General features: G+C 68.9%; 111 protein-coding genes, 1 tRNA gene and 1 pseudogene (2 of these 113 only partly in view). 72 read left to right on the top strand and 41 right to left on the bottom strand.

Features of this window, described 5'->3' with window-relative positions; genetic code table 11:
- Together secA and KY497_RS09615 are read left to right on the top strand one after the other, a co-directional pair.
- Window positions 1-2,786, top strand: partial view of a preprotein translocase subunit SecA gene (secA, locus tag KY497_RS09610; RefSeq protein ID WP_055869191.1) — the 3' portion only. 16 nt of this gene lie to the left of the window's left edge; the window shows 2,786 of its 2,802 coding nt (coding positions 17-2,802); its start codon lies off the left edge, out of view; its stop codon occupies window positions 2,784-2,786.
- Between the two features lie 67 nt (window positions 2,787-2,853).
- Window positions 2,854-4,080, top strand: a complete 1,227-nt coding sequence (locus KY497_RS09615) for a pyridoxal phosphate-dependent aminotransferase (protein WP_017831095.1) — start codon at window positions 2,854-2,856, stop codon at window positions 4,078-4,080.
- Here KY497_RS09615 and KY497_RS09620 read toward each other — a convergent pair.
- Both KY497_RS09620 and KY497_RS09625 read right to left on the bottom strand, forming a co-directional pair.
- Window positions 4,004-5,245: a hypothetical protein gene (locus KY497_RS09620; RefSeq protein WP_219868939.1), complete on the bottom strand. Its 1,242-nt coding sequence runs from the start codon at window positions 5,243-5,245 to the stop codon at window positions 4,004-4,006. The two genes, KY497_RS09615 and KY497_RS09620, sit on opposite strands and share 77 nt — an antisense overlap.
- Entirely contained in the window at window positions 5,242-5,862 is a 621-nt protein-coding gene (locus KY497_RS09625; RefSeq protein WP_219868940.1) for an SAF domain-containing protein, read from the bottom strand. The genes KY497_RS09620 and KY497_RS09625 overlap by 4 nt, the downstream gene beginning before the upstream one ends.
- Before the next feature lie 97 nt (window positions 5,863-5,959).
- Here KY497_RS09625 and KY497_RS09630 point away from each other — a divergent pair, with 97 nt between their 5' ends.
- Complete coding sequence (locus KY497_RS09630; RefSeq protein WP_017831092.1) at window positions 5,960-6,238, top strand: helix-turn-helix domain-containing protein; 279 nt, start codon at window positions 5,960-5,962, stop codon at window positions 6,236-6,238.
- Here KY497_RS09630 and KY497_RS09635 read toward each other — a convergent pair.
- Complete coding sequence (locus KY497_RS09635) at window positions 6,226-6,837, bottom strand: hypothetical protein (protein WP_055872962.1); 612 nt, start codon at window positions 6,835-6,837, stop codon at window positions 6,226-6,228. The genes KY497_RS09630 and KY497_RS09635 overlap by 13 nt on opposite strands.
- Window positions 6,838-6,966: 129 nt before the next feature.
- Between KY497_RS09635 and KY497_RS09640 the strand changes: the two genes are divergently transcribed.
- Both KY497_RS09640 and KY497_RS09645 read left to right on the top strand, forming a co-directional pair.
- Complete coding sequence (locus KY497_RS09640) at window positions 6,967-7,353, top strand: Rv3235 family protein (RefSeq protein ID WP_017831090.1); 387 nt, start codon at window positions 6,967-6,969, stop codon at window positions 7,351-7,353.
- Window positions 7,354-7,377: 24 nt separating this feature from the next.
- Complete coding sequence (locus tag KY497_RS09645; protein WP_141386463.1) at window positions 7,378-8,862, top strand: sensor histidine kinase; 1,485 nt, start codon at window positions 7,378-7,380, stop codon at window positions 8,860-8,862.
- 63 nt (window positions 8,863-8,925) lie between these two features.
- Here KY497_RS09645 and KY497_RS09650 read toward each other — a convergent pair whose 3' ends face one another.
- Window positions 8,926-9,174 (bottom strand): WhiB family transcriptional regulator, encoded by a 249-nt coding sequence (locus KY497_RS09650; RefSeq protein ID WP_017203224.1) that lies wholly within the window; start codon window positions 9,172-9,174, stop codon window positions 8,926-8,928.
- Between the two features lie 230 nt (window positions 9,175-9,404).
- Between KY497_RS09650 and KY497_RS09655 the strand changes: the two genes are divergently transcribed.
- Window positions 9,405-9,791, top strand: coding sequence for a hypothetical protein (locus tag KY497_RS09655; protein ID WP_229778892.1), 387 nt, complete (start codon window positions 9,405-9,407; stop codon window positions 9,789-9,791).
- 55 nt (window positions 9,792-9,846) lie between these two features.
- Here the strand turns inward: KY497_RS09655 and bcp are convergent, their stop codons facing one another.
- Genes bcp through aroA form a run of 3 tightly spaced genes read right to left on the bottom strand, consistent with a single transcriptional unit; the run spans window position 9,847 to window position 12,719 of the window.
- Window positions 9,847-10,320 carry a thioredoxin-dependent thiol peroxidase gene (gene bcp, locus KY497_RS09660; protein WP_055869075.1) on the bottom strand — a complete coding sequence of 158 codons (474 nt, stop codon included), beginning with the start codon at window positions 10,318-10,320 and terminating at the stop codon, window positions 9,847-9,849.
- A 9-nt stretch (window positions 10,321-10,329) separates the two neighbouring features.
- Window positions 10,330-11,400, bottom strand: coding sequence for a ribosome small subunit-dependent GTPase A (rsgA, locus tag KY497_RS09665; RefSeq protein WP_219868941.1), 1,071 nt, complete (start codon window positions 11,398-11,400; stop codon window positions 10,330-10,332).
- 2 nt (window positions 11,401-11,402) lie between these two features.
- On the bottom strand, window positions 11,403-12,719 hold the full coding sequence (gene aroA / locus KY497_RS09670; protein ID WP_219868942.1) for a 3-phosphoshikimate 1-carboxyvinyltransferase: 1,317 nt from the start codon (window positions 12,717-12,719) through the stop codon (window positions 11,403-11,405).
- Window positions 12,720-12,789: 70 nt separating this feature from the next.
- Here aroA and KY497_RS09675 point away from each other — a divergent pair, with 70 nt between their 5' ends.
- Genes KY497_RS09675 through KY497_RS09685 form a run of 3 tightly spaced genes read left to right on the top strand, consistent with a single transcriptional unit; the run spans window position 12,790 to window position 15,032 of the window.
- Window positions 12,790-13,452 carry a sigma-70 family RNA polymerase sigma factor gene (locus tag KY497_RS09675; protein ID WP_141386459.1) on the top strand — a complete coding sequence of 221 codons (663 nt, stop codon included), beginning with the start codon at window positions 12,790-12,792 and terminating at the stop codon, window positions 13,450-13,452.
- Window positions 13,449-13,694: a zf-HC2 domain-containing protein gene (locus tag KY497_RS09680; protein ID WP_218682443.1), complete on the top strand. Its 246-nt coding sequence runs from the start codon at window positions 13,449-13,451 to the stop codon at window positions 13,692-13,694. The genes KY497_RS09675 and KY497_RS09680 overlap by 4 nt, the downstream gene beginning before the upstream one ends.
- Before the next feature lie 33 nt (window positions 13,695-13,727).
- Window positions 13,728-15,032, top strand: a complete 1,305-nt coding sequence (locus KY497_RS09685) for a GNAT family N-acetyltransferase (RefSeq protein ID WP_219868943.1) — start codon at window positions 13,728-13,730, stop codon at window positions 15,030-15,032.
- A 63-nt stretch (window positions 15,033-15,095) separates the two neighbouring features.
- Here the strand turns inward: KY497_RS09685 and KY497_RS09690 are convergent, their stop codons facing one another.
- Complete coding sequence (locus KY497_RS09690; RefSeq protein ID WP_219868944.1) at window positions 15,096-18,782, bottom strand: multifunctional oxoglutarate decarboxylase/oxoglutarate dehydrogenase thiamine pyrophosphate-binding subunit/dihydrolipoyllysine-residue succinyltransferase subunit; 3,687 nt, start codon at window positions 18,780-18,782, stop codon at window positions 15,096-15,098.
- A gap of 160 nt (window positions 18,783-18,942) precedes the next feature.
- On the opposite strand from KY497_RS09690, the gene KY497_RS09695 reads away from it, so the two are divergent.
- The 3 genes from KY497_RS09695 (at window position 18,943) to KY497_RS09705 (ending at window position 22,888) form a co-directional block, all read left to right on the top strand.
- The gene (locus tag KY497_RS09695; protein WP_219868945.1) at window positions 18,943-20,397 is read left to right on the top strand and encodes a GuaB1 family IMP dehydrogenase-related protein; all 1,455 of its coding nucleotides are present in this window, start codon (window positions 18,943-18,945) and stop codon (window positions 20,395-20,397) included.
- A gap of 113 nt (window positions 20,398-20,510) precedes the next feature.
- The gene (locus KY497_RS09700; RefSeq protein ID WP_218682457.1) at window positions 20,511-21,830 is read left to right on the top strand and encodes a hemolysin family protein; all 1,320 of its coding nucleotides are present in this window, start codon (window positions 20,511-20,513) and stop codon (window positions 21,828-21,830) included.
- Complete coding sequence (locus KY497_RS09705; protein ID WP_141386453.1) at window positions 21,827-22,888, top strand: hemolysin family protein; 1,062 nt, start codon at window positions 21,827-21,829, stop codon at window positions 22,886-22,888. Before KY497_RS09700 ends, KY497_RS09705 begins: the two co-directional genes overlap by 4 nt.
- A 70-nt stretch (window positions 22,889-22,958) precedes the next feature.
- On the opposite strand, the gene KY497_RS09710 is transcribed toward KY497_RS09705, so the two are convergent.
- Window positions 22,959-24,026, bottom strand: a complete 1,068-nt coding sequence (locus KY497_RS09710; RefSeq protein WP_141386452.1) for an NADH:flavin oxidoreductase/NADH oxidase — start codon at window positions 24,024-24,026, stop codon at window positions 22,959-22,961.
- Window positions 24,027-24,082: 56 nt separating this feature from the next.
- Between KY497_RS09710 and KY497_RS09715 the strand changes: the two genes are divergently transcribed.
- The 6 genes from KY497_RS09715 to KY497_RS09740 are packed head-to-tail and all read left to right on the top strand — an operon-like array spanning window position 24,083 to window position 28,827.
- Window positions 24,083-24,916, top strand: a complete 834-nt coding sequence (locus KY497_RS09715; protein ID WP_219868946.1) for an NAD(P)H-hydrate dehydratase — start codon at window positions 24,083-24,085, stop codon at window positions 24,914-24,916.
- Window positions 24,913-26,148, top strand: a complete 1,236-nt coding sequence (locus KY497_RS09720; RefSeq protein WP_258185645.1) for a hypothetical protein — start codon at window positions 24,913-24,915, stop codon at window positions 26,146-26,148. The genes KY497_RS09715 and KY497_RS09720 overlap by 4 nt, the downstream gene beginning before the upstream one ends.
- Before the next feature lie 4 nt (window positions 26,149-26,152).
- Window positions 26,153-26,497, top strand: a complete 345-nt coding sequence (locus tag KY497_RS09725; protein WP_219868947.1) for a thiamine-binding protein — start codon at window positions 26,153-26,155, stop codon at window positions 26,495-26,497.
- Window positions 26,490-26,972 (top strand): GNAT family N-acetyltransferase, encoded by a 483-nt coding sequence (locus KY497_RS09730; RefSeq protein WP_219868948.1) that lies wholly within the window; start codon window positions 26,490-26,492, stop codon window positions 26,970-26,972. Before KY497_RS09725 ends, KY497_RS09730 begins: the two co-directional genes overlap by 8 nt.
- 4 nt (window positions 26,973-26,976) lie before the next feature.
- Window positions 26,977-28,206, top strand: coding sequence for an MFS transporter (locus KY497_RS09735; RefSeq protein WP_219868949.1), 1,230 nt, complete (start codon window positions 26,977-26,979; stop codon window positions 28,204-28,206).
- Window positions 28,207-28,215: 9 nt separating this feature from the next.
- Window positions 28,216-28,827, top strand: coding sequence for an NUDIX domain-containing protein (locus KY497_RS09740; protein ID WP_141386447.1), 612 nt, complete (start codon window positions 28,216-28,218; stop codon window positions 28,825-28,827).
- 10 nt (window positions 28,828-28,837) lie between these two features.
- Here KY497_RS09740 and KY497_RS09745 read toward each other — a convergent pair whose 3' ends face one another.
- The 3 genes from KY497_RS09745 to KY497_RS09755 all read right to left on the bottom strand — a co-directional run bounded on the left by KY497_RS09745 (window position 28,838) and on the right by KY497_RS09755 (window position 32,562).
- Window positions 28,838-30,043 (bottom strand): homoserine O-acetyltransferase, encoded by a 1,206-nt coding sequence (locus KY497_RS09745; protein ID WP_219868950.1) that lies wholly within the window; start codon window positions 30,041-30,043, stop codon window positions 28,838-28,840.
- Window positions 30,044-30,167: 124 nt separating this feature from the next.
- Window positions 30,168-31,112 carry an endonuclease/exonuclease/phosphatase family protein gene (locus KY497_RS09750; RefSeq protein ID WP_219868951.1) on the bottom strand — a complete coding sequence of 315 codons (945 nt, stop codon included), beginning with the start codon at window positions 31,110-31,112 and terminating at the stop codon, window positions 30,168-30,170.
- A 127-nt stretch (window positions 31,113-31,239) separates the two neighbouring features.
- Window positions 31,240-32,562: a bifunctional o-acetylhomoserine/o-acetylserine sulfhydrylase gene (locus tag KY497_RS09755; RefSeq protein WP_017831068.1), complete on the bottom strand. Its 1,323-nt coding sequence runs from the start codon at window positions 32,560-32,562 to the stop codon at window positions 31,240-31,242.
- A gap of 195 nt (window positions 32,563-32,757) precedes the next feature.
- On the opposite strand from KY497_RS09755, the gene KY497_RS09760 reads away from it, so the two are divergent.
- Genes KY497_RS09760 through KY497_RS09770 form a run of 3 tightly spaced genes read left to right on the top strand, consistent with a single transcriptional unit; the run spans window position 32,758 to window position 34,878 of the window.
- The gene (locus KY497_RS09760; RefSeq protein WP_017831067.1) at window positions 32,758-33,540 is read left to right on the top strand and encodes an SDR family oxidoreductase; all 783 of its coding nucleotides are present in this window, start codon (window positions 32,758-32,760) and stop codon (window positions 33,538-33,540) included.
- Between the two features lie 2 nt (window positions 33,541-33,542).
- Window positions 33,543-34,256, top strand: a complete 714-nt coding sequence (locus KY497_RS09765; RefSeq protein WP_141386443.1) for a uracil-DNA glycosylase — start codon at window positions 33,543-33,545, stop codon at window positions 34,254-34,256.
- 4 nt (window positions 34,257-34,260) lie between these two features.
- Window positions 34,261-34,878, top strand: a complete 618-nt coding sequence (locus tag KY497_RS09770; RefSeq protein WP_055872930.1) for a GNAT family N-acetyltransferase — start codon at window positions 34,261-34,263, stop codon at window positions 34,876-34,878.
- A gap of 30 nt (window positions 34,879-34,908) precedes the next feature.
- Here the strand turns inward: KY497_RS09770 and KY497_RS09775 are convergent, their stop codons facing one another.
- The 6 genes from KY497_RS09775 to KY497_RS09800 form a co-directional block, all read right to left on the bottom strand.
- Window positions 34,909-35,706: an ABC transporter ATP-binding protein gene (locus tag KY497_RS09775; RefSeq protein WP_219868952.1), complete on the bottom strand. Its 798-nt coding sequence runs from the start codon at window positions 35,704-35,706 to the stop codon at window positions 34,909-34,911.
- Window positions 35,706-36,494 (bottom strand): ABC transporter ATP-binding protein, encoded by a 789-nt coding sequence (locus KY497_RS09780; protein WP_055869056.1) that lies wholly within the window; start codon window positions 36,492-36,494, stop codon window positions 35,706-35,708. The genes KY497_RS09775 and KY497_RS09780 overlap by 1 nt, the downstream gene beginning before the upstream one ends.
- Window positions 36,491-37,360 carry an ABC transporter permease gene (locus KY497_RS09785; RefSeq protein WP_219868953.1) on the bottom strand — a complete coding sequence of 290 codons (870 nt, stop codon included), beginning with the start codon at window positions 37,358-37,360 and terminating at the stop codon, window positions 36,491-36,493. The genes KY497_RS09780 and KY497_RS09785 overlap by 4 nt, the downstream gene beginning before the upstream one ends.
- A complete protein-coding gene (locus KY497_RS09790) occupies window positions 37,357-38,307 on the bottom strand; it encodes an ABC transporter permease (protein ID WP_055869054.1) in 951 nt (316 codons plus the stop codon). Before KY497_RS09790 ends, KY497_RS09785 begins: the two co-directional genes overlap by 4 nt.
- Before the next feature lie 17 nt (window positions 38,308-38,324).
- Window positions 38,325-39,845, bottom strand: coding sequence for an ABC transporter substrate-binding protein (locus KY497_RS09795; RefSeq protein WP_127482547.1), 1,521 nt, complete (start codon window positions 39,843-39,845; stop codon window positions 38,325-38,327).
- A gap of 92 nt (window positions 39,846-39,937) precedes the next feature.
- Window positions 39,938-40,864: an alpha/beta fold hydrolase gene (locus KY497_RS09800; RefSeq protein WP_219868954.1), complete on the bottom strand. Its 927-nt coding sequence runs from the start codon at window positions 40,862-40,864 to the stop codon at window positions 39,938-39,940.
- A 173-nt stretch (window positions 40,865-41,037) separates the two neighbouring features.
- Between KY497_RS09800 and KY497_RS09805 the strand changes: the two genes are divergently transcribed.
- From KY497_RS09805 to KY497_RS09815, 3 genes are read left to right on the top strand one after another with little or no spacing between them, the layout of a single operon-like run.
- A complete protein-coding gene (locus KY497_RS09805) occupies window positions 41,038-41,514 on the top strand; it encodes a carboxymuconolactone decarboxylase family protein (protein WP_055869051.1) in 477 nt (158 codons plus the stop codon).
- Window positions 41,511-42,251, top strand: coding sequence for a tyrosine-protein phosphatase (locus KY497_RS09810; protein ID WP_141386436.1), 741 nt, complete (start codon window positions 41,511-41,513; stop codon window positions 42,249-42,251). The genes KY497_RS09805 and KY497_RS09810 overlap by 4 nt, the downstream gene beginning before the upstream one ends.
- 44 nt (window positions 42,252-42,295) lie before the next feature.
- Entirely contained in the window at window positions 42,296-42,766 is a 471-nt protein-coding gene (locus tag KY497_RS09815; protein WP_141386435.1) for an SIP domain-containing protein, read from the top strand.
- Window positions 42,767-42,856: 90 nt separating this feature from the next.
- Here the strand turns inward: KY497_RS09815 and KY497_RS09820 are convergent, their stop codons facing one another.
- From KY497_RS09820 to KY497_RS09835, 4 genes are all read right to left on the bottom strand, one after another.
- The gene (locus tag KY497_RS09820; protein ID WP_055869048.1) at window positions 42,857-43,303 is read right to left on the bottom strand and encodes a hypothetical protein; all 447 of its coding nucleotides are present in this window, start codon (window positions 43,301-43,303) and stop codon (window positions 42,857-42,859) included.
- On the bottom strand, window positions 43,300-44,103 hold the full coding sequence (locus tag KY497_RS09825) for an arginase family protein (protein WP_219868955.1): 804 nt from the start codon (window positions 44,101-44,103) through the stop codon (window positions 43,300-43,302). The genes KY497_RS09820 and KY497_RS09825 overlap by 4 nt, the downstream gene beginning before the upstream one ends.
- A 65-nt stretch (window positions 44,104-44,168) precedes the next feature.
- Window positions 44,169-44,912, bottom strand: coding sequence for a PspA/IM30 family protein (locus KY497_RS09830; RefSeq protein ID WP_055869046.1), 744 nt, complete (start codon window positions 44,910-44,912; stop codon window positions 44,169-44,171).
- Between the two features lie 58 nt (window positions 44,913-44,970).
- Entirely contained in the window at window positions 44,971-47,013 is a 2,043-nt protein-coding gene (locus KY497_RS09835) for a TPM domain-containing protein (protein WP_219868956.1), read from the bottom strand.
- Between the two features lie 122 nt (window positions 47,014-47,135).
- Here KY497_RS09835 and KY497_RS09840 point away from each other — a divergent pair, with 122 nt between their 5' ends.
- From KY497_RS09840 to KY497_RS09865, 6 genes are all read left to right on the top strand, one after another.
- Window positions 47,136-47,975, top strand: a complete 840-nt coding sequence (locus tag KY497_RS09840) for a DUF3097 domain-containing protein (RefSeq protein ID WP_218682570.1) — start codon at window positions 47,136-47,138, stop codon at window positions 47,973-47,975.
- A 47-nt stretch (window positions 47,976-48,022) separates the two neighbouring features.
- On the top strand, window positions 48,023-48,748 hold the full coding sequence (gene trmB, locus KY497_RS09845) for a tRNA (guanosine(46)-N7)-methyltransferase TrmB (protein WP_055869043.1): 726 nt from the start codon (window positions 48,023-48,025) through the stop codon (window positions 48,746-48,748).
- On the top strand, window positions 48,745-49,635 hold the full coding sequence (locus KY497_RS09850; RefSeq protein WP_055872899.1) for a CPBP family intramembrane glutamic endopeptidase: 891 nt from the start codon (window positions 48,745-48,747) through the stop codon (window positions 49,633-49,635). Before trmB ends, KY497_RS09850 begins: the two co-directional genes overlap by 4 nt.
- A 73-nt stretch (window positions 49,636-49,708) precedes the next feature.
- Entirely contained in the window at window positions 49,709-50,101 is a 393-nt protein-coding gene (locus KY497_RS09855) for a DUF1304 domain-containing protein (RefSeq protein WP_127482541.1), read from the top strand.
- Between the two features lie 109 nt (window positions 50,102-50,210).
- Window positions 50,211-50,399 (top strand): hypothetical protein, encoded by a 189-nt coding sequence (locus KY497_RS09860; RefSeq protein WP_141386430.1) that lies wholly within the window; start codon window positions 50,211-50,213, stop codon window positions 50,397-50,399.
- A gap of 3 nt (window positions 50,400-50,402) precedes the next feature.
- On the top strand, window positions 50,403-50,591 hold the full coding sequence (locus KY497_RS09865; RefSeq protein WP_218682573.1) for a hypothetical protein: 189 nt from the start codon (window positions 50,403-50,405) through the stop codon (window positions 50,589-50,591).
- Window positions 50,592-50,664: 73 nt separating this feature from the next.
- Here KY497_RS09865 and KY497_RS09870 read toward each other — a convergent pair whose 3' ends face one another.
- Genes KY497_RS09870 through KY497_RS09880 form a run of 3 tightly spaced genes read right to left on the bottom strand, consistent with a single transcriptional unit; the run spans window position 50,665 to window position 52,588 of the window.
- The gene (locus KY497_RS09870) at window positions 50,665-51,642 is read right to left on the bottom strand and encodes a zinc-binding dehydrogenase (protein WP_141386428.1); all 978 of its coding nucleotides are present in this window, start codon (window positions 51,640-51,642) and stop codon (window positions 50,665-50,667) included.
- Between the two features lie 26 nt (window positions 51,643-51,668).
- Window positions 51,669-52,091: an organic hydroperoxide resistance protein gene (locus KY497_RS09875; RefSeq protein WP_017831045.1), complete on the bottom strand. Its 423-nt coding sequence runs from the start codon at window positions 52,089-52,091 to the stop codon at window positions 51,669-51,671.
- A gap of 26 nt (window positions 52,092-52,117) precedes the next feature.
- Complete coding sequence (locus KY497_RS09880) at window positions 52,118-52,588, bottom strand: MarR family winged helix-turn-helix transcriptional regulator (RefSeq protein ID WP_218682707.1); 471 nt, start codon at window positions 52,586-52,588, stop codon at window positions 52,118-52,120.
- A 187-nt stretch (window positions 52,589-52,775) separates the two neighbouring features.
- Here KY497_RS09880 and KY497_RS09885 point away from each other — a divergent pair, with 187 nt between their 5' ends.
- The 5 genes from KY497_RS09885 (at window position 52,776) to KY497_RS09905 (ending at window position 59,402) form a co-directional block, all read left to right on the top strand.
- A complete protein-coding gene (locus KY497_RS09885; RefSeq protein ID WP_219868957.1) occupies window positions 52,776-53,510 on the top strand; it encodes an AAA family ATPase in 735 nt (244 codons plus the stop codon).
- A gap of 20 nt (window positions 53,511-53,530) precedes the next feature.
- Window positions 53,531-55,327, top strand: coding sequence for a DUF6325 family protein (locus KY497_RS16725; protein ID WP_258185646.1), 1,797 nt, complete (start codon window positions 53,531-53,533; stop codon window positions 55,325-55,327).
- A 1-nt stretch (window position 55,328) separates the two neighbouring features.
- Window positions 55,329-55,670 carry an SHOCT domain-containing protein gene (locus KY497_RS09895; protein WP_219868958.1) on the top strand — a complete coding sequence of 114 codons (342 nt, stop codon included), beginning with the start codon at window positions 55,329-55,331 and terminating at the stop codon, window positions 55,668-55,670.
- Between the two features lie 49 nt (window positions 55,671-55,719).
- The gene (locus KY497_RS09900) at window positions 55,720-57,102 is read left to right on the top strand and encodes a hypothetical protein (RefSeq protein WP_219868959.1); all 1,383 of its coding nucleotides are present in this window, start codon (window positions 55,720-55,722) and stop codon (window positions 57,100-57,102) included.
- 164 nt (window positions 57,103-57,266) lie between these two features.
- On the top strand, window positions 57,267-59,402 hold the full coding sequence (locus KY497_RS09905; RefSeq protein ID WP_219868960.1) for a heavy metal translocating P-type ATPase: 2,136 nt from the start codon (window positions 57,267-57,269) through the stop codon (window positions 59,400-59,402).
- Between the two features lie 113 nt (window positions 59,403-59,515).
- Here KY497_RS09905 and KY497_RS09910 read toward each other — a convergent pair whose 3' ends face one another.
- From KY497_RS09910 to KY497_RS09920, 3 genes are all read right to left on the bottom strand, one after another.
- Entirely contained in the window at window positions 59,516-61,426 is a 1,911-nt protein-coding gene (locus KY497_RS09910) for a heavy metal translocating P-type ATPase (RefSeq protein WP_219868961.1), read from the bottom strand.
- Between the two features lie 83 nt (window positions 61,427-61,509).
- A complete protein-coding gene (nhaA, locus tag KY497_RS09915; protein WP_055869027.1) occupies window positions 61,510-62,799 on the bottom strand; it encodes a Na+/H+ antiporter NhaA in 1,290 nt (429 codons plus the stop codon).
- Window positions 62,800-62,863: 64 nt separating this feature from the next.
- Entirely contained in the window at window positions 62,864-63,037 is a 174-nt protein-coding gene (locus tag KY497_RS09920) for a hypothetical protein (protein WP_017831028.1), read from the bottom strand.
- 93 nt (window positions 63,038-63,130) lie between these two features.
- Between KY497_RS09920 and KY497_RS09925 the strand changes: the two genes are divergently transcribed.
- The 8 genes from KY497_RS09925 to KY497_RS09960 all read left to right on the top strand — a co-directional run bounded on the left by KY497_RS09925 (window position 63,131) and on the right by KY497_RS09960 (window position 71,557).
- Window positions 63,131-64,726, top strand: coding sequence for a DHA2 family efflux MFS transporter permease subunit (locus tag KY497_RS09925; RefSeq protein WP_219868962.1), 1,596 nt, complete (start codon window positions 63,131-63,133; stop codon window positions 64,724-64,726).
- Between the two features lie 48 nt (window positions 64,727-64,774).
- Window positions 64,775-65,638 (top strand): MurR/RpiR family transcriptional regulator, encoded by an 864-nt coding sequence (locus tag KY497_RS09930; protein WP_235562524.1) that lies wholly within the window; start codon window positions 64,775-64,777, stop codon window positions 65,636-65,638.
- Window positions 65,639-65,760: 122 nt separating this feature from the next.
- Window positions 65,761-66,432: a tyrosine-protein phosphatase gene (locus tag KY497_RS09935; protein ID WP_141386421.1), complete on the top strand. Its 672-nt coding sequence runs from the start codon at window positions 65,761-65,763 to the stop codon at window positions 66,430-66,432.
- Window positions 66,429-67,217, top strand: a complete 789-nt coding sequence (locus tag KY497_RS09940) for a metallophosphoesterase (RefSeq protein ID WP_055869024.1) — start codon at window positions 66,429-66,431, stop codon at window positions 67,215-67,217. The genes KY497_RS09935 and KY497_RS09940 overlap by 4 nt, the downstream gene beginning before the upstream one ends.
- A 16-nt stretch (window positions 67,218-67,233) precedes the next feature.
- Window positions 67,234-68,268 carry an ABC transporter substrate-binding protein gene (locus tag KY497_RS09945; protein ID WP_141386420.1) on the top strand — a complete coding sequence of 345 codons (1,035 nt, stop codon included), beginning with the start codon at window positions 67,234-67,236 and terminating at the stop codon, window positions 68,266-68,268.
- Window positions 68,269-69,939: an iron ABC transporter permease gene (locus KY497_RS09950; protein ID WP_219868963.1), complete on the top strand. Its 1,671-nt coding sequence runs from the start codon at window positions 68,269-68,271 to the stop codon at window positions 69,937-69,939.
- 14 nt (window positions 69,940-69,953) lie between these two features.
- Window positions 69,954-71,021 (top strand): ABC transporter ATP-binding protein, encoded by a 1,068-nt coding sequence (locus KY497_RS09955; protein ID WP_219868964.1) that lies wholly within the window; start codon window positions 69,954-69,956, stop codon window positions 71,019-71,021.
- A complete protein-coding gene (locus KY497_RS09960) occupies window positions 71,018-71,557 on the top strand; it encodes a histidine phosphatase family protein (RefSeq protein ID WP_218683318.1) in 540 nt (179 codons plus the stop codon). The genes KY497_RS09955 and KY497_RS09960 overlap by 4 nt, the downstream gene beginning before the upstream one ends.
- A gap of 110 nt (window positions 71,558-71,667) precedes the next feature.
- Here the strand turns inward: KY497_RS09960 and KY497_RS09965 are convergent.
- Window positions 71,668-71,740, bottom strand: a tRNA-Arg gene (locus tag KY497_RS09965).
- 16 nt (window positions 71,741-71,756) lie between these two features.
- Complete coding sequence (locus tag KY497_RS09970) at window positions 71,757-72,572, bottom strand: SGNH/GDSL hydrolase family protein (protein ID WP_258185649.1); 816 nt, start codon at window positions 72,570-72,572, stop codon at window positions 71,757-71,759.
- Between the two features lie 92 nt (window positions 72,573-72,664).
- On the opposite strand from KY497_RS09970, the gene argS reads away from it, so the two are divergent.
- Window positions 72,665-74,329 (top strand): arginine--tRNA ligase, encoded by a 1,665-nt coding sequence (gene argS / locus KY497_RS09975; protein ID WP_219868966.1) that lies wholly within the window; start codon window positions 72,665-72,667, stop codon window positions 74,327-74,329.
- A gap of 40 nt (window positions 74,330-74,369) precedes the next feature.
- Window positions 74,370-75,215: a DUF2993 domain-containing protein gene (locus KY497_RS09980; protein ID WP_219868967.1), complete on the top strand. Its 846-nt coding sequence runs from the start codon at window positions 74,370-74,372 to the stop codon at window positions 75,213-75,215.
- Between the two features lie 3 nt (window positions 75,216-75,218).
- On the opposite strand, the gene KY497_RS09985 is transcribed toward KY497_RS09980, so the two are convergent.
- The 4 genes from KY497_RS09985 to KY497_RS10000 are packed head-to-tail and all read right to left on the bottom strand — an operon-like array spanning window position 75,219 to window position 78,549.
- Entirely contained in the window at window positions 75,219-75,983 is a 765-nt protein-coding gene (locus KY497_RS09985; RefSeq protein ID WP_219868968.1) for an alpha/beta fold hydrolase, read from the bottom strand.
- 2 nt (window positions 75,984-75,985) lie between these two features.
- Window positions 75,986-76,567, bottom strand: coding sequence for a TetR/AcrR family transcriptional regulator (locus tag KY497_RS09990; RefSeq protein ID WP_219868969.1), 582 nt, complete (start codon window positions 76,565-76,567; stop codon window positions 75,986-75,988).
- The gene (locus KY497_RS09995) at window positions 76,545-77,447 is read right to left on the bottom strand and encodes an alpha/beta fold hydrolase (protein WP_141386413.1); all 903 of its coding nucleotides are present in this window, start codon (window positions 77,445-77,447) and stop codon (window positions 76,545-76,547) included. Before KY497_RS09995 ends, KY497_RS09990 begins: the two co-directional genes overlap by 23 nt.
- Before the next feature lie 55 nt (window positions 77,448-77,502).
- Window positions 77,503-78,549 carry a YihY/virulence factor BrkB family protein gene (locus KY497_RS10000; RefSeq protein ID WP_219868970.1) on the bottom strand — a complete coding sequence of 349 codons (1,047 nt, stop codon included), beginning with the start codon at window positions 78,547-78,549 and terminating at the stop codon, window positions 77,503-77,505.
- A gap of 147 nt (window positions 78,550-78,696) precedes the next feature.
- Between KY497_RS10000 and lysA the strand changes: the two genes are divergently transcribed.
- The 5 genes from lysA (at window position 78,697) to prfA (ending at window position 85,572) form a co-directional block, all read left to right on the top strand.
- The gene (gene lysA, locus KY497_RS10005) at window positions 78,697-80,115 is read left to right on the top strand and encodes a diaminopimelate decarboxylase (protein WP_141386412.1); all 1,419 of its coding nucleotides are present in this window, start codon (window positions 78,697-78,699) and stop codon (window positions 80,113-80,115) included.
- Between the two features lie 21 nt (window positions 80,116-80,136).
- Complete coding sequence (locus KY497_RS10010) at window positions 80,137-81,441, top strand: homoserine dehydrogenase (protein ID WP_219868971.1); 1,305 nt, start codon at window positions 80,137-80,139, stop codon at window positions 81,439-81,441.
- Window positions 81,442-81,443: 2 nt separating this feature from the next.
- Window positions 81,444-82,406 (top strand): homoserine kinase, encoded by a 963-nt coding sequence (gene thrB, locus KY497_RS10015; protein WP_127482515.1) that lies wholly within the window; start codon window positions 81,444-81,446, stop codon window positions 82,404-82,406.
- 143 nt (window positions 82,407-82,549) lie between these two features.
- Entirely contained in the window at window positions 82,550-84,481 is a 1,932-nt protein-coding gene (gene rho, locus KY497_RS10020; RefSeq protein WP_229778885.1) for a transcription termination factor Rho, read from the top strand.
- Between the two features lie 11 nt (window positions 84,482-84,492).
- The gene (gene prfA, locus KY497_RS10025; protein ID WP_017831008.1) at window positions 84,493-85,572 is read left to right on the top strand and encodes a peptide chain release factor 1; all 1,080 of its coding nucleotides are present in this window, start codon (window positions 84,493-84,495) and stop codon (window positions 85,570-85,572) included.
- Window positions 85,573-85,596: 24 nt separating this feature from the next.
- Here the strand turns inward: prfA and KY497_RS10030 are convergent, their stop codons facing one another.
- Both KY497_RS10030 and KY497_RS10035 read right to left on the bottom strand, forming a co-directional pair.
- Window positions 85,597-86,250 carry a response regulator gene (locus tag KY497_RS10030; protein ID WP_219868972.1) on the bottom strand — a complete coding sequence of 218 codons (654 nt, stop codon included), beginning with the start codon at window positions 86,248-86,250 and terminating at the stop codon, window positions 85,597-85,599.
- A complete protein-coding gene (locus KY497_RS10035; RefSeq protein WP_258185652.1) occupies window positions 86,247-87,155 on the bottom strand; it encodes a sensor histidine kinase in 909 nt (302 codons plus the stop codon). Before KY497_RS10035 ends, KY497_RS10030 begins: the two co-directional genes overlap by 4 nt.
- Before the next feature lie 76 nt (window positions 87,156-87,231).
- Here KY497_RS10035 and KY497_RS10040 point away from each other — a divergent pair.
- A pseudogene (locus tag KY497_RS10040) lies at window positions 87,232-88,167 on the top strand (SLC13 family permease); the annotation flags it as partial.
- Window positions 88,168-88,237: 70 nt separating this feature from the next.
- Window positions 88,238-88,645 carry a phage holin family protein gene (locus KY497_RS10045; protein ID WP_031206276.1) on the top strand — a complete coding sequence of 136 codons (408 nt, stop codon included), beginning with the start codon at window positions 88,238-88,240 and terminating at the stop codon, window positions 88,643-88,645.
- A gap of 22 nt (window positions 88,646-88,667) precedes the next feature.
- On the opposite strand, the gene epsC is transcribed toward KY497_RS10045, so the two are convergent.
- On the bottom strand, window positions 88,668-89,240 hold the full coding sequence (gene epsC / locus KY497_RS10050; RefSeq protein WP_055869005.1) for a serine O-acetyltransferase EpsC: 573 nt from the start codon (window positions 89,238-89,240) through the stop codon (window positions 88,668-88,670).
- A gap of 8 nt (window positions 89,241-89,248) precedes the next feature.
- A complete protein-coding gene (gene cysK, locus KY497_RS10055) occupies window positions 89,249-90,187 on the bottom strand; it encodes a cysteine synthase A (protein ID WP_055869004.1) in 939 nt (312 codons plus the stop codon).
- A 98-nt stretch (window positions 90,188-90,285) separates the two neighbouring features.
- On the opposite strand from cysK, the gene prmC reads away from it, so the two are divergent.
- The 17 genes from prmC to KY497_RS10140 all read left to right on the top strand — a co-directional run bounded on the left by prmC (window position 90,286) and on the right by KY497_RS10140 (window position 106,274).
- A complete protein-coding gene (gene prmC / locus KY497_RS10060; protein WP_141386407.1) occupies window positions 90,286-91,146 on the top strand; it encodes a peptide chain release factor N(5)-glutamine methyltransferase in 861 nt (286 codons plus the stop codon).
- Window positions 91,147-91,198: 52 nt separating this feature from the next.
- A complete protein-coding gene (locus KY497_RS10065) occupies window positions 91,199-91,933 on the top strand; it encodes an L-threonylcarbamoyladenylate synthase (protein WP_055869002.1) in 735 nt (244 codons plus the stop codon).
- Window positions 91,930-93,099 carry an MraY family glycosyltransferase gene (locus KY497_RS10070; RefSeq protein WP_141386406.1) on the top strand — a complete coding sequence of 390 codons (1,170 nt, stop codon included), beginning with the start codon at window positions 91,930-91,932 and terminating at the stop codon, window positions 93,097-93,099. Before KY497_RS10065 ends, KY497_RS10070 begins: the two co-directional genes overlap by 4 nt.
- Complete coding sequence (locus KY497_RS10075; protein ID WP_017830996.1) at window positions 93,099-93,617, top strand: hypothetical protein; 519 nt, start codon at window positions 93,099-93,101, stop codon at window positions 93,615-93,617. The genes KY497_RS10070 and KY497_RS10075 overlap by 1 nt, the downstream gene beginning before the upstream one ends.
- 261 nt (window positions 93,618-93,878) lie before the next feature.
- Window positions 93,879-94,547, top strand: a complete 669-nt coding sequence (gene atpB / locus KY497_RS10080) for a F0F1 ATP synthase subunit A (protein ID WP_017830995.1) — start codon at window positions 93,879-93,881, stop codon at window positions 94,545-94,547.
- A gap of 43 nt (window positions 94,548-94,590) precedes the next feature.
- Window positions 94,591-94,827, top strand: a complete 237-nt coding sequence (gene atpE / locus KY497_RS10085; RefSeq protein ID WP_105525613.1) for an ATP synthase F0 subunit C — start codon at window positions 94,591-94,593, stop codon at window positions 94,825-94,827.
- A 27-nt stretch (window positions 94,828-94,854) separates the two neighbouring features.
- Window positions 94,855-95,409 (top strand): F0F1 ATP synthase subunit B, encoded by a 555-nt coding sequence (locus KY497_RS10090; RefSeq protein ID WP_141386405.1) that lies wholly within the window; start codon window positions 94,855-94,857, stop codon window positions 95,407-95,409.
- Complete coding sequence (locus KY497_RS10095; RefSeq protein ID WP_219868973.1) at window positions 95,409-96,200, top strand: F0F1 ATP synthase subunit delta; 792 nt, start codon at window positions 95,409-95,411, stop codon at window positions 96,198-96,200. Before KY497_RS10090 ends, KY497_RS10095 begins: the two co-directional genes overlap by 1 nt.
- 47 nt (window positions 96,201-96,247) lie before the next feature.
- The gene (atpA, locus tag KY497_RS10100; RefSeq protein ID WP_218681886.1) at window positions 96,248-97,888 is read left to right on the top strand and encodes a F0F1 ATP synthase subunit alpha; all 1,641 of its coding nucleotides are present in this window, start codon (window positions 96,248-96,250) and stop codon (window positions 97,886-97,888) included.
- Window positions 97,889-97,907: 19 nt separating this feature from the next.
- On the top strand, window positions 97,908-98,804 hold the full coding sequence (locus KY497_RS10105; RefSeq protein WP_218681887.1) for a F0F1 ATP synthase subunit gamma: 897 nt from the start codon (window positions 97,908-97,910) through the stop codon (window positions 98,802-98,804).
- A gap of 21 nt (window positions 98,805-98,825) precedes the next feature.
- Window positions 98,826-100,280 carry a F0F1 ATP synthase subunit beta gene (gene atpD / locus KY497_RS10110; protein WP_017830989.1) on the top strand — a complete coding sequence of 485 codons (1,455 nt, stop codon included), beginning with the start codon at window positions 98,826-98,828 and terminating at the stop codon, window positions 100,278-100,280.
- 2 nt (window positions 100,281-100,282) lie between these two features.
- Window positions 100,283-100,543 carry a F0F1 ATP synthase subunit epsilon gene (locus KY497_RS10115; protein ID WP_017830988.1) on the top strand — a complete coding sequence of 87 codons (261 nt, stop codon included), beginning with the start codon at window positions 100,283-100,285 and terminating at the stop codon, window positions 100,541-100,543.
- A 76-nt stretch (window positions 100,544-100,619) separates the two neighbouring features.
- Window positions 100,620-101,366: a YaaA family protein gene (locus tag KY497_RS10120; protein ID WP_218681888.1), complete on the top strand. Its 747-nt coding sequence runs from the start codon at window positions 100,620-100,622 to the stop codon at window positions 101,364-101,366.
- Window positions 101,367-101,493: 127 nt separating this feature from the next.
- Window positions 101,494-102,333 (top strand): DUF5684 domain-containing protein, encoded by an 840-nt coding sequence (locus tag KY497_RS10125; RefSeq protein WP_258185653.1) that lies wholly within the window; start codon window positions 101,494-101,496, stop codon window positions 102,331-102,333.
- An 89-nt stretch (window positions 102,334-102,422) separates the two neighbouring features.
- Entirely contained in the window at window positions 102,423-102,581 is a 159-nt protein-coding gene (locus KY497_RS10130) for a hypothetical protein (RefSeq protein ID WP_219868974.1), read from the top strand.
- 84 nt (window positions 102,582-102,665) lie between these two features.
- Entirely contained in the window at window positions 102,666-103,463 is a 798-nt protein-coding gene (locus KY497_RS10135) for a PP2C family serine/threonine-protein phosphatase (RefSeq protein ID WP_218683359.1), read from the top strand.
- 57 nt (window positions 103,464-103,520) lie between these two features.
- Window positions 103,521-106,274: an FtsK/SpoIIIE domain-containing protein gene (locus KY497_RS10140; protein ID WP_219868975.1), complete on the top strand. Its 2,754-nt coding sequence runs from the start codon at window positions 103,521-103,523 to the stop codon at window positions 106,272-106,274.
- A 35-nt stretch (window positions 106,275-106,309) separates the two neighbouring features.
- On the opposite strand, the gene KY497_RS10145 is transcribed toward KY497_RS10140, so the two are convergent.
- A complete protein-coding gene (locus KY497_RS10145) occupies window positions 106,310-107,305 on the bottom strand; it encodes an asparaginase (protein WP_055868852.1) in 996 nt (331 codons plus the stop codon).
- A 67-nt stretch (window positions 107,306-107,372) separates the two neighbouring features.
- On the opposite strand from KY497_RS10145, the gene KY497_RS10150 reads away from it, so the two are divergent.
- Window positions 107,373-107,885, top strand: a complete 513-nt coding sequence (locus tag KY497_RS10150; RefSeq protein ID WP_219868976.1) for an OsmC family protein — start codon at window positions 107,373-107,375, stop codon at window positions 107,883-107,885.
- 54 nt (window positions 107,886-107,939) lie between these two features.
- Here the strand turns inward: KY497_RS10150 and KY497_RS10155 are convergent, their stop codons facing one another.
- Entirely contained in the window at window positions 107,940-108,737 is a 798-nt protein-coding gene (locus tag KY497_RS10155; protein WP_017830981.1) for a 1-acyl-sn-glycerol-3-phosphate acyltransferase, read from the bottom strand.
- A gap of 123 nt (window positions 108,738-108,860) precedes the next feature.
- Here KY497_RS10155 and KY497_RS10160 point away from each other — a divergent pair, with 123 nt between their 5' ends.
- A complete protein-coding gene (locus KY497_RS10160; protein WP_055868848.1) occupies window positions 108,861-109,823 on the top strand; it encodes an FKBP-type peptidyl-prolyl cis-trans isomerase in 963 nt (320 codons plus the stop codon).
- Between the two features lie 37 nt (window positions 109,824-109,860).
- Complete coding sequence (gene dxr, locus KY497_RS10165) at window positions 109,861-110,943, top strand: 1-deoxy-D-xylulose-5-phosphate reductoisomerase (protein ID WP_218682722.1); 1,083 nt, start codon at window positions 109,861-109,863, stop codon at window positions 110,941-110,943.
- 38 nt (window positions 110,944-110,981) lie between these two features.
- Here the strand turns inward: dxr and KY497_RS10170 are convergent, their stop codons facing one another.
- Window positions 110,982-112,302, bottom strand: partial view of a Mur ligase family protein gene (locus KY497_RS10170; protein ID WP_055868844.1) — the 3' portion only. The gene runs 302 nt beyond the window's last position; only the last 1,321 of its 1,623 coding nucleotides appear in the window; its start codon lies off the right edge, out of view; the stop codon is at window positions 110,982-110,984.

The following is a 112,302-nucleotide window of genomic DNA, read 5'->3' on the forward strand; positions in this document are numbered from 1 at the left end:
AGAAGCTGCTGCGTGCGGGCGAGGGGCGGGTCATCCGCCGCCTGAATCAGGTCGTCAAGGCAGTGGGAGCGCTGGAAGAGGACATCTCCAAGCTCACCGACGACGAGCTGCGCAACGAGACCGTCGAGCTGCGCGCCCGCTTCGAGAAGGGTGAGACCCTCGATCAGCTGATGCCGGAGGCATTCGCCGCGGTGCGAGAGGCCGCCAAGCGCACCCTCGGCATGCGTGCCTACGACGTGCAGATCATGGGTGGTGCCGCCCTTCACCTCGGCAACATCGCCGAGATGAAGACCGGTGAGGGAAAGACACTCGTCGCGACGCTGCCCGCGTATCTGAACGCGATCGCCGGCAAGGGCGTGCACGTCATCACGGTCAACGACTTCCTGGCCAGCTACCAGGCAGAGCTCATGGGGCGTGTGTTCCGTGCTCTCGGCATGACCACGGGCATCATCGTCTCCGGTCAGACGCCTGCGGTGCGCCGCGAGCAGTACGCCGCCGACATCACCTACGGCACGAACAACGAGTTCGGCTTCGACTACCTGCGCGACAACATGGCGTGGCGCAAGGAGGACCTCGTCCAGCGCGAGCACTTCTTCGCGATCGTCGACGAGGTCGACTCGATCCTCATCGACGAGGCCCGCACCCCGCTCATCATCTCCGGCCCGTCGTCGGGCGAGGCCAACCGCTGGTTCGCCGAGTTCGCCAAGATCGCCCGCACCCTCGAGGTCGGCGTGGACTACGAGGTCGACGAGAAGAAGCGCACCGTCGGCGTGCTCGAGCCCGGTATCGAGAAGGTCGAGGACTACCTCGGCATCGACAACCTCTACGAGTCGGCGAACACCCCCCTGATCTCGTTCCTCAACAACTCGATCAAGGCACTCGCGTTGTTCAAGAAGGACACCGACTACGTCGTGATGAACGACGAGGTCATGATCGTCGACGAGCACACGGGTCGCATCCTGGTCGGTCGCCGCTACAACGAGGGCATCCACCAGGCGATCGAGGCGAAGGAGGGCGTGCCGGTCAAGGCAGAGAACCAGACCCTCGCCACCGTCACCCTGCAGAACTACTTCCGTCTCTACGACAAGCTCGCCGGCATGACCGGTACGGCCGAGACCGAGGCCGCCGAGTTCATGTCGACGTACAAGCTCGGCGTAATCCCGATCCCGACCAACCGGCCGATGATCCGCAAGGACCAGTCCGACCTCGTCTACAAGAACGAGACCGCGAAGTTCGCTCAGGTCGTCGAGGACATCGCCGAGCGGCACGCGGAGGGCCAGCCGGTTCTGGTCGGAACGGTCAGCGTCGAGAAGAGCGAGTACCTCTCGCGCCTGCTCGCGAAGAAGGGCATCAAGCACGAGGTCCTCAACGCGAAGAACCACGCGCGCGAGGCCGAGATCGTCGCGCGCGCCGGTCGCCTGGGCGCAGTCACCGTCGCCACGAACATGGCCGGACGAGGAACCGACATCATGCTCGGCGGAAATGCCGAGTTCCTCGCGGTCCAGGAGCTCAAGGGCAAGGGGCTCGACCCCGTGGAGACGCCCGAGGAGTACGAGATCGCGTGGGACGAGACCTACGAGGCGATGAAGAGCGTCGTCGCGGAGGAGGCCGAGAAGGTCATTGCGGCCGGCGGTCTCTACGTGCTCGGCACCGAGCGCCACGAGTCGCGCCGCATCGACAACCAGCTTCGCGGTCGTTCCGGCCGTCAGGGTGACCCCGGTGAGAGCCGCTTCTACCTGAGCCTCACCGACGATCTGATGCGTCTGTTCCAGTCGGGGGCGGCCGAGGCCATCCTCGCCCGCACCAACTTCCCGGACGATGTGCCGATCGAGTCGGGGCTCGTCTCCCGAGCGATCCGCAGCGCCCAGTCGCAGGTCGAGTCCCGCAACGCCGAGATGCGCAAGAACGTCCTGAAGTACGACGACGTCCTGAACCGCCAGCGTGAGGCCATCTACGCGGATCGTCGGCACATCCTCCAGGGCGATGACATCGCCGATCGTGTGCAGCACTTCATCGAGGACGCCATCAGCGGCGTCGTGCGAGACCACACCGGCGAGGGCCACAACGAGAGCTGGGACTTCGATGCCCTCTGGACCGAGCTCAAGACGCTCTACCCGGTGGGCGTGACGATCGACGAGGTCGTGGCCGAGGCCGCCGACCGCAAGGGCGGCATCGATGCGGACGGGCTCACCCGTGAGCTGCTCTCCGACGCGAAGATCGCGTACCAGACGCGTGAGGAGTCTCTCGGCGAGGCCGCCACGCGCGAGCTCGAGCGTCGTGTCGTGCTGCAGGTGCTCGATCGTCGCTGGCGCGACCACCTCTACGAGATGGACTACCTCAAGGACGGCATCGGCCTTCGTGCGATGGCTCAGCGCGACCCCCTCATCGAGTACCAGCGTGAGGGCTACGCCATGTTCCAGTCGATGATGGGCCAGATCAAGGAGGAGTCGGTCGGCTACCTCTACAACCTCGAGGTCGAGGTGCGTCGCGCCGGTGACTCGGAGACGGCCGAGGTCGAGGCCAAGGGGCTCGCCTCCGACGGCGGTGAGCAGCGCCTCGAGTACTCCGCGGCGAATGATGCGGGTGAGGTCGAGGTCCGCAACGATCGCGGTCAGGTCCAGCAGGCGGCGACGGATCGCGTCCGTCAGGCGGCGGCTCGTGCCCAGGCTCCGCAGGCCGAGGCCGAGGAAGCACCGCGTGGCGCCTTCGGGCAGCGCGCCGAGGCCGAGGCTCCCGCCGCCGGCAACCGCGAGCAGCGGCGCGCCCAGGGCAAGAAGAAGAAGTAGTCTCTCCGCACAGAGGAGGGCCAGTCCGCGTGGATTGGCCCTCCTCTCGTCGCTGTAGGCTTGGTCGATGACCCCAACGCGCAACTTCGACCAGTCGTCGAAGCTCAAGAACGTCCTGTACGAGATTCGCGGAAACGCCCTCGTCGAGGCGGCGCGCTTGGAGGCGGAGGGGCATCAGATCCTCAAGCTGAACACCGGCAACCCGGCGATCTTCGGCTTCGACGCCCCGCACCAGATCGTGCGCGACATGCTCGCCGCGCTGCCGACGGCCCACGGATACAGCGACAGCAAGGGCATCGTCTCGGCTCGACGTGCCGTGGTGAGCCGGTACGAGGAGATCGAGGGCTTCCCGCGGTTCGACCCCGACGACGTGTACCTCGGAAACGGTGTCTCCGAGCTCATCACGATGACGATGCAGGCGCTGCTCGACGAGGGCGACGAGGTCCTCATCCCGGCGCCGGACTATCCGCTCTGGACGGCGATGACCAGCCTCGCCGGCGGCACTCCCGTCCACTACCTCTGCGATGAGGATGACCAGTGGCAGCCTGACCTCGAGGACATCCGATCGAAGATCACGCCGCGCACCAAGGCACTGGTTATCATCAACCCGAACAACCCCACGGGAGTGGTGTACTCCCGCCAGATCCTCGAGGGCTTGGTGCAGATCGCTCGAGAGCACCAGCTGCTGCTGCTCTCCGACGAGATCTACGATCGCATCCTGTTCGACGGCGCCGTGCACATCCCGACGGCGACTCTCGCCCCTGATCTGCTCTGCCTGACCTTCAACGGCCTGTCCAAGACGTATCGCGTGGCCGGATTCCGCTCGGGATGGATGGTCATCACAGGGCCGCAGGACCACGCCAAGGGGTTCATCGAGGGGATCACGCTGCTCGCGTCGACCCGACTCTGCCCGAACGTCCCCGCCCAGCACGCCCTGCAGGCGGCGCTCTCCGGCGTGCAGTCGATCGAGGCGCTCATCGCTCCGACCGGGCGCCTGCACGAGCAGCGGGACATCGCCTGGGAAGGTCTCGAGTCGATCCCCGGCGTCTCGTGCGTGAAGCCCCAGGGGGCGTTGTACGCATTCCCACGGCTCGACCCGAACGTGCATGAGATCAGGGACGACGCGCGGCTCGTCTACGACCTGCTGGTCTCGGAGCACATCCTCCTGGTCCAGGGCACCGGCTTCAACTGGGCCACCCCTGACCACCTTCGCCTGGTCACACTCCCCGAGCCCCGAGTGCTGAGCGAAGCCGTCGAACGACTGGGGAACTTCCTCTCGAGCTATCGGCAGTAGCTGACGCGGCGTCCGCCGGGAAGAGCGTCGACGCCAGTCGTCTCACGGCTGCGAGGAACGGCGAACGGGGCGCGACATCGGTCATGGGCCGGGCGTGCAGCAGAGCGGCATCCGCTGCGCGCTGGTCGAACGGCAGGAAGACGACATCGGTGATGCCCGCGAACCTCTCGAGCGTGCGTCGCACCTGACCACGCGCATCGATGCCGAGCGGGCCCGGTCGCACCTGATTGACCACGACGACGACGGGCGCGGGGGCGGTGAGACGCCGCAGTTCGGCGTGCTCACGTACGAATCTGCTGATGCCGAGCGGGTCGGCCGATGCGACCGCGATGATCAGGTCTGCCTCGTTCAACGAGGCCGTGGTCGCCGCATGGCGCCGGGGCCCGGCAAGGTCGTACGTGACCTCCTCGTCGGCGTCGAAGGCAGCGGCCACATCGACGACCGTCTCCTCGGACCACTCGCGGCAGGCGCCGAGCGTGGCCCGCAGGCGGGTCGATGACAGCTCGGGCCAGCGGCTGGGACGATTGATACCGGGCAGCACCTCGATATCACCGCCGCCCGTGGCCACCGTCGTGGCGAGTCTGGTCAGCTCGGCGGAGTCGAGCGCACCGCGTTCCGCCCGCCGGCACGCTGCGGCGACACCGGGCGCGTCGTCGCTGAGACCGAGAAGCAGGGCGAGCGCGGGCGCGACCGTGTCGGTGTCGACCAGCGCGGTCCTGCGCTCGCGGCGGGAGAGTTCCACGGCCAGTTGGATAGCGAGGGTCGAGCGCCCCGGAGCGCCGTGCGGTCCCCAGACCGCGATCACGCGATGCGGAAGGACGGACTGCGGGCGTGGCACGGTGTCTGTCTCGGATGCCAGCGCGGCAGCGATCTCCCATCCTGCCGCTTCCGGGCGGAGGGCCTCCGACAGCCCGAGACGCCCCAGCAGGCGGCTGTCTGCGCCGCCGAGCGCCAGGATGCGCACCCCGGCACGGTCGCATGCGGAGATCAGCTCGGCGCTCAGCACCGCTCTGGTGGCGGGGACGATGATCGCCTCCGCGCCCGGAGGCACCTCGATGACGGCGGTGGGGGAGAGGATCGCGACGACGTCGATGCCTTCGTGCGCCAGCTCCGCCGCCAGTTCACCCGCCCGTGGCTGAGGGATCGCCACCACGACGCCGGTCACGACTCGGCCCCGACCGGCACCACGGAGAGGGCGGCCCCACCCGTGATGGCGGCGAGCACGTCGGCCACATCGGCCCGATCGATCACGACCTCGAGCTGGGTTCCGGTGTCGGCGAGCACGCCTTCCGCATCGAGCACGTCGTGCACGATCACGTCGGCGACCAGGATGCGGGGGACATCGTAGGAGCGTCCTTCGTCGAGGGGCGGCGCCTGCCAGACCTCCACGACCGTGCCCGCCTCCACTCCTTCCGGGATACCGGTGCTGCTCTGGATGACGATCGTGGTGGAGCGGCTGAGGTCGGCGTCGGTCACAGCCGAGGACGGAACGAGTTCTCCGCTCTCGAGAGTGCGGGACGCGATGCTGCCGGTCGGGACGTCGTCCGGGCCGAGGTAGTCGTCGGCCAGCGACCCCAGACCGACGTCGACGACCTGGAAGTCGTCGGACGTCAGCACCTCACCCTGCGTGATGGTCCGGGTGGCCTGGAGCGTCGGAACGGCATCGTCGAACGCCGACACGATGAGCCAGACACCGGCGATCGAGAGAGCCACCAGCGCGATGCCCACGAGGAAGCGGACGTCGCCCCAGAACGCGCGCCGAGGAACAGAGAAGGAAGCCATGGCGATATCGTCACAGAAACGGCGTCGGGGCTCCGGGAGTTATCCACAAGGGACGAGCGGACCCGAATGCGGCGAACCTGTGGGCGAGAATGAGGGGATGCCTGCATTCCCCGTTCGCGCACCGCGCTACCTCGCCCCCTCGCAGGTGGCGGAGCTGCTGAGCATCGGGGTCGACGAGGTCGTCGCCCTGGTGCAGGAGGGAAGACTGCGGGGAGCGCAGCTGGGATCACCGCCTCGTTGGCGAGTGGAGGAGTCCAGCCTCGACGGGTACCTGGCCGAAGAATCGGAGAACTCTCGGCGGATGGCGCTGTGGCGCCAGTCCCAGACCGCGAGCTTCCCCGAGGTCTGGGGCACCTCTTCGGCTCACGGCACCTGATCGACCGGAGTACGCACGGCCACGAGTGATGTGAACGGGATGATGCGGAACCCGTGCACCGCTCGGGCGAGGCGCGCTTCGCCCGGATCATGCACGGCGAGATCGAGGTGATCGGACGCCGCTCGATCGATCGTGCCGTGGACGTCGTCGCCCACATGGGTGCTGATGTGCACGGGCACACGACGGCGTGCGAGGTCACGCAGCACGAATCCGAGCGTCATCCGCTCTCGGAGCGGGGAGTCTGCGGTGGGTGGTTCGTCGAGGCTCGCCAGGATCATGCCGTGATCCGTCGTGATGCCGGTGACGGCCGCGAGGGGGAGGAAGAAGCCGGCGGGTGCGCTGCGTTCCTCGCCGGTGCCGCGCGTGGAGACGGCGACCCAGTCCGCTCCGAGCGTCTGCAACGAGACCGGAATCCGTCGCCCGTTCACGAGACCGATCGTGACGTCCGCTCCTGCGCTGCACAGCGTACGCAGCCGCGCGCGCAGGTCCAACCGTGCGATGCGCAGCCGTTCGGACTCGGCGTCCAGCACCGCTCGTTCCGCCTCCCACTCCGCGGTCAGCTGGCCTTCGAGGTCTTCGAACAGTCGGTCCCAGTGCATCCGACAGAGCGTAGGCGACCCCGCTCGGGCGCGTACGAGTTATCCACATTCTTCGCCTCACCCCACTCCGGCGCTGGCGGCACGGTGCTGTACTGCTCACTCGCAGACCTTCCCGACCGAGAGTTCGACATGACGCCGCACGAGTACTTCGCACCCCAGCCGACATCGACCAGCGAGCTTCCCGACCCCGTGCCGCTTCTGCGCAGCCTCACGCACGGCGTCCTCGAAGTGCTGGCCGGTGTCAGGGAGGTCGATCAGCTCGCCAGGTGGTTCAGCGAGGACGCATTCCGAAGTCTGGTCACGCGCGCGAACCTCTCCTCGAGGGCACGCAGCGCGCGCGGGGTCGCTCCCGCCCGACCCACGTTCGAGATCAGGGCGCTGAGGGTCACGGAGCCGCTCGACGGCGTGATCGAAGCCGTCGTCGTGGTGGCCGGTCCTGGGCGCACCCGCGCCGTCGCCGTGCGCCTGGAAGGGATCGATCGTCGCTGGCGGGCGACGTCGCTGGCCATTCTCTGAGGCATCTGACCGTAGGCTGGTCAGGTGTCAACCCTCAGTGATCTCGCCCATGCCCAGGGGCGCCTGAACGACAGCGATGTCGAATGGCTCCACCGTCTCGCCGGGGACGGACAGCTCCTCGCGGACCTCGCCTCCGCCGACATCGTGATCTGGATCCAGACCGAGGACGGTTCGTTCATCGCGGTCGCGCACGCGCGACCTAGCGGCGCGGCGACGCTCTTCTATCGCGACATCGTCGGAGAGCGGGTGCGGCCCCAGTGGCGCACCCAGGTCCAGGGCGCCTTCGAGTCGGCCGAGATCGTCGACTCCTCCTCGCCCGACTGGTTCGAGGAGACGCCGACGCGCGTGCGGGCCGTGCCGATCCTGAGCGTCGGTCGCGGTGCCGACGCCCACTCGACCGTGATCGGAGTGGTGACCCGGCACACGAACCTCGGCGAGGTGCGCACGCCGTCTCGCCAGCAGATCACCTTCGACGAGTGCGCGAACGACCTGTTCCGCATGATCGCCGACGGGAGCTTCCCCGACCTCACGGCTCCGACGTCACCGCGTCGGGGAGCGCCTCGTGCCTCCGATGGTCTCATTCGCATCGATGTCGACGGGATCACCACCTTCGCCAGCCCGAACGCGCTCTCGGCCTTCAACCGGATGGGATTCGACGACGAGCTCGAGGGGGAGTCTCTCGCCGAGGTGACCACTCGTCTCGTCCCGCCCTCCCGGCAGGTCGACGAGTCGCTGCCCGTGGTGGTCACCGGGCGCGCTCCCTGGCGCACCGACATCGAAGCCCGCGGTGTGACGGTGTCCTTGCGTGCCATCCCGCTGAAGGACCACGGCACCCGCATCGGGGCGATCGTGCTGTGCCGAGACGTCTCAGAACTGCGCCACCAGGAGCAGGAGCTCATCACCAAGGACGCGACGATCCGTGAGATCCACCACCGGGTGAAGAACAACCTGCAGACGGTCGCCTCGCTTCTGCGCATCCAGGCGCGACGTACCCACTCAGACGAGGCGCGCGACGCCCTCACACAGGCCATGCGCCGCGTGGATGCGATCGCCGTGGTGCACGACACGCTCGCCCAGGGGCTGACGCAGAAGGTCGACTTCGACGAGGTCTTCCACCGCGTGCTCAAGCTCGTGGCCGAGGTCGCCTCGGCTCCGAACACGCGCGCGCGGACACAGTCCACCGGACGGTTCGGAGTTCTTCCGAGCGAGTACGCGACACCTCTCGCGCTCGCTCTGACGGAGGTCGTGACGAATGCGGTCGAGCACGGTCTCGCAGGTCAAGAGGGCTTCGTCACGATCGACGCCAAGCGCACCGAGGACAATCTGCGCGTGACGGTGCGGGACACCGGTCTCGGTCTGCCGGAAGGGCGCATCGGCCAGGGCCTCGGCACTCAGATCATCCGCACGCTCATCCAGGGTGAGCTCGGTGGAACGATCGAGTGGCACGGGAGCGATGGCGAGGGCACCGAAGTGGTCATCGACATCCCCCTGCGCTGGCTCGAGAGGTGAGAGCTGCCGCATCCGAACAGACGAAAGCGGCCTGAGAGTCGATCTCAGGCCGCTTTCGGACGTTCAGGAGGCGCGGCGTGCGCGAGCGGCGCGACGCTTGAGAGCGCGGCGCTCGTCTTCGGAGAGCCCGCCCCAGACGCCCGAGTCCTGGCTGGTCTCCAGGGCGTACTGCAGGCAGATCTCGGTGACGGTGCAGGTGGCGCACACCGTCTTCGCCTTCTCGATCTGATCGACGGCAGGGCCAGTGTTCCCCACGGGGAAGAAAAGCTCGGGGTCGACAGTCAGGCAGGCGGCCTTATCGCGCCAGTCCATGGGGGCTCCTCGGTATGGATTTCAAGAGATGTCGCGATGCGACCTCTCGGATTCGGGTAGAAGTTCGGGTTCCGCTACCCTGTTGAGATGCGGACGGAATGCCCGCGAATTGTGATGCGAGCGTGAATGCTCGCCCCACGCCGCTGTGGGAGCACATGACTTTCTCTATTCTGTTACATGAAAACCATGAAATCAAGGGTTTTCTCTTCTTTCGATCCTTGGGAGACACCGTGCGCGCACCCGGAATCGCCTTGGCGGCAGCGGCGATCCTCGCCCTCGAAGCAGTGGCGCTCCTGGTCTTCGCCGTGGTCGAACTCGCCGGTCTCGGGGCGGGCGATGCGGCATCCCTGCCGACGGCCCTGGCGCTCATCGTGCTCACGCTGATCGGCGCCGCAGCCCTCGTGGCTTTCGCGGTGGGCACGCGGGTCGGGAAGTCGTGGGCTCGATCAGGCGGAGTGGTCTTTCAGGTACTCGCCGTAGCCCTCGCGCTCGCCTCTCTCACGCTGCAGCCGATCTCTTGGCCGTTCACCCTCGGGGTCGGGCTTCCCGGACTGCTCGGGTTCGCGCTGTTGATCTCGAGCGCACGTCGAGAAGGTCCGCAGCGCGCAACGGAGTGACCTCTGAGAGCTGCGGACGTCGGGGAGGTCTGCTGACCTCGGGGACAGCTGCGGGTCAGGCGTCGATGCCGAGCTGCTTGCGCAGCCGTGCCACGTGACCCGTGGCCTTCACGTTGTACTGCGCGAGAGCGATCTTGCCGTCCTCGTCGAGCACGAACGTCGAGCGGATGACCCCCTCGACGAGCTTGCCGTAGTTCATCTTCTCGCCCCACGCACCGTAGGCGGAGTGGACGGCGTGGTCAGGGTCGCTGAGGAGCGGGAAGGTCAGCCCATCGCGCTCGCGGAACTTCGCCAGCGTGGCGGGCTCGTCGCGTGAGACCCCGATGACGCGGTAGCCGGCGCCCTGGAGGGACGAGATGCTGTCGCGGAAGTCGCACGCCTGGGTGGTGCAGCCGGGAGTCATCGCCGCCGGGTAGAAGTACAGCACGGTCTTCTGGCCGCGCAGATCCTCGAGACGGACGATGTTCCCGTCCTGGTCGAGGAGGGAGAAGTCGGGGGCTGCGGTTCCTGGTTCGAGGCGCTGGGTCACGTCTCCAGCCTAACGGCCGGGGGCCTGATCCGCCTTGTCCGCGAACGTCTGCAGCAGTCGCTGCAGGGAATCGAGTCGGGCACGCCCGGTCTCGCCCAGCTCTCCGCGCTCGGCGGCCTCGATCAGAGCGCAGTCGGGTGCATCGGCGAGATGGGTGCAGCCCCGGGGGCAGTCTTGGGCGATCGCGGCGAGTTCGGTGAACGCGGCCAGGATGTTCGCCGGATCGACGTGTCCGAGTCCGAAGGAGCGCACGCCGGGGGTGTCGATCACCCAGCCGGTGCCGTCCGCACCCTCGTAGCGCAGCGAAACGGTCGATGACGAGGTATGCCGACCGCGTCCGGTGACCTGGTTCACGTGCCCGGTGGCGCGCAAGGCCGACGGCACGAGGGCGTTGACGAGCGTCGACTTGCCCACCCCGGAGTGTCCGACGAAGACCGTGGAGTGTCCGACCAGCGCGTCGCCGATCTCGTCGAGGGGCATCTCGTCCTGCGCACTGGTGAACACACGCAGGTCCAGTCCGTCGAAGTGCGTCAGGAACTCGGTCGGATCGGCGATGTCGGTCTTGGTGACGACGAGCAGCGGGCGGATGCCGGCATCCAGTGCCGCAACGAGGTAACGGTCGACGAGGCGCGCGCGGGGCTCCGGGTCGGCGGCCGCGACGACGACGAGCATCTGATCGGCGTTCGCCACGATCACCCGCTCGACCTGATCGGTGTCGTCGGCGCTGCGGCGCAGCAGAGAGGTGCGATCGACGATGCCGATGATGCGCGCGAGCGTGCCCTCGTCTCCCGAGGTGTCGCCCACCACCCGTGCCTGATCGCCCGTGACGATGGGCATGCGTCGCAGCTCGCGCGCGCGCGTCGTAGTGATCATGCGCTCCTCGGCGGTGCCCTCACCGAGGAGGACCGAGTATCGTCCGCGGTCGACACCGAGCACTCGTCCCACCTGCGCGTCCTCGTGCGCGGGTCGCCGTTTGGTGCGCGGGCGATTCGCCTTCGGGTTGGGACGGGTGCGGATGCTGCTCTCGTCGAAGTCCTCGAAGTCGTCTTCGAGGTCGTCGGCGTCGTCCAGCCAGCTCACCCTCAGCCCCGCAGCATCCTCTCCCAGAGCATCGTGAACTCCGGGAGGGTCTTCGCGGTGGTGCCGATGTCGTCGATCTCGACGCCGGGGACGCGCAGGCCGATGAGCGCTCCGGTGGTGGCCATCCGGTGATCGTGGTGTGCGGCCCAGCTTCCGCCGTGCAGAGGCCGGGGGATGATGCGCAGTCCGTCGGAGAGCTCCTCGGCCTCGCCGCCGAGCGCGCGGAGGTTGCCGATCAGCGCCGCGATCCGGTCGGTCTCATGCATGCGGATGTGTCCGATGCCGCGGATCGTGGTCGGAGACTCCGCGAAGGCGGCGAGGCCGACCAGCGTCGGGGTGAGCTCGCTCGCCGCGGACAGGTCGAGGTCGAGGCCCCGGATGCCGGAACCGGCGCGCACGGTGAGCGTGCCGCCGTGACGGCCGACGTGCGCCCCCGTGGCCTGCAGGATCTCGGGCAGCAGGGCGCCGGGCTGAGTGGAATGTGCGGGCCAGCCGGTGATCGACACCGATCCGCCGGTGACCAGCGCGGCGGCGAGGAACGGCGCGGCGTTGGAGAGATCGGGTTCGATCGCGATCTCCTTGGCCCGCGGAACGCCCGCCTCGACCAGCCATTCGCCGACGGCGGGACGTTCGATGCGGATGCCGCGGCGGCTCAGAGCCTCGATCGTCATGTCGATGTGCGGAAGGCTCGGCAGGTGCTCGCCGGTGTGGACGAGGTGCAGGCCGACGTCGAAGCGGGGGGCGGCGAGCAGGAGACCGGAGACGAACTGGCTCGACGCGGAGGCGTCGATCTCGACGCGTCCGCCGCGGATTCGCCCGTGGCCGCGGATCGTGAAGGGGAGAGCCCACGTGCCTTCGTCGTCGATGTCGACGCCGAGGTCGCGCAGCGCGCTGATCAGCGCGCCCATCGGACGATGCAGCGCCGTCTCGTGCGCCGTGAGGTGCACGTCGTGCGCCGCGAGGCCCGCCAGCGGGGCGATGAAGCGCATGACGGTGCCGGCCTGACCGCAGTCGATCGTGGTGCCGCCGCTGAGCTTCGCGGGGGTGACGACGAGGTCGGGCCCGAAGTCGTTCCCGGCGTCGACCTCTTCGATGCCGACGCCGAGGGCGCGCAGCGCATCGACCATGCGTGCGGAGTCGTCGGAGTGCAAGGGGGCGATCAACCGGCCCGGCCCATCGGCGATCGCGGCGATCATCAGCTCGCGATTGGTCAGCGATTTGGAACCGGGGATCGTGAGTTCGGCGTGCACGGGCACGTCGGCCGTGGGCGCGGGATAGGCGCCCTGCACACGGGAGGGGGAATACCTGTTGGCGCTCATCGGTTCTCACTTTAGTAAACGCAGGGAGCTTCGTCGCGAAAGACAGGCCTCCCGACCCGAAGGAGAGAGTATGCCGGCGACGTTGGAGCGCGAGGTGATCGACCTCAGCGGCCTAGACTGGCCGGTGATGGATGACACCGTAACCGCAGACACCGTCGGCGACCCTCGGCGCGAGTTCGAGGAGCAGGCGATCCCCTTCATGGATCAGCTCTACGCCGCCGCGATGCGCATGACGCGCAACCCGGCGGATGCCGCCGATCTCGTGCAGGAGACCTTCGTGAAGGCCTACGGGTCCTGGGCGAAGTTCTCGCAGGGCACGAACCTCAAGGCGTGGCTCTATCGGATCCTCACCAACACGTACATCAACATCTACCGCAAGCGCCAGCGCGAGCCTTTCCAGGGCACGATCGACGAGCTCGAGGACTGGCAGTTGGGCGGAGCCGAGTCCACCACGGCGTCGCACAGTCGTTCGGCCGAGGCGGAGGCCATCGACCGGATGCCGGCCTCGGTGGTCAAGGATGCGCTGCAGGCCGTGCCGGAGGACTTCCGCCTCGCGGTCTATCTCGCAGATGTCGAAGGTTTCGCGTATCAGGAGATCGCCGACATCATGAAGACCCCCATCGGCACCGTGATGAGCCGCCTGCACCGTGGCAGGCGGATGCTGCGGGAGCTGTTGGCAGATTACGCCGCTGAGCGGGGCATCGCCGCGGCTGAGACGAGGAGCAAGAAATGAGCGACTGCGGCTGCGACAAAGCCCGTCAGGATCTGGAGGAGTACCTCCGCAACGAGGTGTGCAAGACCGAGCACACCGAGATCCGCGAGCACCTCGACAACTGCCCGTCATGTCGGGATGAGGCTCTCGTCGCCACGACCCTCACCGAGGTGATCGCCCGCGCCTGCAAGGAGACCGCTCCCGAGCAGCTTCGCGACCAGGTCTTCGAGCGTCTGCGCGCCGTTCAGGCCTCGCAGCACTGACCGCACGCCGGAGGCCGTCGGTAGTGTGGACGGATGACCTCCATCGATGCGCGCGACGTACCCGCTGACACCACCTCGACGGAAAGACTGGCCGGAGCCGGCCTCGACTACCGCGTCGTCGATCTGAGCGATGACGCGAGCGCCTCGGGTTTCGAGCGTGCCGTCGACCGCGGATTCCTCGGCCCCGAGCCGACGAGCGACATGCTCGCCCAGGTGCGAAAGACCTTCGCGGAGCGGCGGAACGTCGGGGTGTACGAGAAGAACGCCCCGGCCGCTGCGCTGCCCGTGGCGACCATAGACGGCTGGATCACACCCCTCACCGTCCCCGGCGGCGCCGAGATCGGGATGTGGGCGATCAGCGTGGTCACGGTCGCGGCGACCCACCGCCGCCGTGGGATCGCCAGGGCGCTTCTCGAAGGGGAGCTGCGGGCTGCGGCATCCGCCGGAGTGGCCATCGCCGGGCTCACGGTGTCCGAGGCGACGATCTACGGCCGCTACGGCTTCGGTGCAGCGATTCCGGTCGCGCGCCACACGGTCGAGACACGACGTGCGGGCTGGAGCGGACCGACTCCGACCGGCACTCTCGAGTACATCGATCGCGAGACGCTCGCCGCCGACCTCGGTGCGGTGCACGAGCGCGCCCGAGGCAGAGCATCGGGACAGATCCCCGGCTGGGAAGGCCGATGGGAGGGTTACGCAGGAGTCGCGCCCACCCCGGATCGCGACCAGGCCCGCGGTGTGCGCTACCGCGACGAGGACGGTGCGCTGCGCGGGGTGATGGCCTACACCGTGGGTGAGGCGACCGGCACCTTCCGCTTCCGGATGGACGTGCGTCTGCTCGTCGCGGAGACGGCTGACGCGCGCGCCGCGCTCTGGCGCTTCGCCCTGCAGCACGACCTCGTCGATGAGGTGGTCGCCGACCTCCGCCCGATCGATGACCCCCTGCCGTGGTTGGTGCACGACACCCGCGGGGTGAAGCAGGAGGTGCACGACCACGGGTGGCTGCGCATCCTCGACCTCCCGACGGCGCTGACGGCACGTCAGTACTCGGCCCCGATCGACACGGTCCTCCGGGTCGAGGACTCGCTGGGCTTCACGAACGGCGACTGGCGCCTGCGCGTGGACGACGACGGCATCGCGACAGTCGACGCCGCAGACGAGGGCGCCGAGGCCGACATCACGCTCGACGTCTCGATGCTCTCGGCGCTCTATGCCGGTGGAGTCCGCGCCACGACACTGCACGGTGCCGGACGCGTCACGGCCAGCCCTGCGGCCGTCGAGGCGTTCGACCGGGCGCTCATCTCTTTCCCCGCTCCGTCTCTCGACATCTGGTACTGATCCGCACCGCACAGACGAGAGAGGGCGCTGCGACCGGAGTCGCAGCGCCCTCTCGTCTGACGATCAGCCGAGGGTGACGGCCGCGCGGATCAGTGCTGCCTGCTCGGCGGCGTGGACCTTCGAGGATCCCGTCGCCGGCGATGCCGAAGCCGTGCGCGAGACCGGGCGGAACGATCGGTCGCCGGGAACGTCGGCGAAGGCGAGCGCGAGGAACGGCCAGGCGCCCTGGTTCTCCGGCTCTTCCTGCACCCAGACCAGCTCGGCGTTCGGGTAGGAGTCGGTGATCGCCTTGAGCTCATCGATCGGCGTCGGGTACAGCTGCTCGAGCCGGACGAGGGCGACCTCGGGATTCGGGTTCTTCTCGAGCTCGGCCCGCAGATCCCAGTGCACCTTGCCCGAGTGCACGAGCACGCGCTTGACGGCCGTGCGGTCGAGACCGCGGTCGTCGTCGATGACCGGCTCGAACCGACCCTGGGTGAACGCTTCGACCGGGCTCGTCGCGCCGCGCAGACGCAGCATCGCCTTCGGGGTGAAGACGATCAGCGGTTTGCGCGGACGGGCGTACGCCTGGCGGCGCAGCAGGTGGAAGTACGACGCGGGCGTCGACGGGCGCGACACGATCATGTTGTCCTGCGCGCACAGCTGCAGGAAGCGCTCGATGCGTGCCGACGAGTGGTCCGGTCCCTGGCCCTCGTAGCCGTGGGGGAGGAGCAGGGTGACGCTGGACTGCTGTCCCCACTTCTGCTCGGCCGCGGAGATGTACTCGTCGATGATCGACTGGGCGCCGTTGACGAAGTCGCCGAACTGCGCTTCCCAGAGCACGAGGGCCTCAGGAGCCTCGACCGAGTAGCCGTACTCGAAGCCGAGAGCGGCGTATTCGCTGAGCAGCGAGTCGTAGACGAAGAAGCGGCCCTGTGCGTCGGACAGGTTCGACAGCGGGAGCCACTCCTGGCCGTTCGCGCGGTCGTGCAGAGTCGCATGGCGCTGCACGAACGTCCCGCGACGAGCATCCTGACCGGCGAGACGCACCGAGGTGCCTTCCACGAGGAGAGAGCCGAATGCGAGCAGCTCGCCGAAGCCCCAGTCGATGACGCCGTTGCGGCTCATGTCGAGGCGCTTCTCCAGCAGCTGCTGGATCTTGGGGTGCACCGTGAAGCCCTCGGGCTTGTTCACGAAGGCGTCGCCGATCATCTGGATGACCTCGTTCGGCACACCGGTGATCTCCGGAGCGCCGACCTGGTCGTCGGCAGGCGGCAGCTCCGGGGAGATCGGCAGAGCGCCGGTCTCGGCGGCGTGCGTCTCAGCGAAGGCGATCTCCAGGCGGTTCTGGAAGTCGGCCTTGGCCTCGTCGTACTCCTGCTCGGTGATGTCACCACGACCGACGAGCGACTCGGTGTACAGGCGGCGGACGGACCGCTTCGCCTGGATGAGATCGGTCATCAGCGGCTGCGTCATCGAGGGGTCGTCTCCCTCGTTGTGGCCGCGTCGGCGGTAGCAGACCAGGTCGATCACGACATCGCGGTGGAAGCGCTCGCGGTACTCGAAAGCGAGCTGAGCGACGTGGATGACCGCTTCGGGGTCGTCGCCGTTCACGTGGAACACCGGCGCCTCGATCGTCTTGGCGACGTCGGTCGAGTAGATCGAGGTGCGACCGTCGTTCGGCGTCGTGGTGAAACCGACCTGGTTGTTCACGACCACGTGGATCGTGCCGCCGGTGCGGTAGCCGCGCAGCTGCGACATCTGCAGCGTCTCGACCACGACGCCCTGGCCTGCGAAGGCCGCGTCGCCGTGCACGAGGATCGGCAGCCAGGCGAACGTGCCGATCGGCTTGCGGTCCTGCTTGGCGCGGACGATACCCTCCAGCACGCCGTCGACCGTCTCGAGGTGCGAGGGGTTGGCGGCGAGGTAGACGGGAAGCTCAGACTGGTCGTCGGCGACGAAGGTGCCCTCGGTGCCGAGGTGGTACTTCACGTCTCCGGAGCCGCGCTGGTTGCCCGGCGTCTGCGTGCCCTCGAACTCGCGGAACACCTGGCCGTACGTCTTGCCTGCGATGTTGGTGAGTACGTTCAGGCGGCCGCGGTGGGCCATGCCGATCGCGGCGCCCTCGAGCCCGGCGGTGGCCGCGCCCTGCAGGATCTCGTCGAGCAGCGGGATCAGCGACTCGCCGCCCTCGAGCGAGAAGCGCTTCTGGCCGACGAACTTGGTCTGCAGGAAGGTCTCGAAGGCCTCGGCCTCGTTGAGCTTGCGGAGGACCCGCAGCTGCTCGTCGTGGCCGGGCTTCTGGTACTTGACCTCGACCTTCTCCTGGAACCAGCGGCGCTGCTCCGGGTCCTGGATGTGCATGTACTCGATGCCGAGCGTGCGGCAGTAGGAGTCGCGGAGCACGCCGAGGATGTCGCGGAGCTTCGCGATGCGTCGTCCTCCGAAGCCGCCCGTGACGAATTCGCGGTCGAGGTCCCAGAAGGTCAGACCGTGGCTCTCGATCTCGAGGTCGGGGTGCGAGCGCTGCACGTACTCGAGCGGGTCGATGTCGGCCATCAGATGACCACGCACGCGGAAGGAGTTGATCAGCTCCTGCACCCGCGACTGCTTGTCGACGCGCTCGGCGAGGTCGACGGCGATGTCGGGGTTCCAGCGGATGGGGGCGTACGGGATGCGCAGAGCGGCGAAGATGTCGTCGTAGAAGCCGCGCTGACCGATGAGCAGCTCGTGCACCTTCTTGAGGAACTCGCCGGAGCCCGCTCCCTGGATGACGCGGTGGTCGTAGGTGCTGGTGAGCGTGATGGTCTTGCCGATCGCCAGCTCGTTGAGCGTCTTCTCGCTCGCACCCTGGAACTCGGCCGGGTACTCGAGGGCGCCGGCGCCGATGATGCAGCCCTGGCCCTTCATCAGACGCGGCACCGAATGCACGGTGCCGATGCCGCCCGGGTTGGTGAGCGACACCGTGGTGCCCTGGAAGTCGCCCGCGGTCAGCTTGTTGCCGCGTGCGCGCGTGACCAGATCCTCGTAAGCGGAGAGGTACTCGGTGAACGTCAACGTGTCGGCGCGCTTGATGCTGGGCACCATGAGGGCGCGCGTGCCGTCGGGCTTGGGCAGGTCGATCGCGATGCCGAGGTTGACATGCGCCGGCGCCACCACGGAGGGCTTGCCGTCGACCTCTGCGTAGAACACGTTCTGGCTGCGGAACTCGTCCAGCGTGCGGATGAGCGCCCAGCCGATGAGGTGGGTGAAGCTGATCTTGCCGCCGCGGGTGCGCGCCATGTGGTTGTTGATGACGATGCGGTTGTCGATCATCAGCTTCGCCGGCACCGTGCGCACACTGGTGGCGGTCGGGACGGTGAGCGACTCGTCCATGTTCGCCGCGAGTGTCTTGGGCAGACCGCGAAGGGGCGTGACCTTGTCTTCTTCGACGGGAGCCGGAGCCTCCGCCGACTCGGACTTCGCTGCGGGCTTCGGAGCCTGCGCCGGGATCGGTGCTGCGGCGGCGGGCTTGGCCGTCGTGCGGGCGACGGGCTGCGAGCCGATCACGGGGATCGGCGCCGTGACGGGATGAGCCGTCGGGGCCGGTGCGTCGGACGCTGCTGCGGGAGCCGCGGTCGCCGTCTCGGAGTGGTATTTCTCCAGGATGGGCCACCACTCCTTGTCGACGGAGTCGCGGTTCACCTTGAACTGCTCGTAGAGCTCTTCAACGAGCCAGGAATTGGCTCCGAACCCCCCGTCGCCGTTGACGCCGGTCACCTGGTTCGACACGCTCGATCGCCCTCTTTCATCGCTGAAGCTCTCTGGTGCGGACGTCGACGCAGGATGCGTTCGGGCCCGCACACTCTCGACCAACAAGCCTAACGTGTTTCGCTCGGGGAATCGTCGAAGCCGTGCGCCCACCGCGTCGCGATCTGAGTACCGTGGAGGCATGAAGTTCTCTGGAGAGCAGCCGACCGTCGATCTGACCTACTCCGACGTCTTCCTGGTGCCGCGCAGATCCGCTGTCACCAGCCGTCTGCAGGTCGATCTCGCCCCGCAGGACGGCACACCGGCGACGTTGCCGCTCGTCGCCGCGAACATGAACTCCGTGACCGGCCCCCGCATCGCTGCCGTGCTCGCGCGGCGTGGCGGCCTCGGCGTCCTGCCGCAGGACATGCCGTTGCAGGATCTGGACGCCGCGATCCGCGAGGTCAAGTCGCAGCCGGTGCTCTGGGACACGCCTCTCGTGCTGCCGCCGGAGGCATCGGCCGCCGACGCGCTTCGTCTGCTCCCGGCGGCCAGCGGCCACGGGATCGTGGTCGCCCGTGGCGCGGCGCCGATCGGCGTCGAGCACATCCTCGGCATCCTCCCCGCGACCAGACTGGCCACGGCGCTTCCCGATGCGCAGCTCGGCGACCTGGTGCACCACGGCACGCCGTCGATCGACGCGGACGACATCGGTTCGGAGCGGCACGCGTTCGATGTGATCACCGACGCGGGCGTCGAGCTGGTGACGGTCGTGCACCACGGCCATCTCGTCGGCACGCTGAGTGCCCGCAGCGCGCTGCGCTCGACGCTCTACCGTCCGGCGGTCGATGCCGACGGACGTCTCGCGGTCGCTGCCGCCGTCGGCATCAACGGCGATGTCGCCGCCAAGGCCAAGGCACTCGCCGCCGCCGGTGTCGACGTGCTGGTGGTCGACACCGCTCACGGCCACCAGGAGGGTATGCTGCGGGCTCTGCGCGCCGTCGCCGAACTCGATCTCGGCCTGCCCGTCGTGGCGGGCAACGTCGTCACAGCCGACGGCGTGGCCGACCTGGTGGATGCCGGAGCGTCGATCCTCAAGGTCGGCGTCGGTCCTGGCGCGATGTGCACCACCCGCATGATGACGGCGGTCGGACGCCCGCAGTTCTCCGCCGTGCTCGAGACCGCCCAGGCGGCACGTGAGCTCGGCGCGCATGTCTGGGCGGACGGCGGGGTGCGCTATCCGCGTGATGTGGCGCTCGCCCTCGCCGCCGGTGCGGCGTCCGTCATGGTCGGATCGTGGTTCGCCGGCACGATCGAGGCGCCGGGGGAGCTGCAGCGCGATGCCGATGGGCGCCTGTTCAAGGAAGCCTGGGGCATGGCGTCGACCAAGGCGGTCCAGGCGCGCTTCGGTCGGCTCGACGCCTACGAGCGTGCCCGCAAGGAGCTCTTCGCCGAGGGCATCTCCTCGTCGAAGATCTACCTCGACCCGCTGCGTCCGGGCATCGAGGACCTTCTGGACATGATCACCTCCGGCGTGCGCTCATCCTTCACCTACGCGGGGGCGGCGACCGTGCCCGAGTTCCACGACCGCGCCGTGGTGGGGCTGCAGTCGGCGGCCGGCTACGAGGAGGGCAAGGCGCTGCCGGTCAGCTGGTGATCGTCGAGCGCACACCCCGCTGTCTTCGGTACAATCGTCGGCATAATGGACGACCCTCCCAGTTGTAGAACATCGCCCCACTGTCTGCCTCTCTCACCGGAGAGGAACCTCTGATGGACTACGTCATGTTGGGCGTGGGGCTCCTGCTCACGGTCGGCACAGGCCTCTTCGTCGCGAGCGAGTTCGCACTGGTGAACCTCGACCGCGCCGAGCTCGAGGCCAGGCAGGCGCGCGGTGAGTCCCGGCTCTCGCTCACGATCAGCGCTCTCAAGCACACGTCGACGCATCTCTCGGCCGCGCAGCTCGGCATCACGCTGACGACGCTGCTCACCGGTTACACGATGGAGCCGGCGCTGTCGAACCTCCTGCGTCCGACCTTCATCGCCTGGAGCATCCCTGAGGCCGCCGTCGCGCCGATCGCGACCGTCGTGGCCATGCTGGTGGCGACGGTGCTCTCGATGATCCTCGGTGAGCTCGTCCCCAAGAACTTCGCCCTCGCCCTGCCTCTGGCCACTGCGAAGCTCGTGATCCCGTTCCAGATCGCGTTCACGACGGTGTTCAAGCCCGCCGTGGTGGTGCTCAACGGCAGTGCGAACGGCGTGCTGCGCGGGATGGGCATTGAACCGAAGGAAGAGCTCTCCGGCGCCCGCAGCGCGGAGGAGCTGTCCTCGCTCGTGCGACGGTCCGCCAACGCGGGCCTGCTGGAGGCCGACACCGCGTCGTTGCTCGATCGCACCCTCATGTTCTCGCGGCTGACGGCCGCCGACGTGATGACCGCTCGGCCGAGCATGCACGCGATCGCCGCGGGCGATTCCGTGGATGACGTCATCCAACTCGCGCGACGCACGGGCCACAGCCGCTTCCCGGTCTACGGCGACGACCTCGACGACATCATGGGCGTCGTGCACCTCAAGGCGGCGATCTCCGTGCCGCGCGATCGTCGTACCGAAGTCCCCGTCGGCGCTCTCGCGACGGAACCGCTCCGCGTGCCGGAGACGGTACACGTCGACGCCCTGATCGCGGAGCTGCGCGCCCGCGGCTACCAGCTGGCGATCGTCGTGGACGAGTACGGCGGCACAGCGGGTCTCGTGACCCTGGAAGACCTCGTCGAGGAACTTGTCGGTGAGGTCGCCGACGAGCACGATCGCACCAGGGCCGGAGTCATCCGCAACCGGGAGGGCATCACGTTCCCCGGTGAGCTGCGACCCGATGAGCTGCGTCGTCGTGCCGGTGTGGAAGTGCCGGAGGGCGACGTGTACGACACGGTGGGCGGTTATGTCATGAGCGTGCTCGAGCGCGTCCCTTCGGTCGGCGACGAGGTGCCGCTCGACAGCGGTGTGCTGCAGGTGGTGCGCATGGACGGGCGACGGGTGGATCGGGTGCGCTACGTTCCGAGACCGCTCGACGACGTCAACGAGGAGGTGGCCCGATGAGCGATTGGGGAGGGCTCGCCTGGCTCGTCGTGCTCCTTGTCGCGAACGCCTTCTTCGTCGGCGGAGAGTTCGCGGTGATCTCGGCCAGGCGGTCGCAGATCGAGCCTCTCGCCGATCAGGGCTCGCGCGCGGCCAAGACGGCCCTGTACGCGATGGAGCACGCGACGCTGATGCTCGCCACGTCGCAGCTGGGCATCACGATCTGTTCGCTGCTCATCCTGAACGTCTCGGAGCCGGCGATCCACCACCTGCTCTCCGTGCCGCTGCACGCGCTCGGCTGGCCCGATGGCGCGGTCGACGCGGTCTCGTTCACGATCGCGCTGCTGATCGTGTCGTTCCTGCACGTGGTGTTCGGCGAGATGGTGCCGAAGAACCTGGCGTTCTCGGTGCCGGATCGGGCCGTGCTGTTCCTGGCCCCGCCGCTGGTGTGGGTGTCGAAGGTGTTCATGCCGGTGATCTGGGTGCTCAACGCGGCCGCGAACGGCGTCCTGCGCCTGTTCCGCGTCGAGCCGAAGAACGAAGCGGCATCCACGTTCACGCTCGACGAGGTGGCGACCATCGTCAGCCAGTCGCGTCGCGAGGGGGTGCTCATGGACACGGCGGGAACCGTCGCCGCTGCGGTGGAGTTCACCGACAAGAAGGCACGCGACGTCGCCGTTCCCCTGAGCGATCTGGTGACGCTGCCGCAGTCGACCACGCCCGAGGACATCGAGAAGGCGGTCGCCCGCTACGGCTTCTCGCGCTATGTGATCGTCGACGACGAGTCCGTGCCGATCGGCTACGTGCACCTGAAGGACATCCTTCGGGCATCCGAGGGCCCGGACGCGGAGGCCAAGATGATCGAGCCCGTTCCGGCCAAGCGCATCCACCACATGGTGCCGGTGCAGGAGGACACGGATCTGGAAGACGCTCTCGCGGTCATGCGTCGTGCGGGTCGGCACCTGGCGAAGGTGCGCGACGGACAGGGGAACACCACCGCTGTGCTGTTCCTGGAGGACATCCTGGAGGAACTGATCGGAGAGGTGCAGGACGCGACCCGTCGCTTCCGCGGACGCTGATCGTCGATCGCGACGATGAAGGCCGCCGGACCCCTCAGGGGACCGGCGGCCTTCATCGTGCCGAGGAGACTCAGCGCAGGCGCGCGCGTTCGTACTGCGGCGGCCAGGCGATGTCGGCGTCGAGCTCATGGGCGGCGCGAAGAGCGAAGTGCGGGTCGCGCAGCCACTCCCGGCCGGCGAAGATCGCATCGGCCGCGCCATCGGCGAGCACCCGCTCGGCCTGGGCGGCCGCTGTGATGAGACCGACGGCCGACACGGGGATCCGACCGCCTTGACGCACGGTCTCGGCGAGAGGCACCTGGTACCCGGGGAAGACGCTGATCCGCTGGTGCGCGACGAGGCCGCCGCTGGAGACGTCGATGAGGTCGGCGCTGTGCTGCACCGCCCAGTCGCCGACGATCGCCGCCTCCTCGGGCGTGAAGCCTCCATCGGCGTGGTCCGTGGCGGAGATGCGGACGAACAGCGGGAGGTCGTCACCCGCAGCCTCACGGACGGCGTCGATCACGCGCAGCAGCAGCCGGGCGCGGTTCTCGAGCGATCCGCCGTACTCGTCGTCGCGCAGATTCGACAGCGGGGACAGGAACTGGTGCAGGAGGTAGCCGTGCGCGCCATGGATCTCCAGCACGTCGAACCCGGCATCGACCGCACGCCGCGCTGCGACGGCGAACGCCTCGACCACGCGGTCGATGCCTGCGAGGTCGAGGGCGACCGGCGCATCGAAGCCGTCGAAGGCGACGGCCGACGGCGCGGCTGTCGTCCACCCTCCCTCAGCCGCCGGCACCGACCCGCGCTCGGGAGCCCAGGGCCACCACGTCGACGCCTTGCGGCCGGCGTGGGCGAGCTGGATCCCCGCACGCGCTCCGCGATCGTGGATCGCCCGGACGATCGGGGCCAGGGCGTCGCGCTGCGCGTCGTTCCACAGGCCCACATCACGCGGCGAGATCCGGCCTTCGGGAACGACGGCCGTCGCCTCGGCGACGATGAGTCCGGCACCACCGGATGCGAACTGGGCGAGGTGGGTGTGATGCCACTCCTGCGCCACGCCGTCCTCAGCGCTGTACATGCACATCGGCGATACCCAGAGACGGTTGCGGAAGGTGACGGAACGGATGCGCAGCGGGGAGAAGAGAACACTCACGCTTCGACGCTACCGCTCGGCGGGTGCAGGACGGGCCGTCGCACTAACGTGGAGTCATGGTCGAAGTGCGCGAGTGGACACGCGGCGACACGGCGCGGTTGTTCCGTGTGCCCACCGCGGACGACGACAAGTACGCCCGCGGTGTGGTGGCTCTTCGCACCGGATCGCCCGCCTATCCCGGAGCTGCGGTCCTCGGCGTCGAGGCCGCATGGCGCGCAGGGGCCGGTTTCGTCCGCTACATCGGGGCGGAGCGGGTTGCCGATGCCGTGCTCGCCCGGCGTCCGGAGACCGTCACCGGCGCGGATACGGGTCGCGCTCGGGTCGACGCCTGGGTGATCGGCTCGGGGACCGACCCGACGCACCGCAGCGACGCGGAGACCACCGCGCTGCGCGACATCCTCACCGGCCCCGCGGCCGTCGTCATCGACGCCGGAGCGCTCGATCTCGCCGAGGGGACGACCGCACCGTTCCTCGTGACGCCTCACGCGCGCGAGTTCGCACGGCTGCAGGAGGGCCTCGGCGTCTCCTCGGCCGAGGAGGATCGTGCGCAGGCCGCGCAGCACATGGCGGACAGGCTCGGGGGCACCGTGCTGCTCAAAGGATCCCGCACGCTGATCGCGTCGCCCCACGGAGACGTCATCGCCGTGGATGCGGGGACCGGATGGCTGGCGACCGCGGGGACGGGCGACGTGCTCGCCGGGGTGTTGGGTGCGGTGCTCGCGGCGAACCCCGGACGACCGATCGCCGAAGTCGCCGCTGCGGGAGCGTGGGTGCACGGTCATGCCGGGCGGATCGCGGCCGAGACGCGCGCCGGTGCGGCGGGGCATCCGATCGTCGCGATGGATGTCGCGGCAGCACTGCCGCACGCGATCGCGGACGTCCTCGCGTGAATCGCACGTCGACGAGCAGAGTGGTCGCGCTGTGGTGCGTCTTCCTCCTCGTGCACCTGCTCACGGCCTGGCTCGGCTGGGTGTATCCCAGCCAGCCGATGGGCGATGTCGTGCTCGTGTACGAGCCCTGGGCGACCTCGGCGCTCAGCGGAGGAGGAATCGTCGGCATCGACGAGACCTGGGTCTACCCCCAGCTCGCCCTCGTGCCGATGCTCATCGCCGCCGCTCTCTCCGCGCCGCTCGTGCCTCTGCTCGGCGTGTCCAGCGCGTACCTGGTGGGGTGGGCGGCCCTGGTCGTCATCCTCGACGCGATCGCCTTCGGTGTGCTCATCGGGCGCTCTCCCGCGCGCGCTCGACGCATCGCCGCCTGGTTCTGGTGTGCGGCCGTGCTTCTGCTCGGGCCGATCGCGCTCTATCGGATCGATGCGATCACCGTTCCGATCGCCGTGATCGGTGGACTCTGGTTGGTGTCGCGGCCGGCGGTCGGCGCCGCGCTTCTCACGGTCGGCGCCTGGATCAAGATCTGGCCCGGTGCGCTCGTCCTCGCCGCCGTCGTCGCGCTCCGGGCACGGATGCGGGTGCTGTTCGCCGCAGCGGTGGTCACCGCCGGCGTCGTCGCGACGCTGCTGCTGCTCGGAGCGGACACCGAGATCCTCGGGTTCCTGACGGAGCAGACCGGACGAGGGCTGCAGATCGAAGCCGTGGCCGCCACGCCCTTCCTGTGGCTCGCGGTCGCCGGGGCCGCCCGTATCGAGTACAGCTTCGAGATCCTGACCTTCCAGATCACCGCGCCCGGTGTCGATGCCGTCGCCGCCGCGCTCACACCGCTCATGGCTGTCTCCGTGCTGGCGGTCACCGCGGTGGGCGCGCTCAAGGCGGTGCGCGGAGCGACGTTCCCGCGGCTGTTCCCTCCGCTCGCTCTCACGCTGGTGACGCTGCTGATCGTCACCAACAAGGTCGGCTCACCGCAGTTCCAGACCTGGCTGATCGCCCCGGTCATCCTGTGGCTCGTGCTCGATCGGGTGAGGGCACGCACACCGGCCGTCGTCGTCCTCGCCCTCTGTCTGCTCACCTGCCTCGTCTATCCGCTCGGCTACGACGCGCTGCTGCGGGCGGATGCCCTCTCCGTCGCCGTGCTCACCGTGCGCAACGTGCTTCTCGTCGTCCTGCTCGTCCTGGGCATCCGCGCTCTCGTGCGGGTGCCCGTCCGTCATCCCCGCACCCAGGAGTGAACCCATGCTGATCGCCTTCTCCGTCGCCCCCAGCGGCACCCCCGCCGATGGTGCAGAGCGCACCGACGCCTCCGTGCACGACGCGGTGGCCGCTGCCGTGCGCGTCGTGCGCGAATCGGGGCTGCCGCACCGCACCACGAGCATGTTCACCGAGATCGAGGGCCCGGATTGGGACACGGTCATGGACGTCGTGAAGCGCGCGACCGAAGCGGTCATGCCGTTCGGGTCGCGGGTCTCGCTCGTGCTCAAGGCCGACATCTGCCCGGGGTACTCCGGAGAGCTCGACGCGAAGATCGAACGTCTGGAGAGCGCGATCGAGGAGGCAGCCGTCGAGGAGTCCGGTGACTGATCCCGTTTCGCTCTCGTCGGTCGTTCTCCGACCGGCGCTCGCCGAGGATGCGGAGTGGATCGCCGAGCTGCGGGCCGATGTGCTCCGCGCCGACCTGGAGCGGCTGGGGCGCTACGACCAGACGCGCGTCCGGCAGCGGTTCCGCGACGCGTTCGAGCCGACGTACACGCGGATCATCGTCGTGGACGCCGCGGACGTCGGTTCTGTCGCCCTCCGCCCCGACGGAGACGCCTTCTGGCTGGAGCACCTCTACATCGGCGCCTCGCACCAGGGGAGGGGCGTCGGCAGCCGGGTCCTGGCGATGATCCTCGATGACGACGGGCTGTACCGGCTCAACGTGCTCCAGGGCAGTCCGGCGCGCAGCCTCTACGAGCGTCACGGGTTCGTCGTCGACTCGCAGGACGACGTGGACGTGTTCATGACGCGAGAGCGGACGGGCCGGGCGGTCGCGCACCCGCGACGGCCGCTAAGCTGATCCGGTGAATCCCTCGACGCAATCGAGGGGTGCGGCGAAGTGGGCGCTCCTCTCTCTCGCCATCGGCAGCTTCGGCATCGGCATGACCGAATTCGTGGTCATGGGTCTGCTGCCCAACATCGCCGCCGACCTGCTGCCTTCGCTCTGGGCGACCAGTCGGGAAGACGCCCTGAGCCAGGCCGGCTGGCTGATCTCGCTGTACGCGCTCGGCGTGGTGGTCGGTGCGCCGACCATCGCCGGCTTCGTCGCCCGCTATCCGCGGCATCGTGTGATGATCGTGCTGGCCCTCGCCCTGACGGTGTTCAACGCGCTCACGGGGGTGCTGCCCACGTTCGAGCTCGTCGCCGCGTCCCGCTTCCTCGCGGGGCTTCCGCACGGCGCCTACTTCGGCATCGGAGCGCTCGTCGCCGCCGACGTGATGGGACCGGGCAACCGTGCCAAGGGCGTGGCCTTCATCCTCACCGGGCTCACGGTCGCCAACGTCATCGGCGTGCCGTTGGGGACGTTCCTCGGACAGCAGTGGGGCTGGCGCTCCGCCTTCGCGGTCGTGGCGCTCGTGTTCGCTCTCGCGACGCTGTGCATAGCCGTCTTCGTCCCGGAGCATCCCGGAGACCCCGGCCGCACGATGCGCCAGGAGCTGCGGGTGTTCCGCATCCCGCAGGTGTGGTTCACGCTCGGTGTCGGAGCCATCGGCTTCGGCGGATTCTTCGCCGTCTACAGCTACATCGCCCCGCTGGTGACGGAGGTCTCCGGTTCACCGGAATGGGTGGTGCCGATCGTCCTCGTGTTGATGGGACTCGGGATGACGGCGGGGAACCTGGTCGGCGGTCACCTCGCCGACATCGACCTGCGCCGCACGCTGCTGTTCGGCCTCGCCGCGATGGCCGTCGTCTTCGCGCTGCTGGCTTTCCTCTCGTTCTGGATCGTCAGCCTGGCCGCGGTGGTGCTCGTGGTCGGTTTCGTGTCGTCGGTGCTGAGCCCGACGATCCAGACGCGGCTCATGGACGTGGCGGGCGACAACCAGTCGATCGCGGCGGCCATGAACCACTCGGCGCTCAACATCGGCAACAGCCTGGGCGCGTTCCTCGGCGGCGTCGTGATCGCCGCGGGCTGGGGCTTCACCGCACCGGCGTGGACGGGGGCGGCGCTCGCCGGGGCCGGCCTGCTGATCGCGCTGCTGTCGTATCGCGTCGAAGAGCGTCGCGCTGCGGCGACGGAGCTGGTCGCGTCGTAGAGTGACGGGGTGAGCGCCCCTGAGTCGTCCCTGCCCGTCGCCGGCACCGTCGTGGTGCTGCGCGCAGCGGACCCGGGGTTCGAACTGCTGCTGATGCGGCGCCCCGATCGCGGATCCTTCGCGGGAGCCTGGGTCTTCCCCGGGGGCAAGGTCGAGCCCGGCGACGTGCGCGAGGGCGACGACGAGGCCGAAGACGCCCGCCGCGCCGCGATCAGGGAGACCCGCGAGGAGGTGGGGCTCGCGGTGGATGATCTCGTGCCGCTGTCGCAGTGGCAGCCGCCGCTCGAGGCCCCCACCCGCATCCGGACGTGGTTCTTCCTGGCGGAGGCGCCGGGTGAGGAGCCCTCGCCCTCTGCGGAGGAGGTCGCGGAGATCGCCTGGGTGCGGCCGGCGGAGGCGCTCGCCAGACACGCAGCAGGGGAGTGGACGCTGTATCCCCCGACGTGGATCACCCTCCACCAGCTCTCGGTGTTCGGCGATGTCGCCGCTGCCGTGGCGGCGAGTGGCATCGTGCAGCTGTTCCGGACCAGGGTGCTCGATTCCGACGCCGGCCGCGCCTTCACCTGGGATCAGGGACGCCTGGAAGCCGGTGCCCTGCCGTGGCGGTTCATCGAGACCTGAGCGGGCGGGATCAGCTGTCCAGCAGACGGCGCAGGTTCGTGCCGACGGCCTCGGTCTCGATGAGGAACCCGTCGTGCCCGAAGTCGCTGGTGATGACCACCGCCTCATCGTCGATGACGTTCGGGATGCTGCGCGCGATGCGCTGCTGCCCGTCGACGGGGAAGAGGCGGTCGCTGTCGATGCCGAGCACCAGCGTGGTCGCGGTGACGGCACGCAGCGCCTCCTCGACGCCACCGCGCCCGCGGCCGACATCGTGCGAGTTCATGGCCTCGACGAGCGTGATGTAGCTGTTCGCGTCGAAACGGCGGGTGAACTTGTTGCCGTGGAAGTCGAGGTACGACTCCACCGCGAAGCGACCGCCGTGGCCGAGGGGCGAGACATCCGATTGCCAGGATCGCTGGAAGCGCTGGTTGAGCTCGATCGGGCTGCGGTAGTTCAGCAGGGCCATGCGCCGTGCCAAGGCGAGGCCGCGGTGTGGACCGTCGCCGTCACCGAGATCGTAGTATTCACCGCCCTGGAATCGCGGATCCATCCGGATGGTCTCCAGCTGCACCGTGTTGAGCGCGATCTGGTCGGCGGTCGTCACCGGTGGCGACGAGAGCACAGCGAGTCGCCGCACGCGCTCGGGATGCGTGGCCGCCCATTCCAGCGCGTGCATGCCTCCCATGGAGCCGCCGATCACGGCTGCCCAGCTCTCGATGCCCAGAGCGTCGGCGAGGCGCACCTGAGCGGCGACCTGGTCGCGGATGGTCAGGTACGGGAATCGTGACGCCCACTCGTAGCCGTCGGGAGCGACGCTTGCCGGCCCCGTCGAACCCTGGCAGCCTCCCAGCATGTTCGGGGCGATCACGCACCAGCGGTCGGTGTCGAGCGGAGCACCGGGACCGGTGATGTCCTCCCACCAGCCGCCGGTGGGGTGACCGGCGCCCGCGGGGCCGCGCACATGGCTGTCTCCGGTGAGCGCATGCAGCACCAGGACGGCGTTGTCACGGGCGCTGTTCAACTCGCCCCAGGACTCGTAGGCGACACGGATGGCGGGCAGCTGCGCACCGCTCTCGGTGGGGAAGGGACCGGAGGCGGCGAAGCGTCGCCCTCCCACAGGGTCTCCGTCTCGCCATGCGCCGGTCACCGGCGGGCGGGCACGGAGCAGCCGGACGTCGGCCTCCGTCACGGGTGCCGAAGGCACCGTGTCCTCGGAGGTCGTCTGCCAGTCCATGTCCCCATTCTCGCCTGGTGCGGAGCCTGTCGGTGGCAGGTTACGATCCGACCTGCGTGCGGCGCCACTGAGACTGCCGATCGAAACGTCGGGCCCAGCACACTCGGCGTCAGCGCACTCGGGGTCAGCGCACTCGGGTCAGGGTGGCGAGATGATCGCTGTTCCCCGCCCGCATCGTGGTCGAGGTGACGACGTCGAGACCGCGCACGAACACCTGATCGATGCGCACGAGGGGGAAGGCGACGGGCCACGTGAACCCGAGCGTCCCGTCGGTCGGACGCACCCCGTCGGCCTCCGCGCGCAGAGCGGACAGGCTCGGATCCGTCGACGGCGCATTGAAGTCGCCGACGACGAGGAGCGATTCTGCAGGATCGACGGCGACCTGTTCCGCGATTCCGCTCAGCATCGTGTCGCGGTCCTGCTGGTGTCCCGGCCGCACCGATGCGGCGTGCAGCACATACACGGCGACCGGAGCCGACGGGGCCTGCACCTCGACGCGGAGCGCCCGCTTCCAGCTGAGCCCCAGCGTGAGCGGCTCGGCGTTCGCGAGCGGATAGCGACTCCAGACGCCGACGGTTCCGACCGTGTACGAGTGCGGGTAGTCGGCGGCGAGGGCGTTCTGAGCGGCCGAGAGGCTGTCTCCGTCGAGCTCGACGAGGGCGATCACGTCGGCACCGCTGTGCGCGAGCTCGGTCGCGGACGCGGCGGCTCCACCGGATCGTGCGCGCACGTTCTGGCTCACGACCGTCAACGCGGATGCGGATGCCGACTCCGCGCTCGTCTGACCGGGGAGCCCGGGAAACGCCGGTGCCGTCGCGAGCACCCACAGCAGGGCAGGGACCAAGACGAGCACGATCACCCTGCGCGCGCGGAGAAGCGCAGCGACCACCAGTGCGAGCAGCACGAGTCCGAGCCAGGGGAGCACGGCCGCGACCGCTGTGCCGACGACACCCGGGATCCAGCCGCAGGCCACGATCAGCAGCAGCGCGGCGCTGGCGACGGCGATCCACCGTGCGGCGGCGGTGGCGGATCGCCGGATGCGCGGCGGTCGGTGTTCGACGTCGATCATGCTCTCCTCACGGCGGTATCCCATTCTCGACGGAACCGCCTGTGGGTCAGCCGGACGAGCGAGCCGTGCACGCCAAGATGCCCCGGAGCGGTGAGCTCCGGGGCATCATCTTCGCAGTGCGAGCGGGTCAGGCGCGCGCAGCCTCCGACACGCGGCGTGCCGCGGCGAGAGCCTGGTCGAGGTCGGCCTTGAGGTCGTCGACGTTCTCGATGCCGACGGAGAGGCGGACGAGGCCCGGCGTCACACCGGCGGTCAGCTGCTGCTCGGGCGTCAGCTGCGCGTGGGTGGTGGATGCGGGGTGGATGACGAGCGAGCGCACGTCGCCGATGTTGGCGAGGTGGCTGAACAGGGACAGGCTGTTCACGAACTCGCGGCCCGCCTCGACTCCGCCCTTGAGTTCGAACGACAGCACAGCGCCGACGCCCTTGGGGGCGTACTCGTTCGCCTTGGCGTACCAGGGCGACGAGGGCAGGCCCGAGTAGTTGACGGTCGCGACGTCATCACGGCTGTCGAGCCACTCGGCGATCTCCTGGGCGTTCTGCACGTGACGCTCGATGCGCAGCGACAGGGTCTCGACTCCCTGGATGAGGTTCCAGGCGCTCTGCGGGGCGATCGCCGAGCCGAGGTCGCGGAGCAGCTGCACGCGGGCCTTGATGATGTAGGCGAGGGCGTCGCCGACCGCGGCCGTGTAGCTGGCGCCATGGTACGAGGGGTCCGGCACCGTGAGGCCGGGGAACTTGTCGACGTTCTTCGACCACTCGAACTTTCCGCCGTCGATGATGACGCCGCCGATGGTCGTGCCGTGACCGCCGAGGAACTTCGTCACCGAGTGCACGACGATGTCGGCGCCGAACTCGAACGGACGGATCAGGTACGGGGTGGCGATCGTGTTGTCGACGATCAGCGGGACGCCGCTCTCGTGCGCGACGTCGGCGACGGTGCGGATGTCGAGGATGTTGATCTGCGGGTTGCCGATCGTCTCCGCGAAGAACAGCTTCGTGTTCGGGCGGACCGCGCGACGCCACTCCTCGGGGTCGTCCTGGTTCTCGACGAACGTCACCTCGATGCCGAGCTTCGCGAGCGTGTACTTGAAGAGGTTGTACGTGCCGCCGTAGATCGAGCTGGAGGCGACGAAGTGGTCGCCGGCCTCGGCGATGTTCAGGACCGCGAAGGTCGATGCGGCCTGGCCGCTGGCGAGGACGAGGGCTCCGGTGCCGCCTTCGAGAGCGGCGAGACGCTGCTCCAACACGTCTTGCGTCGGGTTCTGGATGCGGGTGTAGATGTTGCCGAACTCCGCGAGGGCGAACAGGTTGGCGGCGTGGTCCGCGCTGTCGAACACGTAGGAGGTGGTCTGGTAGATCGGCGTGGCACGTGCCTTGGTGACCGGGTCGGGGGCAGCGCCCGAGTGGATCTGCTTGGTCTCGAAACGCCAGGACTCGGGTGCGGACATGTGGTTCCCCCAGAAGTGGTCGGAAGGTCGGGTGGCGGATGCCGTTGCTGCGAGAGTACGGAATATCGGTGCGTGTCAACAACAGGCGGGAAATGTGACGTAACTGAGCGGAGGCCCGGAATCACGGGGCTGAGGGATCCGCGACAGCCCCGTGGGGGAGTCCGCGATCCGGGGATAACGCCGTACGGTGGAGGCATGGTGAACAGACGTGCAGTGGTGACAGGTGCGAGTTCGGGCATCGGCGCAGCGACGGTGCGTGCGCTGCGCGCCCGGGGATGGGACGTCGTCGGCGTCGCGCGGCGCGAGGATCGACTCGCAGCGCTGGCCGCGGAGACCGGAGCCTCGGCGATCGCCTGCGACCTCACGGACGCCGCGGCCGTCGAGGCACTCGTGGGCGAGCTCGAGAGGTCCGGTCCGGTGCACGCGCTGGTGCAGGTGGCCGGAGGCGCCCGCGGCACCGACCGCATCGAGGACGCCTCGGTCGAGGATTGGCAGTGGATGTTCGACGCCAACGTCCTGGCCAGTCAGCGCCTCGTCGCCGGTCTGCTTCCGCTGCTGCGCCGCGCGGCCGCCGCCGACGGCCATGCCGACACGATCTTCGTCACCTCCACTGCCGCGCAGAACGCGTATGCCGGGGGCGCGGGCTACAACGCCGCGAAGGCCGCCGAGGGGATGCTGGTGAAGGTCCTGCGTCAGGAACTCAACGGCGAGCCGATCCGTGTGGTCGAGGTGGCGCCGGGAATGGTGCACACCGAGGAGTTCACGCTCAACCGACTGGGTGGCGACTCCGTCGCGGCCGAAGCCGTGTACGCGGGCGTGGATGCCCCGCTCCTGGCCGACGACGTCGCCGATGTGATCGCCTATGCGCTGGAGTCTCCGGGCCACGTGAACCTCGATCTGATCACGATGCGTCCGGTCGCGCAGTCGGCACAGCATCTGCTCGCCCGGGGTCCGCTGCGCGTGCGGTCCATCGACTGACGATGGCGCAGACCCTGGCAGAGCTCGCCACGGACGGTCGGATCGACGCCGGCTGGGCGGACGCACTGGCCCCGGTCCAGGACACGATCACCTCTCTGGGGGAACGCCTTCGCTCCGAGCAGGAGGCGGGCCACGGCTACCTGCCCTCCGGCGAGAACGTGCTCAGGGCCTTCCGTCGTCCTCTCTCGGACGTGCGCGTGCTGATCACCGGGCAGGATCCGTATCCCACTCCCGGGCATCCCATCGGGCTGTCGTTCGCCGTCGACCGTGACGTGCGTCCGCTTCCGCGCAGCCTCTCGAACATCTACAAGGAGCGCGAGAGCGACCTGGGCATCCCGCCGGCACCGCACGGAGACCTCACCGCCTGGAGCGAACAGGGCGTCCTCCTGCTGAACCGCGTGCTCACGGTGCGCCCGGGCGTCGCCGCCTCGCACCGCGGCTGGGGGTGGGAGAAGGTCACCGAGCTCGCGATCCGCGCGCTCGTGGCCCGTGATCAGCCCCTCGTCGCGATCCTGTGGGGCAAGGATGCGGCCAACCTGCAGCCCCTCCTGGGCGAGACGCCGGTGATCGTATCGGCGCATCCGTCTCCGCTCTCGGCCCGTCGCGGCTTCTTCGGTTCCCGCCCGTTCTCGCGCGCGAACGCGCTGCTCGAGGAGCAGGGAGCCGATCCGGTCGACTGGAGAGTGGAAGGCGAAGCCGGTCCGTCTCTAAGCTGAGCGCATGCAGTTCGAGCCGGGGGACCGTCGCCGCGTTCTGCCGCGCCATCTTCGGCCCGCACCTGCCCCAGAGGTCTTCTCCTACACGATCCGTGCTGCCCGGCCCGCAGACCTCCCTCACGTGCGGGAGATCTACAACCACTTCGTGAGCAACTCGGCCGTGACGCTCGACGAGCGGCGCAGCAGCATCCCCTACTGGCGGGACAAGTACGCGCTGCTGACCAGGCTGCAGCTGCCGTTCCTCGTCGCGGTGTCGCCGGGCGGTGAGGTGTTGGGCTACGCGCTCGCGCAGCCCTGGGCGGGCAAGAACGCCTACAAGTACACGGTCGAGGATTCGATCTACCTCGGTCCCGGCGCCGGGGGCAAGGGTCTGGGGGCAGCATTGCTGCAGGCGCTCATCGACGCCTGCGAGCAGATCGGGCTGCGCGAGATGGTCGCGGTCATCAGCGACCACGGCGCCGAGGCGTCGATCCGGTTGCACGAGAAGCTCGGCTTCATCGAGGCCGGACGGATGGGGCGCGTCGGATACAAGTTCGGCCGCGACCTCGGCACCGTCTACATGCGCCGAGTGCTCAAGCCCACAGGACGGCGACGGGGGAGTCTGTTCGGCGCGCGGCGCTGACCGTCGGCGTCCGCTCGAACCGGCGTCGGATCACCGCCCGGGAGAGCCGGGGATCACGGGGATCGCCGCGAGGAGCTTCTTCGTGTAGTCCTGTTCCGGGTGCAGGAGCACGTCCGTCGTGGAGCCGCGTTCGACGATCCGCCCGTCTTTCATCACGACGACCGTGTCGCACAGGTTCTGCACGACGCCGATGTCGTGCGAGACGAGCACGAGGGTCAGATCGCTCGTCCGTCGCAGCTCGATCAGCAGGTCGAGGATCTGCGCACGCACCGTCACGTCGAGCGCCGACAGCGGTTCGTCGCCCACCAGGATCCGCGGGCGATGCACGATCGCCCGCGCGAGGGCGATCCGCTGCCGCTGCCCGCCCGAGAACTCGTGCGGGTAGCGGTCGCCCATCTCCGGTTCCAGACCCACCTGCGCGAGCACCTCGCGGACCCGCGCACGGTGGTCGCCCTCGACGCCGAGTGCCCAGAGCGGTTCTCGGACGATCTGACCGGCCGTCATGCGGCGATCGAGCGACGCGTAGGGGTCTTGGAACACCAGCCCGGTCTCCCGGCGCAGCCAGTGCAGAGACTGCGCCGAGGCTGTGGCGTCCACCGCACGGCCGTCGATGCGGACGGTGCCGGAGGTCGCTCGGTCGAGCCCCAGGAGCAGTCTCACCAGGGTGGACTTTCCCGATCCGGACTCGCCGATGATGCCGACGGATGATCCTTCGACGACATCGAGGTCGGTGGGGGCCAGGGCGGTCTGGGTCCGAGTGCGCTCGAAGGCGGAGCGCTTCGGGACGAAGAAGTCCCGTCCGAGTCCGCGAGCTTCGATCAGGTTCATCAGGCGTCCCCGTCCGGTCGCCACAGCGTCGCCGTCGCATCTCGCAGCAGTCCCTGGGTGACCGGGGACGCAGGGGTCGACAGGAGGGTCGAGACCGGAGCGGCCTCGACGACCCGCCCGTGTTCGAGCACGACGCCGTCGGTCGCGACCTGGGCGAGCACGGCGAGGTCGTGGGTGATGAAGACGAGGGACATCCCCTCGTCGGCGACGAGGGACAGCAGCAGGGAGAGGATCTCGGCCTGGATCGTGACGTCGAGCGCGGTCGTCGGCTCGTCGGCGATGAGCAGGCGTGGGCGACAGGCCAGCGCCATCGCGATGGCGACGCGTTGCCTCTGGCCGCCGGAGAGCTGATGGGGGTAGCGGTCGACGATCGACTCGGGATCGGGAAGCCGGACGCGGGCGGCCTCGACGATCGCCCGCTCCCTGGCCTCGCGGCGGCCCAGTCCCTGATGGATGCGGATCGACTCCGCGATCTGCCGACCGACCGTCCTGATGGGGTTCAGAGCGGTGCGCGGTTCTTGGAACACGATGCCGATGTCGTCGCCGCGCAGACGGGCGAGCTCGCGATCGGGCATCCCGATCAACTCGGTGCCGTCCCAGCGGATGCTGCCGCTCGCGGTCGCGCCGTCGGGGAGCAGGCCCAGCACCGCGAGGGCGGTGAGCGACTTGCCGGAGCCGGATTCGCCGATCAGACCGAGTCGAGCGCCGTCCGGCACGTCGAAGGAGACGCCGTCGACCACCGTTCGTCCGTCGATCTCGATCACGAGGTCGTGCACCGACAGGCTCATGCGACCACCCCCGGGGTGTGGATCTCGGCGGCGCGATGCCGCAGGGTGGGATCGGTCGCCTCGCGCAGGCCGTCGCCCAGCAGGTTGAGGGCGAGCACGGTGATCGTGATCGTGAGTCCTGGCCAGATGACCGAGAGCGGATGCACCCCGATGTACCGCTGGAGATCGGCGAGCAGCAGGCCCCAGCTCGGCTCGACCACGGAAGCGCCGAAGCCCAGGTAGGACAGCCCGGCCTCGGCGAGGACGGCGACGGCCATAGACCACGACAGCTGCACGATGAAGACCGGCGCCACGTTCGGAAGCAGGTGGCGCACGAGGCTCTGGGAGGGAGTGAGTCCTGCGGCTCGCGCGGCCAGGACGAAGTCGCTCTGCTGCACGCGGCGCAGCTCCGGCCGGGTGACCCTCGCGATGTTCACGCCGAATCCGATGCCCACCGCCCAGATCACGACCCAGAGCGAGCCACCCCAGACGGAGGAGATCATCATGGCGATCAGCAGCACGGGGAAGGCGATCAGGATGTCGACGAGCACGGCGACGGTCTCTCGCAGCCAGCGCGCCGTCAGCGCTCCGAGCGCGGCGAGGGCGATGCCCACCACGGTGGCCACGATGCCGGCGCCCACGCTGACGAACACCGTCGTGCGTGCCCCCGCCATCAGCAGGCTCAGGATGTCGCGTCCGGTGTCGTCCGTGCCGAGGAGGTGCGGCCAGCTCGGTGGCAGCCAGCGATCGCCGATGTCCGAGGCCTGCGGGTCGAACGGCGTCCACAACAGCGACACGAGAGCGGTGACGGCGATCACCGCCACGACGATGATCCCGAAGCGCCCTGTCGAGGCGGCCCAGAGTCGGTCGAGCCAGCGCGGAATCATGCGGCCTCCCGTTGCCGAGGGTCGATCGCGCGGTGCAGGAGATCGACCAGGAAGCCCACGACCAGTACGAAGCCGGTGAGCACCAGCAGTTCGCTCTGCACCTTGATGAGGTCGCGGGTGCCGACATCGGCCACGAGCATGCGTCCGATCCCCGGAAGGGTGAACAGCTGCTCGATCACCACCGAGCCGACGATGATGCCGGCCACCTGCAGGCCGAGCACCGTGATGATCGAGAGGCCGACGGCGGGGATGCCGTGCTGGATGAGAGCGCGCGTGCGGGTGAGGCCCTTCGCCGCGGCGGTGCGGACGAAGTCCTGCCCGGCGGCCTGCAGGGTTGCGCTGCGGACGAATCGCATGAGCATCGCCCCCTCGACGATGCCGATCGTCAAGGCGGGGAGCAGCAGGGACTCGATCGCCTTCCCCGGGGTCGACCAGCCGGTGCGGGGGAAGCCCTGCGGAGGAAGCCACCCCAGCCAGACCGAGAACACGACGATGAGCATCATGCCGGCCCACACCACGGGTACGGCGGCCAGCGTCTGGGCACCGACGCTGAGTGCGGTGCCGCCGCGACGGTTGCGCAGGAGCGCGGCCAGGATTCCGAAGGGCACGGCGATGAGCACGGCGATCAGCAGCGACATGACCCCCAGTGGAACGGTGACCTGGGCCTTGAGGAACAGCTCTTCCCCGACGGATGCCCCCGACAGCAGCGAGGTGCCCAGGTCGCCGCGGAAGATCCCCCCGATCCAGTCCGTGTACTGGGCGAGCAGAGGACGGTTCAGACCGAGGGACTCGCGAAGGGCTTCGACCTCGACGGGGGAGGCCTGCGTGCCCGCGATGAGCTGCGCGACGTCGCCGGGGAAGACGCGCAGCGTCAGGAAGATGAGCACGCTCGAGACGAGGAGCCCTGCGATGAGCAGGGCTCCTCGGACGAGCGCGTAGCGGAGCACGAAGGGGTGACCGCTCGCTACTTCTCGGCGGAGACGGTGACGCCGGCGAGGTTGATGCGCGAGTTGATGGAGTCTTCGGGGAATCCGGTCACGTTGGGACTCACCGCCGTGATGGTCTCGCCGTTGTACAGCCAGTCGGCGGCGTGGTCCTCCGACACGAGGCGTGCAGCCTGTGCGAGCAGTTCAGCGGACTTGTCGGGGTCGACCTCGGCCAGCGCCTTCGCGTAAAGGCTCTGCACCTCGGCGTTGTCGTACCCGAAGTAATAGTCCGGGTTGGCGAAGTTGCCGAAATCTCGGGGCTCGACGTGCAGCACGAAGCTCAGGTCGTAGTCCTGGTTGGTGTAGACGTCTTCCAGCCAGGTCGGGAACTCGACCGCGTTCACCTCGAGGGTCACACCGACCTTCTTGAAGTCGGAGATCAGCACTTTGGGAACGGTCGTCCCGTAGAACGAGGGGATCGTGAGCGTCAGCTCCAGATCCTTCTGGCCGGCCTCGGCGAGCAGCGCCTTGGCCTTCTCCGGGTCATAGGAGACGACATCCGACAGATCTTCATAACCGGGGTCGAGCTCGGGGATCGGACCGTACAGGGGCGTTCCAGCGCCGACCGCCTCGATGAGGGCGTCGTGGTCGATGGCGAGGCGCAGCGCTTCGCGCACGCGGACGTCGTCGAGCGGTGCCTTCTTGTTGTTGAAGGCGAGTGTCGCCTTGTCGGTCGTGCGTCCCGTCGTGAGGGCGAAGTCGCCGGAGTCCTCGAGCTGAGGCGCGAGGTTCGGGTCGACGGCGGTGAGCACATCGACGTCGCCGGCCAGCGCTGCGTTGACGCCGGCGGTGAAGTCGGGGATGTACTGGAACTCGACCTGGGCGACCCCGGCAGGATCCCCCCAGTAGGCGTCGTTGCGCGCGAACGTGATGGTGCTGCCCTTGTTCCAGCGCGTCAGCGTGAAGGGTCCGGTGCCGTTTTCCGCGGTCTTCAGCTCGGTCGTGTCCGCGGACTTGAAGACGAGACCTGCGGGCCCGGTGAGGGCGAACAGGAAGTTCTGGTTCGGCTCGGACAGCGTGATCTCGACCGTCGTCGGGTCGGGCGCGGTGATCGCCGTGACGGCGGCGAAGTCCGCGTTGCCCTGCACGGTCGCATCGGTGCGGACGGTCTCGTAGGAGGAGACGACGTCGGCCGAGGTGAGAGGCGTTCCGTCATGGAACAGGACACCCTCGTTCAGCGTGAACGTGTAGGTGAGGCCGTCGGAGGAGACCTCGTAGTCCGAGGCGAGCCGACCTTCGATCTCGTTGTCCTGCGTGCGGGTCACGAGGCCTTCGTAGATGTTGTCGATCAGGATCTGCTCGAGGGCGGCGCCGCTGGTGTGACGGATGTCGAGGTTGGTCGGCTCGAGGACGAGACCGACGTGCAGCGTCGCGTTCGGGTCGGGTGTTCCCGGCGCGCTGCTGGGCTCGGGGTCGGGAGTGCCGGAGCATGCGCTCAGGATCACGGCGGTGGCCGCGAGCGCGGATATCAGCGCGAGACGTCGGGTACGTCGGAACATGGGCGTTTCCTCTCGGTGCGGCAGCTGCTGTGTGCCGTGGGATCGAGCCTAGAGATGTGTGGCGGGGTGAGGGTCGGGTATGGAACGGAACGTCATATTCTGCGGGCGGGGGTCGCTGATTCGATGAGCCCGGCCAGAGCGACCGGAGCCGTCTCCTGCACATTGTGGGTCGCATCGAGGACGACCAGGTGGGCCGTGGGGACGCGTCGCTGGAGCTCCGCGGCATCTTCTTCGCTGACGAAGCCGCGTGCCGCGCGCACCAGTGTGATCGGCGCGGTGACCGCTGCCAGGTCGTCCCAGCCCGTCTCGTGGAGCACCGACGGCGCCGTCGCCGATCCGGGATCGTGAGCCGCCAGTGCCTGGGCGGCGAGATGGGCGAAGTGGTGCTTCCACTCCACACGTCCGTCCGCGCGCACGCGCGTGTTCAAGAAGACGCCGCGTTCCGTCTCGGGGCGCGTCCCGCCGAAGCCGAGCGAGATCGCCTTGTCGACGAGTTCGTCCCGTGAGGCGAAGTCAGTCGGGCCGGCGTAGAACTCGCGCAACGCCGCAGGACCGGCTGTCACGTCGATGCCGGGCGTGATGTCGATGATGATGACCTCGGACACCAGATCAGGTCGCGAGGCGGCGAGAGCGGCGCCCGTGAGGCCTCCGAGCGACTGCCCGACCACCAGCTGGGGCTGCGTGGTCCAGGCCTCGATCGCGGCAGCGACGTCGCGGGCGAGGGTGCGCGGCGTGTAGTCGACGTCGTCTCGCCAGGAGGAGTCGCCGTGCCCGGCGAGATCGATCGCGAGGAGGGGCTGCTGCAGCGCGAGCGTTGTGGTGTCCCAGGTGTGCGCGTTCAGGCCCGCGCCGTGCAGCAGCGTCACGCGCGGGGCTTCGCTTCCGAAGCGGAGGGCACTCAGGGTGCGTCCGTCGGCGAGCGGAAGGGTGAGACGTTCTACCCGGGGAAGGGGGACGCCGAGCGCTTCGGCCTGTGCGGGAAGATAGCTGAACTCGCTGTTGTCGATCGCCACCTCCACATTCTGCTCCCTCCGCCCGACATGCCGGAAATGCCGGATCAATATGGCAAGTGGATGCTGTCTCACGGCTCGCAATATGTCCACTGTTGACAAGGTGTTCTTGTCGTAGTGCATTTCAGTGGTGGATGGCTCCGGTCGGGGCCCCGCTCTGAGACGCCGAATATCATGGAGTCATGAGCGAGACGCGTGTGCACCTGTCCAAGACCGAACCGGCCGCGTACCAGGCGCTTGACGCATTCTCGAAGACCGTGGGGCAGATCTGCGCGGCCAACGGCATCGACGAGCGCCTCAAGGAGCTCGTCATGATCCACTGCTCGCAGCTCAACGGCTGCGCCTACTGTGCGCGGATCCATGTCGACAGGGCGGTGGCGGCCGGAGTCGACATCGACACACTCACGCAGATTCCCACCTGGCGAGAGAGCGGCGTGTTCAGCGATCGCGAGCGCGCTGCGCTCGAGCTCGCCGAAGCCTTCACGTTCATCGCCGAGGACGGGATATCCGATGAGGTGTACGACCAGGTCGGAAGCGTGTTCACCGAGAAGGAGTACGCGGCGCTCAGCTGGGCGTGCGTATCCATCAATGCGTTCAACCGCATCGTGATCGCCGGACGATACCCGGTTCCCGTTCGCGCCCCGCAGGCCCAGGCATGACCATCCTCGAGATCGAAGGGGTCTTCAACGTCAGGGATGTCGGGGGCATGCCGGCGAACGGCGGGCGCATCCGCTCCGGCGCTCTGCTGAGAGCAGGGCAACTCTCCGGGGCGACCACCTCGGGCGCCGCCGCGTTGCGGGCCCGCGTCCAGCACATCGTGGATCTGCGTGACGGCGAAGAGGTCGCAGCGGAGCCCTCGGAGATCGAGGGGCCTGACACCACGCACCTGCCGCTGTTCCTGGGGTCGGTGCGATCCTTCTTCGAAGCCGACACCAGCCTCGACGACCTGTATCTGCATCTCCTCGAAGAGAGCGGGGAACGGCTCGCGGACGCCATCCGCATCATCGCCGCGGGGGAGCGCACGCTGGTGCATTGCACGGTCGGTAAGGACCGCACGGGGGTCACCGTCGCCCTCGCCCTCTCCGCCGTCGGCGCCGATCGGGAGGCCGTGATCGCCGACTATGCGCTCACGGAGTCACAGCTCCCGGCTCAGCGTTCGCAGCGGATCGCCGACTACCTTCGCACCCAGCACCCGGAAGCCGTGCACGCGGTGGCGCTCGCCACCCAGTCTCCGGCGCCCGTGATGCGGCGCCTGCTGGAGCAGGTGGACGAACGGTGGGGGTCTGCTGCCGGATACCTGCGCGCGCAGGGGGTGACCGACGCAGAGCTGGCCGCGCTGTCGGCGGCACTCGTGGAGGATGCGTCGGAGCCGTCGACCTCATCGCTGCCCAGCTGATGCAAGGTTAGGCAAGCCTTCATTTGGTGTACGATGAAGACACCATGAACACCTCGCTCGAGACTCGCGGCACGCGCGCCGAACGTCGCGCAGCCCGTCGGCGTTCCCACCACCTGGTGACGGCGGACGAGCGCTCGCTGACCGAGCTCGCGGTGTTCCTGACGACGTTGCCGCTGTGCGCGTCCGGCCGCATCTTCATCGAGGTGCCCGAGGTCGCCGATATCGGCTTCATCGAGGCCCCTGGCCGCATGACGGTGACATGGCTGGCGCGAGAGCAGCGATCGGGTGCCCCCGGAAGCGGTCGTGCGTGCGCACCGGGCCAGGCGCTGGCGCGCGCGACCTGTGCGTGGGCCGACGAGATGATGTGCGACGACGAGATCGAGACCCACGTCACCCTGCTGGGCGGCTACCTGGGCACGGCAGACATCGTCGAGCACCTGACGACCTCGTTGGAGATCTCGCCGGCGCTCATCCATGCTCCCGAGCGCTTCGGCCTGCTGCCCGTCGAACACTGACACGGCCTCTGCCGATCCGCGTTCGCGCGCAGCGATGGCCTCCTGAACGCGGTGCTGTGAGCTGCGGTGCGTCTCGCGGACGGCCGCGATCTATCGGCGCGTGCGTCGCACGTAGTTTCCGTCCTCCAGCCCCGCTTCGATCTCGAAGCGGTTGCGCAGCGGGTCTCGGCCGGCGAACAGGTAGAGAACGGGCATCAGGAAGCCGTAGCGGAGCCACTGCGCCTTGTGCACAGCCTCGTGACGGAGCACCGCCTCGCTGGGACGGCTGTCACCGGTCAGGAAGCAGCCGCCGACGCACACTCCTCCGCGGTTGAAGGTCCAGCTCGGCATGCCCTGGAAGATCCACAGTCCGGCACGCCGCTCGACGGGGCCGGTGCTCCACAGGGATCCCCACACCCAGCCGACGGCCGTGCCCCAGAGGTAGCCGAGCCTGCTCACCGGAGAGCGCAGCAGGAAGGACGGGATGCGGCGGTCGAATCGTCGTCCACGAGCGAGGATCTCATCGGCTCGCGTTCGCCAGTCGGCCCCGGCGGTCACGCCACCGCTCCGACCAGCCGCAGCAGTGCACCGAGGTCGTCGACGGCATCGGCCGGAGAGCGGGGTGCGAACCCGGCGATGGTCGCGCCTGCGAGCGGCACCTCGGTGCGCAGGGCTCGGATGGCGGTGCTGAGTGCTGCGGGGGAGAGCCCGAAGGGCACCGAGGACGAGACGCCGGCGAAGTCTGAGGGGTCCAGCACATCGACATCGATGTGCACCCACACGCGTGAAGCCCCGGTCGCGCGGACCGCGTCGAGCAGCGCCTCCGGGCGGGCGAGGTCGTCGACCGAGAGGTTGGTGAGAGGGGCGATCTGGTCGACCTCCTCGTCGTCGAGATTGCGGATCCCGACCGTCACCACGCGGCTCGCAGGGATCGCGGGGGTGAGCACGAGCTGTTCCTCTCCCTCGCCGAGCAGAGCCCGCAGCGCCATGCCCGAGAACGCACCGGACGGCGAGGTCTCGGGGGTGTGCATGTCGGCGTGCGCATCGCACCACACCACGGCAAGACCCTCGGTGCCCCCGGGCAGTGCATCGAGGGCGGCGACGGTGACGCTGCAATCACCACCGATCACGACGGTGCCGGAGTCGATGTGCCCGTGGACGAGTTCGCGGGTGCGGAGAAGCGCACTCAGGCGGCGGACTCCGGTGCCCAGGGATTCGCCGGCCTCGACCGGCACATCGAGCACGGTCGTGGCAGCCCGGGGGAGATCACCGGAGATCGCCGAGGCGCCGTCTGTGAGCAGCATCGCGCGCGGTGCGGGCGAGCCCTGCCACTGCGGGATGACGAGGAATCGCACCATGGGTGCCTCCGAAGAAGAGAGGGCGGATGCCCCGGGCACGCAGCTCGGGGCATCCGCCGGTCGTGTCAGTTGCCTTCGATGGCCTGGCGGGGAGCGGTGCTGCCGGCCTTGAGCTCGGCGAGGCGCGCCTCGACCTCGGTCAGCTCGCCGAGGTCTTCCAGGCTCTCGAACTGGGCGTCGAGGCTCGACGCTGCGAGCTCGATCTTGCCCTGTGCGATGGCCTCCTGGCGGCGGACCTTGTCCTCGAAACGGCCCAGCTCGCTGGTGGGGTCGAGCACGTTGATCGAGCCGACCGCGTCCTGCACCTTGGTCTGCGCCTCGGCGACCTTGGCGCGGGCGAGGAGTTCGCTGCGCTTGTTCTTGAGCTCGACCAGCTTGTCCTTCATGCCGTTCAGGCCGCTCTTGAGCTTGTCGACGATCTCGGTCTGGGCCGCGATCTGCGGCTCGGCGCCCGTGGCCTCGCGCTCGGCGCTGATCTGACGCTGGAGAGCGATCTTCGCCAGGTTGTCGAACTTGTCGGCGTCGGCGGTGTTGCCGCTCGCGCGCATCTCATCGGCCTTGCGGCTGGCGGCGAGGGCCTTGTTGCCCCACTCGGTCGAAGCCTGGACGTCTTCCTCGTGGTCGCGCTCGAGCAGGCGCAGGTTGCCGATGGTCTCCGCGATCGCGGACTCGGCGTCGGCGATGCTGTTCGTGTAGTCGCGAACGAGCTGGTCGATCATCTTCTGCGGGTCTTCCGCAGAGTCCAGCAGGGAGTTGATGTTCGCGCGGACGAGGGTCGAGATACGTCCGAAGATGGACTGTTTGGTCATGCGTGGTTCCTTTCAGAGGGCGTCTTCGAGAGCTTGTCGTAAGTGTCTGTGTAGGGGATCAGAAGCGTCTACCTCCCGATCGGCCGCTGCGGCCGCTGCTGCGCGAACCTCCGCCTCCGAAACCGGAGCTGCGGAAGCCTCCCCCTCCCGAGGAGCGCCAGCCGCTGCTGCTTCCTCGACGAGAGGAGCCTCCGCCTCCACCAGCGAGCAGGCCGCCGATGATGCCGCCGAGGATGTCGCCGCCGATCCCCGAACCGCCCGACGACGATCCGGAACCGCCGAAGGGGCCGCCGAAGCCGCCCTGGTCGAAGCCGGGAGGGTTGTAGGACTGCACGTCGGACTGCGCCGCGGACGTTGCCTGTCCCGCCAGAGCGAGCGCACGATTCGCTTCCGCCAGCGCGGCGTCCGGGTCGGTGGCTCGCAGATTCAGCGCCTGCGACAGACTCGCCTCGGCGTTGGCGAGACGCGTGCGTGCGGTGGAGCCGACGGTCCCACGACGGGTCTCGATGAACTCGCGAGCGGCACGGATCTCGGAGTTCGCCTGCGCGAGGGTCTGCTCCAGCATCTGCTGCACACGGCGGGCGCGTTCGACGCTCTCCCGACCCTGCGCGATCGCCGCGTCGATCTGTGCGTTGGCCGCGCTGAGCGCCTCGAGCACACGCTGCGGATTGCGCGCGGAACCGGCGAGCTCGGTCTGCGCCACCTGAAGCTGCTGCGCGGTCGCGGAGGCCGCTGCGGCGATCGTGCCCGAGGGGTCGGGAAGCTGCTGCGCTGCGGCGAGGTCTGCCTGCAGCTCGGCGACGAGCGCCTGGGACTGCGCCTCGATCGTGGAGAGCTCGGCCCCCAGCGTCGAGACAGCCTGTGCGAGCTGCGTGGCCTGCGCGACGGATTGCTCGGCCGTGCGGATGGCGAAGGCCGCCTCGCCCGAGCGCCCGGCCGCGATCGCCGCCGCGGCCGCCTCGATCGACCGATCCGCGAGATCGGCGCGTTCGCGGGCCTGGGCGGGGTTGTCTGCGACCATCGCGAGTGCCGCCGGGGCGTAGGTCGTCGACAGCGCGGCTAGCGCCGGAGCTGCCGAAGCGAGGACGGGGTCGAGGGCTGCGCGCTCACCGCGGACCCGCTCGAGTTCCTGCGGGGCGTTCTGCTCCAGCTTGCGGAGGGCGTCGAAGGCCGCCGTGTTGTCGTCGAGGATGTCGTCGATCTCGTCGGCGATCCGGATGATGCGGATGTGCCAGGCCCTGCGGTCGTGGATCGTGTCCTCGATCTCGTCGTCGAGCTTCTGCTTGAGGTCGAAGGCCTCGGAGATCTTCGCCTTCGCGGCGTCGACGACGCGCGTGAACTCCTCGGTCGCTCCTTCACCGAACTGCGCGACGGCGAAGCCGAGTTCCTCTCTGCTGGAGGTGATGGCGTTGTCGGCCTGCACGAGCGCGAGTCCGGCCTGCGTCTCGACCTGCTGGTCGGTGAGGGTGGAGAAGGGATCGGCGGGGTCGGGCGTCTCCGGCATGGCTCCGCGCTCGCGGATCTCGGCCCTGCGGCGTGCGCGGCGCACCAGGGCGATGACGAGCCAGAGAAGAAGCGCCACCGCGATGACGGCGACCACGATCAGTCCGATGCGCAGTGCGCCGGCGCCCCCGTCTCCCTGGATCTCGTCGGCGGCGAGGGTGATCGCTCCGACCCAGTCGCCGTCTGCGGCGAAGGGGACCATCTTGTCTTCGATGCTGTCGAGCTGGCCGAAGCTCACCGGACCGTCGGGCGCAGCGGAGATGTAGTAGCTGCGCCCGTCGACGGCGATCGCGAGGAGATACTGCTCGGTGCCGAGGTTGTTGTTCTGCGCGACCGTGTCGGCCCACTGCACGTTGTCGGTGGGATTGGTGAAGTCGTCGACGAGGACGACGAACAGATCTGCGTTCGAGTTGTCGGTCAGCTCCTGGAGCCTGGCCTCGACGGTGGCTTCTTCGTCGGCGCTCAGCACTCCGGCCTGGTCGGTGACGTAGCCGGCGTCGAGCGTGACCGGATCGGTGGCGGATGCCGCGGAGGCGGTGAACGCCCCGGCGACCGCAGCGAGGGTGAGTGCGGCCAGCGCGAGCCACCGTTTCGTCATCGTGTTCCCTCCGACCGGCAGCCGAGCCCCATGCCTTGAGTCTATGCACTCCGTCCGACACGCGACAGCACTCACGGCGGGTTCGCCGTTCGCCCTCAGCGCAGACACATACGCTGGGAGGCATGGACGACATGTACGGTTCGGATGTGCTGGCGACGGGCTGGCGCGACCGCGGCGCGAAGAAGGTGCCACAGGTCGCGGCGGAGGCGGATCTCGTGGTCGAGGTCGCCGACGACGGCTTCTGCGGTGCGGTCACCCGAGTGCAGGGCGGCAACGTCGAGCTGGAGGACCGCCTCGGGCGCCGGCGCCTGTTCCCCCTCGGCGGGGGGTTCCTCATCGACGGCGCACCTGTCCGGCTGGTCGTCCCCGCAGCGAAGGAGCAGGGACCTCGCCGGACGGCATCCGGTTCCTTCGTCGTCGCCGACCAGCGCGCCCGCGTGGCCCTGCCCAGTCGGATCCTCGTCGAGGGCAAGCACGATGCCGAACTCGTCGAGAAGGTGTGGGGCGCCGACCTGCGGGTCGAGGGAGTGGTCGTCGAGTTCCTCCAGGGCGTGGATCTGCTCGATGATCTGCTGGCCGCCGAGCCGCCCAGTGCGACGCGACGCTACGGCGTCCTCGTCGATCACCTCGTCGCGGGCTCGAAGGAGTCGAGGATCGCCGACGCCGTCGCGCGCGGCCCGCACGGACGCCATCTCCGCATCGTCGGGCATCCTTTCGTCGACGTCTGGCAGTGCGTGACGCCGCGAGCTCTCGGCATCGCGAAGTGGCCGGAGATCCCGCGCGGCATCGAGTGGAAGGTCGGGATCTGCCGCTCGTTCGGCTGGCCTCACGAGACGCAGGCCGACATCGCCCGCGCCTGGCAGCACATCCTCTCCAAGGTCACGACGTATCGAGACCTGGAACCGGCGCTGCTGGGCCGTGTGGAGGAGCTCATCGACTTCGTCACGGCGCCGGCGGTCTGAGCCGCCGCGGCACCGGAGGCCACGACGCCGACGGCTACCCTGGAAACATGCCCGAACCCCGTACCTTCCGAGACGAGCCGGTCTCGTTCGTGCGCCGCAGCGGCCGGATGTCCGACGCGCAGGAGCGCGCCTTCACCGAGCTCGGCCCGCACTATCTGCTCGATGTGCCGCGCGATGTCGCCTGGACCTCAGTGCACCCCGAGGCGCGCTTGGACCCCGCGACCGAGTACGGACGCTCGGCGGATCTCTATGTCGAGATCGGCTCGGGGCAGGGGCATGCGATCGTGGCGGCGGCCTCGTCGCGCCCGGACGACGACTTCCTCGCTGTGGAGGTGTTCCGCGCCGGACTCGCACGGACCATGCTCGACGCCGATCGCGAGGGCGCCCGGAACCTGCGCGTGGTCGAGGCCAACGCACCCGAGGTGCTCTCCTCGTTCCTGCCCGAGGCGGCCGCGCGTGAGGTGTGGATCTTCTTCCCCGACCCGTGGCACAAGAAGAAGCACACCAAGCGCCGTCTGGTGCGGCCCGGATTCGGCGACACCGCCGCGAGGGCACTGCGTGACGGCGGACTGCTGCGGCTCGCGACGGACTGGGAGGACTATGCGTTGCAGATGCGCGACGTGCTCGATGCCGAGCCGTCGTTCGAGCGCGCGTTCGACGGAGAATGGGCAGATCGCTTCGACGGACGGGTGATGACCGCGTTCGAGCGCAAGGGCATCGCCAAGGGGCGGGACATCCGCGACCTCGTCTATCGGCGCAGGACGCGCACATGACCGATGTGCGGCGCGACACGAGGCAGCGGTGGAGCTTCGTGCCGGCGCTGCTCGTGTGCGCCGCGGCTCCGGCGTTCTTCGTGCTGGAGATCCCCTGGCTCGGCTGGACGCTGCTCGCGGCTGGCATCGCCGTGGCCGCTCTGATCGAGCGGGGTCGGCATCCCGAGGACCAGGTCGTGAGCGTGGGTTCGCGCCGGGAGAGCGCGAGGGCGATCGGCCTGCACCGGCCCCCGTCTCTCACGAGGGATCTCTCCCTGATCGCGATCGGCCTTCTGATCGTGAGCATCATCCCGTTGGCCGCAGAGCTCGACAATCTCGCGATGCTGCGATTCACCCTCGCACTGGGTGGGGCGGTCGCGGTGCCGTACCTGATCTCTCGGTTCGTCTATCGGGACCGCGCGATCAGCTTCCCCTGGCGGACCCATAAGCGCTGGGGCCGGCTGCAGTGGGGCTGGCTCGTGGCGGTGCTGGTGCTCGGGTGGCTGATCCTGCCCTTCTACTTCATCACCAGCGGCGTGTACCAGAACTGGCCGGTGGTCGACACGCCCGATCTCATCGCGAGACTCTTCGTCGGCGTGGGTGCTGTCGGCATCTGGGATGAGCTGTTCTTCATCTGCACGGTGTTCGCTCTGCTGCGGCGCCACTTCCCGGATCTCGTCGCGAACCTGCTGCAGGCGATCGTCTTCGTCTCGTTCCTGTGGGAACTGGGCTACCGCGAGTGGGGACCGCTGCTGACCATTCCGTTCGCCCTGCTGCAGGGCTACATCTTCCTCCGCACGCACTCGCTCGCCTACGTCGTCACCGTGCACCTGCTCTTCGACGCCGTGGTCTTCGCCGTTCTGGTGCACGCGCACAACCCGGGACTGCTGTCGATCTTCCTGGTCTAGAGCGGCACATCGAGACGCGCCGAGTGCCCGGGGGCGTTTGGTGTGCGGCACCCCGGCGCGGGACAATCGCCGTATGCTCATCGTCGGTCTGGTCCTCGCCGCGGCTGCCGCCGCGTTCCACGTGTTCATCTTCGCGCTCGAGTCGCTGAAGTGGACCGAGCCCGAGACGAGGAAGATCTTCGGCGTCGCCAGCGAGGCGGATGCCGTGACGATGAAGGCGCTCGCGTTCAACCAGGGCTTCTACAACCTGTTCCTCGCGCTGACCGCGCTGCTCGGAATCGGTCTGACGATCGTCGGCTTCGCGACCGTGGGTCTGACCCTCGTGTTCGCCGGCACCGGCATGATGGTCGCCGCTGCTCTGGTGCTCGTCCTGTCGGACTCCACCAAGGTCCGCGCCGCCGCGATGCAGGGAACCCTTCCGCTGCTCGCGATCATCGCCACGGCCATCGCCGTCGCCATCGGTTGAGCTCTGCTGGGGTCGCAATCAGTCGCGGGAGAGGTCACAACCCGATCGCGCGATTGGGGCGTGGCGGCGGGAACTCGACTCCTGGGAGTGCCCTCACTAGGGTGACGGGATGAGCACACTGTCGCTGGAGACCGCACCGGTTCTCGCCCGGCCCGTGCCGTGGTGGTCTCGCCGACGGGTGATCCTCGTGTTGAGCGTGGTCGTCATACCTGTGCTGCTCGCGGTACTGCTCAACAGTTATGGCCCGTTGACCGTCGAATCGGCGATCCGCATGGCGTGTGCCACTATCGCCGGGTAGACAGTGGCGATCGGCGGCGTGGCGACGGCGCTCGTGATCACCATCACCCGTCGCCGCAACATCGCCGGGATCATCGTGTTCACGGTGATCCTGATAGGTGTCGTGGTCTACGCGGCGTCAGCGATGGAGAGCGCGGGATACCTGTTGGTCGATCGTCTCGACAGGATCGCCGAGGCGGACGAACTCAACTGAGCGCGGCCGCCGCAGGGCGGGTATGCGAAAGGGCCGCCCGTGTGCGGACGACCCTTTCGAAGCGGCAGATCGATCAGAACTGCAGCAGCACCTTCCCCACGCGGCCGGGCGTCATGCTGAGACGCACGGCATCGGCGATATCGGCGGCGTCGAACACGCCGGCGACCGGGAGGGTCAGCGTCCCATCGGTGACGCGCTGGATGAGCTCGCCGAACAGGGCCCCGCGCGTGGCGGCGTCGAGCTGCTGGATGACCTTGCTGCCCCAGAAGCCCTTGACGATGGCCTGCTTGAAGATCACATCGGAGGAGGCGATCTCCATGACGGGGGAGTTCATCGCCCCGAACGCGACGAGCATGCCGCCTTCGCTGAGGAGCGAGAGCACGTCGCCGGAGGCCGAGCCGCCCACGGAATCGACACCGGCGACGATCGGCGCGCCGCCGGTCAGGCGCGCAGCCTGCTCGCGCCAGTCGTCCTGATCGGTCGAGATGACGTTGTCGATGCCCTGGGCACGCAGCTCCTCGACACCCTCCGCGCGGCGCACCAGCCCGAGCACGTGCACGCCGCGCGCGGCGCCGAGCTGCGCGAGCATGCGTCCGACAGCGCCGTTCGCCGCGTTCTGCACGATCCAGTCGCCCTCGTTGACGTCGAGGAACTGCAGCAGGCTGATCGTGCTGAACGGCATCGAGACGAGCTGGGCCGCGCTCTCGTCGGAGAGGGAATCGGGCACGGGGATGAGTCCGGCGGCGTTCGCCACGATGTACTCGGCCCAGGCGCCGAAGGTGCCGCCGGTCGCGACGCGCTGTCCGACCGCGAGGTGCTCGACGCCCTCACCGAGGGCGTCGACGATGCCCAGGGCCTCGGTGCCGGAGGCCGCAGGCAGCTCGGGCTTGAACCCATAGGTGCCGCGCACGGTCCACAGGTCGTGGTTGTGGATGGGGGAGAGGACGATGCGCAGGCGGACCTGCCCTGCTGCGGGCTCCGGAACGGGACGCTCCTCGACCGCGAGGACGTCTTCGGCTTCGCCGAATCGGGAATGGATGAGTGCACGCATGATGTGGTTTCCTTTCCTGCCGCTGATCAGTCGTCCGACACGGTGATCGTGACGTCGATGTTGCCGCGCGTCGCGTTCGAGTACGGGCAGACCTGGTGTGCGGCGTCGGCGAGTGCCTGGGCCTGATCGTGCGCGAGCTCGGGGATGACCACCTCGAGTTCGACCGCGAGGCCGAAGCCGCCGGCGCCGTTCGACCCGATCTGCACGCGCGCGCCGACCGAGCTGTGGTCGATCTTGATCTTCTGCGCCCGCGCGACGGACTGCAGAGCGGAGTGGAAGCATGCGGCATATCCGGCCGCGAAGAGCTGCTCGGGATTGGCCCCGTCGCCGCTGCCGCCCATCTCCTTGGGGATGGCGAGATCGAACTCGACGCGACCGTCGTTCGTGGCGACGTGTCCGTTGCGGCCGGCGCCGGTGGCGAGGGCTTCTGCGGTGTAGAGGGCTTCCATTGAGGGGTTTCCTTCCGGGAGGGTGGTCATTCGCCGGCGCGCAGCGCGGTGGCGCCGGTGGCCGGTGTCGAGACACCGCTCTGCAGCAGAGCGGTGAGTTCGTGGAGTTCTTCGATGAGCCGGCGGCCGTGCGCGTCGTCGCGGATGCCGGAGAGCTGCGCGATCTGGGCAGGGATCTTCGCGAGGTCCCCGCGGAGCGCCTGGCCTGCGGAGGTGAGCTGCACCGTGACGACGCGCTCGTCCTGGGGGCTGCGCGTCTTCGCAACCAGGCCCGCCTGCTCGAGGCGGCGTACCAGGGGCGAGAGGGTCCCGGAGTCGAGTTGCATGGCGTCTCCGAGCGAACCGATCGTCTGATCGCCCTCGTGCCACAGGATGGCGAGGACCAGATACTGCGGATACGTCAGCCCCCAGGGGGCGAGCAGAGCCCGGTACGCCTGCGTGGTGGCGCGCGCAGCGGAGTAGAGGGAGAAGCACACCATCTCATCGGTCACGGGCATGAGTAAAGCATTGCATGCGATTCAATTGTGCACAACTCGATTGAACGCGCGAGGATGCCCTTGAAGGTGCATCCGGCACAGCACTAGCTTTGGTGCCATGTCGCACCCCGTACGCTCGACGAGGCCGGGACCCACGGTGCGATTCCGGCCGCCGGCACCCCAACCAGGTGCCCTTCGACGCGATCGGGTGAGCGCGGTGATCTCGGAGGCCGTCGCCAGAGACCCGCTGACCGTGGTCAGTGCCCCCAGCGGATTCGGGAAGACGACCTCGGTGGCCGAGTGGGCGTCAGGGCTCGAACACGTGGCGTGGCTCGGGCTCAACGCTTTCGACTCCGACCCGTCGCGGCTGACCCAGGGCGTGGTGAACGCGCTGATCCGGGGCGCGGAGCGCTCGGTGCGTCTCCTGGACCTTGACCGGGATCTGGACGACCCGCACCGGGCATACCAGGAGATCTGCAGAGTTCTGGAGGATGCGGACGAGCGCGTGCACCTGATCGTCGACGATGCTCAGCGCGCAGGGGAGGGCTGTCGTGCGGGACTTCTGGGGATGCTGGCCGAGCAGGCGCCGGACAGCCTGCGGATCGTGCTGGTGGGGACGACATTGCTCGAGGTGACCCTCTCCCGGCACCGCGTGACGCGTCCGGATTCCTTCGTCGGCGCGGACACGCTCAGCTTCACGGAAGAGGAAGTGCGGCTGCTGCTCGACGGGGAGACGGACGGCCTCTCGGCGCAGACCATCTTCGAGGAGACCCAGGGGTGGCCGATCGCGGTCAGACTGATGATGATCGGCGGAGCGAGGCCCGACCAGCGCGCACAGAGCGCCGCCGGCTTCCTGGGCAACTACGTGCGGGAGCACGTGCTCGCGACGCTCCCTCCTGAGGTCGCCGACTTCGTTCTCAGGGGAGCGTCTGCAGCGAGCTGACCCCTGCGCTCGCGGCCGCGGTGACCGGTCGCCCCGACGCGGCGGCCCTGCTCGAGACCTGCGTGCGCCTCGGATTGTTCCTCGACCGCTTCGAGGGCCCTCACGGGGTCGTGTACCGCTGGCATGCCTCCTTCGCCAGGCGATGCGCCGAGATCCTGGACATCGATGCCGAACGCGCCGCTGGATGCCACCGCCGCGCCGCTGCCGCGCTGCAGGCGACGGATCCGACGGCATCGATCACGCACTCCCTCCATGCGTCCGAGTTCCTCACCGCACGCGAGACCCTCCTTCACCATTGGCTCGGTCTGGTGGTGGGGGCGAGAGCCGACGAGGTCGAATGCACAGCGATGCTGATGCTGCGACGCACGCCCGATGACGCGCAGGTGCTGCTGGTGCGCGCGTGTGCGAGCGACGTGCTCGGCGATCATCGGGTGGCCCGTGCGCTGTTCCGGCGCGCGGAGGCGATGATCGGTCGATCGGGCGACGACGATGAGCCCGCGGTGCTGCAGATCGCCCGGCTCTTCATCGCCGACGAGCGTGCAGAGGTCGCGGAGGCGAGCGCGAAGGTGCAGCAGATGCTCCTCGACGCGGACTCGACGGATCTCGGCGACCGCGCGGCGCTGAACTATCTCCTCGGGTGGACCGAGATCCGGCATCGCGGCAACCCGATGGTCCCGCTCGAGTACTTCTCCGCCGCGGCCAGGGAGGCGCAGAGCCTGGGAGATCGAGAACTGGCGAAGCGCGCGCTGGGGCATCTCGCCTTCGGGCAGACCTGGGCCGGTCATCTCATCGAGGCCCGACCGTCGCTCATCGCCGTTCGTGGGGCGGAGGATGTCGGTCTTCCCTGGAGCACCTACGCCGGGGGCAGTGCTGCCGCGGCCGCGGGATACGTCTCGTACTGGTCGGGTGAGCTCGACGAAGCGGTCCGCGAGTTCGGAACCGTGATCGCCAACGGGGGCTCCGATCGTTCGTTCACGAATGTGGCGCGCATGATGATCGCCTACGCGGCGGCGGAATCGGGTGATGTCTCCGCCTGCCGTCGTGCGGCGATCGGCATCCAGGAGATCCCCCTGGAGGTCGTGCACGGCGTCTCCTGGCCGGCGTTCCGCGAATCGTCGGTCGCCCTGCTCGAAGAAGCCGTCGGCCGAACGGATCGAGCGATGCGGATCGCGCGCAAGTACATCCAGTGCCCGGACCTTCCCGTCGTCAACGTCGCCCTCGCCGGCGTGCTGCGCCGCGCCGGCGACTACGCCACCGCCCTGGAGATGCTGCGGGCTCCGCACGTCTTCGCAGAGGTGTCCTCCGTGAAATCGGCGACTCTGCTCACGGCAGCCCTGCTTCGACGTCAGGCCGGACACCACGACCAGGCGCATGAGCTGTGCGAGGCGGGTGTAGCCGTCGCCTCGGGGGAGAACATCCGCCTTCTCTTCGGGCCCCGCGAGACGGCCGTGCGCAAACTGCTCGGCGAGCATGTGCACTTCGGCACGCAGTTCGAGGACTTCATCGGCAGGTGTCTGGCGAAGGGCTCGGCCGGGTCGTTGGTGGATGCCCTCGAGCTCGACGATGAGGACGGAAAGCTCGATCTCGACGGCTTCGAGCCGATCGCGGCGGGTCTCGCCGGTGAGGAGGACGTCGAAGCGCTCGCCGCCGCGATCGCCCCAGGGCAGTCCGCCGCCCTGGTCGTGCTCGAGCTCGCCTTCGCGCGCACCCTCGCGCAGAAACTCGCCGCTGCGGGAGGACAGGTGCTGCGCAGCGAGCGCGTGCCGGCGCCCGTCGTGAATGCGGTGATGGACATCCTCGACCAGGAAGATGAATGACATGCCCATGAGAAGATTCGGCCGCCCCGGACTGATCGGCCTCGCCGCCAGGACCGCAGTGGTCGCAGGGACGGCTTCGGCCGTCGGCGGCGCGATGTCGCGGCATCAGCAGGAGCGTGCGCCGGGCGAGTACGAGCAGCAGCAGTATGCGGCCGCGCAGCAGCAGGCGCAGGTCGATGCCGCCGCCAAGAATGCAGCGGCCCAGTACTCGTCTCCGCCTCCGGCGGCACCCGCCGCCGCTGACGATCTGATCGCGAAGCTGCAGCAGCTCGCATCCCTCAAGGATTCCGGCGTGCTCTCCGATGCGGAGTTCGCCGCGGCGAAGCAGAAGCTCCTGAGCTGACGAGACCGGCAGCCCGCCGTCGGAACGACAGCCGAGACGAGGACAACGAATGAGTGAACTGGAAGACCTGCGGGCCCGCGTCGTCCTCCTCGAGCACGAGAACGAGACGCTCAAGCGGCCCCGCCGCCGGCCGGTGGGGAGGAGCATCGTCGCGGGGATCGTGCTCGCTCTCGCGGTCCTGATGGCTCCGATAGCCGCGATGGGCACCTGGGCCCGGCTGCAGCTCGTCGATGCCGATCGGTTCGTCGCGACCTTCGCACCGCTCGCCGAGGATCCCGACGTACAGGACTTCGTCGCGGATCAGGTCAGCGCCGCCATCCAGGAGCAGGTGGACTTCAGCGAGATCGTCGCAGAGGTGTTCGACGGAATCCGTGAACTCGACCTTCCGCCCCGCGCGTCATCCGCACTCTCCCATCTGGAGGCCCCGGCGGCCAGCGGGCTCACCTCCCTCGTCGACGGCGTGATCCACGACGTCGTGGCATCCGATCAGTTCGCCGACATCTGGGCGCAATCGCTGCGGTTCACGCACGAACGCGCGGTCGCGATCCTGCAGAACAGTCCGGACACCGCCGTGCAGCTCGCTGACGATGGAGTGCTCTCGATCGACCTCGGTCAGGTCGTCGACCGGGTCAAGGTGGTGCTGACCGAGCGTGGCGTCGGATTCGCCCAGCTCATCCCCGAGATCGACAGGTCGGTCCCGATCGCCCAGGCTGACGCGCTGGTCCTGGTGCGCACCGTCTACCAGATCGCGGTCGCGGCGGGGTTCTGGCTGCCATGGGTGCTGCTCGGGCTCGTCGTAGCCGGCATCCTGATCGCGCGAGATCGCGCGCGTGCCCTCCTGTGGACCAGCGTGGGCTTCGCCGTCGCTTTCCTGCTCCTGTCCGCGGGGATGGGAATCGGGAGAACGTTCTTCATCGGCGCGGTGAGTCCGTCGGTCATGACGGCGGGGGCGGCCCAGTCGCTGTTCGACGAGGTCACCTCGCTGCTGAGCTCGACGATCGTGGCGCTCGCCCTGGTCGGAGTGCTCGTCGCCGTGTGGGCCTGGCTCGCCGGGTCGAGCCGCAGCGCTGTGGCCATCCGCGGCCTCCTGGATAGTGGGTTCACCGCGATCCGGAGCACGTGGGAGCGACGAGGGCTGTCGACCGGCCGCCTGGGCGTCGCGGTCGATCGCTTCCACGGACCGATCCTCATCGCCGCCTTCGCGGTCGCGGTTCTCATCCTCATCACGTCGCGGCCGGTCGCGTTCGGCACGGTGATCGGGGTGACCGTGGGGCTCGTGGTCTTCGCGGTCGTGATCGAGTTGCTCCGGCGCCCGCGCGCGGCTTACGCGTCCACGACGGAGGAGCTCCCGACAGAGGAGCCCGGCGAATCCGCGACGGTCGATCACGACACCGCAGAGCCGGACTCCCACGCCACGGCGCCGGCTCCCTGAGCGGCGGATGGCACCTGAGGGTGCGAACGTCGGGGCGAGGTGCAGGTGGGAATACTCCAGGAGGGTACTCGGTTGGCCCGAAGGAGTGAGCGGGACGACCCGCTCCATCTGTGCGGGCTTCCATCCGCTGCCTGCACGGCATCGTCTTTCCGAGGAGGAGAGCAATGAGCGCTTCGCACCACGAGGGCACCGCACACGCCGCGCCGCATCACGAGTCGGACGGCTCCGCACCCATGCACGCGGCGCACGAGGGCCACGACGATCACCCGGGTCACGGCGACCACGCAGGTCACGGGGGCCACGCAGGTCACGGGGGTCACGGCGACCACGTCGCACAGTTCCGGCGGCTGTTCTGGGTCATGCTCGTCCTCGCCGTCCCGACCGTCGCGCTTTCCGGCATGTTCGCGATGATCCTCGGATACACGCTCCCCGACGTGCCGGGCCTGGCATGGGTCTCACCCGTGCTCGGAACCGTGATGTACGTGTGGGGCGGCAAGCCCTTCCTCGTCGGGGCCGTCAGTGAGATCAGAGCCCGTACGCCCGGCATGATGCTGCTCATCGGTCTGGCGATCACGGTGGCCTTCCTCGCGTCGTGGGGAGCGAGTCTCGGCATCCTCCACCATGAGCTCGACTTCTGGTGGGAGCTGGCGCTCCTCATCGTGATCATGCTGCTCGGACACTGGATCGAGATGCGCTCGCTCGCGCAGACCACCTCTGCTCTCGACTCGCTCGCCGCGCTCCTGCCGGACGAGGCCGAGCGCGTGGAAGCCGGGCAGGTCGTCATCGTCTCACCCGCAGACCTCGCGGTCGGCGACGTCGTGGTCGTGCGACCGGGCGGAAGCGTGCCCGCGGATGGGCGCATCGTCGACGGCCGGGCGTCCATGGACGAGTCGATGGTCACGGGGGAGTCGCGCACGGTCGCGCGAGGCATCGGCGACCAGGTCACCGCCGGCACGGTGGCCACCGACTCCGGGCTCCGCGTCGAGATCACCGCCACCGGGGACGACACCACGCTCGCCGGCATCCAGCGCCTGGTGACCGAGGCGCAGAGCTCCTCCTCGCGCGCGCAGCGCCTCGCCGACACCGCTGCGGGGTGGCTGTTCTGGTTCGCGCTCGGGTCCGCGGCGATCACCGCGATCGTGTGGAGCCTGGTCGGGTTGCCCGATGCGGCCGTGATCCGCACCATCACCGTGCTCGTGATCGCCTGCCCGCACGCACTCGGGCTGGCGATTCCGCTGGTCGTGTCGATCGCCACCGAGCGTGCGGCCCGCGGGGGAGTGCTGGTCAAGGACCGCCTGGCACTGGAGAGCATGCGCACCGTCGACACCGTGCTGTTCGACAAGACCGGGACGCTCACCAAGGGCGAGCCGGTCGTGTCCGAGGTGTCCGTGTCCGGGGAGCACGACGGCGATCGAGTGCTGGCGCTCGCCGCCGCCGCCGAGGCTGACAGCGAGCACCCTCTCGCGAAGGCGATCGTCCGCGCCGCCGCCGCGAAGAACTTGTCCGTGCCGGAGAGCCGCGACTTCACGTCGTCACCGGCGGTCGGGGTCACGGCGACCGTCGAAGGGACGACTGTGCGCGTCGGCGGCCCGCATCTGCTCGCCGAGGAGCATGCGGATGAGCTCGCCGTCGCCGAGCGGTGGCGCGGGGACGGGGCCATCATCCTGCACGTGGTTCAGGACGGTCACGTCATCGGGGCGTTGAAACTCGCCGACGAGGTGCGGCCGGAATCCCGCGAGGCCGTCGACGCACTGCACGCACTCGGTGTGCAGGTCGTCATGATCACGGGCGACGCCGAGGCCGTCGCGCAGACTGTCGCGGCAGATCTCGGCATCGACCGATTCTTCGCCGGCGTGCGCCCCGAGGACAAGGCCGCGAAGGTGCAGGAGCTGCAGCACGAGGGGCGCAAGGTCGCGATGGTCGGTGACGGCGTCAACGATGCACCCGCGCTCGCGCAGGCCGACGTGGGTCTGGCGATCGGTGCCGGCACCGATGTCGCGATCGCCTCGGCCGGGGTGATCCTCGCCGGCGACGACCCGCGCTCCGTGCTCTCGGTGATCGAACTCTCGCGCGCCGCGTACCGCAAGATGAAGCAGAATCTGTGGTGGGCGGCGGGGTACAACCTGCTCTCGGTGCCGCTCGCGGCCGGCGTTCTGGCACCCATCGGCTTCGTGCTGCCGATGTCGGTCGGAGCGGTCCTGATGTCGCTGTCGACCATCGTCGTGGCGCTCAACGCCCAGCTGCTGCGGCGCCTGGACCTGCGCCCGGAGGTGACGACCCGCGCCATCCTCGATCGGTGACCGCCTGAGGTGGGCGTCGCCGACGCGGAGACGAGCCTGCTTCCCCCGATGCTGCAGAAGCGCGACGGAATCGGTCATCGGTGGTCTGCGTCCGAGCGTTCGGGCGCTCCTCGTCAGTCCGCGCGTTGCGGAGCAACCGCCTCGGTCCTCGTGCTCGGGCGGGCCGGCGCTGCGGGAAGCACCGTGGAGGGGCCGCTCAGGGCGCGGAGCGCGTAGAGGATGGTCGCGAGATCGACGAGCTCCTGGACGAGCGCACCGACGACGGCGGGGATGAGTCCGGTCATCGCCACGATCATGAGTCCGATGCTCAGTCCGATGCCGATCCAGATCGCGGTGAGAGCGACCCGCAGGGTGTGACGGCCGATCGCGACAGCGTCGACGAGCTTCGCCAGCGAGTCGACGAGGATCACGACATCAGCGGCGTCCCCGGCCGCGGTCGCGCCCTTCGCCCCCATGGCCACGCCGATGTCGGCGGCGGCGAGCACGGGGGCGTCGTTGACGCCGTCGCCGACCATCATGACCGGGCGCGGTTGCAGCTCAGCGGCGAGCGCGACCTTCTCGGGAGGGAGCAGCTCGGCGTGGATCTCGGAGATGCCCACCTGGTGGGCCACCGACTCCGCCGTCGGGCCGACGTCGCCCGTGAGTATGACCACGCGGTCCACCTCGTGCGTGCGCAGCCACGAGACGACGGCCGCGGCTTCGGGCCTCGGGTGGTCGGCGAGCACCAGCACCCCGGCGAAGCGTCCGTCCACCGCGACGTAGGCCGCGGCCTGGCTCAGCTCCAGCGTCGCCCGCACGGTGTCGGGCGCGAGTGCGGCCACGTAGGCCGGTTTGCCGACCACGACCGATCGGCCGTCGATCTCGGCGACGACGCCGTTCGTGGCCTCCTCCCGGGCTTCGGAAGCGCTGCGGAGCGCGAGTCCGCGCGCGTGCGCAGCGCGACGGATGCCTTCAGCGAGCACGTGCGTCGAGTACTGCTCCGCAGAGGCGGCGAGCTGCAGGATCTCATCCTCGTCGAAGCCCTCCGCCGGGCGGATGGCGACGAGTTCCGGTCGTCCCTGCGTGAGCGTGCCGGTCTTGTCGAACGCGGCCGAGCGCACGCGGGCGATCTGTTCGATCACGGCGCCGCCCTTCATGATCACCCCGGTCTTCGCCGCGCGGGAGAGGCCGCCGAGGAACGCGACCGGTGCGGCGATCAGGAGTGGGCACGGCGTGGCGAGCACGAGTACCTCGGCGAAGCGCGTCGCATCCCCGGAAAGGGCCCAGGCGGTTCCGGCCAGCACGAGCGAGACCGCGGTGAACGGGATGGCGAAGCGGTCCGCGAGTCGTATGACGGGGGCATGGGAGTCTTCCGCCGCATGCACGAGCGCGACGATCTGCTGGTACTGACTGTCCGAACTCGTGCGCACGGCTCTGATCCGCACGGCCCGACTTCCGTTGATGGCGCCGGAGAGCACCTCGCCCCCGGACTCGCGGGTCACGGGCATGCTCTCGCCGGTCAGCGAGGACTCATCGAAAGTCCCGGTCTCGGTGAGCAGCTCGCCGTCGACGGGCACGATCTCCGCCGGACGCACGAGCAGAACGTCGCCGATGGCCACCTCGTCGACGGGCAGATCCCTGACCTCATCCGAATCCGCGGACTGCGGGCGCAGGAGCACGTGCGCGATGCGCGGAGAGCGATCCAGCAGGGCGGACAGGTCACGCTTCGCACGGCGCCCGGCGAAGTCCTCGAGAGCCTCTCCGCCGGAGAGCATCAGCACGATGATGAGCGAGGCGATGTACTCCCCGACGGCGAGAGTCGCCACCATCGCCACCACGGCGAGGATGTCGAGCCCGACGTGACCGCGGAGCACATCGCGCACCATCCCGACGAGGGTCCAGACGACGAACGCCGCCACGTAGCCGGTGGCGATCCATCGACCGGCGACCGTGGCGTCGACGGCGTGGAGGACCAGCACGCCGACGAACACGAGAACGGTGGTGGTGATGGCCGGATAGCGCCACAGCAGGCGGAGAAACCTCATGCCCCAGCTTCCCGCGAATCGGTACGCAGTACCAGCGGGAGACGGCGTGTCCCGAGGGGACCCGCGGCGCGACGATGGTCCCGCTAGACCTTTGCTGCCGTGCTCTCATGCTCGCGGCGTCCCCGTGCGTTGCGTCGGGCGAGGATCACTCCACCCAGGATCGCGGCGACGAAGGATCCGACGAGCACCCCGATCTTCACATGCTCGTCCGCCACGGAACTCGACCCGTAGGCGAGCTCTCCCACGAGCAGGGAGACGGTGAAGCCGATTCCGGCGAGGAAGGCCATACCGGTCAGATCCGGCCAGCGCAGCGTCTCGTCGAGCCGTAGTGCGGGGAATCGGCTCAGCAGGAAGGTCGTGACAAGGATGCCGATCGGCTTGCCGGCGACGAGTCCGACGACGATCCCGATCGTGATCGGGTCGGAGAACGCGGAGACGAGTCCGTCCCACCCGCCGACCGTGACGCCGGCGGCGAAGAAGGCGAAGACGGGAACGGCGAACAGCGTGGCCACGACGCTCCAGCGGTCGGCGAAGTGGGCGGCCATGCCGTCGTAGACGGGGAGGCCCTCATCGTCGCTGCCGGTGCGGACCCTGGCGCGTTCGGTCGCCGTGACGGGGACGACGAAACCGAGCAGCACACCCGCGACGGTCGCGTGCACACCGGATGCGTGGATGCACACCCACACGGCGATGGCGAGCGGGAGCAGCAGCCACCATGCGCGGACGCCCTTCGCGACGAGCGCGGCGAACCCGGCCAGCGGCAGCAGGGCGAGGATCAGCCACGGGAAGCTGATCGAGTCGGTGTAGAACGTCGCGATGATGGTGATCGCGATCAGGTCGTCGATGATCGCCAGGGTCAGCAGGAACACACGCAGCGCCGGGGGGAGGAACTTGCCGACCACGGCGATCACCGCGACCGCGAACGCGATGTCGGTCGCGGTGGGGATCGCCCACCCGCGCAGCGCATCGGCTCCGCTGCCCGCGTTGATCAGGACGAAGATGAGCGCGGGCACCACGACGCCGCCCACGGCTGCGGCGATCGGCAGGGCCGCCCGGCGCGGGTCGCGCAGACGCCCGGCGACGAACTCCTCCTTCAGCTCGAGGCCGACGACGAAGAAGAAGATCGCCAGAAGCCCATCGGCCGCCCACGCGCCGATGCTGAGCTCGAGGTGCAGCTCGGGGATGCCGAACGTGAAGTCGCGCACGGACTCGTACCAGGAGGCGGCAGGACTGTTGGCCAGGATCAGGGCCGCGAACGTCGCCGCCAGCAGGAGGGAGCCGCCCAGGACGTCGCTGCGGGCGTTGGAGCGGATGCCTTGCCACAGCGCATGCGGGGCGAGGGAGAAACGGGCAGGTGATGAATTCGGGGACACGGAAAGACCTCACGCGAGAAGGGGTGAATGGCGCAGAAGACCACCGCCCCGTTCGAGGCGTGGTCTAGTTCCGTGGCGGCGGGCAGCCGGCGATCTCGCCGTGCGAGAGCGTGCCCCACACACTGGTCCACCCGTTCGTGCCCGGGTGCAGGATGACCCGCATCCATTCCCTCATCGGGGTCGCCGAGCGAAGACGGTGCGGGGCACGCGTCGAGCCGGCGATCGAGAGAAGGGGCACGCGTCCAGCCTAGCCGTGCGCTGCTGAGATCTATCTGCGCTCCGCGGAGACCACACCTACCTGAATCCCATTTAGCTAACTAAGCTAGCGATCATGGAACGGTACGTGCGCCTGCGGTGGCTCGGGCTCGTCTTCATCAGCATCGCGGTCTCGCTGATCATCGTCGACTCGACGATCGTCAACGTGGCGATCCCTGCGATCGTGGAGGACCTCGGCATCACCTCGACCGAGGTGCAGTGGGTGCAGGAGTCGTACACCCTCGTCTTCGCCTCCCTGCTGCTGGTGTTCGGCAGCCTCGCCGATCGCTTCGGCCGGCGGCGGGTGATGCTCATCGGCGTCGTCGTGTTCGCCCTGTCGTCGGTGTTCGCTGCGCTGTCGCCGGACGGGGGGATGCTGATCCTCGCGCGTCTGGCCCAGGGCGTCGGTGGAGCGATGATCCTGCCCACGACGCTCTCGATCATCAATGCGACCTTCCGAGGACGCGAGCGAGGGATCGCCTTCGCCGTGTGGGGGTCGACGATCGGTGGTATGGCTGCTGTCGGCCCTCTCCTGGGCGGGTGGCTCACGACCGCGTATTCGTGGCGGTGGGCGTTCGGGATCAACATCCCCCTCGGCATCATCATCGTGATCGGCGTGCTGCTGACGGTGGCGGAATCTCGCAGCGATCGCATCAGCAGAGTCGATGTCGTCGGTGCCGCGCTCTCCATCGTGGCGATGGGGAGCCTCGTGTTCGGCCTCATCGAGGGGCGGACATACGGCTGGTGGCTCATCGATACGCGTCCGCAGATCGGCGACTGGGCGTGGCCGTGGGAGCTGTCGCCGATACCCCTGCTCTTCGCGGTCGCCGTCATCGCCGTCATCGGGTTCATCCTCTGGGGCCGCTACCGCGAGCGCACGGGAAAGCCGACGCTGCTGGCGCTGCGGCTGTTCTCGATCTCCTCCTTCCGCAACGGCAACATCGCGGCGGCCGTGGTGTCGTTGGGCGAGTTCGGCATCATCCTCGCACTCCCGCTCTGGCTGCAGTTCGTCCTCGGATTCGAAGCGGTGCAGACCGGGTTGCTCCTGCTGGCGCTGGCGGGTGGCTCGTTCCTCGCCAGCGGTGTCGCCGGCGCCGCGAGCGGGAAGATCGCTCCGGTGTGGGTGGTACGCGTGGGCCTCATTGCAGAGATCGTCGGTGTCGCGGGGGTGGGGTTCGTGACCGGGCCCGACGCCTCGTGGGGACCGCTCATCCCGTTCCTGTTCGTCTACGGACTCGGCGTGGGCCTTGCCACCGCCCAGCTGACAGGAGTCGTGCTCGCCGAGGTCCCGGTCGCGGACAGTGGGGCCGCATCCGGCACGCAGTCCACCTCGAGGCAGATCGGCGCCGCTCTCGGCGTCGCGGTGCTCGGCACGGTGCTGTTCACCAGCACGGCTGGAATCCTCGCTTCCTCGCTCGACGAGCGGGGCGTGCCCGCCGTGCAGCGTGACCAGATCGTCTCGGCCGTCGTGGACAGCGCGGGAGCGGCGATCAGCGGGCTCGAGGCGAACGCTGCGACGGCCGACGCGGCTGAGGATGCGAAGGCGGCCTTCTCCGAGGGCACGCGCTATGCGGCGTGGACGGCCGCGGGGTTCCTCGCGCTCGGGCTGCTGGCGACCGTGTCCCTCGGATCGGCCACGGTGCGCGCCCGCCCCGAAGAGGCCGAGGTCTGAGGGACGCGACGGAGTTTCCTCTCCGTTCGACTTCGGGCGCTACATTCCATGCAGGTGCATTCCGACGTGTGCGCCGGTGAGGAAGCCATGGTCATCTCCCGCCCTGATCTCAGCGTGCTCGCTCGTGTGCGTGCCTCGTCGTCGCTGCTCGGGCCCAGTGAGTCGCGAGTCGCGGCGCTGATTCTGGAGCGACCTGCGGAGGTCGTCATGTGGTCGACGGCCGAACTCGCCCAGGCCGCGGGAACGTCGACGGCAACCGTGATCCGCGCATGCCAGAGCCTGGGCTTCCGCGGGTTCCAGCACCTCCGTCTGGAACTCGCTCGCTCGACGCCCCTGCGTCCCCGGGAAGACGATGTCACCTCCGACACCTTCGATGACGCCGTGGAAGCGGTGCGCCTCGCCCAAGACAGCGTGAACCCGGTGCTCCTTCAGGAGGCCGCGACGGCGCTGCGTCATGCCCGCCGCGTGGTGCTGGTCAGCAACGGGTTCTCCGGGCCGCCGCTGCAGGACTTCGCGATGCGTCTCAGCATCCTGGGGCGTCCGGTCGAGGCGCCCGTCGATCCGCTCGCCCAGCAGTTCGCCGTCAACAGCCTGACCGAGGACGACCTGTGCTTCGGACTGAGCTACTCCGGTGCGAACGTCCAGACGCTCCGTGCCTGCGCTGCCGCTGCGGACCGCGGAGCACGCGTCGCCGTCGTCACCAGCTTCGCTCGTTCGCCCATCGGGCGCACCGCCGACATCGTCGTCGCGACGGGCCCTGCAGCCCTGACGCACGACGTCGACCCTTTCCTCGCGCGAATCGGACACACCGTGGTGCTGCATGCGCTGCACTCTGCCCTCGCCAGCGATGTGGCCCCGTCGGACGCTGCGGGCATGCGTCACGTCGTCGCTGAAGCGATCGCCGAGGAGTAGCGCACCCGACCGTTCACCTCCCGGCCAGCCGGGCGTCATCGCCGGGTCAGCAGACGGTGACGTACCCCGACTGTAATGACGTTTCGTGTGGTTCGAAATACATGTAACGGCGGGACGGTCTCATGCTGGCGATTGACGTGGACGGGCTCTTCAACGTCCGGGCGAGTGACACCAGGAGGCCATGGCTGGTCCGCTCCGGTGCGCCCGAAGCGCTGAGCGAAGCGGGGGAGAAGCTCCTGATCGCGCTCGGGGTGAGTGTGATCGTCGACCTGCGCGAGCCCGCGGAGAGTGATGCCGTCGTCCACGGCATCCCTTCGGCGTCCGTCCCGGTCTACGGCACCGAGCCCCCGGCCACGGGCACCCTCGAGGAGATCTACGAGGGGTTGCTGCGAAGCCGAGGGCACGCGCTGACCGCGGCGGTCGGAGCCATCGCGGATGCCGAGGGTGCAGCCCTGGTCCACTGCACCGCCGGCAAGGACCGCACCGGCCTCGTCGTCGCGCTGGCGCGCTTCGCCGCGGGGGCGAGCGAGGACGACGTGGTCGCGGACTACGTGCTCTCCGCACCACAGGTGCGTCCGGTGCGAGGGGAGCATGCCGAGCGCATCGCCGCCTCCGTCGAAGCCCGGGAACGCGCCGATGTTCTGCGCCTGCACCTGGAGAGCCCCCCGGAGGCCATCGTGCACGCGCTGGCGGTCATCCGCGAGTTCGGCGGGGCGGAGGAGTACCTCCGCGCACACGGTCTCCGCTCCGATCAGCTCGCGGCGCTGCGCCGCAAGGAAGGGGTGGCGGCATGAGTCGCGCGACCGGTCGGTTGACGGTGCTGCACCTCAGTGATGTCCATGCCATGAGCAGCGGCCTTCTGTACGACACCGTGGACGGGTTCGCTCGCCTGCGCGCCGTCGGCGCGTACCTGCGCGACGCCGGGATCACACCGGAGGCGGTCGTGGTCACCGGCGACCTGGTGCAGCGGGGGAACGCGGATGCCTATCCGGCACTGCGCGAGGCGTTCGACGAGCTCGCGGAGATCGCCGGTGTCCCGGTGCTCACCGCGCTCGGCAATCACGATGAGCCGGAGGCCGCGCGGGTGCTGCGCGGCCACGAGCAGACCCACCACAGAGTGCATATCGTCGACGAGCTCCGCTTCATCATCCTGGATTCGTCTCGCGGCGAGCTCGGAGTCGACCAGCGGGCGTGGCTCCGCGACGTGCTGCGCACTCCGCACGGCCTCGGCACGGTCGTCGCCGTTCACCATGCGCCGCTGGGCTCTCCGCTGCCGACGCTGGCGAAGGCGGGGCTGCGGGACGCGGACGACTTCCTCGACGCCATGGCCGGCTCGGACGTGCGGGCGGTCCTGGCCGGGCACTTCCATCACCCGCTGTCCGCGACCCTGCGCGGCATCCCCGTCTTCGTCGGTCCGTCGCTGGCCTATCACCAGGTGATGGACGCCGGCCCGAACCGCGTCAGCGGCCACGACCTGGCGATGTTCTCCCTCGTGCATCTGCTGCCGGGCGGCGTCGCCGTCACCAACGTCGGGCTCGACTCGCCCGCACCGATCTTCTCCTCCGTCATCTCCACCTGAACCCTGATTGGACACCATGTCATTCCTTCGCAAGACCGCTCCCGTGGCACTGTTCGGCGTCGCCGCACTCGCCCTCGCCAGCTGCTCCTCGACGCCGGCTCCCGCCGCGACGCCCGAGGAGTCCGCCGCAGCCCTGGAGCCGGCGACCATCACGCTGTACACCTCCGAGCCGCAGGAGAAGGCCGACGAACTCGTCGCCGCCTTCAACGAGGTCCACCCCGAGATCACCGTCGAGGTGTTCCGCGCCGGCACCGGCGACCTGACCACTCGAGTCGCGACCGAGCAGGAGTCCGGTGGCATCCAGGCCGACGTGTTCCTCGCCGCCGACGCCGGCACCTTCGAGGGGTACGCCGCCGACGACCTGCTGCTGAAGTACACGCCGGCGGACGTGGACGCCCTGAATCCCGACGTCGTCGACCCCGAGGGCTTCTACACCGGCACCAGGATCATCCCGACCGTCATCGCGTACAACACCGGCATCATCACCGAAGCACCCGAGTCGTGGAAGGACCTCACCGACGCCGAGTACGCCGACAAGATCGTGATGCCGAACCCCGACGTGTCCGGGGCAGCGGCGTACAACGCCGCCGTGTGGCTGGACGACGACCAGCTGGGTGAGAAGTGGATGACGGCCCTGGCCGAGAACCGTCCGGTCATCGCCGACAGCAACGGCCCCGTGTCTCAGGCCGTCGCCACGGGCGCGCAGCCCGTCGGCATCGTGGTGGACTACCTGGTGCGCGAGCTCGCCGCACAGGGGTCGCCCATCGCCGTGTCGTACCCGAGCGAGGGCGTGCCGTACGTGTCCCAGCCGGTCGGTATCTTCGCTGACACCGACGAAGAGGCAGCATCCAAGGCGTTCGTCGACTTCCTGGTGAGCGCCGCCGGCCAGGAGCTCGCCGTCGAGCAGTCGTACCTGCCGGTGCGCTCCGACGTCGGCACGCCCGAGGGCGCCCCGTCGATGGACGACATCGAGATCCTCTCCCCGGACCTCGAGACCATCCGCAGCACGCAGGACGCTGCGGTCGAGACCTTCCGCTCGCTGTTCCTCTAAATGACCGAGATCTCCACTCTCGCCGCGGGTCCGGCATCGCGCCGGGCCCGCGGTGGCGGGCGCCGGACGCTTGACGGCGTCAGCATCCTCACCCTCGTCCTGTGGCTGGCGTGCGGCGCGTTCATCCTGCTCCCCATCGGCGCGATCCTCGTGCTGGCGAGCCGCGGGCAGCAGGCGGAGGTGCTCCTCCAGGGCGACGTCCTCGAAGCCGGAGCGAACAGCCTGCTCTCCGCCGGAGTGTCGGCGGTGCTGGCCGTCGTGGTCGGCACGGTCTTCGCCGTGCTCCTAGACCGCACCGACCTGCCGGGGCGGTCGGCGCTTCGCCTGCTCGCTCTGAGCCCACTGCTCATGCCCCCGTTCGTCGGCGCCATCGCATGGCTCGGAGTCGCCGGCCCCACGAGTCCGCTGAACCTGTGGTGGCGAGACATCTTCGGCGGACCGCTCTGGTCGATCTACGGGGCGGACGGCGTCATCGCGCTGCTCACGATCCACAGCTATCCCATCGCCATGCTCATCGTCTCCGCGGCGTTGCGCCGTATCCCCACCGACCTGGAGCAGGCTGCGCGGGTCGGAGGCGCAGGTCCCGTGCGAGCGCTCACCTCGGTGACGATCCCTCTGCTGCGGCCGGCGCTGCTGTCATCGTTCGTACTGATCGCCGTCGGGAACCTCGCCGACTTCGGAATCCCGTCGATCATCGGGCTCCCTGAACGCTTCACCACCCTCGCCACTCTCGTCTATCGCTACCTGCAGTCGGGCACCGTCGAGGACCCGCTGGCCGTGGTCGCGACGATCGGCGTCGTCCTGTTGATCCTGGCGGTCCTCGCCCTCGTCGCCGACGCCATGGTCGGTCGGCGCGGGTGGGAGCTGGATTCGTCGAGCGCCGTCGTCGAACGCGTCTCCCTGGGCCGCGCCCGTGGGGGACTGGGGGTGGCGATGTGGCTCGTGGTGCTCCTCATCACGGTCCTCCCGCTCTTCGCCCTGCTCACGCAGACGCTGTTGCGTGCTCCCGGCGTGCCGCTCACCTGGGACAACCTCACCCTCCACCACCTCGTCCGCGCGCTCACCACGCGCAACGCGCTGGAGGGGGCGGCGAACTCCGTGATGCTCGCGATCATGGCGGCCGTGATCTGCGGCGTCGTCGGTCTGGCCATCGGGCTGCTCGTGGCGCGAGTGCCGAGCCGAGCCAACCGAGCGCTGGGGGCCGTCGCCGTGGTGCCGCAGGCCGTCCCCGGCATCGTCATCGCGGTCGCATGGCTGGTGCTCGCACCCGCGTTGGGGCTGTTCAACACGCCGTGGCTTATCCTCGCGGCCTACGTCACCTCGTTCACAGCGCTCGTCGTGCAGGCCGTCGCCGCTCCGCTCTCCTCGACACCGACCAGTGCGGAAGAGGCGGCGCGGATCGGCGGCGCGACACGGGTGCGCGCCCTGATCGACATCTCCTGTCGGATGGCGGCACCGGCCGCGCTCTCCGGCGCGGTGATCGTCGCGGTCACCGCCGTGCGCGAGCTCACGCTGTCGGTGCTCCTGCTGTCGCCAGGGGCGCAGACCCTCGGCGTCGCGATCTTCAGCTTTCAGCAGGCGGGTGCGTTCAGCACCGCCGCCGCATGGTCGCTCATCGTGGCCGTGCTCGGACTCGCTGTCATCGGGTTCGCGATCCCGAAGACGAAGTAACAGAAAGGGTGCCCATGGCCTCCGTCACACTCGAACATGTCTCTCTGCGATACCGCTCCGGTGCCGTCGGCCTCGCCGACGTCGACCTGCAGGTCGCGGACGGGGAGTTCCTCGCTCTCGTCGGCCCTTCGGGATCCGGGAAGACGACGCTGCTGCGCAGTATCGCCGGGTTCCTGACCCCCACAGCGGGCCGCGTCCTGCTCGATGACCGCGTCATCGCCGGTCCCGGTGTCGCCGTACCGCCGGAGCAGCGCCGGCTGGGGATGGTGTTCCAGCAGCATGCGGTCTGGCCGCACTGGGACGTGGGTCGCAACGTCGAATATCCGTTGCGACGCGCCAAGGTGCCCCTCGCCGAGCGCCGCACCCGTGTCGGCGAAGCGCTCGACCTCGTGGGACTCGCCGGTTACGAGCGCCGGGACCCGGCGACCCTCTCCGGCGGGCAGCGGCAGCGTGTCGCCCTGGCCCGGGCGCTGGTCGCCCGCCCCCGGGTGCTCCTGCTGGACGAAGCGCTCTCCGCCCTCGACGAGCCGCTGCGTGACCGGCTTCGCCTCGAGCTGCACACCCTCACCCGGGAGATGGGCCTGACCGTCGTGCACGTGACCCACGACCGCTCCGAGGCTCTCGCACTCGCCGACAGGGTCGCGGTGCTGGATGGGGGCCGTATCCAGCAGGTCGACACCCCGTCGAACCTGCTCGCCCGCCCCGACAGTCCGTTCGTCGCGAAGTTCCTCTCCGACGCGACGTTGGTCGACGGGCGCGTCACCGACGGCCGGTTCTCCGCCGGCGACCACCCGCTGACCGTGTCCTGCCCTGGAGTGGCGAATGCGGTGCGGGCTACCGCTGCCGTGCTTCCGGCCGCCGTCACCCTCACTCCCGGCGGTGATGCCACTGTCCGCTCCTCGCTTTTCACACCGGACGGCAGCGACGTCGTCGTGGACTGGCACGGCACGCATCTGCGCGTGCGCACCCACGGCAGCCGCCACCGGGTCGGCGACGCCGTCTCCGTCCACATCACGGATGCGGTGGTCTACCCGCAGGCTGTGGAAGATGCGCCCGAGCGCGAGGCGGTGATGTCGGCATGACCCTCGCACTGGTCAGGCACGGCCGCACCGCATGGAACCGCGAGCGCAGAATGCAGGGGCAGTCCGACATCGCTCTCGATCCGGTCGGCGAAGCCCAAGCCGAAGCGGCCGGTCGTCTGCTGGCGACGGCGGTCTGGACACGGATCGTCTCGTCTCCGCTGCGACGTGCCTCGCAGTCGGCCGAGATCATCCGTAGGCACATGCCCCATGCAGAGTACCGCGTGCATGACGGCCTCGTCGAACGTCACTACGGTGAGGCCGACGGTCTGCAGGTCACCGAAGCGTGGGAGCGGTGGCCCGACCAGGACTATCCCGGCGCAGAATCCGTCGCTGCCACCGCCGACCGCGCCGCCAGCGCGCTGAGAGAGCTTCTCCGCGACGACGTGGACACCGTCGTCGTCGCTCACGGGACCCTCTTGCGGCTCGGCATCGAAGCCGTGACGGGGCACCAGTGCTCACGGCTTTCGAACGGAGACGTCGTGTTGCTCGAGGGGAGTGAAGCTCTCGGATACACCGCACGGTGGTTGACGGAGTAGCCCCCCGCACCACGGAGCACGAACGACAGAAGCCGCCTGGAATCAGGCGGCTTCTCTCGTGATGAAGAACTTCATGTACGGGCTCACGGACGTGACTCGTACAACCTTTGTGCCCCCGACAGGAGTCGAACCTGCGACCTACGGTACCGGAAACCGGCGCTCTATCCACTGAGCTACGGAGGCGTACCGATCGACAATATCACTCGTCGGGGGTGGACTCCGACCCACCGGCCTCGGTGACCGGGGCGGTGCGCAGTTCATCGAGGGCGGCCGCGAGTCTCTCCGCAAGATAGCGGTGCCCGTTCGTGGAGGGATGCTTGCGCCCCACCTCCACGTCGATCACGTCGAGATAGTTCTGCGCGGTGATCCACTCCTGGGCGATCGGGGAGATGTACCACCAGCCGCGTGCGGCGGCGAGCGCGGAGAGATCGGTGTCGATGCGTGCGGTGGCCGCTCCGACGGGGAGCTCGTGCGGAGCGGGACCGAGCACCACGATCGTCGCCTGCGGGTACGTGGCGGCCAACGTGTCCCACGCGGCGTTCACGGCGTCGCGGTAGCCGGCGACGCCCTGTGCACGGTCGTTGATCGATCCCTGGATGATGACCAGGTCGGGCGTGGCGGACGGGTCGAGCGCCGCGATGCGCTCCCCGAAGGTGGGGCCGTCGAGCCCGGGCTTGAGATATCCGCTCCCGCGGACACCGTCCACGATCGTCTCGCCGCCGAGGAGGTCGGCGAGGAGGTAGGCGTAGCCGAGGGTCGGGACGGTCGCGGCCGAGCCGTAGGTCCACGAGTCCCCGAAGACGAGCACCGTGGGCTTTTCCGGCAGCACGAGCGGTGCCGGCGCGATGACCGTGGACGTCTCGGATGCGTCATCGGCGGCGGCGCTGATCGGGGTCGTCGCCGGTGCGGGGATCCACGGACGCCACACCCCGAGAACCACGGCTGCGACGGCGAGCAGAAGCCCGGCGACGATGCCCGCCGCACCCACACGGCGTCGGGCGGTGGGCGGCTTCATGGCATGAGAGTAGATCACCGGAGGCCGAACGCAAATTCGTCGTCGTCCGCGCCGTCGGCCGAGGTCTTCCGGCCCCGTAAACTGGGGAGGCTATGAACCCCGAAACCCTCGCCGCAGCCCTCCTCGCCGTCCTCGCACCGATCGCCGAGGAACGACGTCCCGGCGAGCCGCTGGAGCTCTCCGCATCCGACATCGTGCTGGAGCGCCCCCGCAACCGCGACCACGGCGACTGGTCCTCGAACATCGCCATGCGCCTGGCCAAGCCGCTCGGTACGAACCCGCGCGAGCTCGCACAGCAGATCGTCGACGGCCTCGCCGCCGTCGACGGCATCGCGAGCGCCGAGGTCGCAGGCCCGGGGTTCATCAACGTCCGCCTCGATGCCGCTGCCGCCGGTGCACTGGCGAAGGTCATCGTCGATGCCGGTTCCGCGTACGGCACGAACACCTCTCAGGCCGGCGTCAGCGTGAACGTCGAGTTCGTCTCGGCGAACCCGACCGGACCCCTGCACATCGCCCACACGCGCTGGGCAGCTCTCGGCGACTCGATCGTGCGCCTGCTCCTCGCCAGCGGTGCGAACGCCGTCCGCGAGTACTACATCAACGACGCCGGCGCGCAGATGGAGCGCTTCGGCGTCTCGGTCCTGGCCGCGGCCAAGGGCGAGCCGACCCCCGAGGGCGGCTACCCGGGGGAGTACATCACGACCCTCGCCGGTCGCGTTCTCGAAGCGCGTCCCGACCTGCTGTCACTCCCCGACGCCGAGCAGTCGAGCGTCGCACTCGAACTCGCCTACGGGTTCCAGCTCGCCGAGATCAAGAGCTCGCTCGATCGCTTCAACGTGCCGTTCGACGTCTGGTTCTCCGAGCGCACGCTGCACGCGAAGGATGCTTCCGGAACGAGCCTGATCGATCAGGCCGTCGATCGCCTCCGCGAGCAAGGCCACGTGTTCGATGACGAGGGCGCCGTCTGGGTGCGCACCACCGACTTCGGCGACGACAAAGACCGCGTCATCCGCCGCTCGAACGGCGAGTACACGTACTTCGCCGCCGACGCCGCCTACTACCTGAACAAGGGCGACCGCGGCTTCCAGAACAAGATCTACCTGCTCGGCGCCGATCACCACGGCTACGTGCACCGCCTCAAGGCCGTCGCCGGTGCGGCGGGGGAGGACCCGGAGAAGAACGTCGAGGTGCTGATCGGCCAGATGGTCTCGATCAACGGGGCCCGTCTCAGCAAGCGCGCGGGCAACATCATCGAGATGGACGACCTGCTCGACTGGCTCGGCACCGATGCGCTGCGGTACTCGCTGGAGCGCTCACCTGCCGACTCGCCGCTCGATCTCGACCCCGAGCTGCTGCAGAAGCGCACGAACGACAACCCGGTGTTCTACGTGCAGTACGCCCACGCGCGCACGCACAACGTCGCCCGCAACGCCGGTCAATCGGGCATCGATCGCTCCGAGTTCGCGCCGGAGACGCTGACGCACGAGAGCGAGAGCGCCTTGCTCGGCGCGTTGCAGGAGTTCCCGCGCATCGTGGCGTTCGCAGCCGAGGTGCGCGAACCGCACCGCGTCGCCCGCTATCTCGAGGAGCTCGCCGGCCTGTACCACCGCTGGTACGACAACTGCCGCGTGATCCCGCTGAGCGACGACCCGATCGAGAGCGTGCACCGCACCCGCCTGTGGCTCAACGACGCCACCGGCCAGGTGCTGCGCAACGGGCTCGACCTCCTCGGAGTCTCCGCGCCGGAGCGCATGTAGCGCACGCAGGCCTCCTGCTCGGTACGGCAGGATGGCAGTCATGAGCGACGACAACCAGACCCTGCCGTATCCGGATGCCGCGGCGGAGCATCCGACGCTCGTGATCCCGGGTTCCGCGCCTGACGCTGCGGACGCCGCACCGCGGACACGGCCGCGGTGGCCCTGGGTGCTGCTCATCGTGGTCGTGGTCCTCGCCGCTCTCGTGGTCGCCGCGGAGTTCATCGCACGAGCCGTGCTGCCAGGAGTCGTGCGGTCGATCGTCGTGGAACAGCTCGATCTGCCCTCCGACCAGCAACTCGATGTGCAGACGGAGGGTCTGCTGCTGCCGCAGTTGATCGGCGGCGCACTCGACACTCTGCGTCTGTCCACGGATTCCGTGACGCTGGAGGGCATCACCGGAGCTGCCGATGTGACCGCGACGGGCGTCCCGCTGCGCGGCGGCGATATCGGTGGTGCCACCGGGACGATCCGCATCGATCAGGAGCAGTTCACCGCACTGCTTGCCGGCACCGATCTGCCCGTGGAATCGGTGGAGTTCGCGGCCCCGAACGCCACGGTGAGCGGGTCGATCAGCGTGCTCGGAGCCGCGGTGCCGCTCTCGCTGACCCTCACGCCCGGCACGGTCGACGGTGACCTCGAGCTCACACCCGTCGGGGCGAGCATCGGCGGACTCGACATCGATCTCGACCGGGTCGCCTCCACTCTCGGCTCCCTCGGCGAAGGCCTGACCCAGCCCCAGCGGGTGTGCATCGCCGATCAGCTGCCGGCCGGGCTCACCCTCACGGGGCTCGAGATCATCGATCGCGCGGCCGTGATCGACGTCGACGTGAACGGAGCGATCGTGACCGACACGACGCTCCAGGACAAGGGCGTCTGCCCCAGCTGACCCTCAGAGCCCCGGAGGCCCAGCGACGTTGGGACGGTCGCCGAACGTCGCGGCGATGTGGCGTGCGAGCCAGGCGGGCCGCTGCAGCGGGATACCGTGTCCGCACCCGTCGACGACTTCCAGGTCGCTGTGGGGGAGTGACGCATGCAGGAGTGCGGCCGACCGCTTCATGAGCGACCTCTCCTTCGCGCCGACGAGGATGGACGCGGCGCCGGGGTAGGACCGCCAGGTGTCCGGAGGTGCGAAGCGGAGGTTCTCCTCGACGGAGCGCAGCAGTGTCTCTCGGGAGATCGTGCCCGATGCCTGCAGGTAGTCGTCCAGCAGCTCGTCCGGGACGAACAGTTGCCGTGCCTGCACCCGCGCGAACCACTCCCGCTTCGCCAGTCCCGCCGTCGCGGACAGGAGCGCGAGTGTGGGGCGGGTCGCCCGCATCGGCACGGCCTGCGCGCTGATGACGACGGCATTCCCCACGCGGTCGGGATGCAGCGCGGCGAGCTGCACGGTCAGCTGCGCCCCGAGCGAGAACCCGACGATGGTCGCTGTTCGGCCCTCCTGCTCCAGCACGCGGGCGAGTGCCGTGGTCGTCGCCGTGTGAGAGACATAGGTCTCGTCTGCGCTGCGTCCGTGACCGGGCAGGTCGGGGACGATGACGCGTACGCCCTCGCCGAGATGGGTGCGCAACGGCTCCCACATCCATCCGGCGACGCCTCCGCCGTGCAGGAGCAGCAGCGGATGCCCGTCGCGGGCGCCGAAGGTCTCGACGTGCATGGTCAGTTCCTCTCGAAGGTCTCGGCCATGCGGCCGATCGTGTCGATGGCCCGTTCGAGGTGGCCGGGCTCGAACGGGCCGAGCAGTCGCGCCGCGGAGAGCAGCCCGATCGAAGCGCTCGACAGTGCCAGGGCGAGCGCCTCGACGTCTACGTCCGCCACGATCTCCCCCCGGTCCTGCAGCGCGCGGAGCCACTCGATCACGCGTCGCTGCCGATCGCGATACCGGCCGTCGGTGACCTCCGCCACGTGTTCCCCGAGGATGCCGCGATCGTCGAGGAAAGCCGCCGTCATCAGCGCGTCGTCGCTCAGGGCGCGGGCGCTCGCGCGATACGCCGCACTCAGTCGCGGTCGGTCACCCAGCTCACGGCTCACACGGTCGTTCATGCGCGTCGTGCCGCGCTGCAGGAGCGCATCCAGGATCTCGCGCTTGCCGGCGAACTCCAGATAGACCGCGCCTTTGCCGATCCCTGCACGGTCGGCGATCGACGCCACGCTCATGGCGTCGAACCCGTGGGCGAGCACGAGTTCCTCCGCGGCATCGAGGATGCGGTCGCGACGGTCAGGGACGCGGGGGCGGGGCATCGGTGGTCCTCTCCAGGTGGTCGAGCATCGCGGGGATGACGACGTCCGGACGATCGCGCTGCACCCAGTGGCCGGCACCGGGAACGGTCACCAGCGACCCCGCGGGCAGCAGCTCGGCGGCGGTGCGGATGCGCGCGAGCGGGACTCCCGAGTCGCGATCACCGTGCACGAGGAGCGTGGGCGTCGTGATCGATGGCAGGTGCGGGGTGTAGAGCGTGCGCAGACGATTCCAGAGCACCTGATTGTGCTGCCACTGTGCGAAGGTCTCCAGACCGGTGCCGACGGCGGCCTCGGTGAGCACGGCCTCGACGAGTTCGGGAGTCCGTGCCTGCGGAGTGCGCACCAGGTCGCCGAGGCCGCGTTCCATCGCGGAGCGGTTGCGCGCGTAGGAGCGGGTCATCGCGGCGAGCAGCCCGGTGCGCAACAGCATGAAGGTGCCGAAATGGGTGATCCGGCCGACGAGGCCATCGGCCAGCCGCGGCATCAGCCCGTAGCATCCGAGCAGCACGGCGGATCGCGCGCGCCCCGGCTGATCCAGGAGATGCCCGAGCGTCATCCCGCCGCCGAGGGAGAGGCCCGCGATCGCGTAGTCGTGCAGACCGAGCCCGTCGACGAGTTCCCCCACATGCCGCACGAGTCGCTCCTGCGTGAGCGGCCACTCCGCGCGGGCGCTGCGCCCGAAACCGGGATGGTCGGGCGCGAAGACGTGGTGTCCGGCTGCGGCGAGGGCTGCTCCGACCGCGCCCCAGGAGAGCTCGGCACTGTCGGCGCCGCCTCCGTGCAGGAGCAGGACCGGCACTGCGGATTCGCACTCGGGTCGCCATTCCAGGGTCGAGACCGTGGAATGGGGGAGGGTGATGCTCGTGCGTCGGGGATCCATGATGCCCTCTCGTTGTGACCAATCTAGACGATCTGGTCACAACGAGGAGCGCGGATCAGGAACCCGCGTCGGCGGCCGCCGCCTTCTGCGCCGCGCGGAGCTCGGCCGTCGCGATCCGCACCTCGACCTCCGCGCGCTGCAGACGTCGCTCGGGGAACGTGGTCGCCGCGTATCTCGCGTGCACCCGGTCGGTGCTCTCCTCCTCGGCGGTCACGATGTAGGCGCAGGCGAACAGCATCACCTGAGCCGAGAAGTTCAGCCAGATCAGCAGCGCGAGCAGCGAGGCGAACGAGGCCAGGAGCGGGTTGCTGGTGGCGCCGCCCACGAAGAGGCTCGACAGCTCCTGCAAGGCCAGCAGACCGAGCGCACCCAGCAGCGCGCCGGACCAGAGCGACCGTGCTGACGGGCGGACACCGGAGAGCAGGAGGAACACGCCGATGATGATCACCGCGTCGAGCGCGAACACGACGAGGAGCGACACCAGGCGCACCGTCCACGTGGCCACCGGAGAGTCCTCGGGGAGTCCGAGCAGGCCGGTGATCCACACGATGCCGAGCTGGCCGGCGAAGGTGAGGAAGGCCGAGGCGACGAAGGCGAGACCGATTCCGATCGCGAGCGCGAGGTTGCGCAAGATCACCCAGATCCAGAGGATGTCGTCCTGCAGGGTCCCCGCCAGCACGCGCACGGCTGCGCGCAGGGAGCCGATGGCTCCGAGCGCCGCGCCCACGAGAGAGACGAGCGAGATGATGCCGGCGATCGACAGCGAGGCCGGTGCGCGCAGGTCCTCGGTCTTGATCACACCGTCCTCGCCGATCAGCCCCGGCACCGCCGACTGCACCGCGTCGATGATCGCCTGCCACGCGACCGGGTTCCCGGCGAGCCAGAGTGCAGCGATCGAGAAGCCCAGCAGCACGCCGGCGAACACGCTGAAGAGCGCGCGGTACGTGACGCTGTCGGCGAGCATGGGGCCGCGGCGTTCGATGTACAGCAGCGCAGCGCGCACCGGGCGACGTGCGAGCGCCCAGGCGATCAGCGGCCCGGTGATGCGCGCGATGAGACCCGGACGCGCCGGGGAGTCTGTTCGTGTTTCGCTGTTCGTCACGACCCCACCCTAAGAGGCGACGATGACAGGATGCAGGGGCTTGACGCCGCGCGTCGCCGTGACGAAGGTGGCGGGGCCGGTGCCCTAGAATCGGGTCAACCTCGATGTGCGCGCCCTGCCCGAGATCCTTCCCACGATTGGTGATCAGTGCTTCTCCCTGCCGATTCGCTCGCTCCGGAATGGCTTGCCGTCCCTGAAGACGCGAACGATCTCGCCGACGGCGTCTGGCCGGCCTCCGCGACGCGCGACGCCGATGGTGCGATCGATATCGCGGGCGTCAGCGCCACCACGCTCGCCCGCACCTACGGCACCCCGCTGCTCGTGCTCGACGAGGACGAGGTGCGCGGCCGTGCGCGGCGGTTCCGGCTCGCCTTCGACCAGGCGGCTGCCGAGAACGGCACCACGGCGCAGGTGTACTACGCGGGCAAGGCCTTCCTCTGCACCACGGTCGCGCGCTGGGTCGTCGACGAGGGACTGCGCGTCGACGTGTGCACCGGGGGAGAGCTCGCCGTCGCCCTCGCCGCCGGAGTCGCACCGGCCTCTCTCGGTTTCCACGGCAACAACAAGTCGGTGGCCGAGCTCGAGCGGGCGGTCGAGGTGGGCGTGGGCACGATCATCGTCGACAGCGCCATCGAGATCGAGCGGCTCGCGGCCATCGTCGCCCGCACCGGAGCGACGCAGCGTGTGCTGGTGCGCGTGATCAGCGGCGTCCACGCCGAGACCCACGACTTCCTCGCCACGGCGCACGAGGACCAGAAGTTCGGCTTCCCCTTCCCGGACGCCGAGCGGGCGGTGGCACGCATCCGCGAGATTCCCGGCCTGGTGTTCGCTGGCCTGCACTGCCACATCGGCTCGCAGATCTTCGGCGTCGCAGGTTTCCGCGAATCGGCGTCCCGCGTGCTCGACCTGCACGCGTCCCTGCTCGCGGACGGACCGGTGCCGCAGCTCAACCTCGGCGGCGGCTTCGGCATCGCCTACACGCGGGTCGACGACCCGACTCCGATCGAGGGACTGGCGGCCGCCATCGTCACCGCGGTGGCCGAGGATTGCGCGGCCAGGGGCATCCCCGTCCCGGCCTTGTCGTTCGAACCGGGGCGCGCCATCGTCGGCACGGCCGGTGTGACGATCTACGAGGTCGGCACCACGAAGGACGTGACGATCGATTCCGGAGCCGTGCGCCGTTACATCAGCGTCGACGGCGGAATGAGCGACAACGCGCGTCCGGCCCTCTACGGCGCGCAGTACTCGGCTCGCCTCGCCTCGCGCGTCGGAGAGGGCGAGCCCCGCCTCAGCCGCGTGGTGGGCAAGCACTGCGAGTCCGGTGACATCGTCGTCGATCACGAGTACCTGCCCGAAGACCTCGTGCCGGGCGATCTGCTCGCTGTGCCGGCCACCGGTGCGTACTGCGTCTCGCTCGCGAGCAACTACAACCATGTCCCGCGTCCTCCTGTCGTTGCCGTACGCGGCGGGCGCTCGGCGGTCATCGTCCGTGGCGAGACCATCGATGACGTGCTGGCCCGCGACGCGGGCATCGACGGGGCGAACGCCCCCGAGGGAGACCAATGACCCACCTCCGAAGGAGTAACCATGACTGACTACCGACGACTTCGTGTGGCGCTGCTGGGTGCCGGAGCCGTCGGCTCTCAGGTCGCGGCGCTCCTGCTGCGCCACGGCGATGAGCTCGCCGACCGTGCCGGTGCTGAGCTGGAGCTCGCCGGCATCGCCGTGCGCGACGTGGACGCTCCGCGTGACGTCGACCTGCCCAAGGAGCTCTTCACCACCGACGCCGAGTCGCTGATCCTGGGCGCCGATATCGTGATCGAGCTCATCGGCGGCATCGAGCCGGCGCGCACGAGCATCCTGCAGGCGATCGGCTCCGGCGCCGATGTCATCACCGCCAACAAGGCGCTGTTGGCAACGCACGGCCCCGAACTGTTCGAGGCCGCTGACCGCGTCGGTGCCTCCGTGCACTACGAGGCTGCAGCCGCCGGCGCGATCCCGATCATCCGTCCGCTGCGCGACTCGCTCGCCGGCGACCGCGTGGTGCGCATCATGGGCATCGTGAACGGCACCACCAACTACATCCTCGACCGGATGGACACCGAGGGCGCCGACTTCGCCGACGTGCTCGCCGACGCGCAGCGTCTGGGTTACGCCGAAGCCGATCCGACGGCGGATGTCGAGGGCTACGACGCCGCGCAGAAGGCGGCGATCCTCGCGAGCCTCGCGTTCCACACCGCTGTCCCGCTGGAAGGCGTCTACCGCGAGGGCATCACCTCGATCACGGCATCCATGATCGAAGAGGCACGCGCCGCCGGTTTCGTGATCAAGCTGCTCGCCGTGTGCGAGCGGATCGAGGCGAACGGTGCCGAGTCGATCTCGGTGCGGGTTTACCCGGCCCTTGTGCCCGCGTCGCACCCGCTCGCCTCCGTGCATGGCGCGAACAACGCGGTGTTCGTCGAGGCCGAGGCCGCCGGATCCCTCATGTTCTACGGAGCAGGAGCCGGGGGAGTGCAGACCGCGTCCGCCGTGCTCGGCGACGTCGTCTCCGCCGCCCGCCGTCACATCGCCGGCGGTGTCGGGGTGGGGGAGTCGACCCGCGCGAACCTCCCCGTAGTGCCGATCGGCCACGTCACGACCCGCTACCAGATCACTCTCGAGGTCGCGGACGCGCCCGGTGTGCTCGCCACGGTCGCCGGCATCCTCAGCGACGGCGGCGTCTCGGTCGCGACGGTCGTGCAGACCGTCGAGGGAGAGGACGAGCCGACGGCACGCCTCATCATCGGCACCCACCGCGCCACCGAGCAGGCGCTCAGCGCCACGGTCGACGCTCTCGCCGACAGCGAGGTCGTCGCCCGTGTGGTCTCGGTGCTCCGGGTGGAAGGCGAGTGACGATGGCGGCAGCCTCCGCGACCGCGTCGGGCGGTGCGGTCGAAGGCCGCACGGTCGAGGTGCGGGTTCCCGCGACCAGCGCGAACCTCGGCCCCGGTTTCGACACGCTGGGCCTTGCTCTCAGCGTCTACGACACCCTTCTCGTGACGGCACTGCCCGCGGGCCGGCTCGAGATCGAGGTGACGGGCTCCGGCGCGAGCGAGATCCCGCGTGACGAGTCGAACCTGATCGTGCGCACCATCGCCTACGTCTTCGCCGACGCCGGGCGTCCGGTCCCCGGGCTGCGCATCGTCGCCGAGAACGCCGTGCCGCACGGGCGGGGGCTCGGCTCCTCCGGCGCCGCCGTCGCCGCAGGAGTGCTCGCCGCGAAGGGCCTGCTCGAGGGCGATGTCGAGATCGGCGACACCGACCTCCTCCGCCTCGCGACCGAGCTCGAAGGCCACCCCGACAACGTCGCGCCGGCTCTCTTCGGCGGTCTCACGATCGCGTGGATGTCGGAGCGCGGACCGCAGCACAAGAAGCTGCTCGTCCACCGTGGCGTCTCGCCCCTCGTTCTCGTTCCCGCGTACACGATGTCGACATCGCAGGCGCGGTCGCTGCAGCCGCCGCAGGTCTCCACCGCGGATGCCGTGTTCAACGTCTCGCGCTCCGCGCTGCTGATCGCCGCGCTCATGCAGAGCCCCGAGCTGCTCCTTGACGCCACCGCCGACCGGCTCCATCAGGACTACCGGGCAGGAGCCATGCCCGAGACGCAGCGTCTGGTGCAGGCGCTGCGCGCAGCGGGCTTCGCCGCCGTCGTCTCGGGAGCGGGCCCCAGCGTGCTCGTGCTCGCAGACGGGCCGGGCAGCCGCCAGGACGCGGTCGAGCTGGCCGATCGAGTCACCGACACCCCGTGGGAGGCGCTCCTGCTCGCAGTCGACGTCCGTGGTGGTACAGTGGGGACTCGAGCGGAGGGCTCCACGTAACTGCGTGAATCTGGCCCCATTGCAAATCTTGCAAGACCCGCACGCAAATCCCTGTGGCACAAGTGCCGAGGCTGGCTGGCGCCGAGCGTCAGCCCGTGCGATCGCGCGCAGCACCCGTTGTGTGCGTTCAACGCTCATTCCCCATGACATATAAGGGAGTACTCGTGGAGAACCTCTCCGAGACCCAGAACGACCAGTCGGCGCCTACCGCCGAAGCACCCGCGGCATCCGCGGAGTCGGCCACCGAGTCCGCACCGGCGCGTAAGCGCGCACCGCGTCGCGCCAGCACCGCCACGGCGGCAGCCAAGGCCGAGAAGGCCGAAGCGGCGAAGGCCGAGAAGGCCGCGAAGTCGGATGCTGCGCCCGAAGCCACCGCCCCCGAGACGGCATCCGCAGGTGCGGAGCCCACCGAGGCCGCGCCCAAGGCGAAGGCGCCGCGTCGCAGCCGCGCCAAGAAGGCCGATGCCGAGGCTCCGGCCGCCGACACCGCTGCTGCGGAAGCACCCGCCCCCGAGGCGGCACCCGCGGAGGCTCCTGCCGAGCCCGCCCCCAAGACGACCGGGCGTGGACGCCGCGGTGCGCAGAAGCCGGCCGCCGATGCCGAGGCACCCGCCGCGGAGCAGGCAGCGGAGTCCGCCTCCGAAGCCGCTCCCGCGGAGACCTCGCAGAACAACGACTCCGACTCCTCCGATGGTGGCGAGGAGCAGGGTGGTCGCGGCCGCAACCGCAGCCGTAGCCGCAATCGCGGACGCGGGCAGAACGGCGTCGCGCAGGAACAGCAGCAGCAGCAGGCGCAGCCGGCGGCTGACGATGACCAGGCCGGCGGCAACAACCGCAACCGTCAGCGCAACAAGCGCCGCAGCGGCACCCCGACCGACGAGTTCGACACCGAGATCGGCGAGGACGACGTCCTGATCCCGATCGCCGGCATCCTCGATGTGCTCGACAACTACGCTTTCGTCCGCACGACCGGCTACCTCGCCGGACCCAGCGACGTGTACGTGTCCCTCGGACAGGTGAAGAAGTACAACCTGCGCAAGGGCGACGCCGTCGTCGGCTCGATCAAGCAGCCCCGCGAGGGCGAGCAGCAGGGTCGCCAGAAGTACAACGCGCTGGTCAAGGTCGACTCGATCAACGGCCTCTCGGTCGACGACGCCGCCACCCGCGTGGAGTTCGGCAAGCTCACGCCGCTCTACCCGCAGGAGCGTCTGCGTCTGGAGACGGCCCCCGAGAAGCTGACCCAGCGCATCATCGACCTGGTAGCCCCGATCGGCAAGGGCCAGCGCGGCCTCATCGTCGCGCCGCCCAAGGCGGGCAAGACCATCGTGCTGCAGCAGATCGCGAACGCGATCGCGCAGAACAACCCCGAGGTCCACCTCATGGTCGTGCTCGTCGACGAGCGCCCCGAAGAGGTCACCGACATGGAGCGCACGGTGAAGGGAGAGGTCATCGCCTCGACCTTCGATCGCCCCGCTGAGGACCACACCACGGTCGCCGAGCTCGCGATCGAGCGCGCCAAGCGCCTGGTCGAGCTGGGCCGCGACGTCGTCGTGCTGCTCGACTCGATCACCCGCCTCGGCCGCGCGTACAACCTCGCCGCCCCGGCCTCGGGTCGTGTGCTGACCGGTGGCGTCGACGCCTCGGCGCTGTACCCGCCCAAGCGCTTCTTCGGTGCCGCGCGCAACATCGAGAACGGTGGATCGCTCACCATCCTCGCCACCGCGCTCGTCGAGACCGGTTCCAAGATGGACGAGGTCATCTTCGAGGAGTTCAAGGGCACCGGCAACAGCGAGCTGCGCCTGTCGCGCTCGCTCGCCGACAAGCGCATCTTCCCGGCCGTCGACGTCAACGCGTCGAGCACCCGCCGCGAAGAGATGCTGCTCTCGGCCGACGAGGTCAAGATCACGTGGAAGCTGCGTCGCGCCCTCGCCGGCCTCGACCAGCAGCAGGCCCTCGAGGTCGTGCTCGGCAAGCTCAAGGAGACCAACTCCAACGTCGAGTTCCTCGTGCAGATGCAGAAGTCGATCCCTACGCTCCCCTCGGGCGCGCACGGGCACGACAACAACATCCGCTGAGCGGCTGAGCCGTGTTCGAGTCCGTCCAGACTCTGATCGACGAGCATCGCCGGGTGCAGGAGGAACTCTCCGACCCGGCGGTGCACGCCGACGCCGCCCGAGCGAAGCGCGTCAACCGCCGCTACGCCGAGCTGTCGCGCATCGTCGCCGCCTACGAAGCGTGGGTCGCTGCGACCGACGATCTGGAGACCGCTCGTGAGTTCGCTCGCGAGGACGAGTCGATCGCCGCGGAGATCCCGGCGATGGAGGAGGAGCTGCAGGCCTCGCAGGAGCGTCTGCGGCGTCTGCTGATCCCGCGTGACCCGGACGACGCCCGCGACGTGATCATGGAGATCAAGGCGGGGGAGGGCGGTGCGGAGTCCGCGCTGTTCGCCGCGGATCTCCTGCGCATGTACATCCAGTACGCGGCCTCCAAGGGCTGGAAGACGGAGCTGCTCGAACGCAACGAGTCCGACCTCGGCGGCTACAAGGATGTCCAGGTCGCGATCAAGGGCTCGTCGTCCGATCCCGCTCAGGGCGTCTGGGCGCACCTGAAGTACGAGGGCGGCGTGCATCGCGTGCAGCGTGTGCCGGCGACCGAGTCGCAGGGGCGCATCCACACGTCGACCACCGGCGTGCTCGTCTTTCCCGAGGTCGATGAGCCGGAGGAGATCCACATCGACCAGAACGATCTCAAGATCGACGTGTTCCGCTCCTCCGGTCCCGGTGGGCAGTCCGTGAACACGACGGACTCCGCGGTGCGGATCACGCACGTGCCGACGGGCATCGTCGTCTCGATGCAGAACGAGAAGTCTCAGCTGCAGAACCGCGAGGCGGGCATGCGCGTGCTGCGTGCCCGACTGCTCGCGCGTCAGCAGGAGGAACTCGACGCTGCGGCATCCGACGCCCGCCGATCGCAGATCCGGGGCATGGACCGCTCGGAGCGCATCCGCACGTACAACTTCCCTGAGAACCGGATCGCGGATCACCGCACCGGGTTCAAGGCCTACAACCTCGATCAGGTCATGGATGGAGCACTCGATCCGCTGATCGAGAGCGCCATCACCGCCGACGAGGAAGCACGGCTCGCCGCGGTCGGCTCCGACTCCTGACGAACGCTCTCACGCGTCGGCCGCTCAGGTGCGGGCGGCGTATCGATGCTCGGGGCGTCCGGTCGAGCCGTAGTTGAGGCGCACCTCCACGACGGTCCTGGCGGCCAGTGCCGCCAAGTGCCGCTGCGCAGTCGCGCGGGAGATCCCGACGCGTTCGCCGACCTCTGCGGCCGAAGCCTCACCGTCGCCGAGCGCGGCGAGAACGAGCTGCTCCGTCGCCGAGCGCGAGATCGACACGGGCTCACCCGCACCGTGCAGGATCGCCAGAGCGCGATCCACGTCCTCCTGGCGCAGTGCGCGGTCACCGCTGAGGAGATTGCAGCAGCGGATGTAGCGATCGAGGAGGCTCGACAGTGCTCGTCTTTCGAACGGCTTCACGAGATAGCCCACCGCCCCGGAGCGCAGTGCTCTGCGCACCGTGGCGGCGTCGTCGGCCGCGGAGATGAGGATCGCGTCGATCCCGGATTCCCGCACGAGCGCGATGCCGTCCCCGTCGGGAAGGAAGACGTCGGCGATCAGGAGATCGGGGCGAGACGCGCGCACGCTGTCGCGGGCCTCGGCGAGAGAGCGCACCGTTCCCGTCACGGCGAAGCCGGGATGATCGTCCACGATGCCCTGGTGCAGCTGGGCCACCCGGAAATCATCGTCGAGGATGAGCACGCGTACAGGCTCGGTCATGTGTTCTCCTTCTCGTCGGGTGAGGTCCGTGCCACGGCTCCGCCGATGCGCGCGGCGAACACCGCACCGCTTTCGGCACCGCCCTGATCGATGACCCAGAGGTCCCCGCCGCTGCGACGGGCGATCTCGGTGGAGAGGGGGAGGCCGATGCCATGCCCGTGCACGTCGTCGTCCGTGGTCCCCTCCCTCGGCTGTGCCGGCGACGGCTCGATACCTCCGAGGCCGGGTCCGGAGTCGGAGACGGTGAACACGAGGGCATCGCCGTCATCCAGCAGTGCCACCTCGACCCAGCGCGGGGTCCGCTCGCCCGAGACGGCGGCGGTCACCGCGTTGTCGATCAGGTTGCCGAGCACGGCCGCGACGTCCTCCGCCTCCTGCACGGTGCCGATCAGCTGGGTGTCCTCCGCTATCCGGAGGGCGACGCCGCGCTCTCCCGCCTCCACCCCCTTGGCGCCGAGGAACGAGTGCAGGAAGGGGTCGCCCACGAGGTCGAGTCCCACGACGGGAAACGCCACGGGGCCGCGGTCCACGAGCTCGCCCAGGAACGCCCGGGCCTGCGGCACCCGGTCGGCGTCGATGAGCCCGGCGGCCACGTGCATGCGGTTGGCGAACTCGTGCCGCTGCACGCGCAGCGCCGCCGTCATCGTCCTGACGGTCTCCAGGCGCTCGGTCAGGGCGACCAGATCCGTGCGATCGCGCACGATCAGCACGTCTCCGAGCGCGTGGCCGTCGCGCACCACAGGGCGCGAGTCGAGGTAGAGCATCCGGTCTCCGACGATGGCACTCGAGCGAGTGCGGGCGCCGGTCGCTGCATCGAGGACAGCCGGGGCGAACCCGAGATCGTCGATGGACCGCCCGACAGGTTCGTCCAGGCCGAGCAGGCGATCGGCGGCGGCGTTGCTCACGCGCACCACACCTCGTGTGTCGACCGCGAGCACCTCGCGCCGATCGAGTCGAGGATCATGTCGCCGAGGCCGAGGCCTGCTCCCGCGAAGAGGCCGAAGGATCGTCGTGACCCTCGGCTTCGCATGGATCCTGGGCCTGCAGGAGCGCCGGCGACTCGGTCGCCTGGATTCCGAGGGGCTGCTGGTCGGCGCCGACGGCGGGACGCTCTCCACGGTGCCGAAGATCTTCCGCGGGGCAGAGCCGAAGCCGGGTGCGCGCGCCTCGCTGCGCACCGGCAACCTCGTGGTCGTCGCCGGCGGACACGCTCCCGTCTCCGCCGCGAGCGTCGATCCCGCGGACACGGCCATGGCCGACACGATGCTGGACCCTGAACGGCCCACCCTCCGGCCGAAGCTCATCTGGTTCAACCTCGCTCTCACCGTCGCGGTCATGGTGCTGCTGGTGCTCGACATCCTGCCGCTGCCGTACGTGTTCATGGTGGGAGCGGGCCTCGCGCTCGTCATCAACTTCCGTGGCATCAAGGAACAGGCCTCGGAGATCGTCGCGCACGCACCGAGCATCGTGGGCGTGGTCTCCATGGTGATCGTCGCCGGAGTCCTGGTCGGCGTGCTCACCGGCACCGGGATGGTCGATGCGATGGCCACGTGGATCACCGACGTGCTCCCGCCGGCGCTCGGTCCGTTCCTCGCGCCGATCACCGGGGTGCTCTCGATCCCGTTCACGTTCTTCATGTCGAACGATGCGTTCTACTTCGGCATCCTCCCGGTGCTCGCCCAGAGCGCCGCGAACTTCGGCATCGATCCCGTGGAGATGGCGAGGGCGTCGATCACCGGCCAGCCCGTGCACCTGCAGAGTCCGCTGGTACCCGCCATCCTGCTGCTCGTGTCGCTCGCGAGCGTGAACCTGGGCGACCACCACCGCAAGGTGCTGTGGCGCGCCACGATCGTCTCGCTGGTCATGCTCGGCGTCGGCATCCTGACCGGAGCCGTCCGTTTCTTCGTGGCGCAGTGACGCTCCGGTGGTGGGGAGCGCGGACGCCGTGCTCCCCACCATCGTGCGTGCACAGCGCCATGCTCGGCCCGTGATCACTTTCCTGTTCCGCGGCCTGCTCTACGTGGTGTCCGCCGGTCTCGGCCTGATCGCCGCTGACCTCCTCCTCGACGGCTTCACGATCGAATGGGACAAGTGGTGGGGCTTCGTCATCTGCATCCTGATCTTCGCGATCCTGCAGAGCGTGCTCGCGCCCTGGGTCGGCAAGATGGCCAACCGCTACGCGCCGGTGTTGATGGGCGGTATCGGGATCTTCTCGACGCTGATCTCCCTCGTCGTCGTCGTGCTGCTGCCCATCGGCGGGCTGCGGATCACCGACCTGACCGGGTGGCTGCTCGGTGCGGTCATCGTCTGGCTGATCACGGCGCTCGGCAGCGTGCTGCTCCCGCTCCTCTTCCTGCGTAAGAAGGTCGCGGCGGTCAAGGGCCAACGCCGCTAGGGCGTCCGCCGTTCTCGTCTACTCAGATCGCGTAGTGGTCCGGCGCGGTGAGCAGAGCCCTGGTGTCCTCGCCGACCGTGCGATGACGCGGCTTCGCCGGCACTCCGACGAGCACGCTGTCGGCGGGGGCGTCACGAGTGACCACGGCGTTCGCACCGACCACGGAACCGGCCCCGATCGTCACGGGGCCGAGGATCTTGGCGCCGGCGCCGACGGCCACTCCGTCTCCGAGAGTGGGATGCCTCTTCCCGGAAGCGCGTGTGCGTCCGCCGAGCGTGACGCCGTGGTAGAGCATCACGTCGTCGCCCACCACGGCGGTCTCGCCGATGACCACGCCCATGCCGTGGTCGATGAAGAAGCGACGGCCGATGTTCGCGCCGGGGTGGATCTCGATCCCGGTCAGCCAGCGCGACACCTGGGAGCCGGCGCGTGCGAGCAGACGCAGGCGGCGCCGCCAGAGCGCATGCGAGACGCGGTGCGCCCAGACGGCGTGCAGCCCGGGGTAGAGCAGAGCGACCTCGACGGCGCTGCGCGCGGCCGGATCCCGAAGGCGTGCGGCCGCGATGTCCTCGCGCATCCGCCCGATCATGCCCATCGCCGGTCTCAGTCTTCGCGCAGATCCTCGAACAGCGCGGTGGAGATGTAACGCTCACCGGTGTCGGGGATCATGACGACGATCGTCTTGCCGGTGTTCTCCGGTCGGGCCGCGACCTTCAGCGCGGCGGCCACCGCGGCGCCGGATGACATGCCCACGAGGAGACCCTCCTTGGCCGCGAGCTCACGGGCGACGCGGATGGACTCGTCGAACTCGGCGGTGAGGATCTCATCGAGCACCTCGCGATCGAGCACACCGGGGACGAAGTTCGGGCCGATGCCCTGGATCTTGTGCGGGCCGGGGTGTCCCTCGGTGAGCACCGGGGAATCCTTGGGCTCGACCGCGATCACCTGGACGCCGGGCTTCGCCGCCTTGAGCGCCTGTCCGGTCCCGGTGACGGTTCCACCGGTGCCGACGCCCGCGACGAGGATGTCGACCGCGCCGTCGGTGTCGCGGAGGATCTCCTGCGCCGTGGTCTCGCGGTGGATTTGGGGGTTCGCGGCATTCTCGAACTGGCGGATCCAGATGGCTCCGGGAGTCTCGGCGACGATGCGCTTGGTCTCCTCGATCGCACCGCTCATGCCCTTGGTGGGGTCGGTGAGCACGATCTGCGCGCCGAACGCCTTCAGCAGGACCCGGCGCTCCTTCGACATGGAGGCGGGCATCGTCAGGATCACGCGGTAGCCGCGCGCGGCGCCGACCATCGCGAGAGCGATGCCGGTGTTGCCGCTCGTGGACTCCACGATGGTGCCGCCCGGCGTGAGCTCACCCGATGCCTCGGCGGCGTTGACCATGGCGATCCCGATGCGATCCTTCACGCTCGAGGCGGGGTTGTAGTACTCGAGCTTGGCGAGGACGGTCGCACCCAGTCCCTCGGTCACCCGGTTCAGGCGGACGAGCGGTGTGTTGCCGAACGCGGTCGTGATGTCGGAGTGGATGCCGGGCATGATGAACCTTCCTGTGCGGGGTCGCTGCGGACCAGCTTAGGGGAGGGGTCCTATGGGGAGGCCTTTGTGACGGCCGCTCGCACTCTACGCTGGAAGGCATGTCTGACACCTCTCTCGCTGCGGTCGTCCGCACGGCGGCCCAGCGTCTGGCCGATGTCGGAGTGCCCGACCCTCTCGTCGACGCAGAGCTTCTCGCCGGCCACATCCTCGGACGACGACGCGGCGAGGTGCACGCGGCGATCGTCCGTGGCGACGGCATCGATGACGCAGCGGTGTCGGCGCTCGATGAGGCCGTGACGCGTCGTGCAGCCAGGGAGCCGCTGCAGCACATCACCGGAACCGCGCCATTCCGTCACCTCGAGCTCGCCGTCGGCCCCGGCGTCTTCGTACCCCGTCCGGAGACGGAGACCGTCGTGCAGTACGCGATCGACGCACTGCTGAGCTCCCCGGAGTCCGCGCCGGTCGGCATCGACCTCGGCACCGGCAGCGGGGCGATCGCCCTCGCGATGGCCACCGAGGTGCCGCACGCGCGCATCTTCGCCGCCGAGCTCTCCGAGGACGCGCATGCCTGGGCGAGCCGCAACGTCGCGGGAGTCGACAACCTCACGCTGGTGCTGTCCGACCTGGGGGAAGCCTTCCCGGAGCTCGACGGCACGGCCTCCGTGGTCATCTCGAATCCGCCGTATGTGCCCGATGCCGCCATTCCCCGCGATCCGGAGGTGCGGCTGTTCGATCCGGCCATGGCTCTGTACGGGGGAGAGGACGGTCTCGACATCGTGCGTGTGCTCAGCTCACGGGCCCTGCGGCTGCTGCGCCCCGGTGGTCTCCTCGTCATCGAGCACGGCGAACTGCAGGGCGAGTCGATCAGGGACCTCCTCGCGGTCGACGGCTGGCGCGCACCGGCGACGCACCGGGACCTGACGCTCCGGGATCGCACCACCACCGCGCTCCGACCCTGATCAGCAACCTCCGAGCGTGCTCACTGGCCGCGCCGCATAGAATCGAACCGTCATGTCAACCATCTTCGACTGCAGCGACGAGTCGCAGCTCCTCGCCGGCATGCGCCACGCGCGCCAGGCGATCGGCCGTGGCGACCTCATCGTCATCCCCACAGACACGGTGTACGGCGTCGCCGCCGATGCCTTCTCCCCGGCCGCCGTCCAGCGACTCCTCGATGCGAAGGGGCGCGGGCGGGATCAGCCGCCGCCCGTGCTGATCGGCACGAAGGAGACGCTCGCCGCCCTGGCCGAGTCCGTTCCGGAGCCGGTCGAGCGCCTCGTCGAGGCATTCTGGCCCGGCGGACTGACGATCGTGCTGCCCGCGCAGCCGTCGCTGGTGTGGGACCTGGGAGAGACTCTCGGCACGGTCGCGGTGCGCATGCCGGAGGGCCGGGTCGCCCTCGAACTGCTCGCGGAGACCGGTCCGCTGGCCGTCTCCAGCGCGAACCTCACGGGCGAAGCCGCGGCCATCTCGGCGTACGACGCCGAGAAGATGCTGGGTGACAGCGTCGCGGTCTATCTCGCAGACGGCCTGAGCAAGGACGGCATCGCGTCCACAATCGTGGATGCCACCTCGCTGGTGCGCCGCGGCGCGGATTCCGAACCCGGGACCGTACGCATCCTCCGTGACGGCGCCGTGACCAGGGAGCAGCTCCAGGAAGTCCTCGGCGACCTCCTCGAGCCCGAGGACCACGCCGGACACGAGCATGACCCTGAGCACGCGCAGGAGCAGGACAGGGATTCGTGAAGCAGTACCTCTTCACGATCATCCTCACCGCCGCGATCACGTTCGCGCTGACCTGGGCGGTGTGGAAGCTGAGCCTCCGGTTCAAGCTGTACCCCGCCATCCGCGACCGGGACGTGCACACCACCCCCAAGCCACGACTGGGCGGCGTCGCGATCTTCCTCGCCATCGCCGCGGCGTTCGGCTTCTCCGCGGTGAACCCGTTCTTCCAGAGCATCTGGGTGCCGCCGCAGACCATGTGGTCGATCCTCGGCGCGTCCCTGCTGATCGCGATCATCGGGGTCGTCGACGACCTCTGGGACATCGACTGGATGATCAAGCTCGGCGCGCAGTTCCTCGCTGCCGGCGTCATCACGGTCGGTGGGGGACTGCAGATCCTGTCTCTGCCGTTCGGTGACCTCATCGTGGTGTCGAGCTGGCTGAGCATCACGATCACGATGTTCGCGATCGTCATCGTGATGAATGCGGTGAACTTCATCGACGGACTCGACGGGCTCGTCGCCGGTGTGTGTCTCATCTCGAACGGCGTGTTCTTCGCCTACTCCTACATCTTCACGCGCGACTCCGGCGCCTCCAGCTACTTCAACCTCTCGACCTTCATCGCCGCCGTCCTCATCGGAGCCTGCCTCGGCTTCCTGCCGCTGAACTGGAGCCCCGCGAAGATCTTCATGGGCGACTCCGGTGCACTGGTGATCGGCCTCCTGATGGCCACATCGGCGATCGCGATCACCGGGCAGATGGATCCGTCCGCCCTCGACCCCGAGCGGCTCGGGCGTTCCCAGTTGGTCGGAGCCTTCCTACCGATCCTGCTCCCGCTGCTGGTGGTCCTGCTGCCGCTGCTGGACTTCGGACTCGCCGTGCTCCGACGCATGAGCGCGGGACGATCGCCGTTCTCGCCCGACCGGAAGCACCTGCATCACCGCATGCTCGATCTGGGCCACCGCGACCGTGACGCCGTGCTCATCTTCTACGCCTGGACGGCCGTGGTCTCCCTCGCCGTCCTGCTCATGTACGTCGGTGCCCGAGAGGACTGGCCCGGCCAGTACCTGCCGGGTGTCGGCTTCGGCATCGTGGGCATCGCCGCCTGCCTCGTCGTCACGCTGAGTCCCACCCGCCGCAGGAAGAGCGCAGCGGGCACCGAACCCGATCCGACACCCGTGGAGTCCTGATGAGCCCGAGTCCTGTTTCCAGCACGCCGATCCTGCGTCGCACCCTCATCTGGTCGGCGGTCGCCACCGTCGTGCTCGCGATCATCGCCGGGGGCATCGGCTACCTCGTCGCTCAGGGGGAGGGGCTCGTCAGCGGTCTGCTCGGCGTGCTCCTGGCCGCCGTCTTCCTGGCGATCACCGGCATCAGCATCCTGATCGCGAACCGCTGGTACGGCGACCCGATCTACGTGCAGTTGTTCTTCGCCATCGTCCTGGGCGGCTGGCTGCTCAAGCTCGGGCTCTTCGTCGTCGCGATGATCATGCTCGCCGGTCAGCCGTGGCTGCAGCCGATGGTGTTCTTCCTGTCGATCGTGGCCGGCGTGCTGATGTCGCTCGCCATCGACGTCATCGTCCTCACGAGCATGCGGCTGCCCAACGTCAGCGACACGAACCTCCCGACGGAGGTTCCCGAAGACCGTGCGCCCGGCTCGGCGAATCACATCGGAGACGGACCCGTCGAGGGTGGCCAGCGGTCTTAGGAGACCCTCAGATTCTGATACTGTTGATACGTGCCCGCCGCTCGCCCGCGAGCGCTTGCGCTGTGTAGCACACCGACCATCGTCGCCCCGGTTTAGACCGGTGCCCCGAAGCTGGAGCCCGCGCTGTTTAATCTTGCTGCGACCCTGACCCCCCGACTCGCCTCCGACGGCGAGTTCCACGGCCCTTCGATCGACGATTTCTTTCCGGAGATCCTCTTCCACGTAGGCCCCATCCCCGTCAACCGGATCCACCTGGTTCAGTTGCTCGCGGTGATCGCCGTGGTTCTGATCCTCTGGCTCGGCACTCGCCGTATGAAGGTCGTCCCCGGCCGCTTCCAGAGCCTCGTGGAGATGGGGCTCGGCTTCGTCCGGACCAACGTCGCCCACGACATGCTCGGTCGCAAGGACGGTGACCGCTTCCTGCCGATCCTGACCACGATCTTCTTCATGGTCCTGTTCATGAACATCACGGGCATCATCCCGTTCCTGAACATGCCGGGAACGGCGATCGTCGCGGTGCCGCTCACGCTGGCCGTCGTCAGCTACGTGACCTTCATCTACGCCGGTATCAAGCGACACGGCTTCAAGTTCTTCAAGAACTCCCTGTTCCCGCAGGGCGTGCCGGTCGCCGCGATGCCGATCGTCGCGATCATCGAGCTCATCTCGACGTTCATCCTGCGCCCCGTCACGCTGACGCTGCGTCTTCTCATGAACCTCGTCGTGGGGCACATGATCCTGGTCCTCGCGTTCTCCGCGACCCAGTTCTTCTTCTTCACCGCAGGTGGCGGCTGGGCCGCACTCGGTGTCGGAACCCTCGCCTTCGGTGGCGCCTTCACTCTCTTCGAGATGCTGGTCGCCGTCCTCCAGGCATACGTCTTCACCGTCCTCACCGCGGTCTACATCCAGCTCGCGGTCGCAGAAGAGCACTGAGCGGGCAGGCATCAGCCTTCCCACCCAACGAAAGGAAAAACCCGTGGACGCTACTACGGTTCTCGCTGAAATCAACGGTCACCTCGGAACGGTCGGCTACGGCCTCGCAGCCATCGGCCCGGCTATCGGCGTCGGCATCGTCGTCGGCAAGACCATCGAGGGTGTCGCTCGTCAGCCCGAGCTGGCCGGTCGTCTCCAGGTCCTCATGTGGATCGGTATCGCCTTCACCGAGGCACTTGCGTTCGTCGGCATCGCCGTCGCATTCATCCCCTTCCCGTAATCCTCACCGACTTCTGAAGGAGACAGGATGCTGAACGCTCTTGTCACGAACCTCGCAGCAGAGGGTGAGCCGAACAACCCCCTCATTCCTGCGTGGTACGACATCATCTGGTCGGGCCTCTGGTTCATCGTCATCCTCGTCGTCGTCTGGAAGGTCGCCCTTCCCCGTCTGACGAAGATGCTCGACGAGCGGTCCGCCGCCATCGAGGGCAACATCGCCAAGGCCGACGAGGCGCAGAAGCAGGCGGAGGCGGCACTCGAGGAGTACACGCGTCAGCTCGCTGAGGCGCGCACCGAGGCCGGTGAGATCCGCGAAGCCGCCCGTGAGGACGGTAAGAAGATCGTCGCCGAGGCGAAGGAGTCTGCGACCACCGAGGCCGCACGCATCATCGCCACCGCGCACACGCAGATCGAAGCGGAGCGTCAGGCCGCTCTCGTCTCGCTGCGTAGCGAGGTCGGAACCCTCGCGATCGACCTCGCCGGTGGCGTGGTCGGCGAGACGCTCTCCGACGACGCGCGTGCGACGGCTGTCGTCGATCGCTTCCTCGCCGAGCTCGAGGCATCCGAGAAGGCGGCTCAGTAATGGGCAGCGCGACCACTCAGGCACTCGCGGCATCCATCAAGACGCTTGCCGCAGCGAAGGACGTCACTCTCGACACCGCACGGGAGCTGTTCGCTGCCGCGCATGCCGTGAGTGCATCGTCCCAGCTGAGCGGCGCGCTTGCTAATCCTTCCGCTCCCGCCGCGGCACGACAGAATGTCGTCGCCGCGGTGTTCGGCGGGTTCTCCGCAGGTGCCCAGGGCGTCCTGAAGACCGTCGTCGCAGAACGCTGGTCCAACGCGGGCGAGCTCGTCGACGGTATCGAGGAGCTTGCGATCCGCGCGGCAGCGATCGCCGAGCCCGGAACGGATATCGAGGGGGAGCTCTTCGGCTTCTCCCGGGTGATCGCGGCCAACCCCGAGCTCGAACTCGCTCTGGGTAGCCGCGTCGGCGGAGAAGACGCCAAGAGTGCGCTCGTCGAGCGTCTCCTGGCCGAAGGCTCCACCGGCTCCGCGACGACGCTGATCATCACGTCGCTCGTGCGCGAGCCGCGCGGGCGTCGAGTCCGACGGCTGCTGAACCGGGCGATGAGCGTCGTCTCGAGCCAGCGCGGTCGAGTGGTCGCCACGGTGCACACTGCGACCGCCCTCACGGACGCGCAGCGCGCCCGTCTCAGCGACTCGCTCTCGCGTCGCTACGACGGTCAGGTATCGCTCAACGTCGTCATCGACCCTGCCGTCGTCGGAGGCCTGCGCGTGCAGATCGCCGATGACGTCATCGACGGCAGCATCTCCGCACGACTCGCCGACCTTCGCCAGAAGCTCGCGGGCTAACACGACTTCGCGCGGGGAACCGCGCACCCAGATACAAAGGGAAGACAATGGCAGAACTATCGATCAGCCCCGACGTCATCCGTGACGCGCTGAAGGACTTCGCCGCAGCATACGAGCCCTCCGGGGCCAGGGCGACCGAGGTCGGCACCGTCATCGACGCGGCCGACGGCATCGCGCACGTCGAGGGACTGCCCGGCGTCATGGCGAACGAGCTCGTCATCTTCGCCGACGGCACCAAGGGTCTCGCACAGAGCCTGAACGAGCACGAGATCGGTGTCGTCGTCCTCGGCGAGTTCACCGGTGTCGAGGCCGGTCAGGAAGTCACCCGCACCGGCGAGGTCCTCTCGGTTCCGGTCGGCGACGGCTACCTCGGCCGTGTGGTCGACCCGCTCGGCAACCCGATCGACGGACTCGGCGCGATCGAGACCGAGAGCGTCCGCGCCCTCGAGCTCCAGGCGCCCGGCGTCATGCAGCGCAAGTCGGTGCACGAGCCGATGCAGACCGGCATCAAGGCCATCGACGCGATGATCCCCGTCGGTCGTGGCCAGCGTCAGCTGATCATCGGCGACCGCCAGACCGGTAAGACGGCCATCGCGATCGACACGATCATCAACCAGAAGGCCAACTGGGAGTCGGGCGACGTCAACAAGCAGGTTCGCTGCATCTACGTCGCGATCGGTCAGAAGGGCTCGACCATCGCTTCGGTGAAGGGCGCCCTCGAAGAGGCCGGTGCGCTGGAGTACACCACGATCGTGGCCGCTCCCGCATCCGACCCCGCCGGCTTCAAGTACCTGGCTCCCTACACGGGTTCTGCCATCGGCCAGCACTGGATGTACGGAGGCAAGCACGTCCTCATCATCTTCGACGACCTGTCGAAGCAGGCTGAGGCCTACCGCGCCGTGTCGCTCCTCCTGCGCCGCCCGCCGGGCCGCGAGGCCTACCCGGGTGACGTCTTCTACCTGCACTCGCGTCTGCTCGAGCGTTGCGCGAAGCTGTCCGACGAGCTCGGCGCTGGTTCCATGACGGGTCTCCCGATCATCGAGACCAAGGCGAACGACGTCTCGGCCTACATCCCGACCAACGTGATCTCGATCACCGACGGCCAGATCTTCCTGCAGTCCGACCTCTTCAACGCGAACCAGCGTCCCGCGGTCGACGTGGGTATCTCGGTCTCGCGAGTCGGCGGTGACGCTCAGGTCAAGTCGATCAAGAAGGTCTCCGGAACGTTGAAGCTTGAGCTCGCGCAGTACCGCTCCCTCGAGGCTTTCGCGATGTTCGCGTCCGACCTCGACGCGGCTTCGCGTCGTCAGCTCTCCCGTGGTGCGCGTCTGACCGAGCTGCTCAAGCAGCCGCAGTACTCGCCGTACCCCGTCGAGGAGCAGGTCGTCTCGATCTGGGCCGGTACCAACGGCAAGCTCGACTCGATCGAGGTCTCGGACGTCCTGCGCTTCGAGCGCGAGCTCCTGGACTACCTGCGTCGCAACACCAAGGTTCTCGAGACGCTCCGCGACACCAACGTCCTCGATGACGCCACGGTCGCAGAGCTCGAGAAGCAGACGGATGCCTTCATCCTGGAGTTCCAGGGTGGCAAGGGACACGCCATCGGCGCCCCGGGCCACGAGGAGCACGCTGCAGCCGAGGCTGAGGACGTCAACCAGGAGAAGATCGTCAAGGGTCGTCGCGCGTAACCGCGTGAGGTACTGACATATGGGCGCTCAACTCAGGGTCTACAAGCAGAAGATCTCTTCTGCTCAGACGACCAAGAAGATCACGAAGGCGATGGAACTCATCGCGGCTTCGCGCATTCAGAAGGCGATGGCACGCGTCAAAGCGTCCACACCCTTCGCGCGTGCCGTGACGAGGGCCGTGTCGGCCGTCGCGACGTACTCGAACGTGGATCACCCGCTGACCCGCGAGTCCGAGAACATCACCCGCTCCGCGGTCGTGATCTTCTCCTCGGACCGCGGTCTCGCCGGAGCCTTCAACTCGCAGATCCTCCGTGAGGGTCTCGAGGTCGCAGAGCTCCTGCGCGAGCAGGGCAAGGAGCCGGTCTTCTACCTCATCGGTCGTAAGGCCGTCGGATACTTCCAGTTCCGACGCCTCGCCGCCGCTGCGGAGTGGACCGGCGACACGGACACCCCGTCGTTCCACACCGCGGAGGAGATCTCCGCGACGCTGCTCGAATCCTTCTCCCGCGGGGGACAGGATGGCGGGGTCGATGAGATCCACCTCGTGTACAACCGTTTCGTCAGCATGATGACGCAGTCGCCCGAATCCGTGCGTCTGCTCCCGCTGGAGATCACGGAAGCCGATGAGTCGGAAGCCGGTAACACCGTTTACCCGCTGTACGAGTTCGAGCCGGATGCCGAGACCGTTCTCGACGCGATCCTGCCGGTGTACATCCAGAGCCGCGTCTTCAACGCTCTCCTGCAGTCGTCTGCCGCGAAGCAGGCGGCGACGCAGAAGGCGATGAAGTCGGCCAGCGACAACGCCGACAAGCTCATCACCGACTACACCCGTCTGCGCAACAACGCGCGCCAGGCGGAGATCACGCAGCAGATCGCCGAGATCGTCGGCGGCGCCGACGCCCTCTCGAGCAAATAGACCATCAGGAAAGAGACGAAAATGACCCTCACCGCTCCGGCTGACCAGCCGGCGACCGCGGTCGTCGGGCGCGTCGCACGCGTCAACGGTCCGGTTGTCGACATCGAGTTCCCTCATGACTCGATCCCCGACATCTACAACGCGCTGAAGACCACGATCGCGATGGGCGAAGAGTCCACCGAGATCACGCTCGAGGTCGCTCAGCACCTCGGCGACGACCTCGTCCGCGCCATCGCCCTGAACCCGACCGACGGCATCGTCCGCGGCCAGGAAGTCCGCGACACCGGTGAGGCCATCTCGGTCCCCGTCGGCGACGTGACCAAGGGCAAGGTGTTCAACGTCATCGGCGAGGTTCTCAACCTCGAGCCCGGCGAGACCATCGAGGTCACCGAGCGCTGGCCGATCCACCGCAAGGCGCCGAACTTCGACCAGCTCGAGTCCAAGACTCAGATGTTCGAGACCGGCATCAAGTCGATCGACCTCCTCACCCCGTACGTGCTGGGTGGAAAGATCGGTCTGTTCGGTGGCGCCGGTGTCGGCAAGACCGTCCTCATCCAGGAGATGATCCAGCGCGTCGCGCAGGACCACGGTGGTGTGTCGGTGTTCGCCGGTGTCGGTGAGCGCACCCGTGAGGGCAACGACCTCATCCACGAGATGGAAGAGGCGGGCGTCTTCGACAAGACGGCCCTCGTCTTCGGCCAGATGGACGAGCCGCCGGGAACGCGTCTGCGCGTCGCGCTGTCGGCTCTGACGATGGCGGAGTACTTCCGTGACGTGCAGAAGCAGGACGTGCTGCTCTTCATCGACAACATCTTCCGCTTCACGCAGGCCGGTTCCGAGGTCTCCACGCTGCTGGGCCGCATGCCCTCCGCGGTGGGTTACCAGCCGAACCTCGCCGACGAGATGGGTGTGCTCCAGGAGCGCATCACCTCGACGCGCGGCCACTCGATCACCTCGCTGCAGGCGATCTACGTGCCCGCCGATGACTACACCGACCCGGCTCCGGCGACCACGTTCGCCCACCTCGACGCGACGACCGAGCTCTCTCGTGAGATCGCCTCGAAGGGTCTGTACCCGGCCATCGACCCGCTGACCTCGACGTCGCGCATCATGGACCCCCGCTACTTGGGCGAGGACCACTACCGCGTCGCCACGACGGTCAAGCAGATCCTCCAGAAGAACAAGGAACTGCAGGAGATCATCGCCATCCTCGGTGTCGATGAGCTCTCCGAGGAAGACAAGATCGTCGTGTCGCGTGCACGTCGCATCCAGCAGTTCCTCTCGCAGAACACCTACATGGCCAAGAAGTTCACGGGCGTCGAGGGTTCGACCGTCCCGCTGAAGGAGACCATCGAGTCGTTCGACGCGATCACCCGCGGTGACTTCGACCACGTGGCCGAGCAGGCCTTCTTCAACGTCGGTGGCATCTCCGACGTCGAAGAGCAGTGGGCGAAGATCCAGAAGGAGAACGGCTGACCATGGCGCTGCACGTCAGCCTCGTCTCCGCTGATGCGGAGGTCTGGACGGGAGAGGCGAGCCTCGTGGTCGCCAAGACCGTCGAGGGTGAGATCGGCTTCATGACCGGCCACGAGCCGGTGCTGGCCATCCTCGCCGAGGGCCAGGTTCGCATCACCCAGTCGGATGGCACCAAGGTGCTGGCCAACGCGCAGGACGGGTTCCTCTCCATGGAGGGCGACACCCTGACGATCGTTGCCGGCAACGCGGCTCTCATCGCCTAGCAGTACCTGTTTCACGCGTCCGCCTCGGCACCCGCACGGGTTCCGAGGCGGACGCGTCTGTATCCACCGAGGTTTCATGAAGATCCTGCTCCCTCCGTCGGAGACCAAACACGAGGGTGGCGACGGTTCCCCTCTCGATCTCGACTCGCTGGTGCTTCCGTCGCTCAACGAACGACGCTCGGCGGTCCTCGAGGCGCTGATCGACCTCGCCGCCGATGAAGAGGCCGCACGACGCGTGCTCAAGCTGAGCGAGCGGCAGCGGGGGGACATCGCACACAACAGGGCGCTTCGATCGTCGCCCACCATGCCGGCGATCGACCGGTACACGGGCGTGCTGTTCGATGCGCTCGATGCGCGTTCCCTCTCCGCAGCCTCCCGACGGTGGCTGGGAGAGCACGTGTGGATCCACAGCGCTCCGCTGGGCCCCGTCGGAGCCCTCGACGCTCTTCCCACCTACCGCCTCGCCGCCGGGACCTCACTACCCGGACTCCCGGCGCTTCGCCGGCACTGGGCCGAAGCCACCTCCGCAGCGATCGCCGAGGCCGACCCGTCGTTCGTCCTCGACCTGCGCAGCGAGGCCTACGTCGCGCTCGGGCCCGTGCCAGGTGCCGTCTCCTCCGCGTACGTCCGTGTCGTGACCGCACACGGAAGAGTCCTCAACCACTTCAACAAGAAGTCGAAGGGCCTGCTCGTGCGGGTGATCGCCGAGGATCGGCCGCGTGTCAGCTCGGTCCGTGGCCTTCGCGCGTGGGCGCAGAAGCGGGGGATCGTCTTCCGCGACGGCGCACAGCCGGGCATTCTGGAGCTGGTCGTCGAGGAGTGAGTCGTCTTCCGTGCGAGGAGGGACGCTTCGTCCGCGAACGGCGGCGACCCGAACATGCCAGACGGCGAAAGAGACCTGCGGGGAAACCCCGCGACACGCTAGTGTGTTCAGCGCATGATGCCGCATCATGAATTTTCTGGAGGGAACCATGAACGACTACTACGGCTATGACGGCCTGTCAGGCGGCGCGCTGGTCGCGTTGATCCTGGTCTACACGATCCTGCCACTCGCCATCTACGCGCTCTACTCGTGGTTCTACATGAAGATCTTCGAGAAGGCGGGAGTGCAGGGCAAGTGGCGCGCCTGGGTGCCCGTCTACAGCACCATGATCTTCTACAAGCTCGGTGACCTGAATCCCTGGCTCGTTCTGTACCTGATCGGTGGCGGTATCATCGGCTCGATCATCCCGTTCCTGGGATGGTTCCTGATCCTCCCGCTCATCGGTATCGCCGGTCGCGTGATCGACCTGATCGCCGCGTGGCGGGTCGGCCTGAAGCTGCAGAAGGACGCCGTCTGGGTCGTTCTGTACTTCTTCCTGCCGCCGGTGTGGCTCGGTATCAACGCGTTCGACAAGTCGCGTTGGAACGCGGGCATCCAGCCCGCTCCCTGGGCAGCGAACAGCCTGCTCGGCGACCGCACGGTGTGGGACGGGATCCCGGCTCAGGCATCGGCTGCGGCTCCGCAGGCCGGCTACGGCGCGCCCCAGGGCTACGCACCCCCCGCGCAGGGTTACGCGCCGCCGGCCCAGCCCGGTTACGCGCCGCCCGCTCAGCCCGGCTACGCACCGCCTGCAGGTCCCGCAGCTCCGGCGACCGGCGCACCGGTTCCCCCGGTTCCGCCGACCACGCCGCCGGCTCCTCCCGCGGCGCCGCCGGCAACCCCGCCTGCGCCGCCGACCGCGCCGCCCGCAGCTCCGCCGGCGCCGCCCGCAGCTCCGCCGGCCGACCCCACGCAGCCTCCGGCGTGATCGTCTGACACAGGGCCCTCGATTCCGGTCGAGGGCCCTGTGCTGTCTCGGGTGGTGGACGATCCTCAGCGGCCGCTAACGTGGATGACATGGTCTTGTCGCAGCGCCGCGTGGGTGCTTCTGGTCTCCCCGTGTCCTCCACAGGCCCCGGCTGCGACGACTTCGGACGTGCCTGCGCGGCGACGGAGGACCTGGTCGTCATCGACGAGTTCTTCCCGTTGCCGGTGGATGCTGGAGCCCAGGTGTGATCGAGGTGCGCGTGACTTCTACTACGATGTGTTGTGAGTATCCTGCGACCGTCCGATCCGCCGCAGGCCTATCGGAGGCAGCACGTGGCTGAGACGAAGACGCACCGAATCACGGTTGCGCAGCGCCCGCTGCTGCTGTCGTGGTCCGGGATCACCGATCAAGGCCGACGCCGCGAGACGAACCAGGACGCTTTCCTGGCCGACTACCCGCTGTTCATCGTCGCCGACGGGATGGGTGGTCACGCCGGTGGCGAGATCGCCAGCCAGAGCACGGTCGCCCGCTTGCAGGCTGTGGTCTCCTCAGGCAAGGTCGATGGGCCGTCGATCGAGAATGCGCTCGAGCTGGCTGTCGGTGATATCGCCGACCACCCCGAGACGACCGACGAAGGCACCGGGACGACGCTCACAGGGGTCTACTTCGACTCCGACGGTGACGAATCGCACTGGATCGCACTGAACATCGGCGATTCGCGGGTGTATCTGCTCCGTGACGATCGACTCGTGCAGATCACGACAGACCACTCGGTCGTGCAGGAACTCATCGCGGCGGGGAAGCTCAGCCCGGAAGAGGCCGAAGGGCATCCGTACAGCAACGTGATCACCCGCGCGGTGGGAGCGAGTGAGCTCACGGCCCCCGATTACGTCTCCATCGATGTGCGCGCAGGTGACCGCTTCGTCATCTGCTCCGACGGTCTCACCAAAGAGCTCACCGACTACGGCATCCAGCACTTCCTCCGGGAACACGACGACCCGGGTGCGGCCGCCGATGCGATGCTCGCAGCGGCTCTGGAGAACGGCGGACGGGACAACGTCACGCTCATCATCGTCCAGGTGACCGCAGAAGACGACTCGTCCTCCCCAATCGAGAACACCGCGGAGTAACCGTCCCGCGCTGTGGACAGCGCTCATCCCAGGATCGCGATGCGATCCACTGGGGGGATGGACTCCCTTCCGATCGTACTTCCGACGGCTCCGGCCGCCTCGCGTCGCGCCCCGCTGCCGTTCTTGGCGGCGCTCGTGCCGATCGCGGCGGGCGTGGTGCTGTGGACGGTCACCGGCTCGCTCCTCGCGCTCTGCTTCGCGGCGTTGGGGCCCCTGATGATCGGGGCCTCGCTCGTGGACTCCGCACGCACCCGGCGTCGCGAGCGTCGACAGGGTGAGAAGCAGAACGAAGCGGGGTGGGCCGAAGCCGAGGCAGAGCTGCTCCGCCGGCACAGTGACGAGCGCGAGATGCTCTGGCAGCGGCGCCCCGACGCGGCGAACTGCATCGCGCAGCCGCCCCTTCGCGGCGCTCAACCGCTCGACGCGATCACGCCCGTCGTCGTCGGCGCAGGCGGGGCGACCAGTGAGGTGCGCTGCAGCGGCGGAGATGATGCCCGTGGGCGGGAGTTCCGCGAACGATGCGGTGTGGTCGAGGATGCGCCGATCGCAGTGCCGATCGGTGGAGGCATCTGTCTCCGAGGCCCACGACCGCTGACCCAGGCGGCGGCGAGGGCCCTGATCGTGCAGCTGTGTCTGCGCTTCAGCGCCGCACAACTGTCCCTGGTCGGCGCAGATCCGGGCGGTGCCGCCCTCTCCGCCTACGGGTTCGAGAGTCTCCCGCATACGCGACGTGGGCATCGAGGCGGCTTCCGGGTGGGGGTCGGCTCCACCGCTGAGGGACGGCCGCAGGCGGATGCGATGATCTGGCTGGCCTCGGTCGAAGAGGACGTGCCAGAGGGCATCACGACGGTCATCGACATCATCGAACCGCGACGGGGGACGTTGCGCACCCCGAACGGCTTGATCGCCATCGCTGTCGAGTGCTTGTCGTTCGCGCAGGCAGGCGCCGTGGGTGCAGAGCTCGCGCATCGGGGCGACGAGGTCGATGTGCTCCCCGACGCGGCGTCGCTCTCCGAGCTCGCACAGCCTCAGGACGCAGACGGATTGGCCGCGACGATCGGTCGCGGTGAGAGGGGGAGCATCACGGTCGACATCGTCGGCGACGGGCCGCACGCGATCGTGACCGGTATGACGGGGACGGGCAAGAGCGAGCTGCTCGTCAGCTGGGTCACAGCCATCGCATCGGTGAACGGACCGGATCGCGTGACCTTCGTGCTCGCCGACTTCAAGGGCGGCACCGCATTCGAGCCGTTGCGCGCGCTGCGGCAGGTGGTCGCCGTCATCACCGACCTCGACGAGGAGGGCGCCAGGCGCGGCGTCTCCAGCCTCACGGCGGAGCTGCGGCGGCGAGAGGCGGTGCTGGCCGCTGCGGGAGTTCGTGATGTGCGTGATGTCTCGATGCCGCGGCTGGTCATCGTGGTCGACGAGTTCGCGGCCCTGCTGTCAGAACACCCCGACCTGGGCGCGGTGTTCACCGACATCGCAGCCCGCGGCCGCGCGCTCGGCATGCATCTCATCATCGGCACGCAGCGTGCGTCCGGGGTCATCAGAGACGCACTGGCCGCGAACTGCCCCCTTCGCATCAGTCTGCGGGTCGGAGACGTCGCAGACAGCCGACTCATGATCGGCACGGACGCGGCCGCGATGCTGGCGGGCGACGCGAGCGCGCGCGGGCACGGGCTGGTGCGGCGGCCTGCGGACGACGAGCCCGTCGCGATCCGCGTCGCCTTGACCGCAGCCGCCGATCTGAGGGACGTCGGGATGCGGTGGGCGGAAGCAGATGTGCCGCCCAGCCCGTGGCTCCCCGCTCTTCCTGCCGTTCTCCCACTCTCGGAGGTCATCGACGAAGCCGGGCCGTCGCCCGATACGGTCGTCCTCGGTCGCGCCGACGACCCCGGCCGCCAGTCGCAGCCAGCGGTGCTGCTGCGGTGCGCAGGCGAGCGAGGACTCGCGCTTCTCGGTGCGCCCGGCTCCGGCCGCACCGCGGCGCTGAGGGCGGTCGCGGCGCAGCGCCACGACGCCGTCTGGCTGCCGAGCGACCCTGAAGACGCCTGGGATCTGCTCGCCGCATGGGCGGACGGGAGGGAGCGTCCTCCTGCGGTCGTGCTGGGCGACGACCTGGACGCGCTTACCGCCGCTCTGCCACCGGAGTACGGCCAGCAGTTCGTCCACCGCTGGGAGCAGGTTCTTCGTGCAGCGCGGGGGACGACCTTCGTCCTGACCGTGACCAGAGCGAGCGGAGCGCTGGGGCGGGTGCTCGATCTGCTGCCGCGTCGAGTGCTGTTGCGCATGCCGAACCGGATGGAGCATCTGGCGGCCGGGGGAGAGTCGTCGGGATTCGTGCGCGACCGCGCTCCTGGGCGAGCCAGGATGGGCGACCACGAAGTGCAGCTGGCCTGGGTCGATGAAAGCGAAGTCGACCGGACCGCGGCACCGTCGATGGCGGCGTGGGCTCCGACCTCTGCGATCACGGGCGTCGTCAGCCCCGGAGCTGAGGAGGTGATCGCCCGGATGCGCGACGCGTATCCTGCGTGCGAGGTGGTGGCCGTCGGCACCGAGCCCAAAGGTGTGGGACCGCGATGCATCGTGGTCGCCGATGCGGAGACATGGCAGCGCAACTGGCCCGTGTGGCAACGCGTCAGATCAGTCGGTGAGGTGCTCATCCGCTGTGAACACCCGGCCGACCTCCGCCAGCTGGTCGGCGCCCGCGAGCTTCCGCCCTACGCGCGCCCGCATGCAGGCCGGGCGTGGTCGGTGATCGGCGCGCGTGCGCCGAGACGCGTCCACCTCACCGAGCTGTCGCCGGCATGAGCATCCTCGCGCGCGGCCGAGAGGAAGACGCGGTGTCAGATCCCGGCACCGGGACGGATGGCACCGACGTCCGCCCCGCCGCCGAGCACGGCGAGCGGAAGCGCGCCGCTGAGAGCCGCGACGTCGGCGTCGCTCAGCCCTCCCGCGCGGGCGAGAAGCGTGGCGGCCACGATCGTCGAAGCGCGAGTGGCCCCGTCGAGCATCTTCAGCGCCACGGTCGTTCCATTGGGGGCGACCATCACCATGACGCCCTCGGCGCCGTACTTGGTGAACACGCCGAGCGTCTCCGTCGCGATGGTGTCGGGGCGGCCGGGGCCCTCGATCGTCCAGGGGTTCTCGCGCACCGCGCGGACGAGGGAGCCAGCGACGCGGTGAAGGGCGAAGGGGGAACGATCCGAAGCGGTGCCGATGCGGTGGATCGCGCGCGCCAGACCGGTCAGCGTCATGGCGTGGACCGGCGCACCGCACCCGTCGATCGCGGTGTGCGCGATCTTCTCGCCCGTGAGGCGCTCGATGACGTCGCGGATGTGCTGCTGCAGAGGATGAGCGGGATCGAGGTAGCCTGCGGTCGGCCAGCCCGTCGCCACACAGGCGCGCAGCATCGCAGCATGCTTGCCGGAGCAGTTCATGCGCACCCGCGTCGGCACACCGTGTTCACGAACGAGCTCATCGCGTGTCGCCGAGTCACTCGGCCAGGCGGCGGGACAGCCCAGGGCGTCCTCCGTGAGACCACCCTCGGTGAGGATGTCGCGTACCACCGAGGCGTGACGGTCGGTGCCGATGTGGCTCGCCGTCGAGATCGCCAGCTGCTCGCCCTCGAGCACCGCGCCTGCAGTGATGCAGGCGATGGCCTGCAGGGGCTTGAGGCTGGAGCGCGGCAGGATCAGCGCATCGGCATTGCCGTGACGGGCGACGACGTCGCCGTCGGGCGAGAGCACGACGGCCGCACCGGCGTGGCGGGATTCGACGAATCCGCTCCTCTCGACGACGGCGAGTTCCACGGAATCCTGAACGGTGAGAGTCTCCAGCACCCGTCAACTCTAGCCCGGGGTGTGCGGCGTCTCGCGTCGTGTCGGAGGAGCCTGACAGACTGATCCCATGGCAGAGACGACCTCGCGCACTCTCGGCGAACACCACTATGCGCTCACCGCGACGTGGACCGGCAATACCGGCACCGGAACCACCGGCTACCGTGACTACCGCCGAGACGTGACGATCGAGGTCGGCGGAAAGCCCGATCTGCTCGCCTCAGCGGACAAGCCCTTTCGCGGTGACCCCTCCAGATGGAATCCGGAAGACCTTCTGCTGGCATCCCTCTCCGAGTGTCACCTGCTGTCGTACCTGCATGCGTGTGTCACTGCCGGCGTCGTCGTGGTGTCCTACCGTGACCGCGCGAGCGGAGTGATGCGCGAAGACGGCGCAGGCGGCGGCGCGTTCGTGGAGGCGCTGCTGCGCCCAGAGGTCGTCGTCGCCGAGGCTTCGATGATCGAGGCCGCCGAGCGCGCGCACGCTCAGGCGAACGAGTGGTGTTTCATCGCGAATTCGATGAACTTCCCGGTGCGTCACCAGGCGACGGTCAGCGCTCTCGCCCGACCGCGCGCTCTCGCCTGACCACGCGCTCTCGCCCGACCACGCGCTCGCACCTGACCACGCGCTCTCGCCGCGTCAGCGACGTTCGTGCGGTAGAGCCTGCTTAATTTTCTCGATCGTGCCCTGCGCAGGTGCCTCGTTGTACGCGCCCGCGAGCTCCTGGCCGGAGAGCCCGTGGATCGCGGCCATGATCTGATCCGTGGCGAGTCGACGCGCCCGTCCGCTGGTCGCCGGACCGTGCGGGGAAAGGTCGAGCGGTTCGCCGAAGCGCACCGTGATGCGCTCTTTGAGCGTGGGCATCTTCGCCCCCACCGGCATCACCTTGTCGGTGCCGATCAGACCGACCGGGACCACGGGTGCGCCGGTCTGGAGCGCGAGGAACGCGACGCCCGTGCGGCCCTTGTACAGCCGGCCGTCGGTGGAGCGGGTGCCCTCCGGGTACAGCGCTACGGCGAGTCCCTCGTCGAGGAGCTGGCGTTGCAGGTCGAGGGCATCCAGGGCGGCCTGTCCGGCGCCGCGGCGCACCGGAATCGCGCCGATCGACTCGAAGAACGTCTTGCTCATCCAGCCCTTGAAGCCGGTGCCCTCGAAGTACGTCGACTTCGCCAGGAAGTGCACCGGACGGGGTGCGGCGACCGGGATCGCGATCGAGTCGATGAAGGACAGGTGATTGCTCGCGAAGATGACGGGACCGCTCAGGGGGACGTTCTCGCGCCCTTCGATCCGGGGCCGGTACACCAGTCGAGCGAGAGGGGTGATGAGGCTGCGGCCGAGCGTGTAGGCGAACCCGGCGTGACGCGGCTTCGTCGTCTCCTCTGACGAGGCTTCCTCCGGTGACGAGGATTCGGGCTCGACGGACTGCTCAGAGGTCATCAGAGCAGATTACTCCCGGATCCATGCCAGCGTGGGAATGAAGACTTGCGCCGCGCCTCCCAGCGCGAGCAAAGGGGTATGAGGCAGGATGGAGTTTCCTGCCCGCGATCCCGAGGTCTCACTGTGCGCAAGCGTCCGCTCATCGTTCTGTCCACCGTCGCCGCGGCGACCCTTCTGCTGGCGGGCTGTGCCGGTGGCGCTGCGCCGGAGAGCTCCGGCACGCCTTCGCCGACCGCGTCCAGCGGATGTCTGCTGAACGCGCAGCCCGGTGCGACGTCCGACGCGGTCGTCGTCGACGGCGAAGGCCTCGACGCGAAGGTCACCGTCCCCGCGGACGCGCCGTTCGCCGACGTGGAGCGCACGATCATCTCCAAGGGCGACGGCGACGAGGTCGTCGCGAACGACCTCGTGGGCGTGAAGTTCCAGATCATCGAAGCCGCGACGGGTGAGATCGTCGACTCCTCGGCTCGCAGCGACGGAGGGGAAGCCTCCGTCCTCCTCGACCAGAACAACGCTTCACTGTTCATCGCAGCACTCGAGTGCCAGCCCCTCGGCACCCAGGTGGTCCTGGCGCTTCCCGGCAAGGTCTTCGGCGACGGCGGCACAGCCAAGGTCGTCTACGCCGAAGCGGTCGAGCAGCTCCCGGAGGTAGCGACGGGAACGCCGGTCGACCCGACCCCGGGCATGCCGACCGTCAAGCTCGACGACAAGGGCGCCCCGACCGTGACGATCCCGGACGGCGAGGCGCCGACCGAGACCAAGGTCGCCGTCCTCAAGCAGGGCGACGGCGCGACGGTCGCCTCGGGCGATCTCGTCGTCGTGCAGTACCTCGGCGTCAAGTGGTCCGACGGCACGGAGTTCGACTCCAGCTGGAGCCGTGACGCCGCCCCGGCGCAGTTCCAGACCACCGGGGTCGTCGCAGGCTTCCAGAAGGCTCTCGAGGGCCAGCAGGTCGGCTCTCAGGTCATCGTCGTGATGCCGCCGTCCGACGGTTACGGCGCGAGCGAGGGACATGAGCTCCAGAAGGAGAGCCTCGTGTTCGTCGTCGACATCCTCGCCACGACCCCGGTCCAGCAGCAGCAGTAACCGCGGGGAAGCCGTGGGCGTGACCTAGGCTGGCGTTATGCGTCGCGTCATCGTCCTCGGCTCCACCGGCTCCATCGGCACCCAGGCACTGGATGTGATCCGGGCCAACCCTCGTCGATTCGAGCTGGTCGGTCTCGCCGCCGGTTCGAACGCCGAGATGCTGGAGGCACAGGCCGCGCAGTTCCAGGTCGAGTCCACCGCTCTCGGAGCCGTCGAGGCCGAGCAGCTCGTCCGCGATGTCGAAGCCGACGTGGTGCTCAACGCCATCACCGGCTCGATCGGGCTCGGCTCGACCCTCGCGGCGCTGAAGGCGGGCCGCACACTCGCCCTCGCGAACAAGGAGTCCCTCATCGTGGGCGGCGACCTCGTGCTCGCCGCGGCAGCTCCCGGTCAGATCGTCCCTGTGGACTCCGAGCACTCCGCGCTCGCGCAGGCGCTGCTCGCCGGCACTCACGCAGAGGTGCGGCGGCTCGTGGTGACGGCATCCGGCGGTCCGTTCCGCGGACGCAGCCGCACGGAGCTGACCCAGGTCACCCCGGCGGAGGCGCTCGCGCACCCCACGTGGGACATGGGGCGCATGGTCACGACGAACTCCGCGACCCTGGTGAACAAGGGACTCGAGGTGATCGAGGCGCACCTGCTCTTCGACATCGCGTATGACGACATCGACGTCGTCGTGCATCCGCAGTCGATCGTGCACTCGATGGTCGAGTTCATCGACGGCTCCACGATCGCTCAGGCCTCGCCGCCCGACATGCGCCTGCCGATCTCTCTCGGTCTGGACTGGCCGCACCGTGTCGGCGGTGTCGGACGACCGCTGGACTGGTCGTCCGCCACCTCCTGGACCTTCGAGCCGCTCGATGCAGAGGCCTTCCCGTCCGTGGCGCTGGCGAAAGCCGTCGGACGCGCGGGCGGTACGTTTCCCGCCGTCTACAACGCGGCCAACGAGCAGGCCGTCGACGCGTTCCATGAGGGACAGCTCTCGTTCCTCGGCATCGTCGACACGATCGCCCGTGTCATCGACGCGCATGATGCGCCGGACGCGCTCACGGTCGAAACTCTTGCCGCGGCCGAATCCTGGGCGCGTGCGACCGCCGACCGCATGATCGCGGCCGTCTGAGGAGTCCGCCAGGGCGCTTCACCGCCCTGGCGTTCGGATCAGTCCTCGTCGGGGTAGGGCACCGGCCAGCGCGAGTCGGGGACGGGCCAGCCGGCGGCGCGCAGCGCCCGGCGGGCGAGCTCGCGCGCCGAGTAGGGCGTGCGGACCCCGCGGATGTCCCGATAGTCCTGATGCCCGGGGCCTGCCCAGAGGATCGCATCGCCGTCGCCCACGAGTCCGACCGCGGTGACGATCGCGTTCTCGGGCGGCGAGGCCTCGTGGATCTCGGCATCCGGTCGTGCCTTGCGGGCGCCTTCGATGAGAGTCGCCCGGATGGAGGCGGGGTCCTCGAAGCGCGGGTGGTGATCGGTGACCACGAGGATGTCGCTGCCTTCGACAGCGGTGCGCGCCATGTCGAAGCGTTTGCTCGCATCGCGGTCGCCATCGGCACCGAACAGCATCAGCACCTTGCCCGGGGTCACTCGGCGGACGGCGGCGAGCGTCTTCTCGAATGCGTCGGGGGAGTGACCGAAATCGACGAACACGGCGGGGCCGGTCGCTCCGGAGACCAGCTGGGTGCGACCGGGGAGATAGGCGCGGATACCGCCGTCGCGGGTGAGCGCCTCGACGATGCGATCCCAGGCGTAGCCGCCTTCGAGCAGCATCACGATCGCCAGGGCCGCGTTCGCGGCCATGTGCGGCCCGATCACCGGGACCGTGGTCGTGAGGGAACCGGCGGGGCCGGTCATCGTGAACGTGGTGCCGGCTGCCCGCTCCTCGTCGATGACGACGACCCAGTCCGCGGCGGTCGCGGCCTCGGGGTCTGCGGCGATGGACGGAGTGCCCACCGTGACGACAGGGATCTCGGCACGGTCGACGACGATCGCCCCCGAGGGGGAATCGAGGCAGATGACGCCGCGCTCGGCACGATCGGGGCGGAACAGCGGCAGCTTCGCCTCGAAGTACTCGTCCATGTCGGCGTAGTCGTCGAGGTGGTCGTGGCTCAGGTTGGTGAAGCCGGCGACGTCGAACCGGATGCCGTCGACGCGGTGGCGTGAGAGCGCCTGCGCGCTGACCTCGACGGCGACGGCTTCGACCGCGCGTTCGCGCATGAGCGCCAGCAGTGCGTGCATCTCGGAGGCTTCGGGGGTGGTCAGCCTCGAGACGATGACCTCGCCGGCGATATGACGTTCGGCGGTGGAGGAGAGTCCGGTGACGACGCCGATCTGATCCAGGATGCCTTCGAGCAGGTGGGAGACGCTGGTCTTGCCGTTGGTTCCGGTGGTCGCGAACAGCAACGGGAGCGGGTCGCCTGCTCCGGTGCCGTAGACCCACGCGCTGAGGTCGCCGAGCACAGCGCGAGGGTCATCGACCACGAGG

This window comes from Microbacterium sp. PAMC22086, from assembly GCF_019443525.1.
Classification (GTDB): Bacteria; Actinomycetota; Actinomycetes; order Actinomycetales; family Microbacteriaceae; genus Microbacterium; species Microbacterium maritypicum.

Coding starts and splice junctions, on each gene's coding strand:
- KY497_RS09930 (WP_235562524.1), top strand. CDS start 64,775: ATGCAGGTGCATTCCGACGTGTGCGCCGGTGAGGAAGCCATGGTCATC.
- KY497_RS09635 (WP_055872962.1), bottom strand. CDS start 6,837: ATGCACTGGGACCGACTGTTCGAAGACCTCGAAGGCCAGCTGACCGCG.
- KY497_RS09875 (WP_017831045.1), bottom strand. CDS start 52,091: ATGGAAGCCCTCTACACCGCAGAAGCCCTCGCCACCGGCGCCGGCCGC.
- KY497_RS10075 (WP_017830996.1), top strand. CDS start 93,099: ATGAGCCCGAGTCCTGTTTCCAGCACGCCGATCCTGCGTCGCACCCTC.
- KY497_RS09840 (WP_218682570.1), top strand. CDS start 47,136: ATGGACGACATGTACGGTTCGGATGTGCTGGCGACGGGCTGGCGCGAC.
- KY497_RS09995 (WP_141386413.1), bottom strand. CDS start 77,447: ATGGATCCCCGACGCACGAGCATCACCCTCCCCCATTCCACGGTCTCG.
- KY497_RS09900 (WP_219868959.1), top strand. CDS start 55,720: ATGAGTGAACTGGAAGACCTGCGGGCCCGCGTCGTCCTCCTCGAGCAC.
- KY497_RS09980 (WP_219868967.1), top strand. CDS start 74,370: ATGAGCGACGACAACCAGACCCTGCCGTATCCGGATGCCGCGGCGGAG.
- thrB (WP_127482515.1), top strand. CDS start 81,444: ATGGCGGCAGCCTCCGCGACCGCGTCGGGCGGTGCGGTCGAAGGCCGC.
- KY497_RS10125 (WP_258185653.1), top strand. CDS start 101,494: ATGAATTTTCTGGAGGGAACCATGAACGACTACTACGGCTATGACGGC.
- KY497_RS09925 (WP_219868962.1), top strand. CDS start 63,131: ATGGAACGGTACGTGCGCCTGCGGTGGCTCGGGCTCGTCTTCATCAGC.
- KY497_RS09700 (WP_218682457.1), top strand. CDS start 20,511: ATGGACTACGTCATGTTGGGCGTGGGGCTCCTGCTCACGGTCGGCACA.
- KY497_RS09855 (WP_127482541.1), top strand. CDS start 49,709: ATGCTCATCGTCGGTCTGGTCCTCGCCGCGGCTGCCGCCGCGTTCCAC.
- argS (WP_219868966.1), top strand. CDS start 72,665: ATGAACCCCGAAACCCTCGCCGCAGCCCTCCTCGCCGTCCTCGCACCG.
- atpD (WP_017830989.1), top strand. CDS start 98,826: ATGACCCTCACCGCTCCGGCTGACCAGCCGGCGACCGCGGTCGTCGGG.
- KY497_RS09870 (WP_141386428.1), bottom strand. CDS start 51,642: ATGCGTGCACTCATCCATTCCCGATTCGGCGAAGCCGAAGACGTCCTC.
- KY497_RS09765 (WP_141386443.1), top strand. CDS start 33,543: ATGGCGCAGACCCTGGCAGAGCTCGCCACGGACGGTCGGATCGACGCC.
- KY497_RS09795 (WP_127482547.1), bottom strand. CDS start 39,845: ATGTTCCGACGTACCCGACGTCTCGCGCTGATATCCGCGCTCGCGGCC.
- KY497_RS09715 (WP_219868946.1), top strand. CDS start 24,083: ATGGTCGAAGTGCGCGAGTGGACACGCGGCGACACGGCGCGGTTGTTC.
- KY497_RS09830 (WP_055869046.1), bottom strand. CDS start 44,912: ATGACCAAACAGTCCATCTTCGGACGTATCTCGACCCTCGTCCGCGCG.
- KY497_RS10140 (WP_219868975.1), top strand. CDS start 103,521: ATGGACTCCCTTCCGATCGTACTTCCGACGGCTCCGGCCGCCTCGCGT.
- KY497_RS09910 (WP_219868961.1), bottom strand. CDS start 61,426: ATGAGGTTTCTCCGCCTGCTGTGGCGCTATCCGGCCATCACCACCACC.
- KY497_RS10030 (WP_219868972.1), bottom strand. CDS start 86,250: ATGACCGAGCCTGTACGCGTGCTCATCCTCGACGATGATTTCCGGGTG.
- KY497_RS09950 (WP_219868963.1), top strand. CDS start 68,269: ATGACCGAGATCTCCACTCTCGCCGCGGGTCCGGCATCGCGCCGGGCC.
- KY497_RS09680 (WP_218682443.1), top strand. CDS start 13,449: ATGAGCGACTGCGGCTGCGACAAAGCCCGTCAGGATCTGGAGGAGTAC.
- KY497_RS09940 (WP_055869024.1), top strand. CDS start 66,429: ATGAGTCGCGCGACCGGTCGGTTGACGGTGCTGCACCTCAGTGATGTC.
- rho (WP_229778885.1), top strand. CDS start 82,550: ATGACATATAAGGGAGTACTCGTGGAGAACCTCTCCGAGACCCAGAAC.
- KY497_RS09755 (WP_017831068.1), bottom strand. CDS start 32,562: ATGTCCGCACCCGAGTCCTGGCGTTTCGAGACCAAGCAGATCCACTCG.
- KY497_RS09725 (WP_219868947.1), top strand. CDS start 26,153: ATGCTGATCGCCTTCTCCGTCGCCCCCAGCGGCACCCCCGCCGATGGT.
- KY497_RS09775 (WP_219868952.1), bottom strand. CDS start 35,706: ATGAACCTGATCGAAGCTCGCGGACTCGGACGGGACTTCTTCGTCCCG.
- KY497_RS09850 (WP_055872899.1), top strand. CDS start 48,745: ATGACCGATGTGCGGCGCGACACGAGGCAGCGGTGGAGCTTCGTGCCG.
- KY497_RS09860 (WP_141386430.1), top strand. CDS start 50,211: ATGAGCACACTGTCGCTGGAGACCGCACCGGTTCTCGCCCGGCCCGTG.
- KY497_RS10130 (WP_219868974.1), top strand. CDS start 102,423: ATGGTCTTGTCGCAGCGCCGCGTGGGTGCTTCTGGTCTCCCCGTGTCC.
- epsC (WP_055869005.1), bottom strand. CDS start 89,240: ATGGGCATGATCGGGCGGATGCGCGAGGACATCGCGGCCGCACGCCTT.
- KY497_RS10065 (WP_055869002.1), top strand. CDS start 91,199: ATGTCAACCATCTTCGACTGCAGCGACGAGTCGCAGCTCCTCGCCGGC.
- KY497_RS10010 (WP_219868971.1), top strand. CDS start 80,137: ATGACTGACTACCGACGACTTCGTGTGGCGCTGCTGGGTGCCGGAGCC.
- KY497_RS09745 (WP_219868950.1), bottom strand. CDS start 30,043: ATGGACTGGCAGACGACCTCCGAGGACACGGTGCCTTCGGCACCCGTG.
- KY497_RS09770 (WP_055872930.1), top strand. CDS start 34,261: ATGCAGTTCGAGCCGGGGGACCGTCGCCGCGTTCTGCCGCGCCATCTT.
- KY497_RS09835 (WP_219868956.1), bottom strand. CDS start 47,013: ATGACGAAACGGTGGCTCGCGCTGGCCGCACTCACCCTCGCTGCGGTC.
- KY497_RS10090 (WP_141386405.1), top strand. CDS start 94,855: ATGCTGAACGCTCTTGTCACGAACCTCGCAGCAGAGGGTGAGCCGAAC.
- KY497_RS09785 (WP_219868953.1), bottom strand. CDS start 37,360: ATGATTCCGCGCTGGCTCGACCGACTCTGGGCCGCCTCGACAGGGCGC.
- KY497_RS09895 (WP_219868958.1), top strand. CDS start 55,329: ATGCCCATGAGAAGATTCGGCCGCCCCGGACTGATCGGCCTCGCCGCC.
- aroA (WP_219868942.1), bottom strand. CDS start 12,719: ATGAGCGCCAACAGGTATTCCCCCTCCCGTGTGCAGGGCGCCTATCCC.
- KY497_RS10155 (WP_017830981.1), bottom strand. CDS start 108,737: ATGACCTCTGAGCAGTCCGTCGAGCCCGAATCCTCGTCACCGGAGGAA.
- KY497_RS09625 (WP_219868940.1), bottom strand. CDS start 5,862: ATGGCTTCCTTCTCTGTTCCTCGGCGCGCGTTCTGGGGCGACGTCCGC.
- KY497_RS09810 (WP_141386436.1), top strand. CDS start 41,511: ATGACCATCCTCGAGATCGAAGGGGTCTTCAACGTCAGGGATGTCGGG.
- KY497_RS09945 (WP_141386420.1), top strand. CDS start 67,234: ATGTCATTCCTTCGCAAGACCGCTCCCGTGGCACTGTTCGGCGTCGCC.
- KY497_RS09880 (WP_218682707.1), bottom strand. CDS start 52,588: ATGCCCGTGACCGATGAGATGGTGTGCTTCTCCCTCTACTCCGCTGCG.
- KY497_RS09960 (WP_218683318.1), top strand. CDS start 71,018: ATGACCCTCGCACTGGTCAGGCACGGCCGCACCGCATGGAACCGCGAG.
- KY497_RS10095 (WP_219868973.1), top strand. CDS start 95,409: ATGGGCAGCGCGACCACTCAGGCACTCGCGGCATCCATCAAGACGCTT.
- KY497_RS10105 (WP_218681887.1), top strand. CDS start 97,908: ATGGGCGCTCAACTCAGGGTCTACAAGCAGAAGATCTCTTCTGCTCAG.
- KY497_RS09630 (WP_017831092.1), top strand. CDS start 5,960: ATGCCTGCATTCCCCGTTCGCGCACCGCGCTACCTCGCCCCCTCGCAG.
- prmC (WP_141386407.1), top strand. CDS start 90,286: ATGTCTGACACCTCTCTCGCTGCGGTCGTCCGCACGGCGGCCCAGCGT.
- KY497_RS10115 (WP_017830988.1), top strand. CDS start 100,283: ATGGCGCTGCACGTCAGCCTCGTCTCCGCTGATGCGGAGGTCTGGACG.
- atpA (WP_218681886.1), top strand. CDS start 96,248: ATGGCAGAACTATCGATCAGCCCCGACGTCATCCGTGACGCGCTGAAG.
- KY497_RS09935 (WP_141386421.1), top strand. CDS start 65,761: ATGCTGGCGATTGACGTGGACGGGCTCTTCAACGTCCGGGCGAGTGAC.
- KY497_RS09990 (WP_219868969.1), bottom strand. CDS start 76,567: ATGCCCCGCCCCCGCGTCCCTGACCGTCGCGACCGCATCCTCGATGCC.
- KY497_RS09760 (WP_017831067.1), top strand. CDS start 32,758: ATGGTGAACAGACGTGCAGTGGTGACAGGTGCGAGTTCGGGCATCGGC.
- KY497_RS09780 (WP_055869056.1), bottom strand. CDS start 36,494: ATGAGCCTGTCGGTGCACGACCTCGTGATCGAGATCGACGGACGAACG.
- KY497_RS09985 (WP_219868968.1), bottom strand. CDS start 75,983: ATGCACGTCGAGACCTTCGGCGCCCGCGACGGGCATCCGCTGCTGCTC.
- KY497_RS09815 (WP_141386435.1), top strand. CDS start 42,296: ATGAACACCTCGCTCGAGACTCGCGGCACGCGCGCCGAACGTCGCGCA.
- cysK (WP_055869004.1), bottom strand. CDS start 90,187: ATGCCCGGCATCCACTCCGACATCACGACCGCGTTCGGCAACACACCG.
- KY497_RS10120 (WP_218681888.1), top strand. CDS start 100,620: ATGAAGATCCTGCTCCCTCCGTCGGAGACCAAACACGAGGGTGGCGAC.
- KY497_RS09640 (WP_017831090.1), top strand. CDS start 6,967: ATGACGCCGCACGAGTACTTCGCACCCCAGCCGACATCGACCAGCGAG.
- KY497_RS09805 (WP_055869051.1), top strand. CDS start 41,038: ATGAGCGAGACGCGTGTGCACCTGTCCAAGACCGAACCGGCCGCGTAC.
- KY497_RS09615 (WP_017831095.1), top strand. CDS start 2,854: ATGACCCCAACGCGCAACTTCGACCAGTCGTCGAAGCTCAAGAACGTC.
- KY497_RS09970 (WP_258185649.1), bottom strand. CDS start 72,572: ATGAAGCCGCCCACCGCCCGACGCCGTGTGGGTGCGGCGGGCATCGTC.
- KY497_RS09750 (WP_219868951.1), bottom strand. CDS start 31,112: ATGATCGACGTCGAACACCGACCGCCGCGCATCCGGCGATCCGCCACC.
- KY497_RS09905 (WP_219868960.1), top strand. CDS start 57,267: ATGAGCGCTTCGCACCACGAGGGCACCGCACACGCCGCGCCGCATCAC.
- trmB (WP_055869043.1), top strand. CDS start 48,023: ATGCCCGAACCCCGTACCTTCCGAGACGAGCCGGTCTCGTTCGTGCGC.
- KY497_RS09650 (WP_017203224.1), bottom strand. CDS start 9,174: ATGGACTGGCGCGATAAGGCCGCCTGCCTGACTGTCGACCCCGAGCTT.
- KY497_RS09695 (WP_219868945.1), top strand. CDS start 18,943: ATGAAGTTCTCTGGAGAGCAGCCGACCGTCGATCTGACCTACTCCGAC.
- KY497_RS09675 (WP_141386459.1), top strand. CDS start 12,790: ATGCCGGCGACGTTGGAGCGCGAGGTGATCGACCTCAGCGGCCTAGAC.
- KY497_RS09955 (WP_219868964.1), top strand. CDS start 69,954: ATGGCCTCCGTCACACTCGAACATGTCTCTCTGCGATACCGCTCCGGT.
- dxr (WP_218682722.1), top strand. CDS start 109,861: ATGCGTCGCGTCATCGTCCTCGGCTCCACCGGCTCCATCGGCACCCAG.
- KY497_RS09685 (WP_219868943.1), top strand. CDS start 13,728: ATGACCTCCATCGATGCGCGCGACGTACCCGCTGACACCACCTCGACG.
- KY497_RS10150 (WP_219868976.1), top strand. CDS start 107,373: ATGGCAGAGACGACCTCGCGCACTCTCGGCGAACACCACTATGCGCTC.
- KY497_RS09705 (WP_141386453.1), top strand. CDS start 21,827: ATGAGCGATTGGGGAGGGCTCGCCTGGCTCGTCGTGCTCCTTGTCGCG.
- KY497_RS09825 (WP_219868955.1), bottom strand. CDS start 44,103: ATGGTGCGATTCCTCGTCATCCCGCAGTGGCAGGGCTCGCCCGCACCG.